Source organism: Streptomyces daliensis (assembly GCF_054782395.1).
Map to the genome: position 1 here is coordinate 1 of NZ_BAAGSO010000015.1, position 110,975 is coordinate 110,975.

106 protein-coding genes, 8 tRNA genes, 1 pseudogene and 1 riboswitch (1 of these 116 running past the window's edge) are annotated in these 110,975 nt (G+C 71.4%); of the genes and pseudogenes, 55 read left to right on the top strand and 60 right to left on the bottom strand.

What is annotated here, in order from left to right:
- Positions 1-287: 287 nt before the first annotated feature.
- Entirely contained in the window at positions 288-2,588 is a 2,301-nt protein-coding gene (locus tag ACYVOO_RS04075; RefSeq protein ID WP_461014263.1) for an asparagine synthase-related protein, read from the bottom strand.
- Between the two features lie 1,550 nt (positions 2,589-4,138).
- Here ACYVOO_RS04075 and ACYVOO_RS04080 point away from each other — a divergent pair.
- The 7 genes from ACYVOO_RS04080 (at position 4,139) to ACYVOO_RS04110 (ending at position 11,814) form a co-directional block, all read left to right on the top strand.
- Complete coding sequence (locus ACYVOO_RS04080; protein ID WP_461014264.1) at positions 4,139-5,623, top strand: MFS transporter; 1,485 nt, start codon at positions 4,139-4,141, stop codon at positions 5,621-5,623.
- 238 nt (positions 5,624-5,861) lie between these two features.
- Positions 5,862-7,103, top strand: coding sequence for an L-2-hydroxyglutarate oxidase (gene lhgO / locus ACYVOO_RS04085; RefSeq protein WP_461014365.1), 1,242 nt, complete (start codon positions 5,862-5,864; stop codon positions 7,101-7,103).
- Between the two features lie 100 nt (positions 7,104-7,203).
- Entirely contained in the window at positions 7,204-8,154 is a 951-nt protein-coding gene (trmB, locus tag ACYVOO_RS04090; protein ID WP_461014265.1) for a tRNA (guanosine(46)-N7)-methyltransferase TrmB, read from the top strand.
- A gap of 344 nt (positions 8,155-8,498) precedes the next feature.
- Complete coding sequence (locus tag ACYVOO_RS04095; protein ID WP_461014266.1) at positions 8,499-9,770, top strand: PrsW family intramembrane metalloprotease; 1,272 nt, start codon at positions 8,499-8,501, stop codon at positions 9,768-9,770.
- Between the two features lie 168 nt (positions 9,771-9,938).
- Positions 9,939-10,259 carry a YrhB domain-containing protein gene (locus ACYVOO_RS04100; RefSeq protein WP_461014267.1) on the top strand — a complete coding sequence of 107 codons (321 nt, stop codon included), beginning with the start codon at positions 9,939-9,941 and terminating at the stop codon, positions 10,257-10,259.
- Between the two features lie 13 nt (positions 10,260-10,272).
- On the top strand, positions 10,273-11,037 hold the full coding sequence (locus ACYVOO_RS04105) for a toxin glutamine deamidase domain-containing protein (protein ID WP_461014268.1): 765 nt from the start codon (positions 10,273-10,275) through the stop codon (positions 11,035-11,037).
- 309 nt (positions 11,038-11,346) lie between these two features.
- Complete coding sequence (locus ACYVOO_RS04110; RefSeq protein ID WP_461014269.1) at positions 11,347-11,814, top strand: very short patch repair endonuclease; 468 nt, start codon at positions 11,347-11,349, stop codon at positions 11,812-11,814.
- Here the strand turns inward: ACYVOO_RS04110 and ACYVOO_RS04115 are convergent.
- The 4 genes from ACYVOO_RS04115 to ACYVOO_RS04130 form a co-directional block, all read right to left on the bottom strand.
- Positions 11,758-13,044, bottom strand: coding sequence for a DNA cytosine methyltransferase (locus tag ACYVOO_RS04115; RefSeq protein ID WP_461014270.1), 1,287 nt, complete (start codon positions 13,042-13,044; stop codon positions 11,758-11,760). The two genes, ACYVOO_RS04110 and ACYVOO_RS04115, sit on opposite strands and share 57 nt — an antisense overlap.
- Positions 13,045-13,206: 162 nt before the next feature.
- Entirely contained in the window at positions 13,207-15,042 is a 1,836-nt protein-coding gene (locus ACYVOO_RS04120) for a DEAD/DEAH box helicase (RefSeq protein WP_461014271.1), read from the bottom strand.
- Positions 15,042-16,460: a hypothetical protein gene (locus tag ACYVOO_RS04125; protein WP_461014366.1), complete on the bottom strand. Its 1,419-nt coding sequence runs from the start codon at positions 16,458-16,460 to the stop codon at positions 15,042-15,044. The genes ACYVOO_RS04120 and ACYVOO_RS04125 overlap by 1 nt, the downstream gene beginning before the upstream one ends.
- A 2-nt stretch (positions 16,461-16,462) precedes the next feature.
- Positions 16,463-17,125, bottom strand: coding sequence for a hypothetical protein (locus tag ACYVOO_RS04130; RefSeq protein WP_461014272.1), 663 nt, complete (start codon positions 17,123-17,125; stop codon positions 16,463-16,465).
- Between the two features lie 291 nt (positions 17,126-17,416).
- Between ACYVOO_RS04130 and ACYVOO_RS04135 the strand changes: the two genes are divergently transcribed.
- Entirely contained in the window at positions 17,417-18,154 is a 738-nt protein-coding gene (locus ACYVOO_RS04135; RefSeq protein WP_461014273.1) for a hypothetical protein, read from the top strand.
- On the opposite strand, the gene ACYVOO_RS04140 is transcribed toward ACYVOO_RS04135, so the two are convergent.
- Together ACYVOO_RS04140 and ACYVOO_RS04145 are read right to left on the bottom strand one after the other, a co-directional pair.
- The gene (locus ACYVOO_RS04140) at positions 18,147-18,560 is read right to left on the bottom strand and encodes an ATP-binding protein (protein ID WP_461014274.1); all 414 of its coding nucleotides are present in this window, start codon (positions 18,558-18,560) and stop codon (positions 18,147-18,149) included. The two genes, ACYVOO_RS04135 and ACYVOO_RS04140, sit on opposite strands and share 8 nt — an antisense overlap.
- Entirely contained in the window at positions 18,557-18,799 is a 243-nt protein-coding gene (locus ACYVOO_RS04145) for a hypothetical protein (RefSeq protein WP_461014275.1), read from the bottom strand. The genes ACYVOO_RS04140 and ACYVOO_RS04145 overlap by 4 nt, the downstream gene beginning before the upstream one ends.
- Before the next feature lie 131 nt (positions 18,800-18,930).
- On the opposite strand from ACYVOO_RS04145, the gene ACYVOO_RS04150 reads away from it, so the two are divergent.
- The 4 genes from ACYVOO_RS04150 to ACYVOO_RS04165 are packed head-to-tail and all read left to right on the top strand — an operon-like array spanning position 18,931 to position 21,465.
- A complete protein-coding gene (locus tag ACYVOO_RS04150; protein ID WP_461014276.1) occupies positions 18,931-19,782 on the top strand; it encodes a helix-turn-helix domain-containing protein in 852 nt (283 codons plus the stop codon).
- The gene (locus tag ACYVOO_RS04155; protein ID WP_461014277.1) at positions 19,763-20,146 is read left to right on the top strand and encodes a DUF397 domain-containing protein; all 384 of its coding nucleotides are present in this window, start codon (positions 19,763-19,765) and stop codon (positions 20,144-20,146) included. The genes ACYVOO_RS04150 and ACYVOO_RS04155 overlap by 20 nt, the downstream gene beginning before the upstream one ends.
- 28 nt (positions 20,147-20,174) lie before the next feature.
- Complete coding sequence (locus ACYVOO_RS04160) at positions 20,175-21,002, top strand: hypothetical protein (RefSeq protein WP_461014278.1); 828 nt, start codon at positions 20,175-20,177, stop codon at positions 21,000-21,002.
- A 37-nt stretch (positions 21,003-21,039) separates the two neighbouring features.
- Positions 21,040-21,465, top strand: a complete 426-nt coding sequence (locus ACYVOO_RS04165) for a PPOX class F420-dependent oxidoreductase (RefSeq protein ID WP_461014279.1) — start codon at positions 21,040-21,042, stop codon at positions 21,463-21,465.
- A 19-nt stretch (positions 21,466-21,484) separates the two neighbouring features.
- On the opposite strand, the gene ACYVOO_RS04170 is transcribed toward ACYVOO_RS04165, so the two are convergent.
- From ACYVOO_RS04170 to ACYVOO_RS04180, 3 genes are all read right to left on the bottom strand, one after another.
- The gene (locus tag ACYVOO_RS04170) at positions 21,485-22,441 is read right to left on the bottom strand and encodes an aldo/keto reductase (RefSeq protein WP_461014367.1); all 957 of its coding nucleotides are present in this window, start codon (positions 22,439-22,441) and stop codon (positions 21,485-21,487) included.
- A gap of 471 nt (positions 22,442-22,912) precedes the next feature.
- Complete coding sequence (locus ACYVOO_RS04175) at positions 22,913-23,941, bottom strand: M23 family metallopeptidase (protein ID WP_461014368.1); 1,029 nt, start codon at positions 23,939-23,941, stop codon at positions 22,913-22,915.
- A gap of 349 nt (positions 23,942-24,290) precedes the next feature.
- Positions 24,291-24,518: riboswitch (cyclic di-AMP (ydaO/yuaA leader) on the bottom strand.
- 281 nt (positions 24,519-24,799) lie between these two features.
- Positions 24,800-25,963, bottom strand: coding sequence for a PP2C family protein-serine/threonine phosphatase (locus ACYVOO_RS04180; RefSeq protein WP_461014280.1), 1,164 nt, complete (start codon positions 25,961-25,963; stop codon positions 24,800-24,802).
- Between the two features lie 204 nt (positions 25,964-26,167).
- Here ACYVOO_RS04180 and ACYVOO_RS04185 point away from each other — a divergent pair, with 204 nt between their 5' ends.
- Positions 26,168-27,418: a PP2C family protein-serine/threonine phosphatase gene (locus ACYVOO_RS04185; RefSeq protein WP_461014281.1), complete on the top strand. Its 1,251-nt coding sequence runs from the start codon at positions 26,168-26,170 to the stop codon at positions 27,416-27,418.
- Positions 27,419-27,470: 52 nt separating this feature from the next.
- Here ACYVOO_RS04185 and ACYVOO_RS04190 read toward each other — a convergent pair whose 3' ends face one another.
- From ACYVOO_RS04190 to ACYVOO_RS04205, 4 genes are read right to left on the bottom strand one after another with little or no spacing between them, the layout of a single operon-like run.
- Positions 27,471-28,301 (bottom strand): ANTAR domain-containing protein, encoded by an 831-nt coding sequence (locus ACYVOO_RS04190; protein WP_461014282.1) that lies wholly within the window; start codon positions 28,299-28,301, stop codon positions 27,471-27,473.
- A gap of 13 nt (positions 28,302-28,314) precedes the next feature.
- Positions 28,315-29,169 (bottom strand): GAF and ANTAR domain-containing protein, encoded by an 855-nt coding sequence (locus tag ACYVOO_RS04195; RefSeq protein WP_461014283.1) that lies wholly within the window; start codon positions 29,167-29,169, stop codon positions 28,315-28,317.
- A 24-nt stretch (positions 29,170-29,193) separates the two neighbouring features.
- A complete protein-coding gene (locus ACYVOO_RS04200; RefSeq protein WP_461014284.1) occupies positions 29,194-31,059 on the bottom strand; it encodes a CheR family methyltransferase in 1,866 nt (621 codons plus the stop codon).
- Positions 31,059-31,658: a chemotaxis protein CheB gene (locus tag ACYVOO_RS04205; RefSeq protein ID WP_461014285.1), complete on the bottom strand. Its 600-nt coding sequence runs from the start codon at positions 31,656-31,658 to the stop codon at positions 31,059-31,061. Before ACYVOO_RS04205 ends, ACYVOO_RS04200 begins: the two co-directional genes overlap by 1 nt.
- Positions 31,659-31,824: 166 nt before the next feature.
- On the opposite strand from ACYVOO_RS04205, the gene ACYVOO_RS04210 reads away from it, so the two are divergent.
- Positions 31,825-32,439, top strand: a complete 615-nt coding sequence (locus tag ACYVOO_RS04210; protein ID WP_461014286.1) for a chemotaxis protein CheB — start codon at positions 31,825-31,827, stop codon at positions 32,437-32,439.
- A 193-nt stretch (positions 32,440-32,632) separates the two neighbouring features.
- On the opposite strand, the gene ACYVOO_RS04215 is transcribed toward ACYVOO_RS04210, so the two are convergent.
- Positions 32,633-33,322, bottom strand: a complete 690-nt coding sequence (locus tag ACYVOO_RS04215; RefSeq protein WP_461014287.1) for a TetR/AcrR family transcriptional regulator — start codon at positions 33,320-33,322, stop codon at positions 32,633-32,635.
- A gap of 109 nt (positions 33,323-33,431) precedes the next feature.
- Between ACYVOO_RS04215 and ACYVOO_RS04220 the strand changes: the two genes are divergently transcribed.
- The 4 genes and pseudogenes from ACYVOO_RS04220 to ACYVOO_RS04235 all read left to right on the top strand — a co-directional run.
- On the top strand, positions 33,432-34,235 hold the full coding sequence (locus tag ACYVOO_RS04220) for a Rid family hydrolase (protein ID WP_461014288.1): 804 nt from the start codon (positions 33,432-33,434) through the stop codon (positions 34,233-34,235).
- The gene (locus ACYVOO_RS04225; protein WP_461014289.1) at positions 34,225-34,623 is read left to right on the top strand and encodes a hypothetical protein; all 399 of its coding nucleotides are present in this window, start codon (positions 34,225-34,227) and stop codon (positions 34,621-34,623) included. Before ACYVOO_RS04220 ends, ACYVOO_RS04225 begins: the two co-directional genes overlap by 11 nt.
- Positions 34,623-35,306 carry an alpha/beta fold hydrolase gene (locus tag ACYVOO_RS04230; protein WP_461014290.1) on the top strand — a complete coding sequence of 228 codons (684 nt, stop codon included), beginning with the start codon at positions 34,623-34,625 and terminating at the stop codon, positions 35,304-35,306. The genes ACYVOO_RS04225 and ACYVOO_RS04230 overlap by 1 nt, the downstream gene beginning before the upstream one ends.
- 14 nt (positions 35,307-35,320) lie before the next feature.
- Positions 35,321-35,896 (top strand): annotated as a pseudogene (locus tag ACYVOO_RS04235) (SDR family NAD(P)-dependent oxidoreductase); the annotation flags it as partial.
- Between the two features lie 179 nt (positions 35,897-36,075).
- Here ACYVOO_RS04235 and ACYVOO_RS04240 read toward each other — a convergent pair.
- Positions 36,076-37,602 carry an NAD-dependent succinate-semialdehyde dehydrogenase gene (locus ACYVOO_RS04240; protein ID WP_461014291.1) on the bottom strand — a complete coding sequence of 509 codons (1,527 nt, stop codon included), beginning with the start codon at positions 37,600-37,602 and terminating at the stop codon, positions 36,076-36,078.
- A 261-nt stretch (positions 37,603-37,863) separates the two neighbouring features.
- Here ACYVOO_RS04240 and ACYVOO_RS04245 point away from each other — a divergent pair, with 261 nt between their 5' ends.
- The 5 genes from ACYVOO_RS04245 to ACYVOO_RS04265 all read left to right on the top strand — a co-directional run bounded on the left by ACYVOO_RS04245 (position 37,864) and on the right by ACYVOO_RS04265 (position 42,017).
- Entirely contained in the window at positions 37,864-38,775 is a 912-nt protein-coding gene (locus tag ACYVOO_RS04245) for a helix-turn-helix transcriptional regulator (RefSeq protein ID WP_461014292.1), read from the top strand.
- Between the two features lie 60 nt (positions 38,776-38,835).
- Positions 38,836-39,405 carry a TetR/AcrR family transcriptional regulator gene (locus ACYVOO_RS04250; RefSeq protein WP_461014293.1) on the top strand — a complete coding sequence of 190 codons (570 nt, stop codon included), beginning with the start codon at positions 38,836-38,838 and terminating at the stop codon, positions 39,403-39,405.
- Positions 39,406-39,546: 141 nt separating this feature from the next.
- Positions 39,547-40,884: an MFS transporter gene (locus ACYVOO_RS04255; RefSeq protein WP_461014294.1), complete on the top strand. Its 1,338-nt coding sequence runs from the start codon at positions 39,547-39,549 to the stop codon at positions 40,882-40,884.
- Positions 40,884-41,300: a Dabb family protein gene (locus ACYVOO_RS04260; RefSeq protein WP_461014295.1), complete on the top strand. Its 417-nt coding sequence runs from the start codon at positions 40,884-40,886 to the stop codon at positions 41,298-41,300. The genes ACYVOO_RS04255 and ACYVOO_RS04260 overlap by 1 nt, the downstream gene beginning before the upstream one ends.
- Positions 41,301-41,840: 540 nt before the next feature.
- Positions 41,841-42,017 (top strand): hypothetical protein, encoded by a 177-nt coding sequence (locus ACYVOO_RS04265; RefSeq protein WP_461014296.1) that lies wholly within the window; start codon positions 41,841-41,843, stop codon positions 42,015-42,017.
- Positions 42,018-42,176: 159 nt separating this feature from the next.
- On the opposite strand, the gene ACYVOO_RS04270 is transcribed toward ACYVOO_RS04265, so the two are convergent.
- Positions 42,177-42,542 carry a hypothetical protein gene (locus tag ACYVOO_RS04270; RefSeq protein WP_461014297.1) on the bottom strand — a complete coding sequence of 122 codons (366 nt, stop codon included), beginning with the start codon at positions 42,540-42,542 and terminating at the stop codon, positions 42,177-42,179.
- Positions 42,543-42,556: 14 nt separating this feature from the next.
- A complete protein-coding gene (locus tag ACYVOO_RS04275; protein WP_461014298.1) occupies positions 42,557-43,819 on the bottom strand; it encodes a helix-turn-helix transcriptional regulator in 1,263 nt (420 codons plus the stop codon).
- Between the two features lie 218 nt (positions 43,820-44,037).
- Between ACYVOO_RS04275 and ACYVOO_RS04280 the strand changes: the two genes are divergently transcribed.
- From ACYVOO_RS04280 to ACYVOO_RS04300, 5 genes are all read left to right on the top strand, one after another.
- Complete coding sequence (locus ACYVOO_RS04280; protein WP_461014299.1) at positions 44,038-44,454, top strand: ATP-binding protein; 417 nt, start codon at positions 44,038-44,040, stop codon at positions 44,452-44,454.
- 184 nt (positions 44,455-44,638) lie between these two features.
- A complete protein-coding gene (locus tag ACYVOO_RS04285) occupies positions 44,639-44,962 on the top strand; it encodes a hypothetical protein (RefSeq protein ID WP_461014300.1) in 324 nt (107 codons plus the stop codon).
- A complete protein-coding gene (locus ACYVOO_RS04290) occupies positions 44,959-45,222 on the top strand; it encodes a hypothetical protein (protein WP_461014301.1) in 264 nt (87 codons plus the stop codon). The genes ACYVOO_RS04285 and ACYVOO_RS04290 overlap by 4 nt, the downstream gene beginning before the upstream one ends.
- Positions 45,219-45,413 carry a hypothetical protein gene (locus tag ACYVOO_RS04295; protein WP_461014302.1) on the top strand — a complete coding sequence of 65 codons (195 nt, stop codon included), beginning with the start codon at positions 45,219-45,221 and terminating at the stop codon, positions 45,411-45,413. Before ACYVOO_RS04290 ends, ACYVOO_RS04295 begins: the two co-directional genes overlap by 4 nt.
- A 17-nt stretch (positions 45,414-45,430) precedes the next feature.
- Positions 45,431-45,937, top strand: a complete 507-nt coding sequence (locus tag ACYVOO_RS04300; protein WP_461014303.1) for a hypothetical protein — start codon at positions 45,431-45,433, stop codon at positions 45,935-45,937.
- Between the two features lie 563 nt (positions 45,938-46,500).
- Here the strand turns inward: ACYVOO_RS04300 and ACYVOO_RS04305 are convergent.
- The 6 genes from ACYVOO_RS04305 to ACYVOO_RS04330 form a co-directional block, all read right to left on the bottom strand.
- Positions 46,501-46,573: transfer RNA gene (locus ACYVOO_RS04305), tRNA-Lys, on the bottom strand.
- A 63-nt stretch (positions 46,574-46,636) separates the two neighbouring features.
- Positions 46,637-48,532 carry a DEAD/DEAH box helicase gene (locus ACYVOO_RS04310; RefSeq protein WP_461014304.1) on the bottom strand — a complete coding sequence of 632 codons (1,896 nt, stop codon included), beginning with the start codon at positions 48,530-48,532 and terminating at the stop codon, positions 46,637-46,639.
- A 266-nt stretch (positions 48,533-48,798) separates the two neighbouring features.
- Positions 48,799-49,440 carry a hypothetical protein gene (locus ACYVOO_RS04315; RefSeq protein WP_461014305.1) on the bottom strand — a complete coding sequence of 214 codons (642 nt, stop codon included), beginning with the start codon at positions 49,438-49,440 and terminating at the stop codon, positions 48,799-48,801.
- Between the two features lie 58 nt (positions 49,441-49,498).
- Entirely contained in the window at positions 49,499-49,873 is a 375-nt protein-coding gene (gene crcB / locus ACYVOO_RS04320) for a fluoride efflux transporter CrcB (protein ID WP_461014306.1), read from the bottom strand.
- Positions 49,870-50,427, bottom strand: coding sequence for a fluoride efflux transporter CrcB (crcB, locus tag ACYVOO_RS04325; RefSeq protein WP_461014369.1), 558 nt, complete (start codon positions 50,425-50,427; stop codon positions 49,870-49,872). Before crcB (ACYVOO_RS04325) ends, crcB (ACYVOO_RS04320) begins: the two co-directional genes overlap by 4 nt.
- 98 nt (positions 50,428-50,525) lie before the next feature.
- Complete coding sequence (locus tag ACYVOO_RS04330; RefSeq protein ID WP_453349409.1) at positions 50,526-50,888, bottom strand: metallopeptidase family protein; 363 nt, start codon at positions 50,886-50,888, stop codon at positions 50,526-50,528.
- Positions 50,889-51,010: 122 nt separating this feature from the next.
- Between ACYVOO_RS04330 and ACYVOO_RS04335 the strand changes: the two genes are divergently transcribed.
- From ACYVOO_RS04335 to ACYVOO_RS04350, 4 genes are all read left to right on the top strand, one after another.
- Positions 51,011-52,768 carry a metallophosphoesterase family protein gene (locus ACYVOO_RS04335; protein ID WP_461014307.1) on the top strand — a complete coding sequence of 586 codons (1,758 nt, stop codon included), beginning with the start codon at positions 51,011-51,013 and terminating at the stop codon, positions 52,766-52,768.
- A 92-nt stretch (positions 52,769-52,860) separates the two neighbouring features.
- Positions 52,861-52,933: transfer RNA gene (locus tag ACYVOO_RS04340), tRNA-Glu, on the top strand.
- Positions 52,934-52,971: 38 nt separating this feature from the next.
- Positions 52,972-53,046 (top strand) — tRNA-Asp (locus ACYVOO_RS04345).
- A 4-nt stretch (positions 53,047-53,050) separates the two neighbouring features.
- Positions 53,051-53,124: transfer RNA gene (locus ACYVOO_RS04350), tRNA-Phe, on the top strand.
- Positions 53,125-53,191: 67 nt separating this feature from the next.
- Here ACYVOO_RS04350 and ACYVOO_RS04355 read toward each other — a convergent pair.
- The 9 genes from ACYVOO_RS04355 to ACYVOO_RS04395 all read right to left on the bottom strand — a co-directional run bounded on the left by ACYVOO_RS04355 (position 53,192) and on the right by ACYVOO_RS04395 (position 59,962).
- Positions 53,192-54,334 carry a Scr1 family TA system antitoxin-like transcriptional regulator gene (locus ACYVOO_RS04355; RefSeq protein WP_461014308.1) on the bottom strand — a complete coding sequence of 381 codons (1,143 nt, stop codon included), beginning with the start codon at positions 54,332-54,334 and terminating at the stop codon, positions 53,192-53,194.
- Positions 54,331-54,867 (bottom strand): DUF6879 family protein, encoded by a 537-nt coding sequence (locus ACYVOO_RS04360; RefSeq protein WP_461014309.1) that lies wholly within the window; start codon positions 54,865-54,867, stop codon positions 54,331-54,333. The genes ACYVOO_RS04355 and ACYVOO_RS04360 overlap by 4 nt, the downstream gene beginning before the upstream one ends.
- 4 nt (positions 54,868-54,871) lie before the next feature.
- A complete protein-coding gene (locus ACYVOO_RS04365; protein ID WP_461014310.1) occupies positions 54,872-55,075 on the bottom strand; it encodes a hypothetical protein in 204 nt (67 codons plus the stop codon).
- Positions 55,076-55,483: 408 nt separating this feature from the next.
- Complete coding sequence (locus ACYVOO_RS04370) at positions 55,484-55,867, bottom strand: hypothetical protein (RefSeq protein ID WP_461014311.1); 384 nt, start codon at positions 55,865-55,867, stop codon at positions 55,484-55,486.
- Between the two features lie 14 nt (positions 55,868-55,881).
- Entirely contained in the window at positions 55,882-56,343 is a 462-nt protein-coding gene (locus tag ACYVOO_RS04375; RefSeq protein ID WP_461014312.1) for a helix-turn-helix domain-containing protein, read from the bottom strand.
- A 114-nt stretch (positions 56,344-56,457) separates the two neighbouring features.
- Positions 56,458-57,528 carry an ABC transporter permease gene (locus ACYVOO_RS04380; protein ID WP_461014313.1) on the bottom strand — a complete coding sequence of 357 codons (1,071 nt, stop codon included), beginning with the start codon at positions 57,526-57,528 and terminating at the stop codon, positions 56,458-56,460.
- Between the two features lie 87 nt (positions 57,529-57,615).
- Positions 57,616-58,458 carry a cytochrome c biogenesis CcdA family protein gene (locus ACYVOO_RS04385; protein ID WP_461014314.1) on the bottom strand — a complete coding sequence of 281 codons (843 nt, stop codon included), beginning with the start codon at positions 58,456-58,458 and terminating at the stop codon, positions 57,616-57,618.
- A complete protein-coding gene (locus ACYVOO_RS04390; RefSeq protein WP_461014315.1) occupies positions 58,455-59,339 on the bottom strand; it encodes a DsbA family protein in 885 nt (294 codons plus the stop codon). The genes ACYVOO_RS04385 and ACYVOO_RS04390 overlap by 4 nt, the downstream gene beginning before the upstream one ends.
- Positions 59,340-59,491: 152 nt before the next feature.
- A complete protein-coding gene (locus ACYVOO_RS04395) occupies positions 59,492-59,962 on the bottom strand; it encodes a hypothetical protein (RefSeq protein WP_461014316.1) in 471 nt (156 codons plus the stop codon).
- Between the two features lie 270 nt (positions 59,963-60,232).
- Here ACYVOO_RS04395 and hrpA point away from each other — a divergent pair, with 270 nt between their 5' ends.
- The 3 genes from hrpA to ACYVOO_RS04410 all read left to right on the top strand — a co-directional run bounded on the left by hrpA (position 60,233) and on the right by ACYVOO_RS04410 (position 64,969).
- A complete protein-coding gene (gene hrpA / locus ACYVOO_RS04400; RefSeq protein ID WP_461014317.1) occupies positions 60,233-64,366 on the top strand; it encodes an ATP-dependent RNA helicase HrpA in 4,134 nt (1,377 codons plus the stop codon).
- A gap of 157 nt (positions 64,367-64,523) precedes the next feature.
- Positions 64,524-64,598 (top strand) — tRNA-Asp (locus tag ACYVOO_RS04405).
- A 161-nt stretch (positions 64,599-64,759) separates the two neighbouring features.
- Positions 64,760-64,969 (top strand): DUF6274 family protein, encoded by a 210-nt coding sequence (locus ACYVOO_RS04410; RefSeq protein ID WP_461014318.1) that lies wholly within the window; start codon positions 64,760-64,762, stop codon positions 64,967-64,969.
- 492 nt (positions 64,970-65,461) lie between these two features.
- Here the strand turns inward: ACYVOO_RS04410 and bldC are convergent, their stop codons facing one another.
- Positions 65,462-65,668, bottom strand: a complete 207-nt coding sequence (bldC, locus tag ACYVOO_RS04415) for a developmental transcriptional regulator BldC (RefSeq protein WP_003949541.1) — start codon at positions 65,666-65,668, stop codon at positions 65,462-65,464.
- A gap of 478 nt (positions 65,669-66,146) precedes the next feature.
- A complete protein-coding gene (locus ACYVOO_RS04420; protein WP_453349360.1) occupies positions 66,147-67,022 on the bottom strand; it encodes a hypothetical protein in 876 nt (291 codons plus the stop codon).
- A gap of 232 nt (positions 67,023-67,254) precedes the next feature.
- On the opposite strand from ACYVOO_RS04420, the gene ACYVOO_RS04425 reads away from it, so the two are divergent.
- Positions 67,255-68,457 carry a Leu/Phe/Val dehydrogenase gene (locus ACYVOO_RS04425; protein ID WP_461014319.1) on the top strand — a complete coding sequence of 401 codons (1,203 nt, stop codon included), beginning with the start codon at positions 67,255-67,257 and terminating at the stop codon, positions 68,455-68,457.
- Positions 68,458-68,659: 202 nt separating this feature from the next.
- The gene (locus ACYVOO_RS04430; protein ID WP_461014320.1) at positions 68,660-68,917 is read left to right on the top strand and encodes a DUF3073 domain-containing protein; all 258 of its coding nucleotides are present in this window, start codon (positions 68,660-68,662) and stop codon (positions 68,915-68,917) included.
- An 89-nt stretch (positions 68,918-69,006) separates the two neighbouring features.
- Here the strand turns inward: ACYVOO_RS04430 and purM are convergent, their stop codons facing one another.
- The 8 genes from purM to purS all read right to left on the bottom strand — a co-directional run bounded on the left by purM (position 69,007) and on the right by purS (position 78,104).
- Positions 69,007-70,101 (bottom strand): phosphoribosylformylglycinamidine cyclo-ligase, encoded by a 1,095-nt coding sequence (gene purM / locus ACYVOO_RS04435; protein ID WP_461014321.1) that lies wholly within the window; start codon positions 70,099-70,101, stop codon positions 69,007-69,009.
- Positions 70,102-70,252: 151 nt separating this feature from the next.
- Complete coding sequence (purF, locus tag ACYVOO_RS04440) at positions 70,253-71,815, bottom strand: amidophosphoribosyltransferase (RefSeq protein ID WP_453349356.1); 1,563 nt, start codon at positions 71,813-71,815, stop codon at positions 70,253-70,255.
- Between the two features lie 310 nt (positions 71,816-72,125).
- Positions 72,126-72,491, bottom strand: coding sequence for a hypothetical protein (locus ACYVOO_RS04445; protein WP_461014322.1), 366 nt, complete (start codon positions 72,489-72,491; stop codon positions 72,126-72,128).
- Between the two features lie 210 nt (positions 72,492-72,701).
- Positions 72,702-73,526, bottom strand: a complete 825-nt coding sequence (locus ACYVOO_RS04450) for a sterol carrier family protein (protein ID WP_461014323.1) — start codon at positions 73,524-73,526, stop codon at positions 72,702-72,704.
- Between the two features lie 162 nt (positions 73,527-73,688).
- Positions 73,689-74,699, bottom strand: a complete 1,011-nt coding sequence (locus ACYVOO_RS04455) for a LacI family DNA-binding transcriptional regulator (protein ID WP_461014324.1) — start codon at positions 74,697-74,699, stop codon at positions 73,689-73,691.
- Positions 74,700-74,875: 176 nt separating this feature from the next.
- Entirely contained in the window at positions 74,876-77,137 is a 2,262-nt protein-coding gene (gene purL / locus ACYVOO_RS04460) for a phosphoribosylformylglycinamidine synthase subunit PurL (RefSeq protein WP_461014325.1), read from the bottom strand.
- On the bottom strand, positions 77,137-77,814 hold the full coding sequence (purQ, locus tag ACYVOO_RS04465) for a phosphoribosylformylglycinamidine synthase subunit PurQ (protein WP_461014326.1): 678 nt from the start codon (positions 77,812-77,814) through the stop codon (positions 77,137-77,139). The genes purL and purQ overlap by 1 nt, the downstream gene beginning before the upstream one ends.
- Positions 77,811-78,104 carry a phosphoribosylformylglycinamidine synthase subunit PurS gene (gene purS, locus ACYVOO_RS04470; RefSeq protein ID WP_461014327.1) on the bottom strand — a complete coding sequence of 98 codons (294 nt, stop codon included), beginning with the start codon at positions 78,102-78,104 and terminating at the stop codon, positions 77,811-77,813. Before purS ends, purQ begins: the two co-directional genes overlap by 4 nt.
- Before the next feature lie 362 nt (positions 78,105-78,466).
- Between purS and ACYVOO_RS04475 the strand changes: the two genes are divergently transcribed.
- From ACYVOO_RS04475 to ACYVOO_RS04510, 8 genes are all read left to right on the top strand, one after another.
- On the top strand, positions 78,467-78,796 hold the full coding sequence (locus tag ACYVOO_RS04475; protein ID WP_453349350.1) for a histone-like nucleoid-structuring protein Lsr2: 330 nt from the start codon (positions 78,467-78,469) through the stop codon (positions 78,794-78,796).
- 143 nt (positions 78,797-78,939) lie between these two features.
- Positions 78,940-79,011 (top strand) — tRNA-Gly (locus tag ACYVOO_RS04480).
- 77 nt (positions 79,012-79,088) lie between these two features.
- Positions 79,089-79,161, top strand: a tRNA-Gly gene (locus tag ACYVOO_RS04485).
- 173 nt (positions 79,162-79,334) lie between these two features.
- Positions 79,335-80,351, top strand: coding sequence for an ABC transporter ATP-binding protein (locus ACYVOO_RS04490; RefSeq protein ID WP_461014328.1), 1,017 nt, complete (start codon positions 79,335-79,337; stop codon positions 80,349-80,351).
- Positions 80,348-81,187 (top strand): ABC transporter permease, encoded by an 840-nt coding sequence (locus ACYVOO_RS04495; RefSeq protein WP_461014329.1) that lies wholly within the window; start codon positions 80,348-80,350, stop codon positions 81,185-81,187. The genes ACYVOO_RS04490 and ACYVOO_RS04495 overlap by 4 nt, the downstream gene beginning before the upstream one ends.
- 46 nt (positions 81,188-81,233) lie before the next feature.
- On the top strand, positions 81,234-82,742 hold the full coding sequence (locus ACYVOO_RS04500) for a sensor histidine kinase (RefSeq protein ID WP_461014330.1): 1,509 nt from the start codon (positions 81,234-81,236) through the stop codon (positions 82,740-82,742).
- Entirely contained in the window at positions 82,739-83,395 is a 657-nt protein-coding gene (locus tag ACYVOO_RS04505; RefSeq protein ID WP_461014331.1) for a response regulator transcription factor, read from the top strand. The genes ACYVOO_RS04500 and ACYVOO_RS04505 overlap by 4 nt, the downstream gene beginning before the upstream one ends.
- A 55-nt stretch (positions 83,396-83,450) precedes the next feature.
- A tRNA-Gly gene (locus ACYVOO_RS04510) sits at positions 83,451-83,523 on the top strand.
- A gap of 139 nt (positions 83,524-83,662) precedes the next feature.
- Here the strand turns inward: ACYVOO_RS04510 and ACYVOO_RS04515 are convergent.
- From ACYVOO_RS04515 to purD, 4 genes are all read right to left on the bottom strand, one after another.
- A complete protein-coding gene (locus ACYVOO_RS04515) occupies positions 83,663-84,595 on the bottom strand; it encodes a phosphoribosylaminoimidazolesuccinocarboxamide synthase (protein ID WP_461014332.1) in 933 nt (310 codons plus the stop codon).
- Between the two features lie 185 nt (positions 84,596-84,780).
- Positions 84,781-86,265 (bottom strand): N,N-dimethylformamidase beta subunit family domain-containing protein, encoded by a 1,485-nt coding sequence (locus ACYVOO_RS04520; RefSeq protein WP_461014333.1) that lies wholly within the window; start codon positions 86,263-86,265, stop codon positions 84,781-84,783.
- Between the two features lie 299 nt (positions 86,266-86,564).
- Positions 86,565-88,385 carry a hypothetical protein gene (locus tag ACYVOO_RS04525; RefSeq protein WP_461014334.1) on the bottom strand — a complete coding sequence of 607 codons (1,821 nt, stop codon included), beginning with the start codon at positions 88,383-88,385 and terminating at the stop codon, positions 86,565-86,567.
- Positions 88,386-88,685: 300 nt separating this feature from the next.
- Positions 88,686-89,972 carry a phosphoribosylamine--glycine ligase gene (gene purD / locus ACYVOO_RS04530; protein ID WP_461014335.1) on the bottom strand — a complete coding sequence of 429 codons (1,287 nt, stop codon included), beginning with the start codon at positions 89,970-89,972 and terminating at the stop codon, positions 88,686-88,688.
- Between the two features lie 244 nt (positions 89,973-90,216).
- Here purD and ACYVOO_RS04535 point away from each other — a divergent pair, with 244 nt between their 5' ends.
- A complete protein-coding gene (locus ACYVOO_RS04535; RefSeq protein ID WP_461014336.1) occupies positions 90,217-91,083 on the top strand; it encodes an SLATT domain-containing protein in 867 nt (288 codons plus the stop codon).
- 123 nt (positions 91,084-91,206) lie between these two features.
- Here the strand turns inward: ACYVOO_RS04535 and ACYVOO_RS04540 are convergent, their stop codons facing one another.
- From ACYVOO_RS04540 to ACYVOO_RS04555, 4 genes are all read right to left on the bottom strand, one after another.
- Entirely contained in the window at positions 91,207-91,860 is a 654-nt protein-coding gene (locus tag ACYVOO_RS04540) for a hypothetical protein (RefSeq protein WP_453348376.1), read from the bottom strand.
- Positions 91,861-92,092: 232 nt separating this feature from the next.
- Positions 92,093-92,863, bottom strand: coding sequence for a GntR family transcriptional regulator (locus tag ACYVOO_RS04545; protein WP_461014337.1), 771 nt, complete (start codon positions 92,861-92,863; stop codon positions 92,093-92,095).
- An 86-nt stretch (positions 92,864-92,949) separates the two neighbouring features.
- Positions 92,950-94,371, bottom strand: coding sequence for an aminotransferase class III-fold pyridoxal phosphate-dependent enzyme (locus ACYVOO_RS04550; protein WP_461014338.1), 1,422 nt, complete (start codon positions 94,369-94,371; stop codon positions 92,950-92,952).
- Between the two features lie 119 nt (positions 94,372-94,490).
- Positions 94,491-95,105 carry a hypothetical protein gene (locus ACYVOO_RS04555; protein ID WP_461014339.1) on the bottom strand — a complete coding sequence of 205 codons (615 nt, stop codon included), beginning with the start codon at positions 95,103-95,105 and terminating at the stop codon, positions 94,491-94,493.
- A 113-nt stretch (positions 95,106-95,218) separates the two neighbouring features.
- On the opposite strand from ACYVOO_RS04555, the gene ACYVOO_RS04560 reads away from it, so the two are divergent.
- Positions 95,219-95,959, top strand: coding sequence for a response regulator transcription factor (locus tag ACYVOO_RS04560; RefSeq protein WP_461014340.1), 741 nt, complete (start codon positions 95,219-95,221; stop codon positions 95,957-95,959).
- On the top strand, positions 95,952-97,337 hold the full coding sequence (locus ACYVOO_RS04565; RefSeq protein WP_461014341.1) for a sensor histidine kinase: 1,386 nt from the start codon (positions 95,952-95,954) through the stop codon (positions 97,335-97,337). The genes ACYVOO_RS04560 and ACYVOO_RS04565 overlap by 8 nt, the downstream gene beginning before the upstream one ends.
- Positions 97,338-97,383: 46 nt before the next feature.
- On the opposite strand, the gene ACYVOO_RS04570 is transcribed toward ACYVOO_RS04565, so the two are convergent.
- Positions 97,384-98,175: a VTC domain-containing protein gene (locus ACYVOO_RS04570; RefSeq protein WP_461014342.1), complete on the bottom strand. Its 792-nt coding sequence runs from the start codon at positions 98,173-98,175 to the stop codon at positions 97,384-97,386.
- Positions 98,172-98,891 (bottom strand): DUF4956 domain-containing protein, encoded by a 720-nt coding sequence (locus tag ACYVOO_RS04575; protein WP_461014343.1) that lies wholly within the window; start codon positions 98,889-98,891, stop codon positions 98,172-98,174. Before ACYVOO_RS04575 ends, ACYVOO_RS04570 begins: the two co-directional genes overlap by 4 nt.
- 187 nt (positions 98,892-99,078) lie before the next feature.
- On the opposite strand from ACYVOO_RS04575, the gene ACYVOO_RS04580 reads away from it, so the two are divergent.
- Both ACYVOO_RS04580 and ACYVOO_RS04585 read left to right on the top strand, forming a co-directional pair.
- Positions 99,079-101,010: a protein kinase domain-containing protein gene (locus ACYVOO_RS04580; RefSeq protein ID WP_461014344.1), complete on the top strand. Its 1,932-nt coding sequence runs from the start codon at positions 99,079-99,081 to the stop codon at positions 101,008-101,010.
- Between the two features lie 191 nt (positions 101,011-101,201).
- The gene (locus ACYVOO_RS04585) at positions 101,202-103,202 is read left to right on the top strand and encodes a serine/threonine-protein kinase (protein WP_461014345.1); all 2,001 of its coding nucleotides are present in this window, start codon (positions 101,202-101,204) and stop codon (positions 103,200-103,202) included.
- Positions 103,203-103,221: 19 nt separating this feature from the next.
- Here the strand turns inward: ACYVOO_RS04585 and ACYVOO_RS04590 are convergent, their stop codons facing one another.
- The 6 genes from ACYVOO_RS04590 to ACYVOO_RS04615 form a co-directional block, all read right to left on the bottom strand.
- Positions 103,222-103,527, bottom strand: coding sequence for a hypothetical protein (locus ACYVOO_RS04590; RefSeq protein WP_461014346.1), 306 nt, complete (start codon positions 103,525-103,527; stop codon positions 103,222-103,224).
- The gene (locus tag ACYVOO_RS04595; RefSeq protein ID WP_461014347.1) at positions 103,527-103,724 is read right to left on the bottom strand and encodes a hypothetical protein; all 198 of its coding nucleotides are present in this window, start codon (positions 103,722-103,724) and stop codon (positions 103,527-103,529) included. The genes ACYVOO_RS04590 and ACYVOO_RS04595 overlap by 1 nt, the downstream gene beginning before the upstream one ends.
- A gap of 388 nt (positions 103,725-104,112) precedes the next feature.
- On the bottom strand, positions 104,113-104,313 hold the full coding sequence (locus ACYVOO_RS04600) for a DUF397 domain-containing protein (protein WP_461014348.1): 201 nt from the start codon (positions 104,311-104,313) through the stop codon (positions 104,113-104,115).
- A gap of 2 nt (positions 104,314-104,315) precedes the next feature.
- A complete protein-coding gene (locus ACYVOO_RS04605) occupies positions 104,316-105,176 on the bottom strand; it encodes a Scr1 family TA system antitoxin-like transcriptional regulator (protein WP_461014349.1) in 861 nt (286 codons plus the stop codon).
- A gap of 31 nt (positions 105,177-105,207) precedes the next feature.
- Positions 105,208-105,852, bottom strand: a complete 645-nt coding sequence (locus ACYVOO_RS04610; protein ID WP_461014350.1) for a class I SAM-dependent methyltransferase — start codon at positions 105,850-105,852, stop codon at positions 105,208-105,210.
- A 153-nt stretch (positions 105,853-106,005) separates the two neighbouring features.
- A complete protein-coding gene (locus tag ACYVOO_RS04615) occupies positions 106,006-106,458 on the bottom strand; it encodes a glycine-rich domain-containing protein (RefSeq protein ID WP_461014351.1) in 453 nt (150 codons plus the stop codon).
- Positions 106,459-106,957: 499 nt separating this feature from the next.
- Between ACYVOO_RS04615 and ACYVOO_RS04620 the strand changes: the two genes are divergently transcribed.
- From ACYVOO_RS04620 to ACYVOO_RS04640, 5 genes are all read left to right on the top strand, one after another.
- On the top strand, positions 106,958-107,938 hold the full coding sequence (locus ACYVOO_RS04620; protein ID WP_461014352.1) for a transcriptional regulator: 981 nt from the start codon (positions 106,958-106,960) through the stop codon (positions 107,936-107,938).
- A gap of 245 nt (positions 107,939-108,183) precedes the next feature.
- Entirely contained in the window at positions 108,184-108,405 is a 222-nt protein-coding gene (gene tgmA, locus ACYVOO_RS04625; protein WP_461014370.1) for a putative ATP-grasp-modified RiPP, read from the top strand.
- Position 108,406: 1 nt separating this feature from the next.
- Positions 108,407-109,378 carry an ATP-grasp ribosomal peptide maturase gene (gene tgmB, locus ACYVOO_RS04630; protein WP_461014353.1) on the top strand — a complete coding sequence of 324 codons (972 nt, stop codon included), beginning with the start codon at positions 108,407-108,409 and terminating at the stop codon, positions 109,376-109,378.
- On the top strand, positions 109,371-109,631 hold the full coding sequence (locus ACYVOO_RS04635; protein ID WP_461014354.1) for a hypothetical protein: 261 nt from the start codon (positions 109,371-109,373) through the stop codon (positions 109,629-109,631). The genes tgmB and ACYVOO_RS04635 overlap by 8 nt, the downstream gene beginning before the upstream one ends.
- Positions 109,632-109,682: 51 nt before the next feature.
- Complete coding sequence (locus ACYVOO_RS04640; protein WP_461014371.1) at positions 109,683-110,495, top strand: methyltransferase domain-containing protein; 813 nt, start codon at positions 109,683-109,685, stop codon at positions 110,493-110,495.
- Between the two features lie 126 nt (positions 110,496-110,621).
- Here the strand turns inward: ACYVOO_RS04640 and ACYVOO_RS04645 are convergent, their stop codons facing one another.
- Positions 110,622-110,975 carry the final stretch of an adenylosuccinate synthase gene (locus ACYVOO_RS04645; RefSeq protein ID WP_461014355.1) on the bottom strand. 933 nt of this gene lie beyond the right edge of the window, so the window shows 354 of its 1,287 coding nt (coding positions 934-1,287); its start codon lies beyond the right edge, outside the window — the gene reads right to left on this strand; its stop codon occupies positions 110,622-110,624.

The following is a 110,975-nucleotide window of genomic DNA, read 5'->3' on the forward strand; positions in this document are numbered from 1 at the left end:
CGCACTTGTCGCCGCCCGAGGAGACACCCCACCGCGGCACCGACCCCCACCACACACCAACCCCACACGACCACCGGCACAAACCAAGAACCACGCGGCGCCAGCCGCGACGCACCACAACCACACGCCGCGCCGCAGCCACCGGCCAGGCACCCGAACACGGCGCCAAGCCACACGCAGCGCCCCCGTGAAGCCGCACAAAAATCAGCGCGGGACCCTACGGCACCCACCACACCGGCCAACCGTCCCGCGCAACACCCCCGACGAACAGCAAAGCGCAGAGCCCGTCAAAGCGCCGGCCGAGGCGTCGGCGTGACGCCGCCCGCGACGGCGCGCTGTTTCGGCGCCGCCGTGCCCGTCCAGCACGTGCCGCGTCGCGCCAGCAACCGCCGCAGCCACAGCTCCGTGGACACGAGATCCGCGAGCCCGTCCAGGGGCAAGGGCTCCCCCTCCGAGGCCGCGCGGAGCGCCTTGCGTACGACGCGCGCCTCCACAAGCCCCGCGTCGGCGAGCAACGGCGCGTCGAAGAGCTGCACCAGTTCGCCCACCGCGACCCGCAGCCCGGCCCGCGCGGACGCGACCTGCGAGGCGTGCGAGGGCGCCCCCCACCCGGGCGGCAGCTCATGCACGCCCGCCCCCTTGAGCACCGCACGCAGCACCGCGGCCCGCGCCCCCGGCTTGACCCGCAGCGCCTCGGGCAGGCGGCGGCAGGCGCGGACGACCTGGTTGTCGTAGAAGGGCGCGTGCAGCCGCTGGTTGCGGATCTCGACGGCCTGCTCGAAGACCCGGTGGTCCGCCGCCTGGCGGGCCAGCGCGGCGCGGGCCCGTCGCTCCCCCGGCCGTTCGACGGAGGGCCGCGCGTGCGCCGTCGCCTCCAGTCGCAGGGAGACCTCGGCGAGCGCCTCCCCGGTCAGCCAGCGTGCCGCGGGCCCGGGCCGGCACCAGGTCAGCGCGGCGACGGAGGCGCCGACGGCGCCTTCTTCGTCGTAGCCGCCGAGCCAGGCCGCACCGTACGCGGCGCCCCCCGAACCCGAACCGGAACCCGAACCATGTCCGTTGACGCGCTCCGAGCGGCCGTCACCGTTACTCCCCGGCCCCCCGCCGGAACCCCCGCCGGAACCTTTCCCCTGCCCCCGCCCCGCGCCCGCACCGCCGGAACCGCCGGAACCACCCGCGCCGTTCTCCCCGAAGCCCCCGTCCCGCATCCGTCCGGCCGTCTCCTCGATCCCGTCCCGGTACGGCGTGCGGGCGAGTCTGCGCGCCGCGCGGTACACCGTCCACGGCACGAGCACGGAGCGGCCCGCCGGCACTCCGTCGGCTCTGGCCAGCGCGGCGACGGGGCGCAGCAGATGGCGTCGGCGGCGGTCGAGGAGGAGGTCGGCGAGGCGCGCGGGGTGGGCGTCGAGGACCTGGCGGGCGCCGAGTCCGACGAGGTGGTCGGCGCTGCCCGCGGCGAGCCGGTGCCGGTGTCTCTCGGCGGTGACGAGGGAGGGCCCCGGCTCGTCCGTGAGGGGAACGTTGTCGAGTCCCGCGTAGGGCAGCGCCTCTTCGCCCGCCGCGACGACGACGTGGTGCAGCCGCGGGTTCTCGGCGATGCTGCGCGCTCGTTCGAGTTCGGGCGCGGCCGTGGGCGAGACGGTGGCGAGGTCGTTGAAGGTGACGGCGAGGAGCCGTTCGCCCGCTTCGGAGCCGCCCGGCCCGAGCAGCGTGCCGGGCATCATCCCCGGCATGCCGGGGAGCCCGGCCGCGAGCAGCGCGAGGGTTCCGGAAGCGGGCCCTCCGGAGAGGTCGGCGCCGATGCCGGGCGCGGGTCCGCCCCGTGCGGCGCGCCGTTCGGCCGGGCCCATGCCGGGTACGGGCCCCGGGTCGAGGTGGCTGAAGTCGTGCTCGGCGGCGTGGCGCGGAGCGGCCAGCCTGGCCCGTACGGCCTCGACGAGCGCGTCCCGCACCCCCTCGACGGCGGCGTCCGGGTCGACGGGCGCCGGGGAACCGGCGATGAGGGAGACGGCGGGCTCGTAGCTGGCGATCTCGCGGCTGCCGCCCTCGCGGAGGATGAGCGCGTGCCCGGGGGGCACGCGGCGCACGCCCTGGTACGGGGTGCCGTCGCCGAGCGCCTCCGGCGCGTCAGGGCAGGCGAGGAGGGAGGCGAGGTGGCCGACGTCGAGCTGTGCCTCGATGAGGTCGGCGAGGGGGAGCGCGGCGGTGGCGTAGGCGGTGCCGCCCGCCCAGGGGGTGTGGAAGACGGGGCGCACGCCCGCGAGGTCGGCGGCGATGGTGATGCGGCGGCCGACGCAGGCCACGGCAGTGTAGCTGCCGGGCCAGGCGGTCAGATGGCGGAACGCGCCGCCTCGGGCCGCGAACAGGCCCACGCGCAGTTCCTCGTCGCTGGCGCCGCAGCAGCCGAGCACGGCCAGGCGGCTGCCCTCGTCGGCCTCGATGACGCGGATCTCGTCGGGCCGCCAGTCACCGACCGCCCACAGCGGGTCGGGGTCGCCCCACAGAAGCTGCGCGCCCACGGGGTGTACGGTGCCGGCGCCGGCCGGTGCACCCTTCGAGGCGGCGCTGCCCCATCCCACCAACCATCGCATCGCCGCCCGCCTCCGCTACCTGAATGGTGCTGCTGCTAGCTGCCGTTGCGGCCAATGTTGCCACGAGAGCAGCGCGTGAGAGGCGCAAAAGGGGCGTGCGGCTTCTCGCACGGCGCCGCGATATGGCGCGGTTTGCGCCCACTCCGTTCCGCATATACCCGTGGCTCCCGCGTGCGGCACTCCGCGGCTGACCGATGTCATTCGGCCAAATATCTGAATGCGCGACGGAGTTGGGCGAGCGGTCAACGGCCCCCGCGGCGGTGGAAACGGAGCCGGACGGGCCGGTCCCGGGAGGGGCGGGACAGGCGGTACGGAAGTACAGATTCCGCGTGGATCCGGGAGGGGATTCACGTCGGTTCGACGGGGATTCGACGGAAACCCGAAGCGGGCCCGACGGGCATGTGGCGGGCACACGGCGGACCCCGTCGACCACCCGACGGGCGCGCGGCAGGCACGCGATGGGCACACGACGGCCGTCGGACATGGAGGAAAAAAATGGGCGGCGGGGTTCGGAAGGGGCCGTGCCGGGGACGCAAGAAAGTGCGGGACACGCACCGGGGAAACGTTTCGCGCGGAACCCGGGCCGCAGGCCCGGACCAGGGCCCGTCCGCCACGGGTCTCCCGCGGGTCTTCCGTAGGAGGGCCGCGGAAGGGCCGCGTTGTCAGCCCGGGAGGCGCCCTCGCCTCCCGGACCGAACCGCCGTCCGCGGGGAATGAGACGGCGGTGTCCCCCAGCCCACTGTTCCGAGCAGTGGGCCGACCCACGCGTCCCTCATGGAAGCGCGCCGCTACCCCTGCGCACAGGCGCATGGGCAGGCGCACAGCCACACACCCGGAGCACGGTCCGGACACGGACGACCGCGACGGCGCCCAGCGTGCGGGGACGGGAGCACGGCGGCGGTCCCGTGCGTCCGGCCCCGGTACGCCCGGTGCACGAGCGCGCGCGCTGTCCCCGTACGGCTCCGCTTACGGCCCGTCCCCGTCTCCCGTACGGGACCGCAGCCGACCGTCGCCGCACCATCGTCGCGCCGCGCGGAAACCGCCGGCGACGGGGCCGCTGACCGGCCGTCGCCCTCCCCGCAGAGCCGCGCCGCGCACGCTCCCGTACCCCCGTGGCACGCCCTCGCGCGGGCCCGTCGCGCCCCGTCGCACCCCTCCGCCGACCCGCCCGCGCTCCTTTCGCGCCCCGCCCCCGGGCGGACAACGGGGAAGATCCAGGACGGCGAATCGGCCATGCCGCGCGGCCTGTTGGGTAGAACTCACCACGGATCCGGCAAGGGGCACACGCGCGATCGCCGGGCACTCGGTTCCGGACGACTCCCGGGAGCCATCGGGGAGTTGGCACGTGACTGGTGCACGTACACGCGTACGGACATAGATCTCGCCATCCGGGATGATGCCTCTTAACGGTCGGGATGCGGCGAACTACGCTGGGTTCCCAGTGCCTTCGCGTCACGGCGGCGTGAAGGGGCCTCTCGCCAACCGCGAGGGGGGAAGGTGCCCCGAGCCGAACGGCGAGGGGCTGCCGTCGGTGTGTGTCAGGGGTGCGCATGTCCAGGGAGTCACGCGGGCCGAATGAGAAGCTCGGCACTGTTCTCGCGCTCGCAGGAATCAGCAACGCCGGACTCGCCCGCAGGGTCAATGACCTGGGGGCCCAACGCGGCCTGACCCTCCGCTACGACAAGACGTCGGTCGCCCGCTGGGTCTCCAAGGGCATGGTGCCCCAGGGCGCCGCGCCCCATCTGATCGCGGCGGCCATCGCCAGCAAGCTGGGCCGCCCCGTCCCGCTGCACGAGATCGGTCTGGCGGACGCCGATCCGGCGCCCGAGGTCGGCCTGGCCTTCCCCAGGGACGTCGGCGCGGCCGTCAAGTCGGCCACGGATCTGTACCGTCTCGATCTGCACGCGGGGCGGCGCGGGGGCGGTGGCATATGGCAGTCGCTGGCCGGCTCCTTCGCCGTCAGCGCGTACGCGACGCCCGCCTCGCGCTGGCTCATAACCCCGGCCGACAGCTCCGTAGCGCGCGATCCGGAGACAGCGGCGGCGCTCGCCGCCGGGATGGGGATGACGGGCGGCTCCGGAGCGGACGGCGGCAAGGACGGCGACGGCGGCGCGGCCCTGCGCGTGGGACACAGCGATGTGGCGAAGCTGCGCGAGGCGGCGGACGAGGCGCGCCGCTGGGACTCCAAGTACGGCGGCGGGGACTGGCGTTCGTCGATGGTGCCCGAGTGCCTGCGCGTGGACGCGGCGCCGCTGCTGCTCGGCTCCTACACGGACGACGTGGGCCGCTCCCTCTTCGGCGCCACCTCCGAACTCACCCGGCTCGCGGGCTGGATGGCCTTCGACACCGGCCAGCAGGAGGCGGCCCAGCGGTACTACATCCAGGCCCTGCGGCTGGCGCGCGCCGCCGCCGACGTCCCCCTGGGCGGGTACGTACTGGCCTCGATGTCCCTCCAGGCCACCTACCGTGGCTTTGCCGACGAGGGCGTCGATCTCGCCCAGGCGGCCCTGGAGCGCAACCGAGGGCTGGCCACGGCCCGCACCATGAGCTTCTTCCGCCTGGTGGAGGCCCGCGCGCACGCCAAGGCCAACGACTCGCACGCGTGCGGCGCCTCCCTCTCCTCGGCCGAGAGCTGGCTCGAGCGGGCGCGCGCGGGCGACGGCGATCCGTCGTGGCTCGACTTCTACTCCTACGACCGGCTCGCCGCCGACGCGGCCGAGTGCTACCGCGATCTCAAGGCACCGCGCCAGGTGCGCCGTTTCACGGAGAAGGCGCTGTCGAAGCCGACGGAGGAGTTCGTGCGCTCGCACGGGCTGCGGCTCGTCGTCTCGGCGGTCGCGGAACTGGAGTCGGGCAACCTCGACGCGGCCTGCGCCGCCGGGACCCGTGCCGTAGAGGTCGCGGGGCGCATCAGCTCCGCGCGTACGACAGAGTACGTACGGGATCTGCTGCACCGGCTGGAGCCGTACGGGGACGAGCCCCGCGTCGCCGAACTGCGCGAGCGAGCCCGGCCGCTCCTGGTGGCGCCCGCGTGACCCGGTCCCGCTCCTGGTGGCGCCCGCGTGAGGGGTGACCCCGTGGTGGGCGGCCGGAGTGGGCCGTGAGACAACGGGGGAGAACATGATCTTGAGAGAGGCGGAGGGAACGGGAGTGGCGGGAGCGGTGGCCGAGACGGAAGCGCAGGCCGGGGTGCGTGTCTGACGTGACCGGGTCCTACGTGATCAAGACCGCAGCCGATTGTCAGTGCCCGGGTTCATGATGGAGCACGTGTCCATGAAGTCCTCGGCGAAGTCCACGGCGCCCGCACCCTACGACTGCGACGTGCTGGTGATCGGCGGCGGCATCGTCGGCCTCTCCACAGCCCACGCGCTCACCCGTGCCGCGCCCGGCACGCGCGTGACGGTCCTGGAGAAGGAGCCCGGTCCTGCACGCCACCAGACCGGGCGGAACAGCGGAGTGATCCACAGCGGGATCTATTACCGCCCGGGTTCCCTCAAGGCGCGCTTCGCCGTGCGCGGCGCTGCCGAGATGGTCAAGTTCTGCGCCGAGCACGGCATCCCGCACGAGGTCACCGGCAAGCTGATCGTCGCGACGGAGCGCGCGGAGCTGCCCCGGCTGCACTCCCTGATCCAGCGCGGCAGACAGAACGGCATCCCGGTCCGCGAGCTGGGCCCCGCGCAGATCGCGGAGCGCGAGCCCCATGTGCGTGGCCTCGCCGCCATCCACGTCGGCACGACGGGCATCTGCGATTTCGGCGCCGTGGCCGCCCAGCTCGCGCGGCTCGCCGAGGACGCGGGCGCCGAGGTGCGGTACGGCGCGGAGCTGGCCGCCGTGGACCGCCGTCCGGGGCGGGGTGTCGCCGTCCGGACGTCGGACGGCTCCGTGCTGCGGGCCCGCGCCATGGTCAACTGCGCGGGGCTGCACTGCGACGCGGTCGCGCGGCTCGCGGGGGACGATCCGCCCGCGCGCGTCGTGCCCTTCCGCGGCGAGTATTTCGAGCTGGACCCGGCCCGCGAGCACCTCGTCCGCGGGCTCGTCTATCCCGTGCCCGATCCCGCGTTCCCCTTCCTCGGCGTCCACCTCACGCGCGGGGTCGGCGGCGGCGTCCACATCGGCCCGAACGCGGTCCCGGCGCTGGCCCGTGAGGGGTACGACTGGCGCACGCTGCGCCCCGCCGAGCTGGGCACGGTGCTGGCGTATCCGGGCGCCTGGCGGATAGCCCGCCGCCACTGGCGCTATGGCGCTGGCGAGCTGCGCCGCTCCCTCTCGAAGCGTGCCTTCACGACGGCGGTGCGCAGGCTGCTGCCCGAGGTGACCGGCGCCGATCTCATACGGTCGCCCGCCGGGGTCCGTGCCCAGGCGGTGCTGCGCGACGGCACGCTCGTCGACGACTTCCTGATCACCGAGGCCCCGCACACGGTCCACGTCCTGAACGCGCCCTCTCCGGCCGCGACGGCCTCGCTTCCCATCGGCCGCGAGGTCGCTGAGCGCGCGCTGGGGGCGCTGGCGAGGTGACGGGGCGCTGCGCGGCGCGGTGACGTGCCGGGGTGCTGCGCGGCGCGGCGCGGTGGCGGTCGGCGGCCGGGGCGCGGACGTCCGTAAAATCGACGGCACTGTGTCCGAGAACTTCCCGCATCCAGCCGCCGAGGCGGGGGCCGCCGAGCCCGACGCCTCCGCCCACCAGCCTGACCAGCACGTTTCCGGCTCCGGCTCCGACCCCGCACCGGACGAGGACGACACCCCGACCGCACCGTCCGGCGAGGGCACCGCACCACCCCAGGGCGCCACGCGGGTGGACCGGGAGGAGCGGGAGGAGCGGGTGGAGCGGGTGACCGTGGGGATGTTCCCGCCGGGGCAGGGCCCCGCCGCCGATCCGGCCGGTTCGCACCACGAGCGCCGCATCCGCAGCTTCCAGCCCCGGCGCAGCCGTGTCACGGCGGGCCAGCGTGACGCGCTGCTGCGCCTGTGGCCGGAGTGGGGCTTCGACATCGACGGGCTCGGCCACGTCGACCTCGGCGCGCTCTTCTCCGACCCCGAGCTGCCCGTCGTGCTGGAGATCGGCTTCGGCATGGGCGAGGCGACGGCCCGGATGGCCGCCGAGGACCCGGACACGGGCATCCTCGCCGTCGACGTCCACACCCCGGGGCAGGGCAATCTGCTGCGTCTCGCCGAGCGGAACGGCCTGCGCAACGTGCGGGTCGGCAACGGCGACGCCATCATCCTGCTGCGCGAGATGCTGGCGCCCGGCTCCCTCTCCGGGCTCCGTGTCTACTTCCCCGACCCCTGGCCCAAGAAGCGGCACCACAAGCGCCGGCTCGTCCAGCCCGAGTTCCTGGACCTGGCAGCGGGGCCGCTGGCGCCGGGCGCCCTCGTCCACTGCGCGACCGACTGGGAGCCGTACGCGGAACAGATGCTGGAGGTTCTCACCGCGCACCCCGGCTACGAGAACACCCGGCCCGACGGCGGCTTCGCGCCGCGCCCGCCGTCGCGCCCGCTGACCCGGTTCGAGGGGCAGGGCCTGGACAAGGGCCACCGGGTGTACGACCTGCTGTTCCGCCGACGCTGACCCCACGGAGCGCCCGCTCTCGTTAGTGTCGTCGGGTGCACGACGAGGCAAGAGACGCGCGGGAGACGCCCACCGGGCCGGTGACGGGTGCGGGGTACACGGCCGTGAACGGGCGGGGCGCGCCCCCGTACGCCGCGTGGTCGTGGCCACAAGCGGAACCGCAAACGGAACCCGTACCCAGGCACATATCCGCGCCCCCGCCGTACGCACCCGGGCCGCCCGCCACGTCCCCGTACGGAGCCGCGTCGCCGCCCCACGCGTCGCCGCCCCACGCGTCGCAGCCCCACCACGCGGCACCGCCCCACACCGCGCCCGCGGACGGCGGGCAGCCGCACTTCCCCGCGATGCCCGCCTCGCCAGCGGACTGGCGCTACCCCGCGCCCGCCGCACCGCCCTCCTGGTGGCACCGGCACAGCCGGACCCTGTACGCGCTCGCGCTCGTCGCGCTGCTCGTCCTCAGCGGGCTGACGATCTTCGGCCTCGTGCGCGAGCAGACGGGCACCCTCGGACTGCTCGTCGGTCTCGGCCTGGCCGTACTGCCCGTGCCGCTGCTCATCGCCGCGTTCCGCTGGATGGACGGGGTCGAGCCGACGCCGTGGCGCGACCACGCCTTCGCCTTCGCGTGGGGGGCCTGCGCCGCGACCCTCGTCGCGCTGCTGGCCAACAGCGTGGCGACGGACTGGCTCGCCGCCTCCGTCGCCGCGGACTCCGCGCGTCAGGCCGACACTCTCGGCTCGACGGTCGTCGCGCCCGTCATCGAGGAGTGCGCCAAGGGCGCGGCGCTGTTCCTGCTCTTCGTCTTCCGCCGCCGCCACTTCTCCGGTGTCGTGTCCGGCCTCGCCGTCGCGGGGATCACGGCCACGGGCTTCGCCTTCACCGAGAACGTCCTCTACCTCGGTACCGCCTTCGGCGAGGACCGGCTGCTGGCGCCGAGCGCGCTGCACGAGTCGGCGACGGCGACGACCTTCTTCGTACGGATCATCCTCGCGCCCTTCGCGCACCCGCTGTTCACGGCGCTGACGGGCATCGGCTTCGGCATACTCGCCTCGCTCCCCCCGAACCAGGGCGGGAGTGGAGGCGGCCGTCGCGTGCTGCGCGCCGGGATACCCCTCCTCGGCCTGCTGACCGCCGCGCTCCTGCACTCGATCTGGAACGGTTCGGCGACGCTGACCGACGTCACCTTCATCGGCGTCTACGCGCTCTTCATGATCCCGGTGTTCGCCGCGCTGACCTGGCTGGCGGTCTGGTCGCGGCAGAGCACGCTCCGTACGGTGCGCGAGACGCTGCCCGCCTACGCGGCGGCCGGGTGGTTCGCGCCGCCCGAGCCGTGGTCGCTCTCCTCGATGCGGGCCCGCTCCATGGCGCGTGCGCACGCGCGCCGTACGCACGGGGCCGCGGCGGCCCGCACCGTCGCGGAGTACCAGCACTACGCGACCTCGCTCGCGCTCCTGCGCGCCCGCGCCAACCAGGGCACCCCGGCCCCCGACTTCCCCGCCCGCGAACAGGAACTCCTCCACCACTTGTGGCACCGCCGCGCCCTGTCGGCCCCCGCGACGACGAACGCGGCCCTGGCCATGACCAGGCCGCACATTCCGCCGCAGTGGGGCGGGTACTGACGCTCACGGCTTGGGCCCGTCCCTCCGCCACACCCTTTTCACCACCCCTCAGCAGCCTCTTCACCAGCACGTTCGCAGGCTTGCGTCCGGGAATCCGGGGTGCCAGCATTCCGCCTACGCTCACGGGAACCGCCCCCCTTCTGGAACCCGACTCCCCCCTGGAATCCGATGCTTTCTCACGAAGACGCCCTCGCGGAGGCCCGCGCTTTCCTGGACCGGACGTTGACCGACGGCCAGTACACGATCGTCCTCCAGCCCGAGCTGACCAAGGAGCACGCGGTGGCCTGGGCGGTCAGGTTCGATTCGCAGGAGCATCTGGACACGGGCGACATGACGCGGGCGCCGTTCACGCGGGTCGTCATCGTGCCCAAGGACGGGGCCGAGCCGCCGTACTTCCCGCCGTCGCATCTGTCGGTGGCGGAGCTGAACGCGCGGCTGGCCGGACCGGCTGGTTCCGCGGGTCCGGCACCCGTGGCGTCCGGCACCTGACGAACGGCACGCGATGATCCAGCGCCTCGACCCCCATGGCCCCCACGCCCCGGGTACGGCAGCCAGCGGCGGCAGCTCCATATCCAGTCCGGGCCCGGGTCCCGACCCCGACGCCCCCGCCTCGCGCGCGGCCCGCGACTGGCTCCGTACGACCTACAGCGGTCTCGTCGAACTCGCCGTACCGCACTCCGTCGCCGAGGACACCCACACCTGGCTGTTCGCGTGCCGGGCCACCCCGCAGCCCGGCTATCCGGCGACCCCGATGCTGGCGGCCTCCGTGGTCGTGCCGAAGGACGGCAGCACGCCCTTCCACCCGGCCTCGCACGACCCGCTGGGCGACATCGCGCGCTTCCCCGAGGCGCCCTCGCCGCGCACGGCCGAGGCCCAGTCGCGGCTGCTGAACGCGCGCGGCTGCGCGGTCGCCGTCGACTCGGCGATCAACGGCGCGCCCTCCACGCCCCTGCCCTGGTCGCCCGCGCACGAGGCACCCGGCTGGTGGCGACTGCTGCTGCGCCGCTACTTCCCCGGCGCCGAGCAACTGCGCTGCGCGAGCTGGGACGAGATCGTCGCGGCGACGCGCGAGCCGGGCCCGGGCACGCGGGGCGTGGTGTGGATACGCCGCGAGATCGGCGGCACCGAGGCGAGCGGCCACCTGGTCTACGCGCACAACAACGGCGGCCAGGTCGTCCTCCTCGACGGCATGACCGGCGGACTGGCGCGGCCGGAAACCGGGAGCGTGCGGGGCCTGACGTTCGCGCGCGTACGCCCCGCGACCTGACGTCGTCCCACTCCGACCCCGCCCCACCTGGCCGGATACGGTCGAGCAGTGCCGCTGGATCATCGACGGTTACGGCCAGGGCTTCCGCTGGGGGTTCACGGCGCTGGGCGGGACCTTCGTGGTGGCGACGGTCGTGATCGTGACGCTGCTGCTCTTCTCCGGGAACGGGTGACGGCTGTCCGGCAGTCGGCAGTCTCGTTGCCCGTCGGGCAGGGAGCACGGTGGCCATGTTCAGGCCAGCTCCCGCCTCAGTGCCCCTTGCGGCGACTATGCTGCACCGCCCCAAGCCTCAGCAGTACGAGGAACGACATGCCAACGGAACAGAGCGGGCAGAACGAGACTCCTTGGAACCCCCCAGAGGGCTCCTGGGCTTCATCTCCCTCCAGACGGCGCAACATGCAGGCGATCCGGAGCAGAGACACAAAACCTGAACGGCTCCTCCGGAGCCTGCTGCACGCCCAGGGTCTGCGATACCGAGTCAGCGCCCGTCCGCTGCCAGATCTCCGAAGGACGGCAGACCTTGTCTTCCGCCCCGCGAAAGTCGCTGTCTTTATTGACGGCTGTTATTGGCACGGTTGCCCGACCCACTACGTAGCCCCAAAGACGAATTCTGGCTACTGGTCAGACAAAGTCACGCGCAATGTAGCCCGGGACCGCGACACCGATCAGCAGCTCAAAGAAGCGGGTTGGCTGGTACTCCGCTTCTGGGAACACGAACCCTCAGACGTCTGCGCTGACAAGGTCGCGGCTGAGGTCCGGCGGCGCCGGGGTGACTGACGCTTCGGTACGGGCTGGTACCACGGAGAATTCACCAAGCTCAGGCTGAAGATACTCGCGCTTACCACGACGAGCCCCGAGATGCCGGATCGTCAGCCCCTTCAGCAACTCTCCCCTCTTCTCCGGCTGAAGCACAGACGCGATAGCCCTTCCCACAGCGTTGGCCACGGGGGGCGGGAAGGCATTGCCAACCTGACGGTAGCGAGCAGTCTTCCCACCGGCGAACTTCCAGCCTTCCGGAAAGCTCTGGATAGCCGCCGCCTGCTGAACCGTGAGCATCGGACCCTCAGGCCGGAGAAAGTCCCTGACCGGGTCCTTACTGTCGGCGGTCTCGTCCGCGACGCCCATGGCATTCACTCCGAGTGCGGCCCACGCCGCTTTCGCTCTCGAAGGGCCGAGGTCAGCGCCCCCATGCTTCCTGGAACCGCCTACGAGTGTAGGAGCGACGTCGAGCCGGTCCTTGGCCTTTTCGCGCCACTTCTTATAAGCGGCTCGGAACTCACCCTTGCGCTCGGGGAACCTCCTGGAAAGAGCGTCACGCCGCTGCCTCATCGACTTCTCAAGGATTTGGAACACCGTCACCCGGGGATCCACCACACCTACCGGCCAAGGGAATTCATCCATCCCTAGACCGGCTTTCTTGCGCCGCTCATCCTTAATCGCCACAAGAACAGACCGCGGCCGCAACTGAGGGACTCCGAAGTCGTGCGCCTCCAAGAGGTGCCAGCCGCAGAACCAGTAGCCCGCATCCCTCAGGTCATCGATGATCGATTCACAGTATTCATCGAACTTAGAATCCATGATGCCCCGGACGTTCTCAATCATGATCGCCTGAGGGTCTAGAATCTCGACAAGCTGCAGCATGCGAGGGAAGAGGTCACGTTCATCGTCCCCGCCAAGCTGCTTTCCCGCCACAGAGAATGGGGGGCACGGAACACCGCCCGACAAGAGGCTCAGCTCACCCGGCTGGAGTTCACTGCCGCCTAGCATTTTCATTGGCCGACGAGGATCGAATTCATCAATGAGATCCTCCCGGAGAACCTCGCATTCCCCCCACTCACCGGCAGAAGAAAAATTCGCCTCAAGAGTCGCATGCGCGTACTTGTCGTACTCGACTAGGGCCAAGTGCCGGAAGCCCGCACCGTGCAGCCCGATTGCCTGACCGCCTGCCCCCGCACAGATCTCGATGGAGGTCAGTGTCTGGCCCTCGTCATGGCTGCTTGCTCCCATCGGCGCGGCTCCTTCAGGTGTGACTCAAAGCAGATGCTCAAGTTTCGCAGAGATGCAACCGTCACGCCGACATCTCAGCGCTCTGACGCAACTCCACACAGCCACACAAGTCTTCCAGTACGCCGGCGCCCCACCTCAGGCAGGGTCCCCAAGCGGTCCGCGCTACCCCTCCCCCTCCTGCCGTCCAATGTGCTTGAGCACTGCACGGATGTCTGCGGTGTCGAGACCGCCGACGATCGACGGAGCCTCCTGGAGATCAGCCAGCTGCTGCACGGAGGGGTCGTCCAGGACTCGCGACATGAAGTCCAGCTTGTCCTGAAGCCGTACCTCGACGACCTCATCGATGGTCTGTTCGGCGGCGAGAACCGTCACGCGCGTCTCCACATCGGCCGCCAGGCCAAGCCGGTGGATCCGGTCCAGACTCTGAAGGTACCGGCCGGCCAAGAAATCACGATCTACGTACACCGCGTCGTGGCATACCTGGTGGAGACTGATCCCCTCTCCGAGGGTGGCGGGATTGGAGATGAGGACCATGCAGTCCGGATCCTTGCGGAAGCGGCGCAGTTCCTCTTCTCGGTCCGGCGTACCGCCGTGCACGACCGCGGGGCCGAAGCCTTCCAGCAGCTTCGCCAGTGACGTCAGGCTCCGTACGAACGTCGTCCACACGAGGGTCTTGCGGCCTCGCTCGGCATTGGCTGCGACGATCGAGGCCGCTTCCGCGTATTTGGGCGACAGCTCGTAGTCGGACAGGTTCTTCAGCAACTCGTACAGAGAGCCTCCGGGGGGAGCGTCCAGAGGCGGAAGCCGGTACTCGACCGGCTCGTACTTGCTGCTGCCTTCCAGCAGCAGCGAGGGGTTCGTCGCTGCCATCAGCAGACGCAGCGCCGACTTGCCCAGTGCGGCGAAGTCGCCCGCCGATACCTCAGCCCGCGCCGACATGTCCCCCGCGAGCGCCTGGTAGATCTCGTCGTGGAGAGGAGTAAGCGGAACACGTGTCACGCGGGCGGTTACCGGAGGCAGGCCGAGTTCCTGCTTGGTCGTACGGGTGAACAGCGGACGCAGGACAGCACTGGCGTGGGCGAGGTCACCGCCGGCGACTGCTTGAGTCACCGTCCGCTGACCGTAACCAGGCCAGACGAATCCGAGCAGGTTCTCCAGGTCCTTCGCGCCGTTAGGCGCGGGGGTGCCGGTAAGGATCAGCCGCCTGCGGGCAAGAGGCCCGAGAGCCATACAGGCGGCCCCGTATTTCCCCCTCGCCCCGAGCTTCATCCGGTGCGCCTCGTCCAGGATGATCATTGACGGAGCTTCTCGCAGCCATGCGGCCAGGAAGGCAAGCGACTTGTCGAGCCGCTCGTAGTTGACGATCAGGACTTCCGCCCACTGGTCACGCCCCGCCTCCACGAGCGTGGTCCTCATTGGAGAGGCGAAGCACGCGCCCGTTTCGTAGTTCCAGGACTCATAGGCCGACTTGGGACTCACGACCATCAGCCGCCGAACACTGCCAGCCGTCTTCATCGCCGAGTACACACCGAGCGCCACGCGGGTCTTGCCGGCACCCGGGACACTGAAGCTCGCCCCGTGCTGCAACGTCAGCAACTTGGCGATGTCCCGCTTCTGGAAGCTCGTAAGCGGAGCGATCCAGTCTGGCCCCAGCCGGGAGATAACGTCCTCAGATTCCAGATCCGCTGTGAGGGCATCGGGAGCATCCAGTTGCTTCTTGACCGTCTCCGCGTCACGCATGCTGGACAGAACCAGCTCACGCAGTTCCGGCGCCCACTCCACGCCCTGGTGATCAGGCCAGGTGCTGATCGCATGGAGATTGGTCAGCAGATCCTCTATGTCGACGTGCAGCGTGGTGGGGCCAAGCTGGCCGCCCGTACGGAAACGGGCGGCCAGCCCCACGAGGTCGGCACGGCGCTCCTCACTCGCTCTCAACTCGGCCCTGGTACGGCTCACGTCGAAAGCGAGACGGAGAGTGATGGACCCGTGCTCCGCCATCAGGAACCTTCCGCCGCCGCGGCTTCAAGGAGCCAGGACACACCCTCGCCCGGATACTGCTTGCCCCGTCCCGCCTGCCGTGCCAGTTGCTGCATGCTCTCGCGCAGCTTCACGACGGCTTCGTCGAAGGCCGCTTCGTCCAGACTCCGCGAACCACGCGCCTTGACCAGTTCGTCCACACACAGGTCGATCGCGGCACACGCGTCCATAAGCCGTGCTGGTGCCATCTGCTTGCGCTGGCGCAGGCGGAAGTCACGGCCGGCGCGGTCGATCGCCTTGTCGAACGCGTCCCTGACTTCAACCCGAACCGCTTCAGCTTTCTCCTTCTCCTCCTCGTTCACACCTGAGGACGAGATACATGCCATCACACGCGAGACATTCCGGCTGATTTCCTGAGCTACGGTGACCCCCGGGGAAGCGCTGGGGGCAGCGGCTCCCAGACCTGGAATCACTACCTCACTCTCATGATTTTCTGTAATCTCTGGAGCGATCCCGTCGGGCAGGACGTCCGAGAGGTAGCTATCAAGGAACCCTTCCTTGATGTTACGCACATCCGTCTTGGAAAACTTCAGCATAATCGCCGCGATTCTATTCTCCTTAAGGATCTCCGCCTGGTCAGGGTCGACCGCCGCGAGATTCATGAAGTCGCGTCCAAGCTCCTTCAGCTTTTCCTGCGCGTCCTCGAAGTCGACCAGGCGCAGCGAGGCATCAGCGGACGCGCTCCGCGCGATCTGGTCGCGGATCACCTGAAGAATCCAGCGTTCCATCTCGTACGTCTTGACTTGGATTCGGAAATCCTTGGCAATCGCGTCGGGAACCCGCCCCAGGCCGGCCTGTTCCTCCATGGCCAGCAAACGGTTGATATACGAGTAGTCGCGACGGTGGTCCTTGCGCAACTGAAGCGCCAGCTCCACAGCGCTTACATCAGCCCAGGTGAAGGAAGACGGCAGGACTCCCACCCTCATCGACTGGATGCCCAGTTCCCGGAGGGCAGCAGCTCGGGTGTTGCCGTTCACCAGGATTCCCTGATGCGTGATCAGTCCCGGATCGTTCTGCCCGTGCTTCCGAAGGTCGTCCTTCAGCACATCAAAGTCAGGATCTCGCTTAGTCGGGTTTGCCGGGTCCGCCTGGAGAAGGTGAAACAGGTAGGATTGCCCATCTTTCCCCCAGGGGAATTGCTTAAGCTCTCTTTCCTGTTCAGGGTCGTGACTGCACTGAGCCCGGATCCTGTGCGTATTGGGGTTGAAGTAGAGATCCACAAGAGGGACTTCAATAACCTCTACGTGCAACGGGGTGCCATTACGGTCAACCGTAACGCTCTCCCGGGGACCGCTGGACTTGCTCACCTCTTCGAGCCGCAACTTGACCAGTTCACTGAACTGCTCTGCATTCGGCGGTGCGGGAATACCTTCAAGCATGCTCACTCAGCGTCCTCCGCCTTCTGCTCCCTCGCCACTTCCTCGGCGAACGCCGTACGGGACTCCTCAGGAAGCGAACGATAGGTCCCCCACAGCTTCTCCAGCGGGCTCTGGGTCCGCCTCCCCGACTTGATCCAGCCTCCAAGGACCTTCCGCTCAAGAGAAGTGAGCGCCCGCACCGCCTCCAGCAGTTCCCCGAGGTCCTCAACGTCCCCGCGGCGGCCAACACGGCACCTATTGCACTCCGTTACCAACTGGATCTCTACAGTGCCGTCGGCCATCTTGACCGGACGCCGGGCGATGTCGAGCTGCGCGTCCGAACCACCGTCACCGTACGGCTCACCGGCGCTGACACCGCAGGACCGGCAGAGGTGACCGTCAGTACGGAACGTCGAACTCCGCTGTGTCGCCGTGAGACTGGCCTTCGGCTTCGGCTTCGCCTGGCCCGGCAGCCATACCTCAAGCCCCTTCTTCACATACCGCTGCTCTTCCTGCTTCAGAGCAGGATCTTCGCGGCTCGTGTGAATCTCCCAGCCATGTGACCTGAGGTCGCGCATCCTCCGGTCGATCTGCGCTACCTCAGGAAACGCCTCGCGGAGCTGGGTCTTCGTGAAGATCTTCCCTTCTCCCACCTCCGTAACCAGCCACAGCGCACATCTGATCATGCTTCCGCGCTTTCCTTTTTCCCGCCATGAAGGGACTGCTGTCATCCGATCCTCCGATCAGCGTCACACAGCGCACTCACCATGTGACTCACCGAATTTTATCGCGCTCGACGACCGGACCAATTCAGCACGAAAACAGCAGCCACGTCTACCCGAATTCAACGTTGCGTGAGAGTCTGCAACGCATTACGTTGCACCAAAAATCGCAACGCGAATCCGTGGTCTTTTACATGTGGCGACTGATAGAGGTGGAAGCTTCCACAGAAACATGGGCCACGAGGGGGGACTAACGTGACCAAAAGATGGGTTATCCGACCCATCCGGGAAGAAGCCGGCCCGGCAGAACGTGAGTTCCTGACCGCGCTGCGCGCGATTGCCCTCTTGGCCGGAGAGTCCCTTACGGCCGTCGCGGCGAAGCTCTACGTGCACCCAAGCACCGTGACCCGGCACCTCCGTGAACGGAGCGGCAACTGGGGCGTCTTCCCTGAGCGGCTCTTCAAGGCAGCGGAGGAAGCGTGCGAGGGCGGGAATGTAGGTATCACCCTGGCCGAGCTGCGGAAACTCTTCGACGCAGCAGTGCTCGCAGAACCCCGCTTCAAGAACGAACTGCGTCAGGCTTACGAAGCCAGCATCGGGGCCGTTGCCGACAAGGATGGTTCACCAGCTCACCTGCCGGTCCCCCGCACAGCGGGGGACCGGCAGGTGAATGCTTCCGGAGTGCCGTCGGCACAGCAGTTCGCCGACAGGGCGGCAGAGCTCCTTGCCCAGGGTTTGCCCGACGCCGCTCTCGCGGCCATGCGCGAGGCAACAGAGGCTCTCACCGCGGCCGAGAGCGCGGCGGCCCTTATCCTCCTTCGTGCGGAAGACCAGACGGAGCTGGCTGAGACGTTCCTCCACATCTTCGGTCGGCAGCAGCCGGACAAGGAGGTGATGCGGATGGCGCTGGGACTGATCGTCGAATACGACTCGCCCCACGATGCCGGCGCGGTACTGAAAGCAGCCCTGGACAGGGCTGTCGAGGTCAACTAGTCGCCCCCACCTCGCACCAGACCGTCTTCCCCTCCGCTCCCTCCACGTTCACCCCCCACCGCAGCGCCAGTGCCTCGATCAGGGCCAGGCCGCGGCCGGACTCGTCGTCGGCGTGGGGGTGGAGGGGGGCCGGGAGGGCGTGGGGAGCGGGGTCGGTGAGGGCGATGCGGGTGCGCTCGGCGTCCCACGTCACGTGCAGTGTCACGGGCGTGCCCTCTCCGACATGGCGGATCGCGTTCGTGACCAGTTCGCTCACACACAGCTCCGCCGTGTCGGCGAGCCCCGGGAGGCCCCAGAGCCGCACATGCTCCCGCACCCGTCGACGCACCGTCCGCACCGCGCACGGTTCCGCCAGCAACGGAACCGTCAGGGCCGCCCGCACGGTGTGGGAGTCGCAGCCGTTCACCGGGCCCCGCCTTCGGACCAGGCGGTACGCAGCACAGCGGCCAGCTTCCGCGCCGTCTCGACGTTGCAGCGCCCGAGGGAGACGAGCGGGTGCCGGTGATCGCCCGCGTACGTCACGGGGTCCGTTTGCAGCGACGGCAGCGTGATCGCGTGACCCGCCAGCGCCTCGCGGAGTTCTTCCGTCGCCGAATCCGCCTCGTCCCTGGCCGACGCCAGGTCCCGCTTCTCCCGTGTCCCCATGCGCCTCGTCCTCTCCGCCGTGCCGACTGTTGCTCTGTGTGATGAAGCACTCACAGCGTCGACGTTTGAGGCGTAGCGTCATAGGGGTTCTGGTTCAGCGGCCGAGGCCGCTGAAGAGGAAGGGGACAACCATGCCACCACGTAAAGATCCCGACGCCGCGGCGAGCGTGCCCGCGTTCTACGGTGCGGAGTTGCGCTGGAAGCGGGAGGCCGCGGGGCTCACCCTCGCGCAGTTCGCCGAGGGCTGCTTCTACAGCGTCGCCTACCTCAGCCAGATCGAGATGGGCGAACGGCGCATGCCCCTGGACTTCGCCCAGTACGCCGATCGACGTCTCGGTACGGACGGGTTCTTCGAGCGACGGTGCGAGGACGTGAAGAAGGCTCGCAAGGGTGGCCACGCGGACTACTTCGCCGACGTGGTGGAGATGGAGACGCGCGCCGCGACCATTGAGGAGTGGGCGCCCGTGCTTGTCCCCGGTCTGCTCCAGACCGGCGCGTATGCGGGAGCCGTCGTGCGTAAAACGCACCCCCTCTCGCTGCCGGAAGAGGTCGACGCGAAGGTACAGGCCCGGCTGGAACGCTCACGCATCTTCGAGGACCCCAAGACCCCGAAGTTCTGGGTCATTCTGCATGAGCTGGTGCTGAAGAGCCCGCTCGCCGAGCCCATGACCATGGCCGAGCAGCTTCAGCACATCGCGCACATGGCACGGAGCTACCGCGTCGTCTTGCAGGTCTTTCCGCTGAACGCGGGGGCGCACCCCTTCATGACGAGCCCGGCCAAGCTCATGACCTTTGCAGATGCCCCGCCCATCGCCTACACCGAGTCGATGCACACAGGTCAGCTCATCGATGATCCGATGCTCGTGAGGGAGTACAAAGACTCCTACGATCTGCTCAGGGCCGCCGCACTGTCGCCAGAGGCGTCTCTGACCCTGATCGAGGCCGCAGCAGAGGACTACCGAGATGACGAGCAGCAGCATTGACCTGAGCGCTGCAACATGGTTCAAGAGCAGCTACAGCAACGGCAGCGGCGGAGACTGTCTGGAGATCGGCCGCGATTTCCCCGGCGCTGCCTCTTGGCGCAAGAGCACCCACAGCAACGGAAGCGGCGGCAACTGCCTGGAGGTAGCCGTGGACCTGCCCGGAAACGCGCAGTGGCGTAAGAGCACCCACAGCAACGGCGACGGCGGTCACTGCGTCGAGGTCTCGGACGCACAGCACGCCCACCCCGGTGTCGTCCCCGTACGGGACAGCAAAGCCGCCCCCCAAGGCCCCGTACTCACCTTCCCCGCACCGAGCTGGAACCGGTTCATAGCGGGGGTCAAGGGCGGGGCGTTCGTTCTCTGAGGGCCCTGTCCGGCGCATACTCGCGTGCATGAGTGACCGTTCCCTCGAAGCCCTCGGGCTTCATGACGTGCCCGCGTTGCAGCCCCTCACGTATCCGGGACGCCCTGTCAGGGAGCCGGTGTTGCTCAGTGGGCGGGACGTGTTGCCGCTGCGGGTGACCGGTGAGCGGGTGGGGGCCTGGCCCGTCGCGTCCGGCGGGTCCCTACAGGAGAGGGCACTCGACCAGGTGCTGGAGGATCTGGGGGACGCGCCCACACGCGAGCGTTACCCCGTCATCGCCGTCGGGTCCAACGCGAGCCCCGCGCAGGTCAGTTACAAGCTCCAGCGCGCGGGCGGGCTCTCGCGGGCCGTGCCCATGGTGCCCGTGAAGATCAGCGGCATCGGTGTCGGGCTGTCGGCGCACATCAGCCGCGCCGGTTACGTCTCCGCTTCGCCCTACGCGTCGGACGCACGAGACACCACCCTCGTCGTGAGCTGGCTGGACGAGGCACAGCTCGCGGCCGTCGACGCGACGGAGTTCCCCAACTACGGCCGCGCTCTCCTGCCAGGGGACGGATTCCCCATGGTGCTGCCGAACGGCTGGCGGCTGGAGGGCGCGTACCTCTACTTCAACACGCGCGGCCTCCTCGCCCACCCCGACGGCACGCTCCGCGCCCCGGCCCCGCAGCCGGACGTGCTGCGCGCGCTGCTGCGTGAGTCCGCACCCCTGCGTGACCTGCTGGGACCCGACCCCGAGAGCTGGGTCGCGCGGGCCGCCGCCGACCCGCGACGGTGCGCCGCGGGCACCGCCGTCTTCGAAGAAGAGGGCTGGCTGCTTCGGGAAACCCGGTTCAGCGGGTACGCGGTGGCAGGGTAGGCACATCCCCAGGTCCCCCAGCGAAAGGAAGCCCACCATGGCCGACGAGGCCCTGCTCGCCCTCCTCAAGGAGCGCAAGCTCGGCGTGCTGGTCACGCTGAAGCGCGACGGACGGCCGCAGTTGTCGAACGTGCTCTACGCCTACGACCCCGACGACCGCGTCATCCGCGTCTCCGTCACGTCCACCCGCGCCAAGTCCCGCAACCTCGTCCGCGACCCACGCGCGAGCTTCCACGTCACCAGCGACGACGGGTGGGCCTGGACGGTGGCCGAGGGCACGGCGGAGGTCACACCCGTCGTCGCCGACCCGTACGACCCCGTCGCAGAGGAACTGGTGCGCCTCTACAAGGACGTCCAGGGCGAGCACCCGGACTGGGAGGAGTTCCGCGCCGCGCAGCTCGCCGAGGGGCGGCAGGTCGTCCGCATCCCCGTCGAGCACGCGTACGGGCAGCCGCTCCGCTGACCGCGAACCGTCACACCGATTACGCCGACGCCTCCGTCAGCCGCGCCACCTCGTCCTCCGTCAACGTCACCTCGGCCACCGCCATCAGCGCCGGAAGCTGCTCGGGCGTGCGCGCGCTGGCGACGGGCGCCGTGACCGTCGGGCGGGCCAGCAGCCAGGCCAGCGCTACGGTCGCCGGTGAGACGTGACGGGCCTGGGCGACCTCGTCCAGGGCCCGCAGCACCCGCTGGCCGCGCTCCGTCGCCAGGTGCTGGGAAGCGGATGCGGCGCGGGCGCTCTCGGGCGCGGCGCCGGGCCGGTACTTGCCGGTGAGGAAACCGGAGGCGAGGGAGTAGTAGGGCATGACGCCGAGGCCGTAGCGGGCGGCGACGTCCTGGAGTTCGCCCTCGTACGTCTCCCGCGAGACGAGGTTGTAGTGCGGCTGGAGTCCCACGTAACGGGCGAGGCCGAACTCCTCGCTGAAGGCGAGCGACGCGTCCAGCCTGGCCGGCGTGATGTTGGACGCGGCGATCTCGCGGACCTTGCCGGAGCGGACGAGGTCGTCCAGCGCCGTGATGATCTCGGAGACCTCGACGCTCTCGTCGTCGTAGTGCGTGTAGAGGAGGTCGATGTGGTCGGTACGGAGACGGCGCAGCGACTCCTCCACCGCGCTCTTGACCGTGCGCGCCGCGAGGCCCGTGTACTCGGGGTGGGCGCCGACCTTCGTGGCGAGGACGATCCCGTCGCGGACGCGGCTGCCGCGCTCGGCCAGCCAGTTGCCGAGTACGGTCTCGGACTCGCCGCCCGAGTTGCCCTCGACCCAGGCCGAGTAGACGTCGGCGGTGTCGATGAAGTTGCCGCCGTGCGCGGTGTAGGCGTCGAGCACGGCGAAGGAGCCGGGTTCGTCGGCCGTCCAGCCGAAGACGTTGCCGCCGAGGCAGAGCGGTGAGACGGAGAGCCCGCCGAGGGGGCGGCGCTCGCGGGTCAGGTCTGCCATGGCCGTCCCGCTCGCTGTCCCGCCCAGGTTCCCGCCCGGGTTCGCGCTGGTCGCCGAGTTGTCCGAGTTGTGTGTGTCAGCCATACGTGGACGGTAACTCTGCCGGGACGGAAGCGCAGGCCGACGGCCCTGGTGTCGGGGGGTGGTCCACCAGAGCCGCCGGGTCCTGGGCTGGGGCCCGGCCGGAGGGACCGGCCGAAGGGCCCCGTTCGCCGCCGCCTCGTCCCCTCCTCGTGCTGTGCCGAGGGCCACGGGGGCCAGGGGCGAGTGGTGCGTGCGCCCGCCTCGGCGGTGCGAGGCGGCGGCGTGGTCGTGAGTGGGCGGGGGCGACCCGAGTGCGCGAGGTGCCGTGTGGTGCGCCACCCGCCCGAGGCGACCGGGTACCACGGGTCCGGGCTCCCAACCCGGACCCGGGCCGACGGAACCGCGTCAGCGAACCCGCGTCAGCAGAGCCGCGTCAGCGGAACCCCGTCAGACGCTGAGGCCCTTGCCCCGCAGCCACGCCAGCGGATCGACCGGGTCACCGCCGCCGGGCCGGACCTCGACGTGCAGGTGCGGTCCCGAGGAGTTGCCTGTGGAGCCGACGCGGCCGATGACGTCGCCGGTGCTGACCTTGTCACCGGCCGACTTCGTCATCGAGGACAGGTGGCAGAACCACAGCTCGGTGCCGTCGTCCAGCTCCAGCACGATGCGGTAGCCGTACGAACCGGCCCAGCCCGCTTCCTTGATGGTGCCCGTGTGGATGGCCTTGACCGGGGTGCCGGTGGGGGACGCGAAGTCCTGGCCCGTGTGGTCGTTCTGCCACATGCCGCCGGAGGAGCCGAAGCCCGCGGAGAGCTGGTACGAGGAGACCGGGAGCGTGTAGCTCTTGTCGAGCTTGGCGAGGCGGGCCGCCTCCGCCTTGCGGCGCTTCTCCTCCTCGGCCTTCTTCTTGGCCTCGGCCTCTTCCTCGCGCTCTTCCTTGGCCTCCTTGGCGGCTGCCGTCGCCGCCTTGGCCGCGGCGGCCTGGGAGGCGGCCTCGCGCGCCGCCGCGTCCGCCTCGGCCTGCTGGGACTCGGCCTGCGCGAGGATGCGGGCGCGCAGTGCCTCGCCCGCGTCCGTACGGCCAGCGGCGGCGTCCTCCTCGGACAGGCCCGCCTGGCTCAGGGGCGCCTGGACGGCGGCGACGGCCTCCGCGTCGTCCGCGCCGCCCGCGAGGAGGCCGCCGACGCCGGGGAGGTCCTGCACGGAGTCAGCAGCGGAGGCGAGGTCCGGCATGGATATCGCGGCCGGGTCCTTGTCCTTGGCGGTGGCCATGCCGCCCGCGCCGACGGCGGCGATCATGCCGACGCCGAGCACCGCGCCGCTGCGGGCCATGCCGCCGCCGCGCTGCTTGCCCACGCGGTGCCGGCCGCGGACGGGACGGACGGAGTCCTCGGTGGGGTTCCACTCGTCGAACGCGTCGTCGCCGTCCTCGTCGCCACCGTCACGCGCGGGACCGTAGACGTCCGGGACGGGCACCGCCTGGGTGTCGAAGGCCGGGGCCTCGAAGGACGGGGCCTCGAACGTCTGCGTAGCGTCGATGGTCTGCGTGTCGAAGTTCCGCGCACCGGCCGGGACATGGGCGGCACCCGCCGGGGCGAGCGCGTCGGGACGGCCCAGCGCGTCGTAGTTGCCGTACGCGTCGAATGTGCCGTGGCCGTAGCCGGGTGTGCCGTGGCCCTGGCCGAAGCCGTGGCCGTGGCCGAAGTGGTCGCCGCCGTGGGGCGGCCGGCTGTCGTAGGACGCGCCGTACGACGGTGAACCGCCGAAGGACGGCTCGTACGAGGCCTCGGGGGCATGCCTCTTGGACGCCACGGGGGGCGCACTCCTTTCCTTCCTTCTCGCCTACCGGGTTAGCTGACGGGTTCGGAGCAGGAAGGTCTCCTACGGAAGCGCCCGCACATGGGACATGGGCGGGAGAGTCCGATTCACCCCATCCCTCGGAGGGCGGCCCCGGTGTGGGCCGACCGGTGAGAGACCCCCCTCGCCGCCGGCTGACGACGGCCGAGAAGTGGTGGTTCCCCGGTTCCCTCGGTGCGCTTCGCGTCGAGTGGTGACTCGCGTTGACGCACGTACAGGATTCGGCGACGGCGCACGGTGCCGACTCTCGTGACGGCTGTGACGACCGCGCTGCGTTATCGAACGTTAATAGAGTCGCGGGCCGAATTCCAAGCTGTTCCGGCGAATTCGTAGTCGCCGTTGCCCTGCACTTTTCCGGGCAGACGGGGGCAATCAGGGGCAGGAATTACCCGAATTGGGGCGCCGGATCGCGGAGAGTGACGAAACATCAGGCCGGAAAGCTGTCTTGAACCGCTCCACAGCTCCCCCTCCCCGTCTTCACAACCTCCCCCTGCGCCGCGCCACCAGCAGCGCCATGTCGTCCGTGATCCGTCCGCCCGTGTACGCCTCCACGTCCGCGACCAGCGCGTCCAGCAGCCCGTCAGGACCGTCGAAGGCGCACCCGGCCAGGCGGCGCGAGGGCTCGTAGAAGACGCCGCTCCCCTCGCCCCGCGCCTCGGACAGGCCGTCCGTGTAGAGCAGGAGATGCGCGCCGGGCGGGAAGGGCACCTCGTCAGCGCGGTCGGGCCACTCGCCCAGCTCGGGCATCCCCAGCGGCAGCGCGGGGACCCTGGGCTCGATGTAGCTGGGGAACCCGTCGGACTTCAGCAGCAGCGGCGCCGGGTGGCCGCGGTTCACGACGCGGAGCACGCCCGGGTCCTCGGCCGGTACCTCGACGAGGACGGCCGTCGTGAACCCCTCGTACTGGTCGAGCCCCCTCCTGCGGTCCCCCTCGCGCCGCAGCGCGCCCTCCAGGCGGCCCGCGACCGCCTCCAGCGTGTCCTCCTGCTCGGCCGCCTCACGGAACGCGCCGATGACGATGACGACCGCCTCCACGGCCCCGAGCCCCTTCCCCCGCACGTCCCCGACGAGCATCCGGGTCCCGTGCGGGGTCTCCTGGACCGCGTAGAGGTCCCCGCCGATACGGGCGCCGGTCTGCGCGGCCTTGTAGCGCGCCGCGAACTCCAGCCGTCCGATGCGCGGGGGCGGCAGCGGCAGCACCGCGCGCTGGGCCGCCTCGGCGATGATCCGCGCGGAGTCCAGGGCCGCGCCGCTGCGGCGCACGATGCCGCTGATGAAGACGGCGAGCGCGGAGACGGTGGCGACGGTGAGGGTGCGCATCGAGTCGTCGAGCAGGTCCGACGGGCCGTCCAGCAGAAGCAGCGCCGCGAAGAGGGCGGTGGCTATGAGCCCCGTGCCGACGGTCACCCCGCGGGTGCAGAAGGGGGCTGTCACCAGGGGCGCGGCGGCGAAGAAGGGGGCGCCCGTGATCTCGGAGAAGGTGGTGACGTTCAGGAGGATGCCGAGGGCGAGCATCAGGAGGGGCAGCAGGAGGAAAGGGACGCAGCGTCCGTCGGCTGGAGGCTCCGCGGGCACGGTCGTCCGTCGGCTGCCGCCGCCCCGGAACCTGCCCCTGCCCCTGCCCGATCTCTGGTCCGCCACCGTCCCAATCTGACCCTTCATGGCGCGCTCGGCCACTTGACCTGCTCCAATCGCTCCCCCTCTGGCGGCCCCCGGCCGGGGCGACGGCCGGGGCGACGGCCGAGGGCGCCGCCACACGATCGCCGCACTCCGTGAGCGCCCGGCGCCCCGGCACGTTCCACTGGAGGCAGCGGACGGCGAGGGGGACGGAAGGGAGCGGCGCGCGTGGGAACCGGCAGAGCCGTCGTGCACCTCCGCGCCCCGAAGTGGCCGCCCGCCTGGTTCGGGCTGCTGCCGCCCGTGCTGATCGTGCTGGCCGTGACCCTGGAGGAGGCGGCGCCCCCGAAGTACTTCTTCGGCTCGCTGCTCAGCGCCGCCGTCCTGCTGGCCGCGCTCCTCTACCGCCCCCTCGGCACCGCAGCGATGGGCGCCCTGTGCGTGCTGGTACTCGCCGCGCTCGACATCAGCCAGGGCTCCGCCTACGACCCGCACATCGTGGGCTCCCTCGTCACCCTGCTCGTCGTCGCGGGGCTCGTCACGCTGCTGTCCGTGGCGCGCGAGCGGACGGTGCGCCAACTCACCCAGGTCCGCGCGGTGGCCCAGGCGGCGCAGCTCGCGCTGCTGCGGCCCCTGCCCGAGCGGATCGGGCCCGTCCGCGTGGCGGGCTTCTACCGGGCAGCCGACGACGAGGCCCTGATCGGCGGCGACCTCTACAGCGTCAGGCAGACCCCGTACGGCGTACGCGTGCTCGTCGGCGACGTACGCGGCAAGGGCATCGGCGCGACGGGCACCGTCGCCACGATCATGGCCTCCTTCCGCGAGGCGGCCGTGACCTGCGAGGATCTGGCCGAGGTCGCAGGCCGTATCGAGATGGCGATGGCGCTGGACCGCGAGGACGCGACGCCGCCCGGCGGCGCGGGACCGCCGGGGGACGGCGCGCTGCCGCAGGACACGGGCCCGGACGACGAGCTGTTCGCCACCGCCGTGCTGATGGAGTTCCCCGGGGACGCGGAGGAGGTCCGGGTACTCGACCGCGGCCACCCGCCCCTGCTGCGCCTCGCCCCCGACGGCGCGACCCCGCTGACCGCCACCCCAGGGCTGCCCCTGGGACTCGGCGACCTGTCCGAGGGGACGGAGCGCGCCGAGGGGTTCCCCATGCCCGTCGGCGACATGCTGGTGGCGTACTCCGACGGGGTGACCGAGGCACGCGGCCGTGACGGCGCGTTCTATCCGCTGCGGCAACGGCTGAACGACCACTTCTGCCGCCCCGCCGACGAGCCCGGCGGGTCCGGCGGGTCCGGCTGCTTCGAGGGGCGGGGCACCGTCCCGGCCGAGATCGTCACGTTCCTCCAGGATGACGTGGCCCGGTGGGCGCCGACGATCGGCGACGACATGGTCGTCGTGGTCCTCCGCCGCCTCCCGTCAGCCGACTCACCCGGGCCGCCCGGGACACCCGAGCCGACGGCCACGTACTGAGCGGGCCCCGCGCCAGGTCAGCCCGGTCAGCCCAGGCAGCCAGCGTGCGACGTCACCGTCCGGTACCGGTACCGGTACCGGGGCCGGTGAGGCCGGGGACCGCGTGCCCCTCGACGATTTCGCGGGCCACATCCCTCATCGGCCGCTGCCGCGAGCGCGCGTGCTTGCGCAGCAGCTCGAAGGCTTCGCCGAGCGGCACGGCCCGCATCGTCGCGAGCACGCCCTTGGCCTGTTCGATGAGGACGCGGCTGGTCAGAGCGTGCTCCAACTGGCTGGTCAGCAGCCTGCCGCTCTCGGCCTCACGGACGCGCTCCAGAAGGACGGAGGTGAAGTCCGCCAACGACTGACCGAGCGCGAGCGTGTCCCCGGAGAAGCCCTCCCGCGAGCCGGACAGGAGGACGAGCGCTCCGCCCGCGCCCGTACGCGTGACCAGGGGCACGGCCGCCACCCGCGCGTAGCCCAGGTCCAGGGCCCGGCGCGCGTACCGCGGCCAGCGCCGCATGACGGGCCCTTCGTCGAGCGCGGACTGCGCGATCCGCGCGCCCCGTCCGTCCCTCGCGCGCCGCCCCGGCTCTGGCGCTCGCGCCCGCTCCCGGCGACAGTCGTGGCCGGGCCCCTCGCGCCAGCCGAGGGCATCGCGCTCCAGGCGCGTCACCTCCGGATCGGAGCCCGCCACCTGCGGTGCCGTCCCCGCCCCCGCCCCCTCGTCGCCTGTCCTGTCCGGCCCATCTGGGCTGAACAGCACGGACGCCGCGGTGGCGTCGAGCAGTCCCGGCGCTCGGTGTGCCAGGACCGACAGGGTCTCGGCCACGTCCGGCGGACCTTCGGCCATATCACCGGCCAAGGCCACGAAGGCATCGGCCAGCCGCAGTTCGGGCGTCATGGGTGCCCTCTCGTCAGCGGAATGTCAGATCACCGTCCACGATCCGCCGGGCGACAGTCTCGACGGATACGTCCTCCGTGAACGCACGAGCCTTGATCAGCGTCAACGCGTCAGCGATGGAACAGCCGAGCCGCGCGGAGAGCATCCCGGCCGCCTGCTGGACGGTGGCCCGGATGTCGGTGCCGCCGTAGAGGCCGGGGTCGGCGTCGGGTTCGAGGAGCACGATGCGGGTGAGGGCTTCAGCGATCTCGGACAGATCGGGGGAGCCGCCGGGGACCGGCCGGGGGTCGAAGACCGTCAGCGCCCCGATGCAGGACTCCGCCGTCCGCAGCGGCACCGCGGTCACGGTGGCGATGCCCAGCGAGGCGAGCGACGTGCCGTACTCGGGCCAGCGCTCCACGACCTCGCGCCCCGAAGCGCGGACCTGGCGCAGTTCCGCCGCCGCCTCCTGGCCCGGCCCCTCGCCGAGCACGTACTCAAGATCCTGCGCTGCGCGGGAGCGCTCGTCGGACACGGCGACCGCGAGCTGATTGCGCTCCGCGTCCAGCAGCGTCATCGCCGCACTGTCCGTGTCGCACGCCTCCGCGACCACGGCCATGAACCGCGGCCGGTCCCCCTGCCCCTTCGTCCAGGCCGCCGCCCGCAGCGCGAAGCTCTCCTGGAGCCGGGCGGAGGCCCGGTGGCAGGCGGCCGTTCGACGGTGTGTCAGCGCCAACTGCTCGTGGAACCGCTGCCCGGACTCGCGCGCCAGCCGCTCGTGCTTCCGCGCTGTCGCCTCCGCGCGCTCGGCACGCTCACGTGCCAGGGCGGCGCGCCGCTGGGCCGCCATCGCCAGGTCGGCGTCCGTCTCACGCCCCTGCGGGTTCATGCCACTCAGCGTACGCCGCACCGCTCAGCCGGGGGAGCCGCTTCGCCCCTCCTCCATCATCAGGACGATGCCGCCGTCGCGCCCGCCGAACGGGGAGCAGAACACATCGCAGATGATGGGCCGCCCGATGCGGCTCAGGGCCTCGACGGTGACGGGAGCTGATCGTTCACGGGTCTCCAGGCACTCCTGTGCCACGGCGAGAAGCTTGTGGGTGGGCAGCCCGAAGTCCAGTTCGAAGAAGGGCTGCTCCAGTACCTCGTCGGCGCGCAGCCCCCACAGATCGACGGCTCCCCGGTTCCAGCTCTTGACCTTCAGGTTCCCGTCCAGGACCACCACTCCCGCCGCGATGCTGGTGAGGACGGCTTCCAGGAAGCCCCGGGCCTCGTCCAGCTCCTCGGTGCGGATGCGCATCTCCTCGTTCATCGTCTCCAGTTCCTCGTTGCCCGACTGGAGTTCCTCGTTGGTGGTCTCCAGCTCCTCGTTGGTCGACTGGAGTTCCTCGTTCGTCGTCTCCAGCTCCTCGATGCTGGACTGGAGTTCCTCGTTCGTCGTCTCCAGTTCCTCGTTGGTCGACTGGAGCTCTTCGTACGCGGTCTCCAGATCCTCCCGGACGGTCTTCAGCTCGGACTTGAGCTGTGTGACGACGGTCACGTCGGTGAAGGCGATCGTGGTGGCGACGTGCAGACCGCTGGGCCCGGCGAGCGGCTGGATGAGAATGTCGAAGAACTGCACGTCCTCGCCCACCCTGCGCTCGACCCGGTTGACCCGCAGGGCCCGGCGCTCGTGCGTGGACTGGTCGATGAGGGAGCGCAGCTCGACCGGCCGGTAGGAGATCTCCAGGTCCTGGAAGGGGCGGCCGATGTCGCTGGTGGTCAGCCCGAACTGGGCCCTCGCCTGGCTGTTGATCACCGCCACGGCCCCGTCGGCGTCGAGGGCGATCGACGGGGCCGGCGCGGAGTCGAGGACCAGATCGCGCAACTGGCGCGAGCGCGCGAACGAGTTCAGCTCGACGCCCGAACTGGCCCTGATCTTCAGCGGGGTGGGCTGGTAGGGCGGCGTCGCTTCCCCTGCCCGGCGCCGGAACAGGCGCTGGCGCATGTTCACGACCTCGAACCGCTCCGCGTCGTTCAGCAGCATCTCCGCCTTGCCGAGGAAGAGGAAGCCGCTCGGGCGCAGCGCGAAGTGGAACCGGTCGATGATCTGTGTCTGGGCCTCGACGTTGAAGTACATCAGCGTGTTGCGGCAGACGAGGAGGTCGAGCCGGGAGATCGGGGCGTCACGGGTGATGTCGTGCCGCCCGAAGATGACCCGTCGGCGCAGGTCGGGGCGGAAGCTGAACTGCGCGCCGTTCTGCTCGAAGTACGCCTCGCGCAGGTCGGAGGGAAGCCCTTCCAGGGACTTCGGCGTGTAGAGCCCCGTCCGGGCCTCGCGCAGCGCCTCCTCGTCCATGTCGGTGGCGTAGATCTTGACGCGGCGCAGACACTCATGGAGCCCGAGCGCCTCCGCGAACATGATGGCCAGCGAGTACGCCTCCTCACCGCTGGAGCAGCCCGCGCTCCACACCCTGATCTCCTCGTCCGGGGTGAGGCCCGAGAGCAGCTCGGGCAGGATCTCGCCTTGGAGGAAGGCCCATGCCTCCGCGTCACGGAAGAAGGAGGTGACGTTGATCAGGATGGTGTTGAAGAGCGCGCTGAACTCCTCCGCGTTGGTTTCGAGGAGGTCCTGGTAGTCCCTGTACGTACGGATGCCGACGTCCGACATCCGCTTACGGATGCGCCGGGCCAGGGAGGAGCGCTTGTAGCCAGTGAAGTCGAAGCCGCGGGCCTCCCGGATGAACCCGAGCAGTTCTTCCAGCGCCTCGGTCTCCCCGGCGTCCTGCGATTCGCCCATCATTGCCTCTCGGGCTCGACAAGTCCGCGTACGACCGCGGCGATCTCCTCAAGAGGTAGCACGAAGTCCACCGCTCCCGTGTCCACCGCCGACCGCGGCATACCGGAGAATTCCGCCGTCGCCGGATCCTGGGAGATCACGGTGCCACCGCGCGTCTTGACCGCCTCCACCCCCATGGCGCCGTCCTTGCCGGACCCGGTGAGGACGCAGGCCAGCACCCCCGGCCCATAGGCGGCGGCGACGGACTCGAAGAGCAGGTCGGCGGAGGGGCGGACGAAGTGCACCATCTCCGCGTGGGACAGGCTCAGCACCCCGTCGGTGTCGATGAGGAGGTGCCGGTCGGGAGGAGCTACATAGACGGTGCCGGGCCGGACGTGCTCCTCGGCCTCCGCGAGCTTCACGCGCAGCTCCGTGCGGCGGGCGAGCACTTCGGCGAGTACGGTCCGGTGCCGCGGGTCGAGGTGCTGGACCACGAGCACCGGCACGGGGAAACCGGCGCCCAGCGCACCGAGCAGCGCGCTCAGCCCCTGGATACCGCCCGCGGACGACGCGACGGCGACGACGCTGTAGCGCTCCGGGACGTTCCGGTCAGCCGTCACCCCTTGAGCATATCGGGCCCTCGGCCCGACGACGCCGATGAAGAGGAGCCGAAACCACCGGTTCCGGGGACGGAGCCCGGGGGATGGCGCACCGCGCCGTGGTGCCGCTCCCCGTCGACCGCTCCCGTCCAGGCTGTTGGCAACGGTGCCGCATTAGGCTGCGTTTGTGGATACCACGCCTGCCAACAACTCTCATGACCGCTACGACACCGTGCTGGTCGGCTCCTCCGCCGGAGGCGTCCAGGGTCTGGGGACCCTCCTGGGCGGGCTGGACCCGGAACTGCCGGTGCCCGTGCTGGTGGCCCAGCACCTGCGCCGCTCACGCGAGACGCGCATCGTCTCCGTCCTGTCCCGCTCGACCTCGCTGACCATCCGGCTCGCCGAGGACCGCGAGCGCCCGCGGGCCGGGACCGTCTACATCGCCCCGCCCGACCACCACCTGTGCGTATGCCCGGACGGGGTGCTGGAGCTCACCGACGAGCGCCCGGTCAACTTCGCCCGTCCGGCCGCCGACCCGCTCTTCGAGTCGGCCGGGCGGGCGTACGGGGGCCGGATCATCGCCTGCGTGCTCACGGGCGCTGACAGCGACGGGGCGCGGGGCGTGACGGCGGTCAGAGGGCGGGGCGGCACCGTCATCGTGCAGGACCCCGAGACGGCCGAGTTCCACGGCATGCCGAAGGCCGCGATCGAGACGGGCCAGGTGGACTTCGTGCGCGGCCTTGAGGACATCGCCCCGACGATCAACCACCTCCTCCGCGAGACCCGCCCCGCCGGTCCGTGAGGGCCTGCGCCTGGCCCCAGCGGCGGGGGCCCTGACTTCACCTGCTCCTGGGAGCGCCGCTCGTCCGCGTCGAGCAGCGCCCGGAAGATGCCCGCGCGGGTGCCGAAGCTGCGGAGGACGGTGCCCTTGCCGAGCCCGGCGCGAGTCGCTGGCCCCCCTGGGGTCCACGCCCCGCGAGCAGCCACCCGTGGGCTCACTGCCGCACGGCGCGCAGCCCGTCCAGGAGCAGCCGCAGCCCGAACTCGAAGTGCGCCGTGAAGTCCGTGCTGGTGAGCACCGGCAGGGTGGCGGAGAGGTGCGGATAGGCCCCTGCCACCACCGCGTCGTGGAGACCCCCCGCGTCGGCGGGGGGTCCTTCGCTCTCCGGCTGGAGGGCGGCCTGCTCCTCCAGCGTGTGGCCGACGGTGAAGTTGACCACCGCGTAGAGCGCCCGCGCCGCTTCGCCGTCGTCGAAGCCCGCCTCCCGCAGTACGCCGACGAGGCTGTCGGCGAAGCCCAGGGTGTTCGGGCCGGTCGCGTGCGTACCGGCGTAGACGCGTGCGCCGTCGCGATGGGCGAGCAGGGCCGCACGCAGCGCGCGGGCCACGCGTGCCACCCTCTCGCTCCAGTCGCCGTCCCCCGTCGGCCCGGCTCCGTTCCCCGTCGGCCCGGCGGCGGCCCCGACGCCTTCGATCATGCGCTCGGCCATCGCGGTGAGCAGGTCCTGCTTGGTCGCGAAGTAGCGGTACAGCGCTCCCGCCTGGGCGCCCACCGCGTCGGCGAGCCTGCGCATGGTCAGTGCGTCGAGACCGGACTCGTTCAGCAGGTCGAGCGCGGTCTTGACGGTGCGGGCCTGGTCGAGCCGCGCGGGACGGCCCCTGGCCGGGCTTGACGGAGAGTTCATGGGGCCCAGTATAGTAATTACTGAACGCTGTTCATTAATTAGAGGAGGACCTCACCATGGACACCGATGTGATCGTCGTGGGGGCGGGCCGGACCCGTAGGAGCGGGTGATGCCCGTGAACCGCGTCAATCCACCGTCCGTGCACCACCCGTCCGACCAAATCACCCAGGTCGTCACCGTCGGCGGATCACGACTCGCGCATCTCTCCGGGCAGGTCGCCTGGGACGCGGAAGGACAGGTCGTGGGGCCCGGCGACCACGAGGCCCAGGCGGCACAGATCGCCCGCAACCTCGACGCCGCACTCGCCGCGGTCGGCGCCACCCGGAACGACATCGTCAGAGAGACCGTCTACGTCGTCGACTACACCCCGGAGCTGCTGCCCGCGATCTTCGGACCGCTGCGGGCCGGTGTGTCGGAAGCACCTGCGAGCACGCTGGTGGGCGTGTCCTCACTCTTCGCACCGCCATACCTGCTGGAGGTCGAGGTGGTCGCCGCGCTCCCCACGAGAGGGCGCGAGGCACCCGCCCGGAGCGAGGACCAGGATCTCGAAGCGGCGCTCACCCGCCGCGCCTGGGAGGACCCGGGCTTCGCCGAGCGGCTGGAGCGCGAGCCCCTGAACGCCCTGGCGTCGATGGGCGTGCACATGCCCCCAGGGGTCAAGGTGCAGGTCAGGCTACAGAGACGCGACACGCTGTACTACGTCGTCCCGCCCGCGAAGCGGCCGGACGAGCCCGACCGCCATGAGCCCGTGAACCTGATGGACCTGTGGCGCAGCGGGGACAACTTCGTCTGGATGCTGCCCGAACGGCTCAAGACCGGACTGCTGGCCATGCGCCGGAGTTTCCACGAGGCCCGGACCGGCCCTGGCACCGGCACCGGCACCGACGCGGAGCGGAGCGACCATGAAGCATGACGCGGGCACCGTCCACACACTCCGGCTCGTCAACGACAGCGACTACCGGGAAAGGCTCGTCGCCGACCCGAAAGCAGTGCTGTGCGAGGAGTCGGGCCACAGCCCGGGCGAGGACTTCGCCGTCGAAGCGGTGGAACAGCGGGACGACACCATCGTCATCCTGCTCCCCGCGAGACCGGAGGACGACGAGGACCTCGGAGAGCGGCTCAGCGAGGTGTCCCAGCGCGTGTACGACGTGCTGTTCTCGTCCGGAGTCGGCGGGTTCCTGATCCCCGACGACCGCCTGAAGTGGGTTCTGCGGGGCATCCGCTCCTCCTGGGCGGCCAAAGCCGAGGCGGAGGCGGATGCGGAGGCGGATGCGGAGGCGGATGCGGAGGCGGAGGCGTGATGGCCACCTTCGTCCTCGTGCACGGTTCCTGGCTCGGAGGCTGGGCGTGGGACCGGGTCGCCCCCCGGCTGCGCGCGTCCGGCCACACCGTCCTGTGCCCCTCGCTCGCCCCGGCCGGACCCGGCGTCGGACTGCGCACGCACATCGCCGAGATCGTCGCGCTGATCGACGGACACCACCTCACCGACGTGGTCCTCGTGGGCCACAGCTACGGAGGCATGGTCATCGCCGGTGCCGGGAACGAGCGGCCACGGCACATCCGGCAACTCGTGTATCTGGACGCGTTCTTCCCCGAGCCCGGCCAGTCCGCCTTCGACCTCCAGCCCGTCCTGCGCGACGCGTGCGACGCCGCCGCCACGCTGCGGCCGGAGCGGGATGCATGGCTGATCCCGCCCTTCGGCTTCGAGACGATGGGGCTCGCGGCGACGGACCTGGAGTGGGTGACCTCCCTGGCCCGGCCCATGGCCCGCGCCACCCACGAGGAGCCCCTGCCGGACCCCCCGGCCCAGCGCCCTCACCCACCGGAGACCTACATACGGTGCGAAGCGTCTCCCTTCTTCGCCGACGCGGCGGAGACAGCGCTGCGGCGCGGGGCCCGGCTCCTGACGGTCCAGGACGCCGGCCATATGGCACCCGTCACCGACTACGAGCGCCTGTGCCCGGTGCTCGACCGGACAAGCTGAGGAAGTGATCCGACATGACGGACAGAGAAGTCGCGGTGGTCACGGGGACGTCGAGCGGGATCGGCCTGCACACCGCACTCGGCTTGGCGCACAAGGGACTGCACGTCGTGGCGACGATGCGGGACACCGGCAGGTCTGCCGCGCTGCGCGCCGAAGCCGCACGTCAGGACGTGGATCTGACGGTGCGGACCCTGGACGTCACGGACCACGACGGGGTCCGTGCCTGCCTGGACGAGGTGACGGCCGAGTTCGGGAAGATCGACGTTCTCGTCAACAACGCCGACAGCGCCACCTTCGGCACGCTGGAGCAACTGAGCGACGCCGCTCTGCGGAAGCAGCTCGACGTCAACTACCTGGGCGTCGCCGCGCTCACGCGGCATGTGCTGCCGACGATGCGGGAATCCGGCGCCGGGCGGATCGTCACCGTCACGAGCAACGGAGGGGTCGTCGGAGAGCCGTTCCTGGACGCGTACTGCGCCTCGAAGTTCGCCGTCGAGGGCCTGATGCAGTCCCTCGCGCCGGTGGCGGCCCGCTTCGGGATCGCGGTCAGCGTGATCGAACCCGCATCCGTCGTGACCAGCATGATGGAGAACCTCGACACCGAAGCGCTCGCCACCACACCGGACGACCCCGACGCGGGCCTGTGCCCGCGCCAGTGCCACCTCGACGCGGGTCAGCGTCTCCAGGTACGTGCCGTCGCTGAAGACGGTGCGCATCCGGGACGTGCCGAACATGTCGCGGAACAGCGCGGAGTCGAAGACGGTGCTGCTCATCGGCTGTGCTCCTGTTCCGCGCGGTCCTCGACGACGACGCCGGTCCCCCGCGTGGCGGGCGTCATGTCGATGGCGAGGTACTTCTGCTCCAGGTACTCGTCGATGCCGGTGTTGCCGCCTTCCCGGCCGATGCCGGACTGCTTCATGCCGCCGAAGGGGGCGCTGGGATCGGACACGTAGCCGCGGTTGAGGCCGACCATGCCGGTCTCCAGCCGCTCGCTCATGCGCAGGGCCCGGTGCACGTCCTGGGTGTAGAGATAGCCGACGAGGCCGAATTCGGTGTCGTTGGCCGCGCGGAGCGCCTCGTCCTCGGTGGTGAAGGTCTGGATCGCCGCGACCGGGCCGAAGATCTCCTCGCGGGTGATCCGCGCACCGGCGGGGACCCCGGTGAGGACGGTGGGGGGATAGAAGTAGCCGGGGCCGCCCGGCAGCACCGCTCCCGTCCGTACGCGGGCACCGGCGGCGACCGTCTCGTCGACCAGGTCGGCGACGCGGCGGCGCTGGCGCTCGTCGATCAGCGGCCCGAGGTCGGTGGCCGGGTCGGTGCCGGGGCCGAGGGTGAGCGCCTCCATGCGTGCGGTCAGCCTCCGGGTGAACTCCTCGGCGACACCGGCGTGGACGTGGAAGCGGTTGGCGGCGATGCACGCCTCTCCGATGTTGCGCAGCTTGGCGGTCATCGCGCCGTCGACGGCGGCATCGAGGTCGGCGTCCTCGCACACGAGGAACGGCGCGTTGCCGCCCAGTTCCATCGAGGTGCGCAGCACGGTGCCGGCGGCCTGCGCGAGGAGGAGGCGTCCGACGGAGGTGGATCCGGTGAAGGACAGTTTGCGCAGCCTGCCGTCCCGGAGGAAGGGTTCGGTGACCTCGGCGGCCCGGGTGGTGGGGACGACGTTGAGCACGCCGTCGGGCAGTCCGGCCTCGGCGAGCACACCGGCGAGCGCCGCCGTCGTGAGCGGTGTCTGCGGCGCAGGCTTGACGACCATGGTGCAGCCGGCTGCCACGGCAGGCCCGATCTTGCGGGCCGGCATCGCCAGCGGCACGTTCCACGGGGTGATCAGCACGCAGGGGCCCACCGGCTGGCGGGTGACCAGGACGCGGGCCGTGCCGTCCTCGCTGACCTTCCAGGTGCCGTCGATCCGCACCGCTTCCTCACCGAACCAGCGCAGGTAGTCGGCGCCGTAGCGGACCTCGGCGCGGGACTCGGCCAGTGACTTGCCCATCTCCGCGGTGATCAGCAGCGCGAATTCCTCGATGCGCTCCAGCAGGAGGTCGTGGGCACGGCGCAGGATCCCGGCCCGGCGGCGGGGAGGAACCGCCGCCCAGCCGGGCTGGGCCGCGTGTGCGGCGTCGAGGGCGGCCACCCCGTCGGCAGGCGTGGCGTCGGCCACCTCGCACAGCGTCCGGCCCGTGGCCGGGTCGTGCTCCGCGAACGTGGCGTCCGCCGTCGCGGGCCGCCACCGCCCGGCGATGAGCAGCCCCTTCTCCACACGGCCGATGACGTCGTCCGGCGTGCTCGTCTTCATGGAACTCTTCTTTCTGGGCGTTCAGGGCTTCCTGGGCTTCCTGGGCTTTCCGGGGTGCGCCGGGTGGTGTGTCAGCGCAGCGCGGCGATCATGTCTTCGGCCGGTCCGGCGCCGGAGGCGGGGCTCCGGGGACGTACATCCAGCCTGGCCCGCCGCCGGTCCCCGCGGAGGTGCGTAGCGGGCCCTGTGCGGCAGCGGACCGGGCGGACTAGGACTGAGAGGGCCAGGCGGGATTCGCGTGCGTCCGCGATGCTGTTCGGTATGGCTGAGAACAACCGTGAGCTGGGAAACTTTCTGCGCAAGGCGCGCGGCCAGGTGGATCCCGAGCAGGCCGGTCTTCCGCCGGACAGCCGCACGCGGCGCGTTCCGGGCCTGCGCCGCGAGGAGGTCGCCCGCCTGGCGGGCGTCTCCAGCGACTACTACGCCCGGCTCGAACAAGGGCGCCCCATCGCCCCGTCGCCCGGTGTCGTGGACGCACTCTGCCGCGCCCTGAACCTCGACGAGGCGGGCCGCACCTACCTGCACACCCTCCTCGGGGTGACGGCCACACCGTCACGGCACCCCAGCCGCAGCCGCAGCCGCGACGTGCAAAGACTCCGCCCCGGCCTGCGCCAGCTCCTCGACACGTTCGACGGCGAACCCGTCCTGGTCCTCGGCCGCCGCAGCGACGTCCTGGCGGCCACCCGCATGGCCACGGCACTGTTCACCGACTTCGACCAGCTGCCGGTCCGGCACCGCAACTACGCACGCTGGATGTTCCTCGGCGACGAACCCCGCTCCCTGTTCCTCGACTGGGAGCAGCAGGCACGGGCCGCCGTGGAGAGCCTGCGCCTGGAGGCCGGACGGGACGCGGAGGACCGGGCCATCAACGACCTCATCGCGGAGCTGCGCGAGAAGAGCCCGGAATTCGACCGCTGGTGGGAGGAGCACCGGGTCCACCAGCGCACCCACGGCTCCAAACGCCTCCGCCACGCCCTGGTGGGGGAACTGACAGTGCAGTACGAGACGCTGACCCTGCCCGGAGACCCCGACACCACCCTCTTCGTCTACACCGCGGAACCCGGCTCGGCCTCCCGAGAGGCACTCGACCTCCTGGCCATGTGGACCCTCACCAGCACCAGAACAGCCCGCACCGAAACAGCCCGCACCGAAACAGCCCCAGAACACGACTGACACGGCACGGTGCGGGGCGGCGCGGTTGACAGCCCCATCTGTGAGTGGTTTATTACTCACATGCCGAAGCCGACCCCGCACCGACAGCTCTCGACCGCCGATGAACGACGCAGGACAGTCCTGCGGACCGCGGTCAGCGCGTTCGCGGACCGCGGCTACTTCGGCACGAGGACCACGGACGTGGCCCAGCGGGCCGGCATCTCACAGGCGTACGTCTACCGCCTCTTCCCCGACAAGGAAGCACTGTTCGTAGCGGTGGTGGAGCACTGCTTCACGCGGATCCGCGAGAGCCTGGGCGACGGAGCCGCCGCCGCGCAGGGAAGTTCCGCGCAAGAAGTCCTGGACGCGATGGGCAACGCGTACGCCCAGCTCATCTCGGACCGCGACCTGCTGCTGCTCCAGCTCCACGCGCAGTGCGCGGCGGCCTCCGAACCCGCCGTCCGCGAGGCGGTACGCACCGGCTACGCGCGCCTGGTCGAGTACGTGCGGGGAATCTCCGGCGCACCGGAGGCGGAGGTTCAGCGGTTCTTCGCCGTAGGCATGCTCTGCCACCTCGTGGTCGCCCTCGGCGCCCACGAACTGGACACCCCCTGGGCCCGGACCCTGTCCGAGGGACTTCGCCACCCCTGAGCGCCCCGGAGCCGACCACCGCAGAAAGGGGGTGACCCCACGCACCGCACCGCCACGGACCGTCGCGCCGCGCTCTCCGCGGCCCTTTTTTCGGCCACGAGAGTGAGTGGTCAACCACACATAGGCACTGGAAGGGTGACCATGACCCTCACCACCGCGGCACAGCCCGCCCCGGCGCGGCAGGCGCCACCCACCCGCGCGGCCCGCGCCGCCGTACTGGCCTCGGCCACGCTGACCCTCATGGCCGCGGCGATCATCGCCCCCGGACTGCCCGCGATGAGCGAGGAGTTCGCCGAAGCACCCGGCGGAGGGCTCCTCGTCCGCTTCGTACTGACCATCACCTCGCTCGCCATCGCCGTCAGCGCGCCGGTGTCCGGGCTGATCGCCGACCGTGTCGGGCGGCGTTCGCTGCTGGTGTCCGGCCTCGCGCTGTACGCCGTCAGCGGCACGGCGGGTTTCTTCGCCACCGACCTGTACGTGCTGCTCGCGACGCGGGCGCTGCTCGGCGTCGCGGTGGGCGGGATCATGACGGCGGTCAGCGCGACCGTCACCGACTGGTTCGAGGGGGCGCGACGGGCCTCGTTCCTCGGGTTGCAGCAGGCGTTCGCGAGCCTGGGCGGGGTCGTCTTCCTGCCGCTGGGCGGGGTCCTGGCCGGGGTCGGCTGGCGTGCACCGTTCTGGCTGTACGCCGTTTCGGCCGCCGTCGCCGTCCTGGCGTTCGCCGTCCTGCGGGAGGGGCAGCGGGGCAGGCGCGGCACGGGTTCCGGCGCCGGGGAGCCCGCGCCGCGGGGGCGGCTGCGGGGGCGGCCCCCGCAGCGTGGCGTCGCGGGCCGCATCGCCGGTGTGTACCTGCTGGCGCTCGTCGCGACGCTCGCGTTCTCCATGGGGCCCACCCAACTGCCGTTCCTGCTACGGGATTTCGGCAGCGGCCCCGGCGTCGTCGGCGCTGTGGTCGCCGGGAGCACGCTGTCCGGGGCGTTCGGCGCGCTGGCCTTCCCTTACCTGCGGCGGCGGCTGGCCAGCACCGCGATCACCGCCGTCAGCATCGCGCTGCTGGGCACCGGCTGGCTGCTGGTCGGGACGGCCGGCACGGTCGGCCACGTCCTGGCCGGGATGCTCGTCGGCGGTACGGGTGTCGGGCTCGTCGTGCCCAACCTCAACCTGCGCCTGAGCGAACTCGCCCCCGACGGGCGGCGTGGACGCGTCCTCAGCGGGCTCGTCACGGGGATCTTCCTCGGGCAGTTCCTCTCGCCGCTGGCCCTCCAGCCCCTCGTCCACGAAACCGGCCTCTCGGCCGCGTTCACGTGGACGGGAGGGGCGATGACGGCCGGGGCGGCCCTGGTCGCCCTTGCAGCCGGTCTGGCCCGCCAAGCCCTGCGTGTCCGGCATGCCCGGCGTGTCCGCGCCGGGTCCTGTCACACACCGACCACATCCATCACAGCAATGAACTCCGAAGACTCCGGAAAGGGAGCACTCTGATGATCCACCACTGCCTCCGCTTCACCATCAAGCCCGGCACGACGCCGGAACAGCTCGAAGACGCCCTCGCCAGCCTGCGCAACCAGGGCGAGGTCATCCCCTCCGTACGCTCCTTCCTCGTCGGCCGCGACCACGGCGGCGAGTACGAGTGGGGCGCCACCTTCCAGATAGCCGACCTGGAGGGCTACTGGGAGTACCTCATCCACCCCGCACACCGCCGCACCGACGAGATCGGACTGCCGCTGGTCGACAAGTTCGTCTCCTTCGACGTCACCGACGACCCCGACCCCGCGTCCGGCGACAAGATCGCCGCCCTGCACCAACGCCGCTACGACGCCGACCCCGGCCTCACCGAACTCGTCTCCAACCTCAACCAGTACGAAGGCAGCGCCGCCCCCGGCCCCCACGCCGCCTGAACACCCGCCCCGGGGAGCGGGGCGCGGCGGCCGGGTCGTCCCGGGTCGCCGCCGCACAGGAAAACCCCAGGTCAGACATCGTCTGACCTGGGGTTTGGCGTAGGCCGTGTGGGACTCGAACCCACAACCAATGGATTAAAAGTCCTGATCAGAGCATGCCGACCGGTGACGGGTACATCCGCGAGATCCTTCCGCACCAGGTCAGGAGTGGTGCGAAAGGTGACCGCTGACGCGCGGTCCGGACGGGTGACGGCGCGTCCGCTCACGCATCGCTCACGCATCGAAGACGCCATCCTCCTCGAAATCCCCACCGCCACCTGACGGGTAGAGTCCGCGCCCCGCTGCTCGGAAGCCTCGCCCGCCCGTCTATCCCGCCGTCCGCACCGCGCCGGAGCAGACTGGGGCCTCTCCTTGACCGCGCCCTGCGGTAGGCGCTCTGACCTGCACGGTCATGGGGTTAGAGGGGCTCGACAGTTGCCGATTACGCCTCACACCTCCCGATTCCGTTGGCGGCGGGGCAGGATCACGGCCATGGCGTTCATGAAGTACAGCGGGGCGGAGAAGGATCTCACTCTGGATGAGCTGGAAGAGTTCATTCGCGACGCCCGTAAGGCCGGGGCCGACGGGCGTCGTTACATCTACGGGATGCTCAGCACAAACGGCAAGCTCAAGGAGGTCTCCGTAGACCTGAGCGAGTACGAGGGCGACTACTGCTGATGGCACCTGTTGGTGAGGGAGCCACGTCACAGCACATCGCTCGGTGCCAGAGCCAGGCTCCCCACCCCCGGAACCTCAAGCTCGACTGCGGCACCGGACGCACCGCAGGCGCAGCCATTCCCGCGTCTCCGCAGATTGACCGCTGATACCAGGCGACTTCTACGGAAGCGCCGCCTCGATGGCTTCGAAGATGTCGGAGTCGGTTTCCTTCTGCCAGTCCGGGAGGTCGGGCCAGTCGGCGACGTAGGCGGGCTTCGGGTCTCCGAAGTGCTTGTACATCTGGGCCGTCCAGCAGGTGGCGACGAAGCGCCCCTTCTGTTCGCGGGTGAGGTGTTTGGCGTTGCCGTCGCTCAGGTCGAGGAAGTGGCGCACTTGCTCGTAGACGGCGCCGGCGGCTTCGCGCTCCCAGTCGGGGGTGTCTTCCCAGGGCGTGACGTAGCTGGCTTTGGGGTCGCCCGGGTAGTGCTTGTTGACTCCCGCGATCCAGGTCTCCCGGAACAGGCGGGCGCCCTCGGTGTCCGTCATGCCTACCCCTCTCCTCACGTCGCGTGCAGGCTGCCGATGTCGGCGGCCAGTTCGGCTACGCGGCGATCGTGGCCGTAGGAGCGCAGATCGTCCCGTAGCGTCTGGAGTCTACGGGCGACGTAGCCCGAGCCGGATTGGCGCGCGAGCTGGAGTGCCTCGCGGCCGTGGGTGACGGCCTGTTCCGCATCGTGGCGTTTGGCGCCGATCAGTGCGAGGTCGACCAGGACGGAACCTCGGCGGCGGTAGGAGGTTCCCTTGGCCAAGGCGGTGGAGTCGAGGGCGCTCTTGAGGGCCTTCTCTGCGAGGTCGAGTCGCCCGAGTTGGACGAAGCGGGCTCCACGCTCTTCGGGGAGGCGGGAGCCGTCGAAGCGGAGCCATCCGCCGTTGTGGACGGGGCCGGGGAGGTCGGTGACCTTCTGGGCCTCGTCGAGGGCGCGCTGGCAAGCGTTCAGGTCGCCGAGGTTCGCGTGTGCCTCGGCCTGGACGGAGGCGACCCAGTAGCGGGTGGACAGGGCGGGATCGCCGCGCGTGGCGATGGTGCGGGCGACGTCCAAGGTCTCGGTGGCTTCCGTGAACTGCCTCTCGGACATGTCCACGTAGGCGTGTCGGACGAGCGCGCAGGCCCACAGGTCGAAGGCGTGCGCGCTGTCGCTGGCGGACGCGGCCACGGAGTAGGCCGCGGCGGCGTCCGTGTAGCGGTTGCTGTCGAAGGCCAGCTCGCCGGAGAGCTGGAAGAGGTCTCCGGCGGCTTCGCACATCGCGGCAGCCCGGCTTGATGAGCCTGTCTTCAGGGCGTCTGCGAGCGCGTCGAGCTGGTCCTGGACGACGCCGTGGACAGAGCGCTTGGAGCGGGCCAGTTGGTAGACCTGCCAGAGGTGGTCGTTCATCCGGCGGTAGTCGTCCGCCGAGCCGCGCTCGACGGCTTCCGCTATGTCGTCGGCTGCCTCGGGTCCCAGGGCGGTCAGGGCTCCGGTCACCGTGAGCAGGCGCAGAAACTTGCGTCGGATCATTTCGTCGGATTCACCTGGGCCGTGAACGGGACGGGGTAGGGGCTGTGCTGGCTGCGCGTGGTGGTGGACTGCTGGTGGTGGATCCAGCATGCGGCCGAGCTCGGTGATGTCCAGGCGCAGGAGTTCGGCCATCTTCAGACGGTGGACGCATTCGGGCGTGGTCTCACCGCGTTCCCAGCGGCCGACCGTTGTGCGGTCGACGCCGAGCGCATGGGCGAATTTCTCCTGACTGTAGCCCATGGCTTTACGCCGCTCGGACAACCGCATGGTGCTCCCTCCCCTCCCCGCCTGACTGGGGCCCTACCCGCTGCGGCACCCCATGCATCAGAGGTGCATCAAGACTGCCGCACAGATGCCGTGGTCCGCAGCGATCTCGGGCGGTTGGCTGGAGTCCTGAAAGCCGGACCGGCTCCCGCGACCACCCCCTGTGTGAGGGGAGGCCGCTCTGGTCGAGCGACCGATCCCCGGAGGGATGACCCGTGACCATGACTGCGGCAAGAGCGACATCGATCGGCGCGCCCGGATACAGCCAGACGTTTCCGTCCGTGCCGGAGTCCGCGGGCCTCGCCCGCGGACTGGTGGCCACGGCGCTACGCGTATGGCGCCTCGAAGCACTCCTGAACGAGTCCACTTTGGTCGCCACCGAGCTGGTCGCGAACGCGGTGCAGCACGGCTCCGGCCGCTACCTGGCCTTCAGCGTCGAGCGGCCCTCGCCGTTCCGCGTGCGCATCCGCGTGACGGACCAGTCCCGCGTCCGACCCGTGCCGCAGTGGCCGAATGATGAGGAGACGAGGGGCAGAGGGCTGCTCTTGGTCGCCGCCCTCGCCGTTGGCTGGGGCGCGGATGTGCACGCAAGCGGCAAGACCGTGTGGGCGGACGTGATGGACGAAGCGGGTACGTGATGGCTCGCCACCGACGACCTCGCCGCTTCACCCTCGTACGCCGACACGAGCCGGTGGAACGCGTCCCCAACAGCCCGCCGGTGGAACGACGGACGCCAGGGCGAGCCTGCGATCACGAAGTTTCTGCCTTCGGTGAAGTCGCGGTCGAGGCCCGCGCCGCGAGCACGGACACGGAGGCGGCACGGTGACTGAACCCGAGCACGAATGCGACGTCGAGGACCCGGTGCACGATGGGGCCGTACGCGAACACGTCACCGCCCGATCCAGCCCCTACTACCGGCCGCTGTGGCTGTGCGCCCGACACCGCAAGTACGTCGGGCCCGCGCTGGACCGCATCGCCGTGACGGGCGAGGAGCTGGTGCGCGCCATCGCCGTCCTCTCCGGCGCGGGCAAACGCCGCACCGACGACGAGACCACCGAGGCCGACCCGGAGCAGGACGTCGAACCCGAGCACGCGCCGACGCCTCCGCAGACCCCGCCCACCTTGCGGGTGGTGAACCCGTCATGAACGGCCCCGCACTGATCCGGCACCACGGAATCGTCCTCGCACCGATCGAGGCCACCGCGCGCACCGTCCGCGTGGGCGACGTTCTCGTCATCGGCAGCGCTGACCGCACCGTCCGCGACATGCGCAGGATGAGCGGCGACCGCCGCCACGTGCTGTTCACCGAGGGCGGCAGCCACATCATCGGCCCCGGGCCCGTGCTCGTCTTCCGGCCGCAGACTCCTCCCCAGCTCGTGCCACGGCCCTCCGGGAGGCGGCGGTGACCGGGATGCCGGGGGTCTGTGGCCGGTGCGGTTGCTGGACCGCAGAAGGGCGCATCGTCCAGTGGCACAGCCCGGAACAGCCCGTCCTCGCCTGCCCGCTGTGCCCGCCAGGCCGGGCCGAGCAGATCGCCTACGTCACCGTCCTGCTCGCAATGATCCTCGTCCTTCTCTACGCCACCGCCACCCGCTGAACCCCAGGAGCAGCCCCGTGCCCCGCGACCACACCGTCCTCATCCCCGCCGACCCCGAAGACGTCTTCTACGACCCCCACGGCTGGGCCACCACCTCCGGGTTCCCCGTCGCCGTGCTCGAAGGCCAGCAGGCGCGCTTCGTGATGCGCCGCATCCAGGACCGCGCCGTACGCCTCCTGTACGAACTCCCGCAAGGGCCCGCGTTCCTCACCAGCTACCCACGCCCCATGCCGCGAGGGCAGGTCATCGAGATCATGGAAGGCAACCTCGCCACCCTCCTCACAGCCCACGCCTGCCACCCTCTACGCCTCCGCGAAAAAGGCGAACGCATCACCGTAGACGGCAGCGCCCAGGACTGCCTGTCCACTCTCCTCGCGCCCCGGCACTGGTGGCACGCCCGCCACACCCGCATCGGCAAGGCTCTGCAACACGACGGACGCACCGTCATCCTCACCGCACCCCTCGTCGGCGGACGCACCCTCCAACTCACCACCGTCGCACCCAGCCCAAACCCGACCCCCTGAGACGCCCGCCCCTTGGGGAACCGTCGGCAGCAGTCCAGGGGCGGGGCCGATGGCCTGGCGGGGGTGCGGCGGCGCTCGCAACCCCCGAGCGAGTGCCCACGCCGGGACAGCCCGGCCGCCCGAGCCCGAGCCCCCGGTGCGGATGGCCGGGCCCTACTTCTCCCGTACGAGATCGGAGAGAGGCATGTCCAGTGCATCAGCCAGCAGGAGAAGCGTGTCGAGATACACGCTGGTGTGCCCCATCTCCCGATCTGCCAGCACTTCCTGGGTAAGGCCATGGTCCAGCCGAGCCGCACGCGCCCTTGCTCCGATAGCCCTGACGCCGACGTAGCCCCTTCACAGGGGGCCAGGACGGGCACGGTGGCCGGTTCCCCAGACCCTGGCCCGGTCGCCAGCAGCCCCCGCCAGCGAACGCTGGCGGGGGCTGTCTTGTGTATGAGGGGCGAAGCACACCAGCATGATCGGCCGGTTTTCGGGCCAGCAGGGGCCAGCAAACGATCACTGGGGCCGGTGAAACGACTGCGGCCCCAGCCCAGAAGTGCTCTGAGCTGGGGCCGGACAGGTAGGCCGTGTGGGACTCGAACCCACAACCAATGGATTAAAAGTCCACTGCTCTGCCAATTGAGCTAACGGCCCGCCCCAGCAGCATAGCCCGCTGGTCTGCCGCATCTCGAAGGCATTCACCTTCGAGGACGGGTGTCAGCCGTTGCGCTTCCAGCGCGGCTTGTCCGTGCGGCGCTCGAGGGGGCGTCCGCTACCGCGGTGCTCGCCGCCACGGTGGTCGTCGTGGCGGCCCGACGGGCGGCGCTGCTCGTGCGAGCGGTTGTTGTCGCGGCGGTCGCGGTTGTACGACGGGCGGTCGTCGCGACGGAACCCGCCGCGGTCGCCGCCGCGCTCGCCGTCACGGCGGTCGCGGTTGTACGACGGGCGGTCGTCACGGCGGAAGCCGCCGCGGTCGCCGCCACGGTCACCGTCGCGACGGTCGTCACGGCGGTACCCGCCGCGGTCGCCACGGTCACCGCCGCGGTCGCGGTTGTAGGACGGGCGGTCGCCGCGACGGTCGCCGCGGTCGCCGCCGCGCTCACCACGGTCACCGCGGTCGCCGCGCTGCGCCTCGCGCCGCTCGCGCTCTTCCCTGCGCTGCTCGCGGCGCAGCTCCTCCTCGGCCTCCGCCTCGACCTCGGCGGCCAGGGCCGCCTGGGCCTCGGCCACGGCGGTCTCGGGGTCGTCGCCTCGCTCGCGCGCCGCGCGCGCCGTCAGGCGCTCCGACTCCTCGCGCAGTTCCGTCGCGCGCTTCTGCGCACGCTCCAGCTGACGCGTGAGCTGAAGCGCCTCGCGCTCCGCCTGCTTGGCCGAGTTGGCGGCCGACTCGGCCTGCACCTCGGTGAGCGAGCGGGCGCCGGTGATGCGGGCCACGTCCTCGTCGAAGACGTCGCCGCGGCCGATGAGGTGGCGCGAGGCGTCGACGCCCGCGTCCTCCATCAGCCGGAAGATCTGGCGGCGCTGGTGCGGCAGCGCGAGCGAGACGACGGTGCCGGACTGGCCCGCGCGCGCTGTACGGCCCGAGCGGTGCAAATAGTCCTTGTGGTCCCCGGCCGGGTCGACGTTCAGGACGAGGTCGATGCCGTCGACGTGGATGCCGCGCGCGGCGACGTCCGTCGCGACGAGGGCGTTGACCTTGCCCTCCTTGAAGTCGGCGAGGGTGCGGGTGCGCGCGCCCTGGGTCATGCCGCCGTGCAGCGCGTCGGCGCGGACGCCCGACTCGCGCAGCTGCTCCGCGATGCGGTCGGCGCCGAGCTGGGTGCGGACGAAGATGATCGTGCGGCCCTTGCGCGCGGCGATGGCCGCGGTCACCGGGGCCTTGTCGCGCGGCTTCACGACGAGCACGTGGTGGGTCATCGTCGTGACGGCGCCCTGTGCCGCGTCGACCTCGTGGACGACCGGCTCGGTCAGGTAGCGCTTGACCAGGGTGTCGATCTCCTTCTCCATCGTCGCGGAGAAGAGCATCCGCTGGCCGCCCTTGGGCACCAGGTCCAGCAGCTCGGTGACCTCGGGCATGAAGCCGAGGTCGGCCATCTGGTCGGCCTCGTCGAGGATGGCGACCTCGACGTCGTCGAGGGAGCAGGCGCCGCGGTTGATCAGGTCGCGCAGGCGGCCCGGGGTAGCGACGAGGATGTCGACGCCGCGCTCCAGCGCCGACATCTGGTTGCCCATCGACGTGCCGCCGCAGACGACCTTGAGCTTGAGGTTGAGCACGTCACCGTACGGCTGGAGCGCGTCGGAGACCTGCATCGCCAGCTCGCGGGTGGGGGTGAGGATGACACCGCGGGGGCGCTTGCGCTCCGTACGGCCCTTGGTCAGGCGCTCCAGCAGCGGCAGACCGAAGGAGAGGGTCTTGCCGGAGCCGGTACGGCCGCGGCCGAGGATGTCCTTGCCCGCCAGCGCGTCCGGGATCGTCGCGGCCTGGATGGGGAAGGGGGTGGTGACGCCGTTCTGGGCGAGCTTGCGTACGACCTGCTCGGGGAGACCCAGATCACCGAAGGTGACGGTCTCCTCGTCCTCGGGCAGGACGGCGTCGGGGGTGGCAACAGACATGCGAAAAACGAACCTCTCGGAGTCATCGGCACGTGCCCAGACTCCGTGAATTCGCAAACGACCGCCTCAATGCGGTCAGCCACGGTCAGGCAGGAAACGCGCCATACGGCGCGCTCTGATGTGGGCGCCGGGCAAATGGGATCAAACGATCTACCAGCATACGCACCCCACGGCACAAGGCGCAAATGACGATCTCCGCGCCCTCCACCGCCCCTCGCGTCCCCCGCCGTCGCTGCCGCCTCCGCATGTCTCCGACGACCCTCCCGTCAGGCCGGGGAGGAGGAACCGCCGCCGCCCGCCCTGTCGCCGGAGTCCGGGCGCTGCGGGTCGTCCGTACGCGTGGGGGTCGGGCTCGGGGGCTCGGGCGCGCGTGTCGGCGTGGCCGTCGGCGAGCCGCCGCCAGAGCCGGAACCGGAGCCGGAGCCGGAGCCGGAGCCGGAGCCGGACCCGCCGCCTGAGGTGCCGGAAGTGCCGGAGTTCGGCGGCCTGTTGGGGTAGGTGGCGCGGGGTGGGACCTCGGAGGAGGGCCGGGTCCCCGCGTCCGCGCCGCCCCGTGAGCCCGAGCCGTCACGCGCTTCCCCGTCCTTGCCCGAGCCGTCGCGCTCGCCCTTGCCTCGCCCCTTGCCCGAGCGGCCCTTGCCGCGCTTGCCGCCTTTGCCTCGCGTCCCGCCCTCTCCGTCGTCGAACCGCTCGTGCCCGGTCTCGGCGACCCCGCCGTCGGGCGCGGGCTCCCCCGCGCTGCTCGTGCCTCCCCCGCGCCCGCCGGGCGCCGTACCGTCCTGCCCGTGCCCGCCGGAGCCGTGGACGGTCATGCAGCCGCTCACGCTCGCGAGTATCAGGGCGCCCGCCGTCGCCTTGAGCACGGCGGTGGTGGCAGAGACGGCGGGGGCAGGACGGAAACGGCGCACGATGGGGGACCTCCAGGCGCGGGCGTTCGGCCGAGTGGGCGCAGTGCCCAACTCCCCGTCACCCCAACAGGTCACGCGCGAGGGTCAGCCCGAGGAAGACCGCGCCCAGTCCGACGAGGACGGAGGCGACCGCGTTCGCCAGCGCGAGGAACCGCCAGCCGCGCTCGGCGAGCCGCAGTGTCTCGTACGAGAAGGTCGAGTACGTGGTCAGCGCGCCGCACAGCCCCGTGCCCAGCAGCGCCATCGTCCCCGACCCGGCGGCGCCCACGCTCGCCGCGCCCGTCAGCCCGCCCAGCACCAGGCTGCCCGCCGCGTTGACGGCGAACGTGCCCCAGGGGAAGACGGAGTCGTGGCGCGTCTGCACGGCGCGGTCGGCGAGGTAGCGGAGCGGGGCGCCGAGCGCGCCCCCCACGACGATGAGCAGCCAGGTCACCGTGCCGCCGCCCCCTTCGCGGCGCGCTGCTCCGTACGCCCCTGCGGCGCGTCGGGAGGGGGCGCTCCGCGACGGCCTTCGCGCCGGTCCAGCGCGGCGCGCGTGACCACGGCGGCCAGCCACACCGCGACCAGCGCGGCCACCAGCGTCCCGGCCAGATACGCGAGCGCCGTCCCGGCCCGCGCGGGGCCCTCCGCCAGCGGGCCGCGCTCCAGCAGGCGGGCCGCGTCGACCGCGTACGTCGAGAACGTCGTGAAGCCGCCCAGCACCCCCACCCCGAGGAACGGCCTGACCAGCGGATGCGTACGCGCGTCACGGGCGCGCTCGCTCACCAGCACCATCAGCACCCCGATGAGGGCGCAGCCCACGACGTTGACCAGAAAGACCCCCCACGGGAAGCCGCCCGCGCCTGCGGGGAGGGCCAGCGACACCGCGTAGCGCGCGACGGCGCCCAGCGCGCCGCCCGCCGCGATGACACCGAGCACGGGCCAGACGCGGCCCCTGGCGGTCTCGGCGCGGTGGGCGGGGACGTGCAGATCGACGTCGGCGTCCACCGCCTCCCCGGCCTCGGCGAGCGCCTCCCCGTCACGCGCCGCGCCATGGGCGTACCGCCAGCTCCCACCGTCCCGTCCGCCCCCGCCGTCCCGCGAGCTCACCCGTACCCCAGCGCGTGCAGCCGTTCGTCGTCGATGCCGAAGTGGTGGGCGATCTCGTGGACCACGGTCACCTCGACCTCGGCCACCACCAGCTCGTGATCGCCTCCCTCGGCCTCGACCATGCGCATGGTCGGCCCGCGGTACACCGTGATCCGGTCCGGCAGCACACCGGCGTACCACTCGCCCCGCTCGGTGAGCGGGGTCCCCTCGTAGAGGCCGAGCAGCTCGGGGTCCTCGGCCGGGGGCTCGTCCTCGACGAACACCGCGACGTTGTCCATGAGCCTCGTCAGCTCGGGCGGAATCCGGTCGAGCGCCTGCGCCACCAGTTCCTCGAACTCCTCGCGCGTCATCTCCTGCACCCGGCCATTGTCGGCCACCGCACCCCGCTCGCGCATGGGCACCCCGTACCGCCGCCTCCGGAGAGCCGCGGCGGTGCGGCCACGGCGCATAGTCGCACCGCCCCAAGGGCATACGGGGCCACATGGCCAGCGAAGCCAGCGAAGACAACAAGCCGGGCAATCCGCTCCACCCTCGCCACCCTCGCCACCCTCGCCACCCTCGCCGCCCCCGTCGCCTCCGCGCACGACGCCCTCGCACCCCGCGCCACCTGCGCCGCACCGCCACTGCCGTCGCTGCCGCCGCCAAGGCCGCCGCCGCGCCCGTCGTGACCGCCGCGCTCCGCTCGCGGCGGCTCGCCGACCCACTGCTCCGCCGCTACCGCTCCCACCACATCGCGCCCACCGCCCAACTGGCCCACACCCCGCACCCGTACTGGCGCTCGCTGGGCCTCGTCGCCGTCGTGCTGCTGGGCGCCTGGCTCGGGCTGCTGATCGTCGGCAACGTCCGCACGCCCGTGGGCCCCATGGACACCACCATGACCCTGCGCCCCTCCCTCACCGGGGGCACCAAGATCAACGTCTCGCCGCTCGGCGCGCTGGAGCTGCGCAGCCACTACGCGCCCATCCGGCTCGACGTCGACGTCGACCAGCTCGACCAGGAGCGCGCCACCGCCCTCGTGGACCACCCGGAGCGGATAGAGGGCCTCCAGGAGGAGATCGCCTCCGACGTGCGCTCCGGCACCCTCGGGCTCGCGCTGCGCTCCGCCGTCGCCGTCGTCCTGGGGGCCACGGCCCTCGGCCTCGCCGTCTACCGCCGCCCGCGCCGCGCCCTCGCCGCGGGCGGACTCGCGCTGACGCTGCTCGCGGTCTCCGGCGGTACGGCGCTGGCGACGTGGAACCCGAAGTCCGTCCTGGAGCCGAAGTTCTCCGGGCTGCTGGCGAGCGCACCGTCCGTCGTCGGCAACGCGCGCAGCATCGTCACCGACTTCGACGTCTACCAGCAGGAGCTGGCCCGCCTGGTCACCAACGTCTCCAAGCTCTACGAGACGACCTCCACCCTCCCCACGTACCAGCCCGACCCGACCACCACCCGCGTCCTGCACGTCTCGGACATCCATCTGAACCCGGCCGCCTGGCGCATCATCGAGTCGCTGGTGGACCAGTACGAGATCGACGTGATCATCGACTCCGGCGACACCATGGACCACGGCACGGCGGCCGAGAACGGCTTCCTGGAGCCGATCCCCGACCTGGGCGCGCCGTACGTCTGGGTGCGCGGCAACCACGACTCGGCCACCACCCAGAAGGCCGTCGAGAAGCTGGCCGACGACAGCCGCCGCGCCCGCGAGAAGGGCGGCGACGCCAACGAGGTCCACGTCCTCGACAACGGCGTCCCGGTCGACGTCGCCGGGCTGCGCCTCGCGGGCTGGGGCGATCCGCAGTTCACCCCGGACCGCTCGGTGGTGCCCGAGGGCGACCCGTCGGAGGAGAAGGCGGGCAAGGCCCTCGCGGTCGGCCTGCGCGCCCAGAAGGCAGCGGGCACGCCCGTCGACATCGCCGTCGGCCACAACCCCGTGCTCGCCGAACAGGCCGACGGCCTGGTCCCCCTCGCCCTGGCGGGCCACACCCACCAGCGCGACAACAAGGTACTGGCCCAGGGCACCCGGCTGATGGTCCAGGGCACCACCGGCGGCGGCGGACTGCGCGCGGTGGAGGGCGACGAGCCGCAGCAGGTCGAGGCGTCCGTCCTCTACCTGGACCGCGACAAGGACAGGCTCCAGGCGTGGGACGAGATCACCCTGGGCGGCCTGGGCCTCTCGACGGCCGAGGTCTCCCGCCACCTCCCCGAAGACGTCGAACCCGGCTCCTCCCCGACCCCCTCCCCCAGCGGCTCCCGTTAACCGTTTTGGCGATCCCCCTCGGTATCCCATATGCTTCTCACGTCCCCGACGGCGCTGACTGAGCGAAGAGGAAGCGCCCAGGTGGGCCATCAGCCCTCATCGTCTAGTGGCCCAGGACGCCGCCCTTTCAAGGCGGTAGCACGGGTTCGAATCCCGTTGGGGGCACGCACCATCCTGTGCGAGACTTGTCTCGCACAACGCAAGGTCCTGTGGAGCAGTTTGGAGTGCTCGCCACCCTGTCAAGGTGGAGGCCGCGGGTTCAAATCCCGTCAGGACCGCTGCGGCTGGGTAGCTCAGTTGGTACGAGCGTCCGCCTGAAAAGCGGAAGGTCGCCGGTTCGACCCCGGCCCCAGCCACACCGCATGAGCAGTAAGAAAGGCCCCGAGAGGTGATCCTCTCGGGGCCTTTCTGCTGGGCGTGACATCACCACCTGACATCAGTGGGTCGGGAAAGGCTCAGGAAAGCTGGCTGCTCAGCTTGTCCAGAGCGCGCCGCTTCTCGTCCAGCGACGCGTGAGCGTAGACCTTCCGCAGACCACGCACGGCCCCACACCTCGGCAGGCAGTCGCCCACCTCGGCCAAACGCGGCCCCTAGCCCTGCCGGGTCGGTGAGTTTGCCCGTGCCGTCTGGGCGTTCCAGCCAGCACATGCCCTGTGTCCCGTGCTCTGGCGATGGGCAGAGCAGCGGCCAGCCCTTCTCGTGCACGGTCAACTGGGCGAGGTCGGCCAGGTGCGAGTGGGCGTCGGGTGGGACCAGCCACCAGGCGCGCTCCGTCTCCGGGTGGGCGAGGACCGGGCCGAGCAGGTCCGCGCGGGAGAGGGGTTCCATGGCGCGGACGCTGCGCAGCAGGTCCGCTTCGACAGCCGCCCAGTAGGGGCCGGTGGGGATACGGGCGAGTTCGTCCCGGGCCCAGGCGGCGAAGACCGCGTCCGGGGTGGGTGAGCAGTGGGCGAGCCAGTCCGCGCCGCGAATCGCGTCCGTCATGACGCGGCGGTCGAGCTGCGCGGCCAGTACCTCGCGGGGGCAGACCCGCACGTACAGTGCGCCCTCCCACACCAGCACGCGGAACTCGCGGCCCTGCTCGTACAGGGCATCCTGACGGCGGATGCGAGCGTTGACCGCTTCCTCGGTGTCGCGCGGGGTGGTGCGGAACGCCGCGTACCGGCTCAGCACGCTACGAGCGTAGTCGGCGGTCTGGAACATGCCGGGGATCACGCAGGCTTCGAAGCCCCGCGTCAGGCGTGTGCGTTGTGTCTCGGTGATGCCCGCTTCCTGCCGTGGCCGGTGTCCGGCCGAGAGCTGCCGGCGCCACGAGCGGTACAGGGTCTCCAGTCCCCGCAGACGCCCCCGTAGCTCCGTGGCGCGCTCCGGCTGTCCGACGGCCGCTGACCAGGCGTCCAGATCGGCAGCCGTGGGGTTCTGCTTGCCGTTCTCCAGTCGGGAGATTTTGGACGCCTGCCAGCCGAGCCGGGCGGCGAGCTGCCGACCGTTCAGCCCGGCCTCGGTGCGCAGCTCGCGCAGCCGCAGGCCGAGCGCGACGCGGGCGGTCTGGAAGTCGGTGCTCACATCGAGGAACGTACCCGCCGTACCACCTCGGCAGCGGGCTGTGCGGGGGCCGTGGCCAGCGCCTGGATACGGCGGGCGGCGTCGACTTCGGCGGGGTCCTGACGCAGCTCCATGCCCAGCGAGATGTCACCGTCGTAGTGGAAGAGCCCGAGCGTGCGGGAGTCGAAGAGCCAGAAGTCCCGCATGGAGACGCCGAGCCCGTCCGCCTCCGCACGGGGCAGGTAGCGGATGTCCTCGCCCGCCTCGACGCTGTCGAGCACGTCCTCCAGCAACCACCGCTGATAGTCGGTGGGCGGCTGGTCCAGCACACGCACCCGCCCCACCCGCTTCCCTTCCTCGCGCAGGGCGCGCATCGTCACCAGCCACGGGCGGTCCAGATCCCGGCAGGGCGGCTCTCCCCGCAGGAACCGCTGGAAGTCCTCCGACTCGTGGGGCACCCCGTAGGCGCGACGCGTCTCCCACCGCCAGGCGGTCTCCTCGAACCCGTCGCGGAAGAAAGCGGTGATGGCCGGGCCAGCGATCAGCTCGGACACACGGTCACCCCTTCGGCGCGAAGCGCGTCAGCAACTCGGCCGGGACGATCACGCACGTCTCGGACGCCTTGACGTCGCGGAGCTGGGCGAGATGGTCAGGGTCGGTGAGACGGTCGCCCTGGACGACGATGTTCCCTGTCTCCGTGTCCCGGTACAGCGTGGGGCAGTCCCCGTCCTTCGACGTGGTCCCCAGGAACTCAAGCGCCACCGTTGCCTCCCTCGTCGGCGTACCGGGGACCAGGATGCGGGCCATGAAGCGGGCGCGCTGCGGGATTGCCGGGGATTGCGCCTACGCACGTCGCCCGACGATGTTGCGCGCAACCTCTGACCACTCCCGAAGCCGTACGCCACCCCGTACGCCAACAGCGGCGTACAACCCCACACGCGGCAGGATCACGGATGCCGCCGCTTCCTGCCCAGCTCAGGCATGGTCCCGGCCTGAAAAGCGGAAGGTCGCCGGTTCGACCCCGGCCCCAGCCACACCGCATGAGCAGTGAGCAGCCCCGGACGGGAATCCCGTCCGGGACTTCTTGCTGCACTGTGTCGTGACGGCCGTGCCGGAGCCGTACGCGATGCCGCCCGGTACGCCGATGCGCCGGGCCACACGTACGGGAACTCAGGCCAGGGCCCGCAGCGCTGCGGCTGAGCCGACCAGCCCTTCTCTTTCCAACGAGGCGATCACGTCTGCGACCACGGCGTTCGGCGGGCTCTTCCGGGCATCCGCAATCTGCGTCAGCACCACGAACACCAACTGGGGCGAGAGATCCACTTGCGCTTCGATGAACGCGTCCGGGTGGACGGCCTGCACGTCCCACACCGATAACTTCCCCGCTGGAAAGTCCCTCAGATTGAATGTGACGATGACCTGCGCTTTCGCCCGAACCGCGCCCGCCATCAGCTCCCGCGTCCGGTCCAGCTTGTGCGGCTCGGTGTCGGGCCGGTTCTCCTTGAGGTTGCGGAAGGTCTCGTCAAGGATCTGGTCCGTCCACTTCGCCTGCACGTGAAGGCCATGCCCTAGATCGGTCCCATCTCCTGGCCGAGCTGCGTGAGTTCGTCGGCCACCAGCCGACGACGATGATCGTCCTTGCGCTGATACTCCAGCAGGGACGACGCGGTGATTCTGCGGTGCGTGCCAACGGTCCGGTACTCGATCTCTCCTGCGTCCAGCAGGCCGATGAGGAAGGGCCGGGACACATTGAGCAGGTCAGCGGCCTGCTGAGTGGTGAGTTCGGCATCGGACGGAACGATGGACACGGCCCGGCCCGCGCCGAGGTGGGCGAGGAGCGAAGCGAGGAGTTCAACGGCCTCACGGGGGAGGGTCAGGGGTTCACGATCACCGGCGTCCTGAACGTTGACCTTCATCTGGGACGCGTCCTGGTGTTCCGCCAGATATGACCGGACCCTCACGAAGGCATGGTTCGCGGTTTCCTGCTTGTCGTCCGGGAGCTTCACCGGGCGGATATCGATCTTGGACATGAGCGCGCCCCTATGTGCGGTAGGTGGTGCGGGAGATCTCTTCATCGCGGTCGGCACTACCCAGCTAGTAGCAGTATCCGCAATATTCGAAACAACCGCAACAACCCCACCCCCTCACCCCTCCGCGTGGGCCCCGTTCTTCGGGCGGCCACCCGGGTGGCGGTGGCGCCAGAGCCAGAAGACGGTGCAGGAGACCACCGCCCACGCGGCCAGTACCAGGTAGGGCTGGATGTGCTGGTAGCCGGGGAAGTAGACGGCCGTGTGCTGGGCGTTGACCGAGGCGCCAGGGGGGAGCCAGCGGCCGATCGTGCCCAGGACCGAGGGGAGCAGGGGCCAGGAGACCGCGCCGCCCGACGAGGGGTTGCCCAGCAGCACCATCAGGCCCCAGGTGGGGATCATCGCCCAGCGCCCGAAGAGCGTGTTGAACATGGTGAAAACCATGCCCGACGTGAACATCGTCAGCGCCAGGATCAGCCAGGACTGCACGAAGGGGAGCTGTACCGCGTCCAGCCCCCAGTCCACGATCGCGGCGATCACGAAGCCGCCGAGCAGCGCGTAGGCGACGGTGAAGGCGATGCGTTCGGGCGGGTTGAGGGCGCGGGCGTGGACGCTGAGCTGGATGGCGCCGACGAAACCGATGATCACGGCCGCGAGGGAGATGTAGAAGATCGCCAGGCCGCGCGGGTCGCCCTTGGCCAGCGGTTTGAGGTCCTTCACCGTCACGTCCACGCCCACGGCCTTGCCCACCTTCGGGCCGGCCTTCTCCAGCAGTTGCGCGACGGAGGCGCCCGAGGCGCTGGAGATGTCCATCTCCACGCGCCCCTTCTTCTCCACCCGGAGGACGGTGAAGACCTCCTGCGCCTCGACGGCCTGCTCGGCCTTCTCGTCCGTCGGATAGCGGCGCACCTCCAGCGAGGAGCCCAGCGCCTTCTCCATCCCGGCGGTGAAGGCGCGGGCCTCCCGCTGGCTGTCCACGGTGCCGACCACGGCCATGGGGATGTGGTGCGGGGTCGGGTCGGCCATGGCGTAGGTGTACGAACCGGCGAAGAGGCCCGCCGCCGCCGCGACGATCAGCACCAGCACCGTCGCGGGGAAGAACGGCGAGTCCTTGAACGTCCGCCATGCGGCGCCCCTGGCGGGCCGGCGTCCATGTGCTCCGTGGGGAGGGTGGTGCTGCTCGCTCATGAACGTCACATTAAGTGCGGCTTCGCACCTTTTCTCATGGAAGCGGTGCGGATGGCGGATGAGGGGGCGGGGGATGACAGGTGAGGGTTACGGGTCCGTACGGGCGGCCCCGTTCCGTCGCCGCCGGCCCCAGCGGCCGAGCGCCACCGCCGCCACGCCCACCCCGATACCGGCCAGCAGGAGGGCGTCGGGCACCGCGTTCCCCGCGCGTTCCGCCCAGCGCTCGGCCGCGAACGCGCTGTCCACGTCGAGCAGCCCCGGCAGCGCCGACGTGCCGTCGTAGGCCAGGAACAGGGCGCCGAGCAGGATGAAGAAGCCCCCGGACAGCAGCGAGGTGGTGTGCAGCCGCAACCGTCCCACGTGCAGTTCCCTGCCCCGCAGCCAGCGCCTGCGGCCCAGGTCGAGCCGGTCCCACAGCAGCGCGAGCAGGAACAGGGGCACCGCCATGCCCAGCGCGTACACCGCCAGCAGCAGTCCCCCGTAGAAGGGGTTGCCGCTCACGGCGGCCACGGTCAGCACGCTGCCGAGGATGGGCCCCGCGCAGAACCCGGCGAGGCCGTAGACCGCGCCGAGCGCGTAGACGGAGAGGGCCGTGGTGGGCCTGATACGGCCCGAGACCTCCCGCAGCTTCCGCGGCGCGAAGCCCATGCCCAGGATCTGGAGGACGCCGAGCGCGATAATCAGCCAGCCGCCGACGGAGACGAGGGTGTCGCGGTGCCCGTAGAAGAGGCGTCCGGCGTACGAGCCCGCGGCGCCGAGGGGGACGAGGGTGGTGGCGAGGCCGAGGTAGAAGACACTCGTACGGGCGACGAGCCTGCCCGTCGAGTCGATGGAGTACGCGAAGAAGGCCGGGAGCAGCAGGGCGCTGCACGGGCTGAGCAGGGCGAGCAGGCCGCCGAGGAAGGCGGCGAGGTAGCCGACGTCGGTCACTGGTCCTTCCCCTTGTCGCTCTCGCCCTCGCCGCTGCCGTCGTCCTCTTCCTTTCCGCCGCCGGTCTTCGCGTCCGTGCCCTTCTTCTTCGCCGCCTTCGCGGCGCGCTCGATCGCGTCCGTGAACACCTCGTCGGGCTGGGCTCCGGCGATCGGCTCGCCGTTGACGAGGAAGGCGGGGGTGCTGCTGGCGCCGAGCCCGTAGCCCTCCTCCTGGTCGCGGCCGAGCGCCTTCTGGGCCGCGCTGCTCTCGCGGTCGCGGTCGAAGCGGTCCAGGTCGGGCACGCCCGCCTGCTTCGCGAAGGCCCGCAGCCGCTTCTCGCCGAACCCCTTCTCCTTGGCCTTCTCGTCCGCGTAGACGGCCTCGTGGAACTGCCAGAAGCGGCCCTGCTGGCCCGCGGCCCAGCCCGCGAGCGCCGCCTCTTCGGAGCCCTTGCCGAAGATGGGGAAGTTGCGCCACTCGATGCGCAGCACGCCCGCCTCGACGTACTCCTTCACCAGCTTCGGCTCGGTGTCCCTGGCGAACTTGCCGCAGAAGGAGCAGCCGAAGTCCGCGTACTCGATCATCACGACCGGCGCGTCCTTCTTCCCCATCGCCAACGGGTCGCCGTCGGCCCGCCTGGCGAGCGCCATCAGCTCGGGCGAGCCACCGGAGGCGGAGTCGTCCGACTCGACGGTGGCGTTGCCACCGTTGCCCGAGGCTCCGCCGCCGCCCTGGACGGCGAACTGCGACAGCCACCCGGCCAGCAGCGCGACCACCGCGACGATCACACCGATGACGACGCCCTTGCGGGAGCCGGGACGGGAGGACGGCGGCCGGGACGGCGTACGGGAGGGGAAGGGGGAGGAGGACGAGGGAGAAGGAGAGGAGGACTTGGACATACGGGTCTCCTGAGCGTGAGAAGCGGAGCGAAGTGGGAAAGCCGTGCCGAGTGCCGCGCTGAGCTGCGCTGACGGCTGACGGCTGACAGATCCGGGGAGGGCAGGGCGACGTGACCCGCGTACGGGCATGCGTCACGAGCCCCCCGGCGCTTCTACACGCGCAGGACGGAGAGGCCGACGGGAGTGGGCGGCGCCAGCGGAGAGGGCCCGCGCACGGGCGGGCGGGCGTGGGCCGCGTCGAGCGCGCTGTGCGACGCGGGCAGCGGGCACTCGCTGAGCACCAGCGGCTGGCTCTGCGGAGCGCCGCCACGGGTCGCGGGGAGGGAACCGTCGCCGCCCTGCGAACGGTGGCATCCCGGAGCGCCGGGGTCGTGGGGCGCCTTGTCTCCGCCATCGGCCAGGACAGCGGTTCCGACGGTTCCAGAGGCGCCGGAGGTTTCGGATGCGACGGCGCCAGAGGTGACCGCACCAGAGGTGACGGAGCCGGAGGTGACCGCACCGGACACGCCCTGTCCGGAGGACCCCGTGGCCGTCGCCTTCGGCGTCAACAGGGCGCACAGCGCCACCAGCAGCCCCACGAGCACGACGGCCGTCGAGCGGCTCCGCGTGCTGCTGCGGGTCATGACGGCGAAACCTCCGGAACCTCTCGCGCTGGCTGCCAACGGCTGCCGCTGTCCGCTGCTGACTCGGGCCAGCCTACGCAGAAGAGGCCGGGCCGTGCCGCCAGGCACCCCGCCACCCCGCGCCCAGGGGGACGCCCCCGCACCGCTCCGGGCCCGCCCCACCCCCCGCCCCGCAACCCCCGCGGCGCACCCGTACGACCCCGCCCGTCCCCCCGTCGCCGGGCAATTCGTTCGCCAGTCGATTCGGGGAGGTGCGATCCTGGATCAGGTATGCCGACTTCCACGCCTCCTTCCCCCGACGCTCCTGGCGCTCCCGGCGCTCCCGGCGCCCTGCGCGAGCGCCTGCCCGAGCTGATGCTGCGCGACCGGCAGCGGCTGGGCCGCCGTCTCGACGGCGCGCGGAGGATCCGCAAGCCCGAGGCACGGGCCGCCGTGCTGTCCGAGATCGCCGCCGCGATGGACGAGTCCGAGCTGCGGGTCGAGTCGCGGCGCGAGGCCGTGCCTCGGATCACGTATCCCGAGCAGCTGCCCGTCAGCCAGAAGAAGGACGAGATCCTGGAGGCGATACGCGACCACCAGGTCGTGATCGTCGCGGGCGAGACGGGCTCCGGGAAGACGACGCAGATCCCCAAGATCTGCATGGAGCTGGGCCGTGGCATCCACGGCGTCATCGGCCACACCCAGCCGCGCCGCATCGCGGCCCGCACGGTCGCCGAGCGCGTCGCCGACGAGCTGAACTCGCCGCTGGGCGAGACCGTCGGCTGGAAGGTCCGCTTCACCGACCAGGTCAAGGGGCACACCCTGGTCAAGCTGATGACGGACGGCATCCTGCTCGCCGAGATCCAGCAGGACCGCGAGCTGCTCCAGTACGACACGATCATCATCGACGAGGCGCACGAGCGCAGCCTCAACATCGACTTCCTGCTCGGCTATCTCGCGCAACTCCTGCCGAGACGGCCCGAGCTGAAGGTGATCATCACCTCGGCGACGATCGACCCCGAGCGCTTCTCGCGCCACTTCGGGGATGCCCCGATCGTGGAGGTTTCGGGCCGTACGTATCCCGTAGAGGTGCGCTACCGCCCCCTCCTCGAAGAGGACAGCGAGTCCCCCGACCGCGATCAGGTCACCGCGATCTGCGACGCCGTCGACGAGCTGCGCCGCGAGGCCCCCGGCGACATCCTGGTGTTCCTCTCCGGAGAGCGCGAGATCCGCGACACGGCGGACGCGCTCCAGAAGAAACAGCTCCCCGGGACCGAGGTCCTGCCCCTGTACGCGCGCCTCTCGCACGCCGAGCAGCACCGCGTCTTCCAACGCCATTCGGGCCGCCGCATCGTGCTGGCCACGAACGTGGCCGAGACCTCGCTGACGGTCCCCGGCATCAAGTACGTGATCGATCCGGGCACGGCCCGCATCTCGCGCTACAGCCACCGCACCAAGGTCCAGCGCCTCCCCATCGAGCCCGTCAGCCAGGCCAGCGCCAACCAGCGCAAGGGCCGCTGCGGGCGTACGTCGGACGGCATCTGCGTCCGGCTGTACTCGGAGGAGGACTTCCTCTCGCGCCCCGAGTTCACGGACGCGGAGATCCTCCGTACGAACCTCGCCTCCGTCATCCTCCAGATGGCCGCCGCCGGGCTCGGCGACATCGAGAAGTTCCCCTTCATCGACCCCCCGGAGCACCGCAGCATCAAGGCTGGCGTCCAGTTGCTGGAGGAGCTGCACGCGCTCGACGGCAAGCAGAAGGACCCCAAGGCCCGCCTGACGCCGACGGGCAGGAAGCTCGCGCAGCTCCCCGTCGACCCCCGGCTGGCCCGCATGGTCCTGGAGGCCGACCGCAACGGCTGTGCCCGCGAGGTCATGGTCATCGCGGCGGCGTTGTCCATCCAGGACCCCCGCGAGCGGCCCTCGGACAAGCAGCAGCAGGCCGACCAGCAGCACGCCAGGTTCAAGGACGAGACGAGCGACTTCCTCGCGCTGCTGAACCTGTGGCGGTATGTGCGCGAGCAGCAGAAGGCGCTGTCCTCGTCGGCCTTCCGCCGCGCCTGCAAGTCCGAGTTCCTGAACTACCTGCGCATACGCGAATGGCAGGACATCTACACGCAGTTGCGCCAGGTCGCCAAGACCATGGGCATCGCCCTGAACGAGCAGGACGCTGACCCGGACCGCGTCCACCAGTCGCTGATGGCGGGGCTGCTCTCGCACATCGGGCTCAAGGAGGGCGAGAAGAACGAGTATCTGGGCGCCCGTGGCACGAAGTTCGCGGTCTTCCCAGGCTCGGCCCTCTTCAAGAAGGCCCCCCGCTGGATCATGTCGGCCGAGCTGGTCGAGACGTCGCGGCTGTGGGCCCGCGTCAACGCGAAGGTCGAGCCCGAGTGGATCGAGCCCCTCGCCGAGCACCTGATCAAGCGCACGTACAGCGAGCCGCACTGGGAGCAGAAGCAGGCGGCCGTGATGGCGTACGAGCGGGTGACTCTCTACGGCGTCCCCGTCGTCGCGCAGCGCAAGGTCAACTACGGGCGGATCGATCCGGAGACCTCCCGCGACCTGTTCATCCGCAACGCGCTGGTCGAGGGCGACTGGCGCACGCACCACCAGTTCTTCCATGACAATCGCAAACTCCTCGGCGAGGTCGAGGAGCTGGAGCACCGGGCCCGCCGCCGCGACATCCTCGTGGACGACGAGACGCTCTACGACTTCTACGACCAGCGCGTCCCCGAGGACATCGTCTCCGGGGCTCACTTCGACGCGTGGTGGAAGAAGCAGCGCCGCGAGGACCCGGACCTGCTCAACTTCGAGAAGTCCATGCTCATCAACGAGCGGGCCGGCGAGGTCTCCAAGGACGACTACCCGGACGTGTGGTGGCAGGGCGAGCTGCGGTTCAAGGTCACTTACCAGTTCGAGCCGGGCGCCGACGCGGACGGCGTCACCGTCCACGTCCCGCTCCAGGTCCTCAACCAGGTCACGGCCGAGGGCTTCGACTGGCAGATCCCGGGCCTGCGCGAGGACCTGGTCACCGAGCTGATCCGCTCCCTGCCCAAGCCCGTACGCCGCCACTACGTCCCGGCGCCCAACTTCGCCAAGCGCTTCCTGGCCGCCTTCCCCGCCGCCTCGGGCGAGGGCGCGCCGCCCTTCCAGGAGCCCGTGACGGTCACGCTGGCGCGCGAGCTGAGGCGCATGGTCGGCGTCCCCGTGTCCGCCGAGGACTTCGACCTCGGCAAGGTGCCCGACCATCTGCGGGTCACCTTCCGGGTCGTCGACGAGCGGCGCAAGAAGCTGGCCGAGTCCAAGGACCTGGAGGAGTTGCAGCTCAAGCTCAAGGACCAGACCCAGGCCGCCATCACCCGCGCCTTCGAGTCCTCCACGAGGGAGCAGGCCCGCAAGGGCGGGAAGCGTGGCGGACGGGGCCGCGGCGGCGCCCAGGACGCCGCGGGAGCGCCCGGCGGCCCGTCGGGCGCTCCGGGGGCCGAGGAGGCCGCAGAAGGCGCTCAGGGCGACGGAAGCGCGGGCCCCGCGCCGTCCCCGCTCTCGCAGCGCACCGGCCTGACCACCTGGACCCTGGGCACCCTCCCGCGCACCTTCGAGACGCGCCGCGCCGGCCACCCCGTGAAGGCGTATCCGGCGCTGGTGGACGACGGCGACTCGGTGTCCGTGCGCCTCTTCGACACCGAGGCCGAACAGCGTCAGGCCATGTGGCCGGGCACGCGCAGGCTGATCCTGCTCAACATCCCGTCGGACCCGGCCAAGTTCGCCGCCTCCAAGCTGTCCAACCCGCAGAAGCTCGCCCTCTCCCGCTCCCCGCACGGCAGCGTCCAGGCCCTCTTCGAGGACTGCGTCACGGCCTCGACGGACCGCCTCATCGCGGCACACGGCGGACCCGCCTGGGACGAGGAGTCGCACCAGAAGCTGTTCGACGCGGTACGGGCCGATCTCGTCGACGCCACCCTGCGGACGGTGAAGCAGGTCCAAGAGGTGCTGGCCGCCTGGCACTCGTGCGAGCAGCGGCTGCGCGGCATCAAGAGCCCGGTGCTGCTGCCGTCCCTCACGGACGTCAAGGAGCAGCTCACGGCCCTGATCTGCCCGGGCTTCGTGACCCTGCACGGGGCCTCCAGGCTGCCGGACCTGCTGCGCTATCTCGTCGCGGCCGACCGCCGCCTCCAGCAGCTCCCCTCCAACGCCGAGCGCGACCGCACCCGGATGGCGAAGGTGCACGAGATGCGCGACGAGTACCTGTGGCTGCTGGAGCAGTTCCCCAGGGGGCGGCCGGTGCCCAAGGCGGCGCGGGACATCCGCTGGATGATCGAGGAACTGCGGGTCAGCTACTTCGCGCACGCGCTGGGTACGGCGTATCCCGTCTCGGACAAACGCATCATGAAGGCCGTGGACGCGGCGGCCCCTCCGGGAGCGTGAGGCCGGGCCGGAGGAGGCGCGGGAGGAGCCTGGGAAGGGTGGGTGACGGGCGCGGGAGGCGGCTCCCGGACGCGTAACGCCCTCGTCGCGCAACGTGAGTTCGCTTCGCCCTCTGACCTGCTGTAAAGTCTCGTCTCGCGCCGAGCGCGCAGAGCAAGGTCCTGTGGAGCAGTTTGGAGTGCTCGCCACCCTGTCAAGGTGGAGGCCGCGGGTTCAAATCCCGTCAGGACCGCACGAGATGAGAAGGGCCCGCCCCCGCGAGAGGGGCGGGCCCTTCCGCTGTTCCCCCTCTGGTCTCCCTGCTCCTCCCGCTTCCCCGGCGCCTCCAGCGCCCCCGCTCCCTTGACGGCCGTACGGCCCGGGGGTACCTCTGCTGAAGGAGGTGGAGCGCCGATGACAAGGGCTGCGAGCACACCGGGGCGGCATGAGACCAGGGCACTTCTGCGCGCCCATCTGGCGGCTGCGACGCGCTACCGCCATGTGACCCGCCACTGCCCCATATGCCACCGGCTCCTGCGGCTGGCGATGGAGTCGGGCCCGGCCCGCACGCCCTCGGAGCCGGACGACGGCACGAGCGAGGACCAAAGTCCCCCGACGAAGTGACCGAAGCAGGCCCCTCGGCCCGGCCCCGGGTGTCACGCTGGACGCGGAGCGAGCACGGACCCACTCAAGATCCCCATTACAGCAGCGCCGACATACGCGACAAGACCCCGACGCTGTGACGGGAGTCACCGAATCCCACCCGGCGAGTAGGGAACTCATGGGCTCCCCGCACCCGGTCAATTTAATATGTGCAATTGCACTGCCCGTTCCAGGCCACGCGGCACCACCTCGCACAGACCCCGTCCCAGGTGGCCGGGAAGCCCCAAGTCCCCCTCCGCCAGGCCCAGTCGGGCCCGCGCGGCACCCTGGACCCCTGGCCCCCTGGCCCCCTGGCCCCCTGGACATAAAAAGATCGCGCTGGACCCGGCGGAGTCCAGCGCGATCAAACGACCAAGCACTGTTGGGGACAGTGACCTGACGCATGGTGCGACATGGGCGCAAAGACGAGGTGGGGGCCCCGAAAACGCCCGGATATCCAGTTATTTCGCCTGATCAGGCCTCACTGCGCTGCTGCGGAATGCCCGCCAGCAGCGCACGCACCTCCGCCTCGCGGTAGCGGCGGTGCCCACCGAGCGTGCGGATGGACGTGAGCTTGCCTGCCTTGGCCCAGCGCGTGACCGTCTTCGGGTCCACGCGGAACATCGTGGCAACCTCAGCCGGGGTCAGCAGCGGCTCGGCATCAGGGGTGCGAGCGGTCATGAGCGGCCTCCTCGGGAGAACCGAACCATCACGGTTCTTTCCTCTAAATTCTGCACCTTGACCCGCGTTGCCCGAAATGGCGCACGCGAGCCGAGTCGGTTATAGGACGAACGGCTTGTCCTCGGCACTACAACTACACCATCTGTCCAGCCACGTCGGCCAAACCGATGGAATTGCCCTCTCAGGTGTTCAACCTCGGCGGAAGCCGATGGACCGTGCCATAACGGACAGTCACGCGACCGTGACGATCAGTCACAGTGTGACCAGATGTCACCAGCCCTACCAAGGAGCGCAATACCGATCTATCCGCCCATAGTTGAACGGAAGGAGCCCTCTGCGAGCTCCTTGTCCTATTTTGACACGAGGGACAGGTCTGAGAGCAAGGCCCTGGTAAGTGCTATCCATCACGCTTGAACCATTGGCCCGGTTCGGGACAAAGGTCCTGAGTGACCTGAGTGATCGGTGAGTGAACGGGGGCTCAGTTGGCGAACTGAAGCTCCCGTACCGCCCGCCAGCGGTCCGTCAGCCGCTCGTACGCCACGCCGGCCCGCTCTCCGTCCCCCTCGCGGAGCGCCGCGATCCCCTCCGCCACATCGGCAGCGGAGTGGTCGTCGGCGAGCCGGTCCTCGGGGATCGCATGCGCCAGACCGCCGTAGTCCAGCTCGACGAGGGAGCGGGGATGGAATTCCTCCAGCCACCGGCCCACGTCCACCAGGCCATCGACGAGCGGCCCTTCCTCCAGCTCCTCGCGGAGCACCTTCAGGCCGCGAGCGAGGCGGCGCCTCGCCTGAACCATGGGAGTGCGGTAGCGGAGTACGAACTGCTGTCCGCTCTCCTCACCCGTTCCGGGCTTCGCAAACTCCTTTTCTTCATCGGAGAAGAGAACGAACCAGCGCACGGGCACATGCCACAGCGCGGTGCGGATCCAGGGCCGCGCGTCGGGGTTGCGCGTCAGCCAGCGCTCGTAGTCCGCCGCGGCCTCGCGCCGCACGACGGGCGGGACGGCCGCGTCCAGCACGGGCGCCGGCAGCGCCACCTCCTGCTCCCCCGCGGCCTGGGAGAGCGCCGAGAGCGCCTGCCAGCCCCGCAGCCGGGTCCGCCAGGGGCAGACGCACGTCACACCATCCACCTCCGCGACGAAGGCGTCCGCGCTCTCGGCCACCGGCACCGCGACGGGCGGCACCGCCAGCAGGTCGGACAGGGCCCTGCGCAGCTCGTCCTGTGCCGTGGGGAAGTGCTCCCGCTTGGCGTACCGCACCCAGTGGGAGCGCTCCGGCTCGGGGAACGCGGCCAGTGGCTCGTACACCCGCAGATACGCCGTGTACGGGACGATGACCGCCGCCTGCTGAGCCACGCGCTTCCCCTCCAGGACCTCTGTCGGACGCCGGATGGCGGGACCATCCGTGCGGACGCTTCGCTGACACTCCTCCGGACGGAGGCGTGAACTCGCGAAGGCGTCCCGCAGGACAGTTGACTACCCCGATCGTGGCACCGCAACGATGCGGTCACGCGCAGGTCGTACGCTGCTGTCGTCCGGCCCTCCCCACCCACAGGAGGGCGTCCAACGCGACACAGGAGTCACCACCGTGACTGATGTACGTCCCCTCTCCCGGCAGTCCTCACCAGGAGTGCACCAGGCCGACGTCGACGGACCGGCCGACGCGGGAGTTCTGCGGACCCTGTTCCACTCCGAGCAGGGCGGGCACGAGCAGGTCGTGCTGTGCCAGGACCGCGCGAGCGGCCTCAAGGCAGTGATCGCCATCCACTCCACCGCGCTGGGCCCGGCCCTGGGCGGCACCCGCTTCCACCCCTACGCGGACGCCGTCGAGCACCACCAGCGCCCCGAGGAGGCCGCCGTCCTCGACGCGCTCAACCTCGCGCGGGGCATGACGTACAAGAACGCCCTCGCGGGGCTGGACCACGGCGGCGGCAAGGCCGTGATCATCGGGGACCCGGAGAAGGCCAAGAGCGAGGAGCTGCTGCTCGCCTACGGGCGCGCCGTGGCCTCGCTCGGTGGCCGCTATGTGACCGCGTGCGACGTCGGTACCTACGTGCAGGACATGGACGTCATCTCGCGCGAGTGCCGCTGGACCACAGGGCGTTCGCCCGCGAACGGCGGCGCGGGCGACTCGTCCGTGCTCACCGCCTACGGCGTCTTCCAGGGCATGCGGGCCAGCGCCCAGCACCTGTGGGGAGCGCCCACGCTGCGGGGCCGCACGGTCGGCATCGCGGGCGTCGGGAAGGTCGGGCACCTGCTCGTGGGGCACCTGCTGGAGGACGGGGCGCGGGTCGTGATCACCGATGTGCGGCCCGAGTCCGTGGCGCGGGTGCGGGCCGCGCACCCCGAGGTCCTCGTGGCGCCCGACACCGCCGCGCTGATCCGCACCGAGGGCATGGACATGTACGCGCCGTGCGCCCTGGGCGGCGCGCTGGACGACGACACCGTGCCCGCGCTCACCGCGAAGGCGGTCTGCGGGGCCGCCAACAACCAGCTCGCCCACCCGGGGGTGGAGAAGGACCTCGCCGACCGCGGGATCCTCTACGCGCCCGACTACGTCGTCAACGCGGGCGGCGTCATCCAGGTCGCCGACGAGTTGCAGGGCTTCGACTTCGCACGTGCGAAAGCAAAGGCGGGGAAAATCTTCGACACGACGGCGGAGATTTTCCGTCGCGCGGACGCCGACGGAGTGCCCCCGGCGGCCGCCGCCGACCGCATCGCGGAGCAGCGGATCGCGGGACGAGAGCCTTCTCACGACCCCTCGGCGGGTCGATCCGCGGCAGGAAGGTAAAATCACGGCTGACCAGCAAAGGGATGGTCATGGGGCGCGTCGGGCGGCAGCCGTGTCGTGCGGGCGACGTACCGTACGGCCGCGGAAGCAGGTACCGTTGAAGCCCTACGGAACCGGTCTCTCTGTCGAGAGTCCGCTCTGAATTGTGAACGCGTGTCAAGACTCTGGGGCCGTCGAGCCCCGTCGTTGAGGGGGTCGAGCCATGGGGCGCGGCCGGGCCAAGGCCAAGCAGACGAAGGTCGCCCGCCAGCTTAAGTACAACAGCGGTGGGACGGACCTATCCCGCCTGGCCGAGGAGCTGGGCGCATCGCCGTCGAACCAGTCGCCGAACGGTGAGCGGTTCGAGGACGATGAGCTGGACGACGACCCGTACGCACAGTACGCGGAGCTGTACAACGAAGATGAGGAAGAGGACGAGGACGAGTCCTCCGATACTTCTTCGCATCGACGTCGCGCTTGACCTGACGTCCACACACCACAGCCCGGTCCGGCATCCGCCGGACCGGGTTCTGTGCTGTCCCGCGAGCGGGCCCGGTTCCGGGAGCGGGTTCAGCGCGCATAGTCCCCGGTGAGGGTCACCGCTTCCGCGCCCTCGCCCCGCTCGTCGATCTCTCCCGCGACCCAGGCGTCCACGCCTCGGTCGGTCAGGGTGCTCAGGGCCGCCTCGACGGACTGCGGGGGGACGACGGCGATCATGCCGACGCCCATGTTCAGGGTCTTCTCCAGCTCGGCGCGGGCGACGTCACCCGCCGTGCCCACCACGTCGAAGACAGGGCCCGGCGCCCATGTGGTGCGGTCCACCCGCGCGTGGAGGCCGTCCGGGATGACGCGGGCCAGGTTGCTGGCGAGGCCACCGCCGGTGATGTGCGAGAACGCGTGCACCTCGGTGGTGCGGTTCAGGGCCAGGCAGTCCAGCGAGTAGATCTTGGTGGGCTCCAGCAGCTCCTCGCCGAGGGTGCGCCCGAACTCCGGAACGTTCCGGTCCAGGGCCCAGCCCGCGCGGTCGAAGAGCACATGCCTCACCAGCGAGTACCCGTTCGAGTGAAGCCCCGAGGACGCCATGGCGATCACCGCGTCCCCCGTACGGATGCGATCCGCGCCCAGCAGGCGGTCCGCCTCCACCACGCCCGTGCCGGCGCCCGCGACGTCGTACTCGTCCGGGGCCAGCAGCCCTGGGTGCTCGGCCGTCTCGCCGCCGACCAGGGCGCAGCCCGCGAGGACGCAGCCCTCGGCGATGCCCTTGACGATCTGCGAGACCCGCTCGGGGACGACCTTGCCGACGCAGATGTAGTCGGTCATGAACAGCGGCTCGGCGCCGCAGACCACGAGGTCGTCCACGACCATCGCGACCAGGTCGTGGCCGATCGTGTCGTGGATGTCCATCTTCTGCGCGATGGCGACCTTGGTACCGACGCCGTCCGTCGCGGAGGCGAGCAGCGGGCGCTCGTACCGCTTCAGGACGCTGGCGTCGAAGAGCCCGGCGAAGCCGCCCAGCGAGCCCACGGACTCGGGGCGCTGGGCCTTGCGCACCCACTCCTTCATCAGATCGACGGCGCGGTCGCCCGCCTCGATGTCGACGCCCGCCTCCGCATAGCTGGCGCCGGTGCCCTGGTGCGGGGCACCTTCAGAGGATTCAGCAGGCATGACAGTGAGCCCTTTCGGGGTTCGGTCGGTCAACAGGTCGTCGACAGGTCATCGTCGGTCGGGTCGTCGTCGGTCGGTCGGCGGATCGGCTGATCAGCGCTGTTCGCTCGTCGCTCGGCGCATATCGCTGCCGCCCGTCGCGGAGGGTCCGCTACGGGCGCTTGAGCGCGTCCGATCCGCCGAGGCCGGCGGTCAGGGTCCCGACGCCGTCGACGTCGGGCTTGGCCTGCCCCTCGGTCTCCGCCTCCAGGAGGTGCTTGCCCAGCAGCTCCGGGTCGGGCAGCTCCATCGGGTACTCCCCGTCGAAGCAGGCCCGGCACAGGTTGGGCTTGGCGATCGTCGTCGCCTCGATCATCCCGTCGGTGGAGATGTAGGCCAGCGAATCGGCGCCCAGGGACTTGCCGATCTCCTCGACCGAGAGACCGTTGGCGATCAGCTCGGCGCGGGTGGCGAAGTCGATGCCGAAGAAGCACGGCCACTTGATGGGCGGGGAGCTGATCCGCACGTGCACCTCGGCGGCGCCCGCCTCGCGGAGCATCCGGACGAGGGCGCGCTGGGTGTTGCCGCGCACGATCGAGTCGTCGACGACGACCAGGCGCTTCCCGCGGATGACTTCCTTGAGCGGGTTGAGCTTGAGGCGGATGCCCAGTTGGCGGATGGTCTGGCTCGGCTGGATGAAGGTCCGGCCGACGTAGCTGTTCTTGACCAGTCCGCTGCCGTACGGAATGCCGCTCGCCTCGGCGTAGCCCACGGCCGCGGGCGTGCCGGACTCGGGAGTCGCTATGACGAGATCGGCGTCCGCCGGGGCCTCGGCCGCCAGCTTGCGGCCCATCTCCACACGGGAGAGGTAGACGTTCCGTCCGGCGATGTCCGTGTCGGGGCGGGCGAGATAGACGTACTCGAAGACGCAGCCCTTCGGCTTCGCATCAGCGAAGCGTGTGGAGCGGAGGCCGTCCTCGTCGATGGCGACCAGTTCGCCCGGTTCGATCTCGCGGATGAAGCTGGCGCCGACGATGTCCAGGGCCGAGGTCTCGCTCGCCACGACCCAGCCACGCTCCAGGCGCCCGAGGACCAGGGGCCTGATGCCCTGCGCGTCGCGCGCCGCGTAGAGGGTGTGCTCGTCCATGAACACGAACGAGAAGGCGCCCTTCACCTTTGGCAGCACACGGGGTGCCGCTTCCTCGACGGTGAGGGGCTTGTCGTCCTCGTCGGTCTGGCCCGCGAGCAGGGCCGTGACGAGGTCGGTGTCGTTGGTGGCCGCGACCTGCGTCGCGCGTCCGTTGCCCACGGACGCCTGCTGGGCTACCAGCTCGGCCAGCTCGACGGTGTTGACCAGGTTTCCGTTGTGGCCCAGGGCGATGGAGCCGTGGGCCGTCGCGCGGAAGGTCGGCTGGGCGTTTTCCCAGACGGAAGCGCCGGTCGTCGAATACCGGGCGTGACCGACCGCGATGTGGCCCCTGAGGGAGCCGAGAGAGGTCTCGTCGAAGACCTGGGAAACCAGGCCCATGTCCTTGAAGACGAGAATTTGGGAGCCGTTGCTCACCGCGATGCCCGCGGACTCTTGTCCACGGTGTTGCAGTGCGTACAGCCCGAAGTACGTGAGCTTCGCGACCTCTTCCCCCGGGGCCCAGACACCGAAGACGCCGCAGGCGTCCTGGGGACCCTTCTCACCGGGGAGGAGGTCGTGGTTGAGTCGTCCGTCACCACGTGGCACGCCATCGAGTCTAGGACAGGTGGGGCGCTGCTCCGAATCGGGGACGGGATCGAATCCGTGGTGACGGAGTCACCACGGGGAGTGACGTGCCTGGTGAGGGCCCTGTGCACGCCTGCGGCGCCCTCCGCGCGGGCCTCGGGCGCGGGGGCGCGAGGGGCCCCGTACGGGCGGCACACGGGGGCCGCGAGAGGCCCGCGAGAGGGGTCGCCGCAGGGCTCGCTGTGAGGTTCCTCCCCTTCTCTTTGGGGTCCTCTCAGAATGCGGGGCAGTGCCGGAGCCGGACCCGAGGAGCGCAGGCCGCCACGGCCGCTCATCGCTCAGCGTCCCGTTGCGTATCGCTGTCGGCGCTGTCGCTCTCGGCACTTCCGTACTCCGCGTGGAACTGTGCGACCCGCTTGTCCTCCGTTCCGCGCCGCGCTATCCGGCGAGCGATCCATGCGGTGCTCCCGCCGATGACGAGGACTGACGCAGTGACCAGCACGGCGCGGAATACGGTCGACAGCCCGAAGAGCGACGACAGCCCCATTCCGATGAACACCCCGAAGACCAGGCCCACAGAGCCCCACACGATCGTGACGGTGTCGGTCAGCTGCCGTTCCGTGAGATTTTCGTCGTAGTAGTCACCCCGGATGAGGTAGCGACCACTGGTGTTGCCGGTTCCGCCGGGCATGCTCATTGCTCACCGCTCCGTACTCGTCGTCCAAGGGCGGTAGTGGTTACCGGACCCCTCTGCTCCGGCTGTGATCAGGAGCAGGGTCAGGACCCTGCCCAACTCCATGCCTTCTACACCTAGTTGTACTCCAGTCGAGGACCACGCCCCAGGCGATGTGATCCGGTTCCGGATCAAGGGCACCGAGGAGACCGTCGACGTGCCGGAGCCCGTCGCTCAGCCCAGTACCGGGAGCTGGGGGCCGAGGTCGGCGCGGTCGCCGCTGGCCGAGACCGTGCCGTCGGCGAGCGCGGCCGACCAGGATGTGCGGCCCGTCGCGAGGCGCAGCCAGGTGAGGGGGTCCGTCTCGACCACGTTGGGCGGGGTGCCCCGGGTGTGCCGTGGCCCCTCGACGCACTGCGTCACCGCGAACGGCGGGATCCGCACCTCCACCGAGCCGCCCGGCGCCTTCGCGGCGAGCGCGTCCGCGAGGAGCCTGACCGACGTCGCGAGCGCCGTCCGGTCCAGGGTGACAGGGACGCCCGTGGCGCGGGCGAGGTCGTCGCTGTGGGCGACGAGTTCGACGAGCCGGGTCACCGTGAAGTCCAGCACGCGCATCGCGCCGACGGGGTGCGGGACGAGGAGGTCGGGCCGTACCGCCGACTCCAGCACCGGGTCCAGTTGCGCGACGGCCTCGTCGATACGGGCCGCCGCGTCGTCCGTACGGGCCGCCTCGGTGCGGGTCTCCTCGTCCAGGTCGTGGGCGAAGTCGGAGGTGGTGCGCACCCAGGTGGGCAGGTCCAGGGGCCGGGCGCCCGCGAGGTCCGACGAGGCCGCCTCGGGGCGGGCGAGGGCGCGGGGCAGCGCGTCGATCTGGAGCGCGATGTGGACGAGCAGCGCGTGCACGTCCCAGCCCGGCAGGCCCGAGGGGAGCGCGCGCTGCTCGGCGCTGAGCGCGTGGGCGGCCTCCGTGACCGCCTCGACCTGCGCGGTCAGCGCCTTGCGGACTCTGACGGGGTCGTGGACGCGGGGCTTCGTACGTTTCGGTTCGGCGGGCGGCATGCGGTGAGGTTAGCGCCGTGCGGCCCGTATCCGCCCGGGTGCGGTGGGGGCCGGTCGCGGCATGTTCCGCTCCGGTCCGGCCCCGCGAGGCCCGAGGCCGCCGCCGTCACCGGTGCCGTCGCCGCGATCGCCGCCGTCGTCGCCGTCGCCGCCGTCGCCGCCTCACGACGTGCTCTCGCGGGGGATCAGGCGGTGGGAGGCGTGGATCGTGGTGTGGGGCGCCTCGGGGTCGCCCGTGACGCGGGTCAGGAGCGCGTCGACGGCGAGGCGGGCGAGCTGGGCCTTGTCGGGCGCGACCGTCGTGAGCGAGGGCACGCAGAACCGCGTCTCCTCGATGTCGTCGAACCCCACCACGGCCAGCTCTCCCGGCACCCGCACCCCCGCGTCGTAGGCGGCACGTACCGCGCCGGAGGCCAGCAGGTCGGAGAAGCAGAACACCGCGTCGGGCGGCTCCGGCAGCGCGAGCAGGCCGCGCGTCACGGCCTGGCCCTCGGCCCGTGCGAACCCCCGCACGGGCGGGGTGAGGGCAGGGTCGTACGCGAGACCCGCCGCGCGCAGCGCCGTCAGATAGCCGCGGGCGCGCTGCTGCGAGGTGGTGTGGCGCGTGGCGCTCGTCTGGAAGCCGAGCGCCGCGATGCGGCGGCAGCCGCGGGCGAGCAGATGCTCCGTCGCCTCCCGGGCCGCGCTGACGTTGTCGATGAGGACGTGGTCGGCGGGCACCTCGAAGTCCCGCTCGCCGAGCAGGACCAGGGGCACGCGGCGCGGGCCACGGACGAGGGCCGCCTGGTCGAGGCGGGACGGGGAGATCAGGACACCGTCGACGAGGGGGTCTGACAGGCCGCGCGCGACGCGGAGTTCGGCCTCCGGATCGCCTCCCGTGTCCTCGACGAGGACGGCGACGCCGTGCGCGCGTGCCGCCTCGATGACGGCGGTGGCCAGCTCGGCGAAGTAGGGCTGGACCAGTTCGGGTACGGCGAGGCCGATGACGCCGCTGCGTCCCGTACGCAGGTGGCGGGCCGAGGCGTTGGGGCGGTAGTCCAGTTCGTCGATGGCGCGGAGCACCCGTGTCCGGGTGGGTTCGGCGACGCGGATCTCGCCGCGTACGACATTGGAGACGGTCTTGATCGACACGCCCGCGCGCTCGGCGACGTCCTTGAGCCTCGCCCCTCCCATGCCGCTCCCCCCGGCCCCTCGACGGCCCCCGGCCGCGGGAAACCACCGGCTGAGCGGGGCCGTTCACATGCGCGCTGTGCCGTGACACGAGACTACGCCTCCGCCGCACGCGAAGGGCCGGGGAAGGCGAACCGCGCCGCCTTCCCCGGCCCCCGCACCCGCACGGGACCGGAGCGTCAGCCGAACAGTTCCGGCAGCGTCCGCGTGTGCGCCTCGCGCAGTTCGTCCAGCGGCAGGCTGAACTGCCCCTGGACCTCGATCTCGTCGCCGTCCACGACGCCGATGCGCGCCGCGGGCAGCCCGCGTGCCGCGCACATCTCGCTGAACCTGACCTCCTCGCTGCGCGGGATCGCGACCAGCGCGCGGCCCTGCGACTCGGAGAAGAGGAAGACGAACGGGTCGATGCCGTCCGGCACGACGATCCGCGCGCCCTTGCCGCCCTTGAGGCAGGACTCGGTGAGCGCCTGGATCAGGCCGCCGTCGCTGAGGTCGTGCGCCGCGTCGGCCATGCCGTCGCGGGAGGCGGCGATCAGGATCTCGGCGAGCAGCTTCTCCCGCTCCAGATCGACGGCCGGGGGCAGCCCGCCCAGGTGCCCGTGCGCCACCTGCGACCAGGCGGAGCCGCCCAGCTCCTCCTTGGTGTCACCCAGGAGGTAGATGAGCTGACCCTCCTCGGCGAAGGCGACGGGCGTGCGCCGCGTGACGTCGTCGATGACGCCCAGCACGCCGACCACCGGGGTGGGGTGGATGGCCACGTCGCCCGTCTGGTTGTAGAGGGAGACGTTGCCGCCGGTGACCGGGGTGCCCAGCTCCTTGCAGGCGTCGGCCAGGCCCCGGCACGCCTCAGCGAACTGCCACATGGCCGCCGGGTCCTCGGGCGAGCCGAAGTTGAGGCAGTCCGTGACGGCGAGCGGCTTGGCGCCCGTGGCGGCGACGTTGCGGTACGACTCGGCCAGCGCCAGCTGCGCGCCCGTGTAGGGGTCGAGCTTGGCGTAGCGCCCGTTGCCGTCCGTGGAGACGGCGACCCCGAGCCCCGTCTCGTCGTCGACGCGGATCATGCCGCCGTCCTCGGGCTGGGCGAGGACGGTGTTGCCGAGCACGTAGCGGTCGTACTGGTCGGTGATCCAGGACTTGGCCGCCTGGTTCGGCGAGGAGACCAGGGCCAGCGCGGCGGCCCGCAGTTCATCGCCGCTGGCGGGCCGGGGCAGCTTCGCCGCGTCGTCGGCCTGGAGCGCGTCCTGCCAGGCCGGGCGCGCGTAGGGCCGCTGGTAGACGGGGCCCTCGTGCGCGACGGTGCGCGGCGGCACGTCGACGATCTGCTCGCCGTGCCAGAAGATCTCCAGTTGCTCGCCGTCGGTCACCTCGCCGATGACGGTGGCGATGACGTCCCACTTCTCGCAGATCTCCAGGAAGCGGTCCACCTTGTCCGGCTCGACCACAGCGCACATGCGCTCCTGGGACTCGCTCATCAGGATCTCCTCCGGGGAGAGGGAGGAGTCCCGCAGCGGCACCGTGTCCAGCTCGACGCGCATGCCGCCCGAACCAGCCGAGGCCAGCTCGCTGGTGGCGCAGGACAGGCCCGCGCCGCCGAGGTCCTGGATGCCCGCGACCAGATCCTCCTTGAAGATCTCCAGGGTGCACTCGATGAGCAGCTTCTCCTGGAAGGGGTCGCCGACCTGGACGGCGGGCCGCTTGGCGGGGCCCTCCGCGTCGAAGGTTTCCGACGCCAGGACGGAGACGCCGCCGATGCCGTCGCCGCCGGTGCGGGCGCCGTAGAGGATGACCTTGTTGCCGGTGCCGGACGCCTGCGCGAGGTGGATGTCCTCGTGCTTCATCACGCCGACGCACAGGGCGTTGACGAGCGGGTTGCCCTGGTAGCAGTCGTCGAAGACGACCTCGCCGCCGATGTTGGGCAGGCCCAGGCAGTTGCCGTAGCCGCCGATGCCCGCGACGACGCCGGGCAGCACCCGCTTGGTGTCGGGGTGGTCTGCGGCGCCGAAGCGCAGCGGGTCCATGACGGCCACGGGGCGGGCGCCCATCGCGAGGATGTCCCGGACGATGCCGCCGATGCCGGTGGCGGCGCCCTGGTAGGGCTCGATGTAGGAGGGGTGGTTGTGCGACTCGACCTTGAAGGTGACCGCGTAGCCCTGGCCGACGTCCACGACACCGGCGTTCTCGCCGATGCCGACGAGCAGCGCGTCGGTCTCGGGGGCCTTCTCGCCGAACTGCCTCAGGTGCGCCTTGCTGCTCTTGTACGAGCAGTGCTCCGACCACATCACCGAGTACATGGCCAGCTCGGCGCCGGTCGGGCGGCGGCCGAGGATCTCGCGGATGCGCGCGTACTCGTCCTGCTTCAGACCAAGATCGGCCCAGGGCTGTTCGGTCTCGGGAGTCTCAGCCGCGTGCTTGACGGTGTCCAGAGTCGTGCGAGGCGTCATCAGGCGTTGACCAGCTTCTTGAGTACCGAGGTGAAGAAGCCGAGACCGTCGGTCGTCGGCCCCGTCAGCTCCTCGACGGCGTGCTCGGGGTGGGGCATGAGGCCGACCACGTTCCCGGCCTCGTTGGTGATACCGGCGATGTCGCGGCGCGAACCGTTGGGGTTGCGGCCGAGGTAGCGGAAGACGACCCGGCCCTCGGCCTCCAGCGCGTCGAGGGTGCGCTCGTCGGCGACGTAGCCGCCCTCGCCGTTCTTGAGCGGGACGGTGATCTCCTGGCCCGCCGCGTAGTCCACCGTCCACGCGGTGTCCGCGTTCTCCACGCGCAGGCGCTGGTCCCGGCAGATGAAGTGCAGGTGGTCGTTGCGCGTCAGCGCGCCCGGCAGCAGGTGGGACTCGCACAGCACCTGGAAGCCGTTGCAGATCCCGAGCACGGGCATTCCGGCCCTGGCCTGCTCGACGAGCGTCTCCATGACGGGGGAGAAACGCGCGATGGCGCCGCAGCGCAGATAGTCGCCGTAGGAGAAACCACCGGGGAGCACGACCGCGTCGACCTGGTGCAGGTCCTTGTCGCGGTGCCACAGCTCGACGGGCTCGGCGCCCGCGAGCCGGACCGCGCGCCGCGCGTCGATATCGTCCAGCGAACCGGGAAAAGTGACGACGCCGATACGCGCGGTCACGCCACGGCTCCCTCGGTCTTCGCGGTACCGCCACCGTTCCCGGCGGGCTCCTCGACGCGGACGGTGAAGTCCTCGATCACGGTGTTGGCGAGGAAGGACTCGGCCAATTCCCGGATACGGGCGAGCGCCGAGTCGTCGACGGGGCCGTCGACCTCCAGTTCAAAGCGCTTGCCCTGACGGACGTCGGAGATGCCCTCGTACCCGAGACGGGGCAGTGCACGCTGCACCGCCTGCCCCTGCGGATCGAGGATCTCCGGCTTCAGCATGACGTCGACTACGACGCGAGCCACAGGTACTCCCGGTGATGTGGGTGGTGCTTGACCGCTGTTGCGACCGCTGACGCGTGCTGCCTGCCTGTACGGCGGACGCCGCGTTCGCCAGCGTACCCGCCCACAGAATCTACGCGCGTTGATATCGCCCGTACCCCTACATCGGCGACACGCGGCACTGGGAAAACGGCGAAGAAAAACGTAAGGTCCCGATTGCGGGATGAGACGCGGCCCAAAATATCCGCGGCGTCCTCATACAATGCCCGTCGGCGCATAAATGAAAAGGCACTGATCCCGATCAACTGGATCACCTGTATCCCCCCACGTCAGCACGGGAATATGGAGTGATCACTTTCGTGATCCTGATGGAAGGACCGATATCCGTGGCGCAGCGCGTAGTGGTGACACTCTCCGACGACATCGACGGCGGGGAAGCGTCGGAGACGGTTTCCTTCGGACTCGACGGGAAGTCGTACGAGATCGATCTGAACACCGACAACGCGAAGAAATTGCGTGGAGAGCTGGCCCCCTTTGTGGAGGCGGGTCGCAAGCGCGCGAAGTCGGGCAAGACCTACCACCGCACCTCCGTCGACCCCGACCCGCGTGCCGTGCGCGCCTGGGCGGAGTCCAACGGCTTTGAAGTACCGGCGCGGGGACGCATCCCCAAGAAGGTCTACGACGCCTTCAACGCCTCGCGCCCCAACGGCTCCTGAGCCCGCGGAGGGGGTTCCCGCGGCCACCCCGCGGAGTGCCCGGCGGCCCTGGAACCAGTCGACTTGCCATCCACCCCGGTTGATCGGCTAGAGTCAGGCACACGCCGCAGGGCGGGCCGGAAACGGCCTGAACCCCGGAGCGCGCGGGTGTAGCTCAGTAGTAGAGCGCCCTCTTTCCAAGAGGGAGGCGCAGTGTGCGATTCCTGTCACCCGCTCTCACGCTGGACCTCCGATCCGAAACGATCAGGTACAGTATTGGTCGCGCCGCTCAGTGAAAGCTGGGTGGATGCGTGCGGACGTAGCTCAGTTGGTAGAGCGCAACCTTGCCAAGGTTGAGGTCGCGAGTTCGAGCCTCGTCGTCCGCTCAGTGAAATAGGGCCCCGGTCTTCGGACCGGGGCCCTATTTGCGTGAAACCGGGGAAGCCGTGGGCCTACGACAGAAGCCAGGGGCCTATGACATCAGGCCCATGACATTCGTCATCCGGACTCGTGACAGCTCGCACCGCCCGTTCCCTCTCCCGCACGCGAGCCTTGAGCCATGGACGCGATCGAGACCGAGGGACTGAAACGGCGCTACGCGCAGGGCTTCGAGGCGGTGCGCGACGTCTCCTTCTCCGTACGGGAAGGGGAGATCTTCGCCCTGCTGGGCACCAACGGCGCGGGCAAGACCTCCACCGTCGAACTGCTGGAGGGGCTGGCACGGCCGAGCGCGGGGACGGTGCGGGTGCTGGGGTTCGACCCGCTGGCGGACCGCGCCGTGGTGCGGCCCCGCACGGGCGTGATGCTCCAGGAGGGCGGCTTCCCCTCCGAGCTGACGGCGGCCGAGACGGCGCGGATGTGGGCGGGGTGCACGACGGAGGCGCTGCCCGTCGGCGAGGTGCTGGAGCGGGTCGGTCTTTCGGGGCGGCGGGCCGACGTGCGCGTCAAGCAGCTCTCGGGCGGTGAACGGCGGCGGCTCGACCTGGCGCTGGCGCTCATGGGCAGGCCCGAGGTGCTCTTCCTGGACGAGCCGACGACCGGCATGGACCCGGAGGGCCGCCGCGCCACCTGGGAACTGGTGCGCACGCTGCGGGACGAGGGGACGACCGTGCTGCTGACCACCCACTATCTGGAGGAGGCCGAGCAGCTCGCCGACCGCCTCGCGATCATGCGGGCGGGGCGGATCGTGACCTCGGGCACGCCCGAACAGGTCGTCGCGGCCCGCCCGTCCACGATCCGCTTCACCCTTCCCCGGGGCGTCGGCCACGAGCGGCTGCCCCTGTCCGTGCCGGCGGCGGTCGACGGGCAGCGCGTGGAGATCCGTACCCGTGACCTCCAGGGGGCGCTGACCACGCTGCTGCTCTGGGCGCGCGAGCAGGCCGTCGCGCTGGAGGGGCTCCAGGCGCGGGCCGCCTCGCTGGAGGAGGCGTTCCTGGAGATCGCGCGCGAGACGGAGGACACGGACGGCGCGGACGGCCCGGGCAGCGCGGACGGTGGTCCGGGGGCGCCCGCGGGCGCGGCGCACGAGGACGCCGGAGAAATGGACCGGGACGAGAACAAGGTGGGGACGGTATGAGCACGGTGGACGCGAGGCCGACGGATCCGACGGGACGGACGCGGCCGACGCAGCCGACGAGGCGCAGTGCGGGCGGCGGCACCGTCGCGCGTATGAAGGCGCTGGCCAGGGCGGAGCTGATCCTGCTCGTACGCAACAAGTCGGCGCTGTTCACGGCCTTGGCGCTGCCCGTACTGATCACCTTCGCGATGAAGCCGACGGTGGACGGCATGGACCTGGGCGGCACCGGGCTCTCGGCGGGAACGGTGCTCCTGCCGGCGGGGATCGGCTACGTGCTGCTCTTCGCCGTCTACTCCACCCTCGTCGGCAGCTTCGTGACGCGGCGCGAGGAACTGGTGCTCAAGCGGCTGCGCACCGGCGAGCTGCGGGACGGGGAGATACTCGCCGGGGCCGCGCTGCCCATGGTGCTGATCGGCGCGACGCAGTGCGTGCTCCTGCTCGCAGGCGGTGCGGCCGTGCTGGGGATGAATGCGCCGGAGAACCCGCTCGCCGTCGCCCTCGGCGTGCTGCTGGGCATGGTCATGATGGTGGCCATGGCGGCGGCGACCACGGTCATCACGCGGACGACGGAGTCGGCGCAGCTCTCGGCGATGCCGCTGCTGCTGGTCTCCTTCGCCGCCTCCGGGGTCCTGGTGCCGCTGAGCGTCCTGCCCGACACGGTGGCCGACGTGTGCGCCTGGCTGCCCGTCTCGCCGCTGATGGAGCTGGTGCGCGAGGGCTGGTCGGGGGGCCTGGACGGGGCCGGAATGCTGCGCTCCGTGGGGGTCGCCGTGCTGTGGACCGCGCTGGCGGGGTTCGCTGTGCGACGGTGGTTCCGCTGGGAGCCGCGCAGGTAGCGGTACGGGCGAGGCGTCAGGACCGGAAGTGTGAGGGGTGCGGGGCATGCGTGACTGGGGACCCGCCGGGCGCGGGCGCCGCGCCTGGCGGCGGCGCAGCAGGCACGAGCAGGTCGAGGTGACGACGCGGTGGCTGCTCGTCGGCTATCCGTGGTTCATGCTCATCGGCTGCGGTACCCAGCTCGTCACACGGACGGCGCCGGATTCCCTGCCGAAGGCGCTGGCCTGGAGCGTCTTCGGGCTGGGCCTGGTCCAGTGCGTCGTGTCGACCAGGCTCACGCCGCCGTGCATCGAGCGTTACGCCGGTGCCGGGACGTCGGCGGGGGCAGCGGGAGCAGCGGGGGCGGGGGCGGCCGGGACGGCCCTTCCGCGCTTCCATCTGACGGCGCTGGGCGTGCTGCTGACGGCGATCCTCGGGCTGGTGACGGCGCTGACCGAGCTGGACGCGGTGCGGGGCCCGTCGAGCGCGGGCATGGCCCTGTTCGCGGCGCTGGCCCCGCTGGCGATGACGCTGGGGATGGCGGCGCGCAAGCGGGTCTCCGCGCTCGTCTTCGGGGTGTTCACCGTGGTCGCCACCGTCGCGCTCGCGATGGCGGGCGCCGAAGCGCCGCTCGTGGCGGCCACCGTGGTCCTGCTGGCCGTCGGCGCGCTGACCGGGGTGTTCACGGGGCGCTGCTCGGCCTGGTACCTCGCGGTGATGCGGGAACTGGACGAGGCCCGCGACGTACAGGCGAGGCTGGCCGTGGCCGAGGAGCGGCTGCGCTTCGGGCGGGACCTGCACGACGTGATGGGGCGCAACCTCTCGGCCATCGCGCTCAAGAGCGAGCTGGCGGTGCAGCTCGCGCAGCGCGGTTCGTCCGCGGCCGTCGACCAGATGAACGAGGTCCAGCGGCTGGCCCGGGAGTCCCACACGGAGGTACGCGACGTGGTGCGCGGCTACCGGGAGGCGGGCCTGGCCACCGAACTCGCCGGGGCACGGAGCATCCTGCGGGCCGCGGGCACCGACTGCCGGGTCGAGGGGACGGGGGTGGTGGCCGGGCTGCCCATACCGGTGCAGGCGGCGCTGGGCTGGGTGGTCCGCGAGGGCGCGACGAACGTGCTGCGGCACGCGGACGCGACGCGGTGCGCGGTACGGGTCGGGGTCGAGGAGGGTCCCGGGTCCGGTGCCGGTGCCGAAGGTGGGGCGCGGGTGGTGCTCGTGATGGAGAACGACGGGGTCAAGGAGGCCCCGCGCCCCGGGTTCCCGCGCGGCTCCGGCGCCCCCGGCGACTCCGGCGGCCATGGGCTGGCCGGGCTGCGCGAACGCCTCGCCGTGCTCGGCGGCACGCTGACGGTGGAGACTCAGGAGGACGGCACCGGCGCGGGCACGTTCCGGCTGACCGCCGAGGTCCCGGTGGACGAGCCCGTCGCCGGGAACGGGAACGGCGCCGTGGACGGAATCGGCACCGGGGACGTGGACGGAAACAGGGCCGTGGAAAACGAAGGCACGGAGCAGCAGCAGGAGCAGCAGGAGCAGCGGTCCGTGCGCGACGGAGCCGTCGGAGGAGGACAGTGACCGAGCACACAGGTACCGGAGAGGCGGAGGAGCCCGCCGCGCGCACCGTCGTCCGCGTACTGCTCGCCGACGACGAGCACTTGATCCGCGGGGCGCTGGCCGCGCTGCTCGCGCTGGAGGACGATCTGGAGATCGTCGCGGAGGCCGCCTCGGGCCCCGAGGCCGTCGCCATGGCGCGGGCGCACCGGCCCGACGTGGCCGTGCTGGACCTCCAGATGCCGGGCGCCGACGGTGTGAAGGTCGCCACACAGCTCCGCGATCTGCTGCCGGGATGCCGGTCCATGATCGTGACGAGTCACGGCAGGCCGGGACATCTGAAGCGGGCGCTGGCCGCCGGGGTGCGCGGGTTTGTACCGAAGACCGCCTCGGCGCAGCAGCTCGCGGAGATCATCCGCACGGTGCACGGCGGAAACCGCTATGTGGACCCCGAGTTGGCGGCCGACGCGATCAGCGCGGGCGACTCCCCGCTGACGGCCCGCGAGGCGGAACTGCTGGAGCTGGCGGCCGACGGCGCGCCCGTCGCGGAGATCGCGGAGCGCGCCTCGCTGACGCCGGGCACCGTACGGAACTATCTCTCCGCCGCTGCCGCCAAGCTGGGCGCGGAGAACCGGCACACGGCCGTCCGTATCGCCCGCGGACGAGGCTGGCTCTGACCGTCCGGGAGTCCGGCTATACTGGTGCACGCACCGCTCGGAAACGAGTGGACGTGCGGACGTAGCTCAGTTGGTAGAGCGCAACCTTGCCAAGGTTGAGGTCGCGAGTTCGAGCCTCGTCGTCCGCTCAGTGAATCAGGGCCCCGGTCTTCGGACCGGGGCCCTTTTCCGTGCGCTCTCGTGCGCTGTGCGCTGCGCGCGGTTTCCGCAGGGCCCGTTCCGCGTGGCGTCGGCGCCACGCGGAACGGAACGGGTGCGCGGTGCCGCTCAGGACCAGGGGAGGCCGGTCAGCAGGCGGTACGCCTCCGCGTACTTGGCGCGGGTCTGCTCGACGATCTCCGGCGGGAGGGGCGGCGGGGGCTGCTCGCCGTTGTGGTCCCAGCCCGAAGCGGGGCTCGTCAGCCAGTCGCGGACGAACTGCTTGTCGAAGGAGGGCTGCGGGCGCCCCGGCTGCCACTGGTCGGCGGGCCAGAAACGGGACGAGTCGGGCGTCAGCACCTCGTCGGCCAGCACCAGTTCGCCCTCGGCGGCCCCGTCTCCGGACCCGCCCTTCCCCTCGGCGAAGCCGAACTCGAACTTCGTGTCGGCGAGGATGATGCCGCGCTCGCGCGCGATGTCGCGGGCGCGCTGGTAGATGGCCAGGGTGGCCTGGCGCAGCAGCGCGGCGGTGTCGGCGCCGACCTGGCGGGCGACCTCCTCGTACGACACGTTCTCGTCGTGCTCGCCCACCTCGGCCTTCGTCGCCGGGGTGAAGAGCGGGCCCGGCAGCTCGGAGCCGTCGGTCAGCCCCTCGGGGAGCGCGAGGCCGCAGACGGTGCGCGAGCGCTCGTACTCCTTCAGGCCCGAGCCGGTCAGATAGCCGCGCGCCACGCACTCGACGGGGATCATCCGCAGCGAACGGCACACCATGGTGCGCCCCTCCCAGTCGGCGGGGGCGCCCTCGGGGACGTCCGTGCTGATCACGTGGTTCGGCACGATGTCGGCGAGCTGCTCGAACCACCACAGCGACAACTGGGTGAGGATCCTGCCCTTGTCGGGGATCTCGGTGGGCAGTACCCAGTCGTACGCGGACGTGCGGTCGCTGGCGACCATCACGAGGTCGCCCGTCTCGTTCCGGTACAGATCGCGCACCTTGCCCGTGTGCAGATGCACCAGGCCGGGCACCTGTGCGGGGTCGGGCTTCTCCACGAATCCGGACACTGGTCCTCCGGGGGTTACGGTCCAACCGGACCTGGTCGGGAGCCCGATTCTTCCGTACGGTCCCCCGCGTCCCCCGGGAGGGTGCGGCGAAGGCCGGAATTGTCGCGCTCGCTTCGTGCTCACGTCGTGCTCGTGCAGGACGGCCGCCGGGGCGGCCCGCCGCGTTCCCTCGCGTTCGGTCGCGTTCAGTCGCGTTTGCAGATGCGGTCGAGCAGATTGGACGTCGCACGCTGGACCCGCGCGTCGACACAGCCGGGCCGGTCCAGCGCCGGCGACCAGGCGAAAGTGCCGGAGGAGAAGACCAGCGCGCCGGAGCGTGCGCGGTAGAGGGACGTCTCCTGGTGGCGCCGGGTCCTGCGCTCGTCGCGGTACGGGGAGTGCGCGAGCAGCACGCGGTGGGTGTGCTCGGGCAGGCTGGTGCGCGGGAAATAGCGGTCGGCCTCGCCCGCGACGAGGTCGGGCAGTTCGTCACCCTCGGACGCCCCGGTGGCCTCCCACATCCAGTGTCCTGCGTTGCGGACGATGAGCGGATACGGCTCCGGCACCTGGCCCGCGTACTGGATGCCCAGCAACTGCTGCTCCGGCTCGCCCTGTTCGCGCCACAGCGCGGGGCGCCCCGGGCCGCGGCGCTTGCGGCAGGACAGCAGCCGGTCGGGCGCCCCGCTGGACAGCGCCTCCAGCTCCACCTGCCAGTACATGGTGTTGGCGGAGAGGAAGACCAGCGAGGTGCCGTTGTCCCTGGCCTTCTCGGCGGCACGGCGCATCGGCACCGTCCAGTACTCGTCGTGACCGGGGAAGACCAGCCCCCGGTACTGGGTGGGATCGACGCGGCCCGCGTGCAGATCGCGGGCGTCGGCATACGCGACGTCATAGCCGTAACGCTCGGCCCAGCGGATGAAGTCGTAGGCGTGGCCGACATGGAGGGGGAGCCCCGCGCCCGCGTGCGGGCGGTCGAAGGACACCGTCACGGCGGCCTCCGACTCGCCCAGCAGCCGCCCGTCCTCATCCCAGGCGTGGTAGAGGCTGGCGCCCGTGCGGCCGTCCTCGGGGAAGAGGTTGTACGCCTGCCAAGTGACGTCGGGCATCACCAGGAGCAGATCGGCGGGGTCCTGGTCGCGGACGGTGAAGGCGACGTGGGAGCGGCAGCCGTCGGCGGTGGTGAGGACGGCGACATGGGCGCCCGTCGACCAGTACTCCGGGATCTGGAGGCGCCAGGAGAGCCACCAGTGGTGACAGGAGACGGTGCGCTCTGCGGTGAGCGGCGCGGGCTGGACGATGCCGGAGAGGCGCGGGCTGGTTGTGATCTTGGTGGCGCCCTCGCCGCCGTAGTGCCCGATGCGGTAGATGTCGACGCTGAAGGGCTGGGGCGGATTGACCGTGACCCGGAAGTCGATGGACTCACCGGGCGCCGTGCCGCCGTCGTGGGAGGCGAAGCCCTTGATCTGGCACCGTACGTCGTCGGCGGTGCGGGGGCCGCTGCCGCTGCGGATGCGGTGGGCCGGGAGCACCCGGCCGAGGTCCACGGAGTCCACGTACCAGGGAACGACCTGGCCGTTCTCGAAGTAGTGCTCGCTGCCCCGGAGCCAGGGCACCGGGCCCTGCCCGAAGGGATCGGTGACCGCGTGTGCGAGCGCGCCGGATTCCCAGCGCCGGATCTGCTCCGTACCCATTGCTGCTCCCCTCCCTCGTCCCCCGCGCTGCTCCTCCGCTGCCGGTCGAGGCTGGTCACACCCCGTCGCGCCGTTCTTCGTCGCCGTTGCGCGTGGCCATTGCCCGTGGCCGTCACTCTTGGCCCTGGCCCTGGTGTGCTGACGGATCGGGGCCAGCGGCCGTGCGCCGTGTGCCCGTGCTCCGGCTGTCCACGCACGCCCAGCACATCACATAAAGCGAACGCACCGTTACCGTTCGTCGCGAATCCGGTGAAGAGCCGTTGCCCGGGGAGGCGCACCGGAGGGCGCCTTGCGCGGGCTCAGACGAGCCGTACGGGCTTGTCCGGGCGCACGCCGACCTCCGCGAGCCAGTCGCGCAGCGGTCCTGCGTTCCCCTCCTCCACCAGATCGAGCACAGGGCCCGTCAGATCCGCCCTGCGCTCACCGCCGACGAGCAGGGCCGGGCCGTCCAGCCAGTCGAGCCCCGCCGAGGCGCCCGCGGTGTCCACGGCGGCGCAGCACACGGCCGCCGTGATGTGGTCCGCCATCAGCTCCCGGCCGCTGCGCGGCGGCTGGAGCGGCAGCCCGAGAGGAGAGGCCGTGACGTCCCCGGCGCCGGGTATGAGCGGTCCGCCCGACGTCTCCGCGGGGTCCGCCTGGGACACGGCTCTGGTGATCCGGGCCGCGAGGGCATCCGTCGCACCACCTCCCCCGGACAGCCTGTCCATGATCCGGGCGAGGGTCGGGCCCTGGAGGTCCTCGTCGTCCGGGCCGCCAGAGCTTCCGGAACCGCCGGGGTGGCCCCCCATGCGGGCTTCGCCGGAGCGGGGGTCTTCCGAACGGTCGGCGCGCAGGTCCGGCACCTCGTCGAGCGCGGCGAAGAGGCGGGACGCCTCCGTACGCCAGATGACGTCCACGACCTCCTCCGGATACGCGGACCAGTCCACGGGGGACCAGTGCGGGCCGCGCCCGTCCGCTCCCCTGCCCGTGCCGCTCTCCGGGGGCGGGGAGCCGATGAACAGTCGCGCCGCGAGAAGGGAGACCGCGCCGTCGACCGCGCCGGGCTCTTCGAGCAGATCGCAGGCCGGGCGCTCCCCCAGCCTGCTCGCGAAGCCCTCGGCGAGGCGGTCCCGGCGGGACAGCTCGGTGAGGGCCGAGACCACTCCCGCGTCCAGCCGCGCGGGCCAGCGGCCGATGCGCCAGGCGGGGAGCGCGACGCGCGTCAACAATCTGTCCCAGCCCGCGTAGGCGAGGCCGACCTGTTCCTGGGCCACCGTCCGCAGGCCGTAGTCCACGTTCTGCGCGCGGGAGGCGGCAGCCGCTGCGACGCCGCGTTCCATCTCGGCGGCGTGCGGGCCCGCGGCGCGCAGCATCATCCTGGCCGCGCGGCCCACGAAGCGGAGGACGGGCCGCGAGGCAGCGCGGCCCAGCGCGCGCACCAGCCGCGCCCCCGCGCCCCCGGATTCCGCACCGGAGTCCGGCGCGGGCGCCGGCTCGGCGCCCTTGCGGGCGCGGTCGGCGACGGCGACGGCCGCGTCGAGACCCCGCACGAAACGGCGCGAGGCGGCTATGTCCGGGTGCGCCGAGGGGCCCGTGCCCGCGACCACGGGGGCCAGCAGGGCGCGCAGCTCCGCCACCCGCATCCACCACATGAAGGGCGAGCCGATGACCAGCACGGGCGCGGCGCGCGAGGCGCCGCGTGACCGGAAGGCGGAGCCCGCGCGCTGCGCCGGGTGGGTGCGGTCCTCCAGCCAGCTGTCGCAGTCCGGGGTGAGGGCTATCGCGGAGGGGACGGGCACGTCCAGGCGGTCGGCCAGGTCCCGCACCAGGTTGTAGAGATCGGGGGCCGAGCGCTCCTCCAGCGGAACCGTCGGCGACACGGCGGGCCGCGCCCGTGACACCACGGCCGAGACGCACAGCACGGGCAGGAGCACCAGCAGCGCGAAGGCGCTGACGCCCCAGCGCACGCCGTTCCAGTCCGGACCGATCCGTCCCGTCGCGCCCCCGACGAGCAGCACCACCGCGACGGCCGCGGGCAGCAGCGCGACGCCGAGCACGGTGCTGCGGATGCGCAGCACCGCGAGTGCGTGTGCACGCGCGGACCGCGTGCCTGCCTCCTGGCCAACCACGAGCTTGCTCACCCCCAGACGGCATTCCCGGAGCACCGGCCTTCCCGGGCCCGGGATTTTCCGGCTTCACCCCACTGTGGCACCGGGGACTGACAGCGCAATGTGCACGGGGCCAGTCGACGGACGCTCCACACGGCTTGCGCGGAACCCTAGTTGGGGGCCGGTCACCCGTCAGCCGTAAAGCCGAGCGGTCACCCGATGGAATGGCTTTGGGGAGAGCTATTGCGCGTGAGGGGGGTGGGAGAGGTGCCCCATATGCGGCTGGGGGTGCGACGGGACGGGTCGGCGGGACGCGGGCGGCGGGGCCCCAGGTCAGTGGTCCCCGGCCGCATCCCCCGCGTCCCCCGCGTCCTCCGCCGCCTTGCGCGCGATGTCCGTGCGGTGGTGCGAGCCGTCGAGACGGACGCGCCCGACGGCGGCGTACGCGCGCTCGCGCGCCTTCCCCAGGTCCGAGCCGGTCGCGGTGACCGACAGCACGCGCCCTCCCGCACTGACGACGCGCTCCCGCTCGTCCAGCTTGGTGCCCGCGTGCAGCACGTACGCCTTGGGCGCGTCCTGCTCGGCGACCTCCGCCAGTCCCTCGATCGGGTCACCCGTGCGGGGCGCCGCCGGGTAGCCGTGCGCGGCGACGACGACCGTGACGGCCGCGCCGTCGCTCCAGCGCAGCGGCGGGAACTCCGCCAGTTGCCCCGTCGCGGCGGCGTGCAGCAGCCCCGCCAGCGGCGTCTTGAGCCGGGCGAGCACGGCCTGGGTCTCCGGGTCGCCGAAGCGCGCGTTGAACTCGATGACGCGCACGCCGCGCGAGGTGATCGCGAGGCCCGCGTACAGCAGCCCCGAGAAGGGCGTGCCGCGGCGGCGCAGCTCGTCGACGGTCGGCTGGAGCACCGTCTGCTCGATCTCGTCCACGAGCTTGGGGTCGGCCCAGGGCAGCGGGGAGTAGGCGCCCATGCCGCCCGTGTTCGGGCCCTCGTCGCCGTCGTAGGCGCGCTTGAAGTCCTGCGCGGGCTGGAGCGGGACGACGGTCTCGCCGTCGGTGACCGCGAAGAGGGAGACCTCGGGGCCGTCCAGGAACTCCTCGATGACGACCCGCTCGCAGGCCAGCGCGTGTGCGCGGGCCTCCTCGACGTCCGGGGTCACCACGACGCCCTTGCCTGCGGCGAGGCCGTCGTCCTTGACGACATACGGGGGGCCGAAGGCGTCGAGGGCCTCGTCGATCTGCGCGGGCTCGGTGCACACGTAGCTACGGGCCGTGGGGACGCCCGCAGCCGCCATGACGTCCTTGGCGAACGCCTTGGAGCCTTCGAGCTGGGCCGCCTCCGCCGACGGGCCGAACACGGGGATGCCCCGGGCGCGCACGGCGTCGGCGACGCCCGCGACGAGCGGGGCCTCCGGGCCGACGACGACGAGGTCGGCCGCGACCTCCTGCGCGAGACCGGCGACGGCGGCACCGTCGAGCGCGTCGACGGCGTGCGACGTGGCGATCTCCGCTGTGCCCGCGTTGCCGGGGGCGCAGTGGAGCGCTGTGACGTCGGGGTCGAGCGAAAAAGAGCGGCACAGGGCGTGTTCGCGGGCACCGCCGCCAATGACCAGGATCCTCACGCCCCCCAGCCTATCCGCGCTCCGCGCCGCGTCTCCCCGCCCTCCCTCGGGGGCCGGGGGACGCGGGTCGCGTCCTACGGCGGGAACTCTTTCGGGTGAGGGGGTTGAGGTGGTGTGGGGGGATGGGTGCTGGTTAGGGGCGGGGAGCAGGGGGGTGTGGCGGTGCAGGGACGTTTGGGGGATACGTCAGACTTTCCGGGTGGTCGGGATACGGCCTGTCGCAAGGGTTGTTGGGAGTGGCGGGGTGAGTCAGCCGGGGATGCAGCCCGAGGGTGCTTACCGGAAGGGCGGCGCGCGGCGTGGGGATCTGCGGCGCCGGGATCCGCGGCGCAGGGATCTGCTGGGCCGGGCGTTTCCGCAGGGGGACTGGGAGGAGCCCTACGGGCGGCTGAACGAGCTGTACCAGTGGGTGGAGCACGGCGCGCTGCGGATCGTGGAGTGGTATCTCGTCGACCGCGTGTGGAAGCGCAGGGGCGCCCGCGTGCTGCGGGCCGGTGCCGCGGCGGGCGTCGCCGCGGGCGCCGCGCTGCCGCTCCTGGAGGTGACGGGCACCGTGCCGGACGTCGGCGCCTGGGGGTACGTGGCGCTGCTCGGCGCCGCCGCCTGCGTCGGCGCCGACCGCTATTTCGGGCTGACGGCCGGGTGGATGCGGGACGTGGCCACCGCGCAGGCGGTCCAGCGGCGGCTGGAGGCGCTCCAGTACGACTGGGCGACGGAGAGCATCCGCGAGGTGCTGGGCCCTGCCGAGGGCACCACGGGGGAGGCGGCCGAGCGGTCGCTGGGGGTGCTGCGGCGGTTCTCCGAGGACGTCGCGGAGATCGTGCGGGACGAGACCACGGACTGGATGACGGGGTTCCGCGCCGGGCCCGTACCGCTCCAGACGCAGGCCGTCGCCGCGCGCGCGGCGCCGCGCGCGCGGCAGGAGGAGGACGGGCTCGCGCGAGGCGGCTGTCCGACGGCGAACGAGCGGTTCACGCTGCCGCCGGGGACCCGGCCGAGCATGCCCCGTCAGCGCCCGCCGGGCAGCGGCCCCGGCGGGCCCGCGGGCCCCGGCGGATTCGGCGGCCCGAACGGCTCGGGCGGGCCCGGCGGGCCACCACGGTTCGGCTGATCAGCGGCTGATCCGCGGCGGGCCCGCCGGGACGGCGCGGGCGGTGAGCGCCCCCGGCCGGAGCACGGGCGGGCAGCGCGTCCCGCGAAGCACGGGGACGGCACGTCCCGCTGAGCGCGCGGGTCAGCTGAAGACGATCATCGAGCCCTGGGCCAGGCTGCGCGTCACCGCCGCGTGCAGGCCGAGCCAGACGTGCCGTTCGCGGGCGAAGGGGCCGTCCCCGTAGGCGACGGGTGAGGTCGCGGGCTCCTCCAGCTCCGTCGGATGGGACGGCGGCTCGGGCGCCGCGGGCGGGTTGGCGTGGTCGATGCCCAGATACGGGGCGACCGCCTCCAGTTCGCGCAGCAGCCCGTGCCCCGAGCCGAGCGGGCCGCCGCCCTCCAGGAGTTCGTCGTTCGCCAGGGGTGCGGCGAAGTCGATGGGGACGTAGGCGCCCGCGTGGTCGTAGTGCCAGACGAGGTGGGACTGCTGGGCGGTCGCCTCGAACATCTCCAGCAGTTGTTCGTAGTCGCCGCCCAGTTCGTCGACGGGCGTGACCTCCAGGCCGTGCAGCTGGAGGAGGTAGGCGCGGCGCAGGAAGTGCAGCGCGTCGTAGTCGAAGCCCGCGACGGGCGCGACGTCGCCTGACAGGCCCGGCATGTAGTTGTAGACGGGGACCGGAGGCAGCCCCGCGTCGTTCAGTGCCTTGTCGTAGGAGGCGATCTCCTCCGCGAACGGATTGTCGGGGCTGTGACACAGCACGTCGACGAGGGGAACCAGCCAGAGATCACACGCCAAGGATTTGCTCCCATCCACAACGGGTGGCGAGCCGTGCGGAGACCGCACGGACGCTGTTGGACTCACTGTGCCCGGTCGGCCGCCGCGTCAGTCCGCCCGCGGCCGAGCAGTCGGGGACGGACGGCCGCGAGGCGGGGGCGGGCGGGAGACGGACGGCTGGACGGACACGGGTGCCGTTCGGTCTGTCAGACGTGACAGCGTAATGCCCCGCTCGCCCCACGCACACGGGCCGTCACGTTTCGGAAACGTCCCGGTTCTCACGCGGGACGTCCTGGTTCTCATCCGGACCGTCCCGGCCCTCCCAGCCCTCCCGGCCTTCCGGGCCCTCCTGACCCTCGCGTGCCGCGCGGCAGTTGGCCACCTGGTCCAGCGCGTGCTGGTTGTAGGCGGCGACGAGGCGCTGCGCCGTGGCCGCGTCGCGCCGGGTCACCGCGTCGGCCAGTTCCCTGTGCCCGGACCACAGGCGCCCCGCGAGCGAGCGCTCGCGGCGCAGCCACGGCACCGAGAACACCCAGCACTGGACGCGCAGGCGGTCGAGGAAGTCGCAGATGTACGGGTTGCTGACCAGGCCGCCCAACTCGCGCCAGTAGCGGAGGTCGTAGCCGATCAGGACGTCGAGGTCGCCGGTGAGCGCGGCCCGTTCGGCGGACTCGGCGCGGCGGTGCACGGAGGCGAGCACCTCGGGCTCGGTGTCCGCGAGCCATTCGCCCGCGAGGTGCGCGCGGTGGAAGATGCCGTCGAGCACGAGGGTGCGCGCCTCGACCATCGCGCGGAAGTCGCCGAGCGTGAACTCGTGCACCCGGAAGCCCCGGTGCTGCTCCATGTCCAGGAGCCCCTGTGCGGCGAGGTCCACCAGAGCCTCGCGCACAGGGGTGGCGGAGACGCCGAACTGCTCGGCGATCTCCTTGACGGTGAAGTCCCGGCCCGTCGGCAGGCGTCCGGCCAGGATCTCGTCGCGCAGCGCGGCGGCGATCTGCGCGCGCAGGGTGCTGCGCCGGATCATGGCCGTCGGCCCTCCCCGTCGACGGCCGTGCCGCCGATGCCTCCGCTCACGCCGCTCACGCCGCTCACTCCGCTCCGCCTCCCTGGTCAGCCACGCGCGGCGTCGGTCGCGGCACCGGCGGCGTCGACGGTGTGCGCGTCGGCCTCGTTCAGCGCCGCGTCGAGGACGGCCAGGCCCTCCTTCGCCTCCGCCTCGGTGACGGTGCACGGCGGGACGACGTGCGTGCGGTTCATGTTCACGAAGGGCCACACGCCGCCGCGCTTGCAGGCCGCCGCGAAGGCGGCCATCGGCGCGTTCGCCGCGCCGCTCGCGTTGTACGGCACCAGCGGCTCGCGCGTCGCGCGGTCCTTCACCAGGTCGAGCGCCCAGAAGACGCCCATGCCGCGCACCTCGCCGACCGACGGGTGCCGCTCGGCGATCTCGCGCAGCGCCGGGCCGATCACGTTCTCGCCGATGTGCGCCGCGTGCTCGACGATGCCCTCCTCGGCCATGGCGTTGATCGTCGCGACGGCGGAGGCGCAGGCCAGCGGGTGCCCCGAGTAGGTGAGGCCGCCGGGGTAGGGGCGCTGGTCGAAGGTGGCCGCGACGGCACCGGAGATGGCGACGCCGCCGAGCGGGACGTAGCCGGAGTTGACGCCCTTGGCGAAGGTGATGAGGTCGGGCACGACGTCGAAGTGGTCGGCAGCGAACCAGGCGCCCGTGCGTCCGAAGCCCGCCATGACCTCGTCGAGGACGAAGACGATGCCGTGGCGGTCGCAGATCTCGCGCACGCCCGCGAGGTAGCCGGGCGGCGGCACGAGGATGCCCGCCGTGCCGACGACGGTCTCCAGGACGACCGCCGCCACGGTCTGCGGGCCCTCGAAGGCGATGGTCTCCTCAAGGTGGGCCAGCGCCCGCTCGCACTCCTGCTCCTCGGTCTCGGCGTAGAAGTGGGAGCGGTAGGCGTGCGGGCCGAAGAAGTGGACGACGCCCGCCGTGCCGTTGTCGGAGGGCCAGCGCCGCGCGTCCCCCGTGATGTTGATGGCCGCGCCCGTGGCGCCGTGGTACGAGCGGTAGGTGCTGAGGATCTTGGGGCGGCCCGTGTGGACGCGGGCCATGCGCACGGCGTGCTCGACGGCCTCGGCGCCGCCGTTGGTGAAGAAGATCTTGTCGAGGTCGCCCGGCGTGCGCTCTGCGATGAGCCGCGCGGCCTCGGCCCGCACGTCCACGGCGAAGCCGGGCGCCATCGTGCACATGCGCCCCGCCTGCTCCTGGATGGCGGCGACGACCTTGGGGTGCTGGTGGCCGATGTTGGTGTTGACGAGCTGGGAGGCGAAGTCGAGGTAGCGGTTGCCCTCGTAGTCCCAGAAGTACGAGCCCTCGCCGCCCGCGATGGGCAGGGGGTCGATGAGGCCCTGGGCCGACCAGGAGTGGAAGACGTGGGCGCGGTCGGCTGCCTTGACCGCCGCGCCGGCGGCGGGGTCGGGTGCGGGCGTCTCGGCGGAGTGCGCGGAGTGCGTCGTCGTCACGGTCGCTACCTCGGTTCGTCGCGTGTCGTCGCGGTTCGTCGCGTGTCGTCCGCCCGGACAGGGGGCCTCCCGCGCCCGTGGGGGAGCGCGGGGGAGGACGGACGCCCCCACCCTATGGATCAGTCGTCGTCCTCGTCCTCCGGTACGACTGTCGTGTGGGGTTTCCCATCGTCGCAGCGTACGGCGACGGTGATGTCGTCGGCGTCGTCCGCGAGCGGTTCCAGCTCGACGGTGGCGCTGCGCGCTGGGCCGCGCTCGACCTCGTCCACGCTGTAGCCCTCGGCGGGGCTCCAGCTCAGGAGGCGGACGGTGCCGTCGGGGCGGCAGTCGGCCGTGGCGGTGGCGACGCCGTCGGGGAAGCGGACGGTGGAGGGCGGCGCGGGCTTCTCGGAGGGCGTCCCGCTGGAGGCTGCCCCGCTGGAGGGGCTCCCCTTGGACGGCGCCCCCTTCGACGGGGACGCGCTCGCGGAAGCGGAAGCCGAAGCGGAGGCAGCGGCGGCGCGCTCCTGGGCCAGCTCCTGCCGTACGCCCGCGTCGCTCAGCGGCTCGGGCCGCTCGTACTGGCCGCCCGGGTCCGCGTGCGCGAACGACCACGCGCCCAGTACCGCCGCAGCGGCCACCGAGCACACCCACGCCGCCGCTGCCACACCGCGCCGCCGCGTGGGTCCCTCGGCCCCCTCGGTCCCCTCGGTCCCCTCGCCCGCGCCGCGCGCGGCGGTCTCGTCCTCAGCCATGCCGCCAGTGTGGCGCGCGCTTCCCTAACGCCCGGTTAAGGCCCCCACAAAATCGCTGGCCGGTACACGTACCCGGTGTTTCCCTGCCGCGGGCCCTCGCTACCGTGACGGGTATGTCCCATCTCCTGGTCGTCGAGGACGACCCCCAGCTCCGCGGCGCCCTCGTACGCGCGCTGCGCGACCGCGGGCACGCCGTGGCCACCGCCTCGACCGGGATGGCGGGCCTGGACGCGGCCGTCACGCACCGCCCCGACCTCGTGGTGCTCGACCTGGGCCTGCCCGACGTGGACGGCGGCAGCGTGCTGCGGATGCTGCGGTCCGTGAGCGACGTGCCCGTCATCGTCGCGACGGCCAGGGACGAGGAGACCGACATCGTCGCGGCGCTCGGCGACGGCGCCGACGACTACATCGTCAAGCCCTTCGGCTCCGGCGAGCTGGACGCGCGGATCAAGGCGGTGCTGCGGCGGCTGGGCGCGGGCGCCGCCGAGGAACCGGAGGCGCCCGTACGGGTCGGCGGGCTCAGCGTCGCGCCCTCGGCCCGCGAGGTGACGCTCGACGGGGAGCCGCTGGAGCTGACGCCGCGCGAGTTCGACCTGCTGTGCTACCTCGCCCGGCGCGAGGGCCAGGTCGTCTCGCGGCGCGAGCTGCTGGCCGAGGTCTGGCAGCAGCCGCTGGGCGGCGCGGACAAGACCGTCGACGTGCACCTGTCCTGGCTGCGGCGGAAGCTGGGCGAGACGGCCCAGCGCCCGCGCTATCTGCACACGGTGCGCACGGTCGGCGTCAAGCTCGCGGCCCCCGAGGAGAAACCGGAAGGCGGCGGGGACGCCGGAGACGGGGAGGGCGGCCGTGCGTAGGCAACTGCTGGTGCTGATCGGGACGACGACCGCCGTCGTCCTCGCCGTCCTCCTGGTCCCGCTGGCCCTGCTGGCCCGCAGCCACGCGGAGGACCGCGCGATGACGGACGCGACCGAGCGCGGGCAGTCCGTCGCGGCCGTCGTGGGCGGCTCGCTCGTCGGCGCCGGTGCGGGAGGCGCGGCCGAGCGGGACGGGCGCGACGTGGTGCGCGGTGTGCTGGATGGGCTGAACGGGAGGGGGCAGCCGCGTACGTCGGTCGTCCTCGCCGACGGGGACACCCTGGGCAAGCGGGCGCCCGACGTGAGCACGGCGGCGCTGCGGCTGGCCCGGCACGGGCGGGCCTTCACCTACTCGCCGGCGTCGGGCGGGCGCGTGGTCATGGTCCCCGTGCTGGGGACGGGCTCGGACGCGAAGACGGGCTCGGACGCGAAGGAGAACGGCGCCTCTGTCGTGCAGGTCGCCGTGAGCGAGGGCCAGTTGCGGGCCGGTGTGCTGCCGTCCTGGCTGGCGGTCGCGGGGCTCGGCGTGGCCCTCATGCTGCTGGGCCTCGCCTTCGCGGACCGGCTCGCCGCGCGCCTCGTGCGGGCCACGCGGCTGCTCGCCGGGGTCGCCGACCGGCTGGCGGGCGGGCAGCTCGACGCGCGGGCCGAGCCGTTGGGGCCCGACGAGCTGCGCCTCGTCGCGGGGCGGCTGAACGAACTCGGGGAGCGCATCGGCGGGCTCGTCGCCGCCGAGCGGGAGCGCGCCGCCGACCTCGCGCACCGGCTGCGTACGCCCGTCGCCGCGCTGCGCCTCGACGCCGAGGGCCTGCGCGACCCGGAGGAGGCGGCCAGGATCGGGGCCGGGGTCGTGGCGCTGGAGCGCAGCGTGGACGAGGTGATCCGCACGGCGCGCAGGGCGGGCGCCGAGCCGGGCAGCGAGCGCGCCGACCTCGCAGCCGTCGCCAGGGAGCGCGCCGGGTTCTGGGCGCCGCTCGCCGAGGACCAGGGCCGGGCCGTGTCGGTGACGGTGCCGTCCGGGAGCGTCGTGGTGCGGGTGTCGGGCGACGATCTGCGGGCGCTGCTCGACGCGCTGATCGGCAACGTCCTGGACCACACCCCCGACGGCACCGGGCTGTGGGTGACCGTCACGGACGACGGCGTCCTGCTGGTGGAGGACGACGGGCCCGGCTTCCCCGACGACGGCGACGGCGACGGGGGCGGCGAGAGCGTGACGGCACGGGGCAGCAGCGGCGCGGGCTCGACGGGGCTCGGCCTGGACATCGCCCGCCGCACGGCGGAGGACTCCGGCGGCGGGGTCACCTTCGGCGCGGCGGGCGACGACGGCCGGGGGCAGGCGCGGGGCGCGCGCGTGCGGTGCCGCTTCGGGCTCGCCTGAGAGGGCTCGCCGAGGCGCGCCGGGCACATCGGGCGCGTCCGGTACGTCACCCGCGGCCGGGGAACGCCGTCGCCAGGCCACGGTGCCAGCGGTTGGAGGGCAGGGAGGGGCGGAGTGCGCCCAGAGCGGCGTACTTGGTGAAGTCGGCGGGCCGTATCCCGTACGCGTGCAGCATCCGGTCCGCCTCCGTCAGATGCCCGGCCGACTTCGTCTCGACGAGGACGAGATCGCTCGCGCCCCGCACGCCACGCGACTCGTCGGCCGCCGCGTCCCGGCAGACCAGGCCCGCGTCGCACGTGATGCGCTGGCCCTCGGCGACGAGCGTCGCGCGCAGGTAGTCCGTGACGAGGGAGGGGCGCAGGGAGGTGGGCGCCTCGATCCCGTAGACGGAGGACAGGGTCTCCTCCAGGAAGCGCCGGGGCCGGTCGCCGAGCGCGGAGCCCTCCAGTGGCTGGCGGTACTTCACCGTCTCGCCCCTGCTCCCCTTCAGCTTCAGCTCGAACTGCCGCTCCCCCGAGTCCTCGTAGAGCCGCTCCCGGATCTTGAACCGGTGCCGGCGCTCCTGGCGGTGGTCGTGGTACGAGCGCAGTCCCTCGGTGTCGTAGTAGACGGAGTGGTAGCGGAACCAGCGGCGGCCGTCGATGGACAGCGCGCGGAAGGGGTCGCGGCGGCGCGGGTCGGTGAGGCGGGCCGCGAAGTCCAGGAAGACGCGGGCCGGGACGAAGTAGGCGCGGTCGAACCGGGCCAGGAGCTGGGCGCGGGCGAGGACGTCGGAGAGCGCGATGGGGTGCGCGGAGAGCGCGGCGCGGCCAATGGCGCGGACGGCGGGGGCGGTCATACGGCGGCCTCCTGGGAGTGGTCGGCGATCGCGGTCGTGGACGTGGGCTCGGTCGTGGACGCGGCGTAGGGGGCGGGCGCCGGAGCCGTGCGGTCGGCGCGCTCGGGGCGCTCGGCGCGGGCCGCGTGTCCCGTACCGTCCGCGTGGTGCGCGGGCGCCGCGCTCAGGCGGTAGCGGACGTCGACGACGGCGAGATCGCGTACGTAGTCGATCTCCTGAACCTTCCACGACTGCGGTTCCCCCAAGCGCTCGCGCACATACGCCTCCACGGCGTCCGGCTCGGTCAGCGCCGCGTCGAAGGTGACGACCGCGCGGAGCGTACGGGCGAAGAGGCGCGGGTGGTCGGCGGCCCAGACCACGGCGAGCGGCAGCGCGCACAGCGTGGCGGCGAGCGCGAAGGGCAGGTGGGGCAGGCCCGCTATGAGGCCGAGGACGAGGGTCGTGAAGTAGTAGGCGACCTCCTCGTTCTGGATGGACTCCGACCGCAGCCTGATCATCGACAGCACGCCGAAGAGGCCGAAGCCGAGCGCGAGCCCGCCGTCGCCGCCGACCCGCGCGAGCGCCGCGACCACCGCGAACAGCGAGACGTTCAGCGCGAGGTAGGCGGGCACGAGGTCCCGGCGCCGGTGTCTCGGGTAGTAGACCGCGAACGTCAGCGTCAGGACGGCGACGAGGTCGAGGCCCAGGTGGGCGAGGAGTTGACTGATCGAATCCATGCCGAGGACGCTAGGCAGCCGAGGGTTAACGCGACCTCCTCCAGCCGTTAAAGGTCGCGGGCCGCGCGATCGGGCGGCGGCGAACGTATCGAGACCGAATCGGATGCGCTCCCTCGCACATCCGGCCGTCCGGGCACCTCTATCCTCGGACCAGCCGACACCGGGCATCGGGGGAGAGGTAGCACACATGAAGCGGCTGAGTACCGAAGATCCACGCTGGATCGGGGGTTACCGGCTGCTCGGCAGGCTGGGCGAGGGCGGCATGGGCCTCGTGTATCTGGCGCGCTCCGAGCGCGGCCGTACGGTCGCGGTCAAGGTCGTGCAGTCCGAGCTTGCCAGGCAGCCCGACTTCCGCCGCAGGTTCGCGCTGGAGATCGCGGCGGCCCGCCGCGTCGGCGGCACCTGGACGGCGCCCGTCCTGGACGCCGACACCGAGGCGGACACGCCCTGGGTCGCGACGGGTTACGTCGCGGGCCCCTCCCTCACCGAGGTCGTCGACGAGCACTACGGCCCGCTGCCCGAGCACTCCGTCACCGCGCTGGCCTCCGGCCTGGTCCAGGCGCTGCGCGCCGTGCACGACGCCGGGCTCATCCACCGCGACCTCAAGCCGTCCAACGTCCTGATCACCATCGACGGCCCCCGCGTCATCGACTTCGGCATAGCGCGCGCCCTCGACACGGCCGTCCAGTCGGCGGGCGGGCTGACCCGCACGGGCGCGCTCGTGGGCTCGCCCGGCTTCATGTCGCCCGAACAGGTGCGGGGGGAGCGGGTCACGACCGCGAGCGACGTCTTCTGCCTCGGCGCCGTGCTCGCGTACGCGGCGACGGGCCGGATGCCCTTCGGCACCTCCGACAGCGGCATCCACGCGCTGCTCTTCCGCATCGCCGAGGAGGAGCCCGATCTGACGGGCATATCCGGCGCGCTGCGGGAGCTGATAGCCGACTGCCTCGTCAAGGACCCGGCGGGCCGCCCCGGTCTCGACGCGCTCACCGAGCGGACCGGCGGCGGCGCACTCGCCGCGACGTGGCTGCCAGGCGAGGTGCTGGCCCAGCTCGGACGGCACGCCGTCCAGCTCCTGGACAGCGAGGACCCGGAGGGCCAGCAGCAGTCCCCGTACAACGGCCCCTCGACGCCTCCCCCGTCGTCCCCCTCGTCCGCGTCGTCCCATGGGGCGGCCTCCACCCCGCCGCCCCCGGTCTCCTCCACCCCGCCGCCGTCCTTCGGCGCGCCGACCGGCGTGTACGGGCCGCCCACGGGCGTCATGGGCGCTCCGGGCCCGGCGGGCCCGTACGGGCAGCCGCAGCCGCAGCCGTGGCAACCGCAGCCGCCGGGCCCCGGACCCGGCATCCCGAACACCCCGAACCCCGGCTTCGCCGTCGGCCCGTCCTACGGCCCCAACGGCCCCAACGGCACCCCCGCGCCCGCCCCCGCGGCCGCGCCGCCGCCCCCGAGCCGCCCCGCGCGCTCGCCGCAGCCGCTGGCCCGGTACATCAACCTGCTGCTGGGCCTTCTCCTGGCGTGGAACGTGGCCGATCTCGTCGTGCTGCTGATGGTGGACTCGTCGCTGACCGCGATGGAGGGCTCCCTGCGCGAGGTCGACACGGCGACGGACTTCGTCCTGCTGAAGAACTCCACCGTCGCGATGGAGGTCCTCGCCGCCGTCATCGGGCTGCCGCTGATCGTGCTGTGGACGGTGTGGTTCTGGCGGGTACGGGTCAACGCGGAGCACTTCGCGCCCGGCCGCATCCGCTACGCGCCCGAGCTGGCCGCCGCCTCCTGGTTCATCCCGGTCTGCAACCTGTTCATGCCGAAGCAGATCGCCAACGACGTGTGGACGGCCAGCCTTCCCGGCACGGGCCAGTGGTACGGGCAACAGCGCCCGCGCGTGCCGCGCGGCGTGGTCAACGCGTGGTGGACCCTGTGGGTCATCACCTTCTGCCTCGACTTCATCGGCTCCTGGGAGAGCTGGTACGACTCGACGAGCCTGAGCGACGCCCAAGGGGTCGTCGCCGTCGGCCTGTTCACCGACTTCTTCGGTATCCCGGCCGCGATCCTCGCCCTCGTCTACGTCATCCGCCTCAGCTCCGTACAGCACGACAGGCTGACCGCCACACCGTGACCGCAGCACCTCCCCACTCCCGTCGCACCACCTTCACCACGCCCCTGACCTGCCCACATGTCCGCGCAGTGCGGCGTCGGCCCCACCCGTAACGGCCGAAAGGGAACCGGTTGGCAGCCCTCCTGTGACCTTCGTGAACGACAGTGAGAAGGTCTCAGGACGGACGCACACGAACCGAGATGAGGGACGGGATGGGAGACCTGGCAGCGGACGACCCGCAGTGGATAGGCGGTTACCGGCTGCTGAGCAGGCTCGGCAGCGGGGGCATGGGCCGCGTCTATCTCGCGCGCTCCGAAGGCGGCAGGACCGTCGCGGTCAAGCTCGTCAAGACCGAACTGGCCTCCCAGGAACTGTTCCGCGCCCGCTTCCGTCAGGAGGTGGAGGCGGCGCGGCGCGTCGGCGCGCGCTGGACGGCGCCCGTCCTGGACGCCGACACCGAGGCGGACACGCCCTGGGTCGCCACCGGTTACATCGCGGGCCCCTCCCTCGACGAGGTCGTCTCCGGCAGCGTGCGGGGCGGCCACGGGCCGCTGCCCGAGCGCTCCGTACGCACCCTCGCCTACGGGCTCGCCAGCGCCCTCCTCGACATCCACGGCGCCGGGCTGATCCACCGCGACCTCAAACCGTCCAACGTCCTGCTCACGATCGACGGCCCCCGCGTCATCGACTTCGGCATAGCCCGCGCCCTCTACGCGCTCCCCGAGTCCTCGATGACCAGCACCGGGGTCACCGTCGGCTCCCCCACCTTCATGTCGCCCGAGCAGATCAGGAGCCAGAACCTGACCCCGGCGAGCGACGTGTTCTGCATGGGCACGCTGCTGGCGTACGCGGCGACGGGCCGGCCGCCGTTCGGCGGGGGCGGTCCCGGCGGCGTCCACTCGGTGATGTTCCGCATCGCGACGGAGGACCCCGATCTGGAGGGCATCACCGAGCCGCTGCTGAGCCTGATCTCGGACTGCATGGCGAAGGACCCCGAGAAGCGGCCAGCGCCCGAGGACGTCGTCGCGCGCGTCCAGCCCATCTCCACGGGCACCGCCTCCGCACCCTGGCTCCCCGCGACGCTCATCGCCGAACTGGGGCGGCACGCCGTGCAGCTTCTCGACACGGACACGCCGCCCTCGGGCTCGCGCGACACGGCCCGTACGGGGGCGGGGCAGGGGCAGGGGCAGGGCGCGGAGGCGTCCGCGACGCCGCCGCCGGGGGCCGGTTCCGCTTCCGGCTCCGGCTCTGAGGCGCCGGCGGCGCAGCACGGCGTGCTCGCGAGCGCGTCCGACGGTGCGGAGACGGGGCTCGTCGGCACGGGAGCCAAGGGGGCCAGGTCCGGCGGCGCGGGCGGCGCGGAGACCGGAAGCGCGCGTGGCGGACGGTCCCGGCGGCGCCGCCTCCTGCTGGCGCTGGGCGCCGTGGTGCTGGTCGCGTGCGCGGGGGTCGTCGCCTCGGGGGCCGACGTGCCGCTGCTGGGCTCGGTCTCGGGCGCGGACGACGCGAGCGGCAGCGGCGCTTCGGACGTCCCCGCCGACTTCGTCGGCACCTGGAGCGGTCCCGTCGACAGGTACGGGGAGCCGACGGGCCAGTACCGGCGCTTCGTCATCTCGAAGGGGGCCGTGGGCGAGATCGTCGCCGACAGCATCAGCCTGGGCAAGACCTACGAGTGCAAGAGCGACGGCAAGCTCGACACCGTCACGACGAACTCCAACGGCAAGACGTCGGTGGAGCTGGACACCAAGGTCGTCAAGAGCGTGCCCGACGGCAGGTGCTCGGCCCTGGGCTCCCACACCCTCATCCACAACTCCGACGGCACCCTCACCTGGAAGGCCGCAGGGCGCAGCGCGAAGCTCCGCAAGGTCACCGGCGCCGAGAAGATCCCCGACGCCTACATCGGCACCTGGCAGCGCCCCCTGGCCAACGGCGGCACGCAGCGCATGACGGTGGAGCGCAAGCCCGTGGGCAGCGCCGCCGTCACTCTGGTCTCCGAGGGCGGCGGCGAACACTGCGAGGCGTCCGTCGACCTCTTCTCCGCGGGCGGCACGGACGAACCCCTGCGCGTGGCACCCCCCTTGGTGAACCAGAAGCGCTCCTCGGGCGACTGCGCCACCGGCGACGCGTCGGAACTGCGCGTCACCGGTGACGGCCAGCTCGTCCGCGAGTTCCCCGGCGGCTACACGTCGCTGACGTACACCCGCGTGAACTGACGCCGGGGGCCCGGCGGGCCTACCAGCGCACTCCCGAGGGCCCCTGGACGGGCTGACGGCAGCCGGGGACGGCGCCGCTCGACGTGGTCGGCGCGGCGGGCTCCTCCGCGAGGGCGAAACAGAGCTGCGCGTGCAGGAGTTCCGCTTCCGCGGGGCTGAGCCGTAGGGCCAGGTCGCCGTCGAACGTCCCGCCCTTCCGCAGCCACAGGTGGATGGCGAGCCGCCCGTCCGCCTCCCGCTGCACGGGCTTGCTGGGCACGCGGCTGACGTGCAGCCCGTCGCCCTCGCCGTTGCCGTCGCCGTTCCGGACCGGAGTGCTTTCCATCAGGCCGCCACCCCCACTGCGGCGGGCGCGCCGACGGGGTGCCCGTGGATGACCCACGGCCCGACGTCGACCCCGTCCAGCGCGAGGGCGAGCGCGGTGCGGCGTTCCTGGCGCTCGTGCGCCAGGAAGTACGGCCGCACGAGGGGCCCGGCCGCACCGTCGAGCACCGGTGCGTCCCGGTGAGCGCGAGCGCTCACCGGCAGATGCGGCGGTTCGCTGACGCGGGTGAGCAGGCGTCGGCCGCTGGTGGTGCGGGGCGAATGGGCTGCCGGGTTCGCCGGACGCGGGCGGCGAGTCAGTGAGACGAGTGTTTGTTTCAGGGCAAGCCAGATACGGTGAGTCATGCTGACGCTCCTGGTAAGGGTGGCGTTGGCCATGCCTCGGGGTGCGCCTACACCGCCGGGGCATTTTCGCGTCCGCGGCAACTCCCTCGCGGACGCTCCGGTTTGAAGAACCGTAGACCCAAACGTAGTGAACTTACAACGTGTTGTAATCAAGTGCGCCCAACTGGCATATGCCGTACTGGAAGCGCGGCAAAAAGCCCCTCTCCCGAGCAGGCGAGGGGCAGAATGCGTCAGCAACCGGTCATATCAGGTCGTCGAACTCGCCCGCCTTGGCGCCGTCCAGGAAGGCCCGCAGCTTCGCCGGGGTCGTCCGCACGACTCGGTCCGGCTCATCGCTCTCCCGCACCAGGATGTCGCCGTTGTGCGAGGCCAGCTCCAGGCAGTTGCCTTCGGGCTGCTCCGAGAAAGAGGACTTGCGCCACTGGATGTCCACTGTGTTCACCTTCATAGTTCCTGCACGACGTGCTGTATGAAGTCGCGGGACCGGCTCGGACTCAGAGAACGGTGCTCCATGCGGTCCAGTACGTCACGGTAGTTGGCGAGGTGAGTCTCCGCGTGCAGGTATGACGAGCCCACAGGTGTGTCCGTCTGCACGGTATCGAGCCGTGTCACGGGGCCGTACGCGTACAACGTCGAGCTTGCCGCTGCGGGGAAGCCGCCCGCGGCGAAGGGAAGGACGCGCAATTCCACACTCTCCCGCTCGGACTCCCTCAGCAAATGAGCGAACTGGGCCCTGACCACACGGTCGCCGCCGAACCGCATACGCAGCGCGGCCTCGTGGAGGATGAAGACGCAGTGCGGCGGGTTCTCCCGGTCGAGCACCTCGCTGCGCCGCATGCGGAAGGCGAGCGTGCGCGCGAAGTTCTCGGGCGCCAGCGGGGGCACCGCCTGCTCGATGACCGCGCGTGCGTAGTCCTCGTGCTGGAGCAGCCCCGGCATATGGGTGATCTGGGCGCTTCGCATCGCGACCGCGTAGTGCTCCAGCTCCGCGAGATCGAGCCCTGGCGCGCTCACGAAGTCCCGGTACTCGTCCCACCAGTTGACGTTCGCGGCGCGCCGTTCCCTGGCCATGTCGGCGAGTGCGTCGACGTAGTCCGGCTCCGGGCAGGAGTAGTTGGCCGCCCAGACCCGCACTCGGTCGGGGCTGACGCCGAACCGACCGGACTCCGTGTTGCTGACGGTGGTGCGGTCCGTGCGGTGTATCGCGGCGGCCTCGTTGATCGTCAAGCCAACGTGCTCGCGCATCTTCCGCAGCTCCGCACCCAACCTGCGCTGCCGCTCGGTCGGAGGCACCCTCGACGCCATCCAGCCCCTCCTTCTGAATCCCCGGCGCAGCCTAGTAGCCGCCGGGAACGGAGCGAGCGCGGACGAGCAGGGTGCGGACGTTCTGGGGGTCCGGCGCTTCCAGCCGGGTGTCGATGTCGGTGAAGCCGTGATGTTTAAGGAGGTCGGCCCAGGTGTCGGGGGTGTAGGCCCAGCGCACTTCGAGGCGTCGCGGCCCTCGCAGACCGTAGGCGTAGATGCCCTGCGGTCCGTAGTAGCCCTCCAGCGCCTCGGCGTGCGCGAAGACGAGCACGCCCCCGGGGGCGAGGCGGGGTGCGATCAGGGGCAGCAGGCGTTCGGGGTCGGTGAACCAGATCGCGCCCCAGCAACTGTAGACGGCGTCCCAGACGGTGTCGGTGGCGGCGAGGAACGCGCAAGCCTCTGCTTCCACGAACGTCAGGCCGGGGCCGGTTCGACTTCGCCGGGCGCGTTGGATCTGCGCGGAGGAGTGGTCGACGCCGGTGACCTGGACGCCGTGGTGGCGGGCGAGGTAGGCGGCTTCCGCGCCATCGCCGCATCCCAGATCCAGGGCGGTTCGGGGGGTGCCCAGCAACTCGGCGCCCGGCCCGTGGCCGGGGTATTGGGTCCAGTCGAACCGCGAGAGGTCCGGGCGGCCCTCCGATGCGGGGCGCGGCTGCGCCTGGGGGGCGGGGGGCATGCGGGGGCTCCTGGTGCGACGGTGGGCGAGGTGGCTGACACCGTAGCCCTCGCGCTCTTCCCCGCACCTCCAGGAGCCGGATTTTCATCCGTTCCCGCGCGGCATGGTGCGGCCGGCGACCGCTACATGCCGGTCGCGGGCCGCACCCTTCTTTCAGTGGCAGTTCGCGCCGGGGCGGCAGGGCCCGCAGCGGGCGTAGTCCCTCTCCCACAGCTTCCAGTCCACCTCGAAGCCGTGCTCGGCGATGACCTGGGCGGTGCGCCGCACCGACCCGTCGTATTTGAACGTGATCTCCGGGATGTGCTCCAGGAAGCCGCCGTCGAAGTGCTGCGCGCAGAACTCGCGGTAGTACACGGTGTCCAGGATGAAGTTGTGCACGGCGATGTCGATGAGACGGCCGCAGCACAGCTCCAGCTCCTGTCCCCAGGTCTCCATGGCGGTGATCAGGTAGGAGACGGCCTGACCGAAGACCCGCTCGGCCATGACCGCGTCCCACGGCCAGTCCCGGGTGAGCAGGTGAATCTGCCGGTTCCACAGCTCGGGTGTCACGAAGTCGCGGGGATCGCGGTGTGCGGTGCGCGGCGTCAGTACGGTCGCGGTTGCCATATGTGTGCTCCTTTCGCTGGCGCGGTGCCTGCCCGGCCAGCACACCGCCGCCGGACGACGAAGAGGAGCGGACTCCCGCAAGCCGCAACCCGGTTGCGGAATACGCAACTCTCCTGGACGGCCGGTGACGGCGCCCCTACCGTGGTGAGGTTTCGGATTCCGGCACTCCAGACCGGGGGCTCGGATGCGCGATCCGTTTTGGGACTCTCCCCGGGCCCGGCAGGTCATCGCCCGTCAGCACGTCGGGGCCCTGATCCAGCTCGCCCGTGAACACCACGGCATGCAGCAGTGCGAGCTGGCTGTCCGGATGGGCCGGTCCAAGTCCGCCGTCAGCCGTATGGAGCAACGCCGGGCCGTCTCAACGGACGAGCTGCGGCCCCTGGCCGTGGAGCTTTCCATCCCTGCGTGGGTAATTGGCGCGGTGCTGGGGCTCATGTACCCACGTGGTTCTAGGGTGGCCGGATCGCGTCCCGCGCCTGCGTCCCAGGAGGATGATCCGATGCGACGTCGCTCGCTCGTCACGGCTGCTGGCCTGAGCGTTCCCGCCTCTCTCGTCTCCCTGGACACGGCGTTCGCGGCCATGCCCTCGCCCAAGCAGCCGCCGAGCGACGTTCCCCGGCAGCTCCGACGTGCCCAAGCCCTGTTCGACAGTGGGCGGCTAACGCGGATGCCACAGGTGCTGGAGGAGTTGCTGGCCACTGCCGAGGCGGCGGCCGAGGACCGCACTGCGGCCGCCTGCGCGCAGGTGTCCCACTGCTACACCCTCGCCTCCCACTACCTGAGCAAGATCGCCCAGTACCGTCTCTCCGGGCAGGCCGCCGACCGGGCCCGCACCTGGGCGAAACTCTCCGGCGACCCGCTGGCGGAAGGAGCATCGGCCAGGGCCCTGAGCATCGTCCTGCGCCATCGGGACCAGGCGCAGGACGCGACGCTGGTCACCCGGACAGCCCTGAACCGCATCGAGGCCACCGGGCTGCCCACCCCCCGGCTCACCGCGATGTACGCGCAGATGCTGTGCACCGCGGCCTACACCGCGGCCCGGGCCGGAGATCGCGACGACGCGCACGGGCTGATCGCCGAAGCCGGGCGGAGCGCCCGTGCACTGCCTGCCACCCCGCACGGAGCGGCCACCATCACCCCGGCAGCCGTCGGCCTCTACGAAGTGGGCGTGCACTGGGCGCTCCACGACGCCGGAGCAGCCGTCGAGGCAGGACAACGACTGCACCCCACGCAGTTCCGCAGCCCGGAACGGCGCGGACGGCTCCACACCGACCTCGCCCGCGCCTGGTGGCAGTGGGGGCGCCCTGAGCAGACCGCCGAGGCTCTGCTGTCCGCCGCCCGCGAGGCCCGGACCGAGGTGCTCGGCCGCCCCTCCATCCGCCGCATCGCCGTGGACCTGGTGCGCCAGCACCCGCAAGCGCCCGGCGTACGCGACCTCTCCTACCTGATCGGCGCCCGGTCCACCGCGCGCCAGATGTAAACGGCACAGCCCGCCGACGAGCCTCCGCGTGAGCGGGGCACCCTCGACGCCATCCAGCCCCTCCTTCTGAATCCCCGGCGCAGCCTAGTAGCCGCTGAGCGGCGGCCCCGCTTCACGGGGGACCGCGCAGGGCACAGCGTGGGCAAGACCGGCGGCCTGGCCGCGCCGTCGGAACGCTCGGCCAAGGAGCAGACGTGCGCCCAGAAACCGTAGGTATGGGCTCTTCCGCGCCAGTCCCATGGGGGATGCGCCGTATGCGTCCATTACGCAATGGGCCCCTCTCCCCGTGGCGGTACGCGGGCATCGATCGAGGCACGCAGACCGGCCGGTGGGTCGGCGAGGACGGGAAAGCAAGGCCGGTCGAACTCGGCAAGCACGGAACATCTGTGAACACGTATCCGTCGACGCAGGTCGGCAAAGACGGCAAGGTGGACACCGACACCGGCCAGGACGCAGAGCAGGACTGAGGTGTCCTATGCGATGGGCGGGCGCCCAGTGCTGGTCTCCACGCAGCACGAGGACGCGACCGCTGATCTGGTCATCGCGGAACTGAGCAGGCGCCGAGTGCCCGTGCTGCGGTTCGATCCAGGCAGGGACTTCCCAGAGCATGCCGCGCTTGCTGCCCGCACCGGGCCGAACGGGTGGGAGGGGCGATTCACGGTTGGCGATCGTTCGGCCGAGTTGTCCGCGGTGCGCGCTCTGTACCACCGTCGGCCAAACCGGCACGCGACGGACGCAGGCGAGCAGTGGGCCCAGTTCGCGGCGCAGGAGAATCGGCGTGGTCTGGGCGGGGTGCTTGGCGCGCTGCCGGACTGTCTGTATCTGAGCCACCCGCAGGCCATCGCTCGTGGCGAGTACAAGCCTGCTCAACTGGACGTCGCGGCTCGTGTGGGACTCACCGTGCCGACGACCTTGATCACGAATGATCCGACGGAAGCCAAGGCGTTCTGCGGCGAGCAGCCGACCATATACAAGCCTCTGCACGCAGGCGCGTACGACGTCGATGGTGAGACCGCTGGAATCTGGGCGGCACCGGTCGAAGCGAGTGAAATGGACGAAGCCGTGAGCCATAGCGCTCATCTGTTCCAGGCTCAGGTGCCCAAAGTCGCGGATGTGCGTGCAGTAGTGGTCGGTACGCAGGTGTTCAGCGCTGTCATCAACGCACCGTCCGGTGTCGTGGACTGGAGAGCCGACTACCTGAGCCTCACCTACGAACCCGTGTTCTGTCCGCAGGAGATTCACGGTGCTCTGGTGAAGTTCCTCGCCGCCTTCGGGCTGAACTTCGGGGCCTTCGACTTCGCGGTGACTGAGGATGGCGAATGGTGGTTTCTGGAGTGCAACCCGAATGGGCAGTGGGCGTGGCTGGAGGACGCGGCGGGGCTGCCGATCACCTCCGCGATCGCTGACCTGTTGGAGAACGGAGCGAGCCCGCATGAATGACCCCCTCCCGTCGTCGCACCCGCGCGCCGACCTCGTGAGGCGCCTCACCGAGACCGGTGCGCTGCGCTCGGCCGAGTGGAAGGCGGCCGTTCTTGCCGTCCCGCGCGAAGCGTTCCTCTCGCGGGGCTGGTTCGAGTACGAGGGCGGCGGCTGGTACGTGCCCGTCCCGCCGGGCCAGGCGTCGGACCTGGCGCGGGTCTACGAGAACGACACCCTCGTGACGCAGGTTGCCGGGGGCGTCTTCCCCGAGTAGGTCGAGGGGCGCATCGCGGCGGCGCCCTCTTCGTCGTCCACGCTGCCGAGCCTGGTCGTGCGGATGCTGGAGGAGCTGCGCGTCACCGAGGGGGCGCACGTCCTGGAGATCGGCACGGGGACGGGCTACTCGACGGCACTGCTGTGCGAGGTCGTTGGTGAGGAGAACGTGACGACCGTCGAGTTCGACGCGGAAGTGTCTGCCCGCGCCGGAATGGCGCTCGCGGGCGCCGGGCACCGGCCGGTGCGGGTGACCGGCGACGGTCTCGCGGGGCACAGGGGCGGCGCACCGTACGACCGCGTGATCGCGACGTGCGGCGTGCACACCGTGCCGGACGCCTGGCTCGCGCAGACCCGCCCCGGCGGCGAGGTGCTGGTCACCGTCGGCGGGTGGATGCACGCGTCCGAACTGGTGCGGCTCACCGTCGCCGACGACGGCACGGCGAGCGGTCCCGTGCTCGGCGGACAGGTCTCGTTCATGCTCGCCCGCCCCCATCTCGCGCCGCCGCTCGGCCTGCTGCCGAACCTGAGCGACGGCGACGCGGCACTCACGGTGCTCGGCGCGGACACGCTCGACGACTGGACGGCCAGGTTCGTCGCCCAGTTCGCGGCACCACGCGCGCAGCGGCTCGCGCTGGAACGGGGCGGCGGCCGTACGGAACACGTCGTCATCAATGTGGAAGCCGGGGCGTGGGCAACCGTGTTCGAGGACGGTGGCAGGTGGATGGTCCGGCAGGGCGGCCCGGCACGTCTGTGGGACCGGATCGCCGAAGCGGTCCTTCGCTGGCAGGCGGACGGCCGGCCTCCGGCCACCCGCATGCGGCTCCACGTCGGCCCCGACGGCCAGCGCCTGACCTGGACCTGACCTGGGCCTGGCCCGCCCTGACACCCAGCAAGACCAGCGGAGCGAGCCGCGCCGGAAACGCCGCGCGGGGCGGCAGAACAGGCAGCGCCCGCCCACCGCCCCGCGCGCGGAGTGGATCAGCTCAGGTCAGCTCAGGAAGGAGTTGACCTGGATCGTCTCGTCGCGGCCCGGGCCGACGCCGATCGCGGAGATCGGCGCGCCGGACATCTCCTCCAGCGCCTTCACGTACGCCTGCGCGTTCTTCGGCAGGTCCGAGAAGGACTTCGCCTTGGTGATGTCCTCGGTCCAGCCCGGCAGGTACTCGTACACCGGCTTCGCGTGGTGGAAGTCCGTCTGGCTGTACGGCAGTTCCTCGACGCGCTTGCCGTCGATCTCGTACGCGACGCAGACGGGGATCTGCTCCCAGCCCGTCAGCACGTCGAGCTTCGTCAGGAAGAAGTCGGTGAGGCCGTTGACGCGGGTCGCGTAGCGGGCGATCAC

Excerpts from the sequence above, each read along its gene's own strand:
- ACYVOO_RS04155 (WP_461014277.1), top strand. The coding sequence starts at position 19,763 with ATGACGAGCAGCAGCATTGACCTGAGCGCTGCAACATGGTTCAAGAGC.
- hrpA (WP_461014317.1), top strand. The coding sequence starts at position 60,233 with ATGCCGACTTCCACGCCTCCTTCCCCCGACGCTCCTGGCGCTCCCGGC.
- ACYVOO_RS04390 (WP_461014315.1), bottom strand. The coding sequence starts at position 59,339 with ATGTCCAAGTCCTCCTCTCCTTCTCCCTCGTCCTCCTCCCCCTTCCCC.
- bldC (WP_003949541.1), bottom strand. The coding sequence starts at position 65,668 with ATGACCGCTCGCACCCCTGATGCCGAGCCGCTGCTGACCCCGGCTGAG.
- ACYVOO_RS04270 (WP_461014297.1), bottom strand. The coding sequence starts at position 42,542 with ATGACGGACACCGAGGGCGCCCGCCTGTTCCGGGAGACCTGGATCGCG.
- ACYVOO_RS04335 (WP_461014307.1), top strand. The coding sequence starts at position 51,011 with ATGGCCAGCGAAGCCAGCGAAGACAACAAGCCGGGCAATCCGCTCCAC.
- ACYVOO_RS04495 (WP_461014329.1), top strand. The coding sequence starts at position 80,348 with ATGAGCACGGTGGACGCGAGGCCGACGGATCCGACGGGACGGACGCGG.
- ACYVOO_RS04110 (WP_461014269.1), top strand. The coding sequence starts at position 11,347 with ATGCCAACGGAACAGAGCGGGCAGAACGAGACTCCTTGGAACCCCCCA.
- ACYVOO_RS04610 (WP_461014350.1), bottom strand. The coding sequence starts at position 105,852 with ATGCCCCCCGCCCCCCAGGCGCAGCCGCGCCCCGCATCGGAGGGCCGC.
- ACYVOO_RS04160 (WP_461014278.1), top strand. The coding sequence starts at position 20,175 with ATGAGTGACCGTTCCCTCGAAGCCCTCGGGCTTCATGACGTGCCCGCG.
- ACYVOO_RS04165 (WP_461014279.1), top strand. The coding sequence starts at position 21,040 with ATGGCCGACGAGGCCCTGCTCGCCCTCCTCAAGGAGCGCAAGCTCGGC.
- ACYVOO_RS04255 (WP_461014294.1), top strand. The coding sequence starts at position 39,547 with ATGACCCTCACCACCGCGGCACAGCCCGCCCCGGCGCGGCAGGCGCCA.
- ACYVOO_RS04450 (WP_461014323.1), bottom strand. The coding sequence starts at position 73,526 with ATGCCGCCCGCCGAACCGAAACGTACGAAGCCCCGCGTCCACGACCCC.
- purL (WP_461014325.1), bottom strand. The coding sequence starts at position 77,137 with ATGACGCCTCGCACGACTCTGGACACCGTCAAGCACGCGGCTGAGACT.
- ACYVOO_RS04590 (WP_461014346.1), bottom strand. The coding sequence starts at position 103,527 with ATGGAAAGCACTCCGGTCCGGAACGGCGACGGCAACGGCGAGGGCGAC.
- ACYVOO_RS04395 (WP_461014316.1), bottom strand. The coding sequence starts at position 59,962 with ATGACCCGCAGCAGCACGCGGAGCCGCTCGACGGCCGTCGTGCTCGTG.
- ACYVOO_RS04375 (WP_461014312.1), bottom strand. The coding sequence starts at position 56,343 with ATGTCCAAGATCGATATCCGCCCGGTGAAGCTCCCGGACGACAAGCAG.
- ACYVOO_RS04445 (WP_461014322.1), bottom strand. The coding sequence starts at position 72,491 with ATGAGCATGCCCGGCGGAACCGGCAACACCAGTGGTCGCTACCTCATC.
- ACYVOO_RS04545 (WP_461014337.1), bottom strand. The coding sequence starts at position 92,863 with ATGATCCGGCGCAGCACCCTGCGCGCGCAGATCGCCGCCGCGCTGCGC.
- ACYVOO_RS04615 (WP_461014351.1), bottom strand. The coding sequence starts at position 106,458 with ATGGCAACCGCGACCGTACTGACGCCGCGCACCGCACACCGCGATCCC.
- ACYVOO_RS04105 (WP_461014268.1), top strand. The coding sequence starts at position 10,273 with ATGATCCAGCGCCTCGACCCCCATGGCCCCCACGCCCCGGGTACGGCA.
- ACYVOO_RS04575 (WP_461014343.1), bottom strand. The coding sequence starts at position 98,891 with ATGGATTCGATCAGTCAACTCCTCGCCCACCTGGGCCTCGACCTCGTC.
- purM (WP_461014321.1), bottom strand. The coding sequence starts at position 70,101 with ATGCCTGCTGAATCCTCTGAAGGTGCCCCGCACCAGGGCACCGGCGCC.
- ACYVOO_RS04240 (WP_461014291.1), bottom strand. The coding sequence starts at position 37,602 with ATGAAGACGAGCACGCCGGACGACGTCATCGGCCGTGTGGAGAAGGGG.
- ACYVOO_RS04195 (WP_461014283.1), bottom strand. The coding sequence starts at position 29,169 with ATGAACCCGCAGGGGCGTGAGACGGACGCCGACCTGGCGATGGCGGCC.
- ACYVOO_RS04380 (WP_461014313.1), bottom strand. The coding sequence starts at position 57,528 with ATGAGCGAGCAGCACCACCCTCCCCACGGAGCACATGGACGCCGGCCC.
- ACYVOO_RS04170 (WP_461014367.1), bottom strand. The coding sequence starts at position 22,441 with ATGGCAGACCTGACCCGCGAGCGCCGCCCCCTCGGCGGGCTCTCCGTC.
- tgmA (WP_461014370.1), top strand. The coding sequence starts at position 108,184 with ATGCGCCGTATGCGTCCATTACGCAATGGGCCCCTCTCCCCGTGGCGG.
- ACYVOO_RS04555 (WP_461014339.1), bottom strand. The coding sequence starts at position 95,105 with ATGGCTGAGGACGAGACCGCCGCGCGCGGCGCGGGCGAGGGGACCGAG.
- ACYVOO_RS04410 (WP_461014318.1), top strand. The coding sequence starts at position 64,760 with ATGACAAGGGCTGCGAGCACACCGGGGCGGCATGAGACCAGGGCACTT.
- ACYVOO_RS04570 (WP_461014342.1), bottom strand. The coding sequence starts at position 98,175 with ATGACCGCCCCCGCCGTCCGCGCCATTGGCCGCGCCGCGCTCTCCGCG.
- ACYVOO_RS04260 (WP_461014295.1), top strand. The coding sequence starts at position 40,884 with ATGATCCACCACTGCCTCCGCTTCACCATCAAGCCCGGCACGACGCCG.
- ACYVOO_RS04580 (WP_461014344.1), top strand. The coding sequence starts at position 99,079 with ATGAAGCGGCTGAGTACCGAAGATCCACGCTGGATCGGGGGTTACCGG.
- ACYVOO_RS04250 (WP_461014293.1), top strand. The coding sequence starts at position 38,836 with ATGCCGAAGCCGACCCCGCACCGACAGCTCTCGACCGCCGATGAACGA.
- ACYVOO_RS04200 (WP_461014284.1), bottom strand. The coding sequence starts at position 31,059 with ATGGGCGAATCGCAGGACGCCGGGGAGACCGAGGCGCTGGAAGAACTG.
- ACYVOO_RS04275 (WP_461014298.1), bottom strand. The coding sequence starts at position 43,819 with ATGCGGTTGTCCGAGCGGCGTAAAGCCATGGGCTACAGTCAGGAGAAA.
- ACYVOO_RS04125 (WP_461014366.1), bottom strand. The coding sequence starts at position 16,460 with ATGCTTGAAGGTATTCCCGCACCGCCGAATGCAGAGCAGTTCAGTGAA.
- ACYVOO_RS04455 (WP_461014324.1), bottom strand. The coding sequence starts at position 74,699 with ATGGGAGGGGCGAGGCTCAAGGACGTCGCCGAGCGCGCGGGCGTGTCG.
- ACYVOO_RS04245 (WP_461014292.1), top strand. The coding sequence starts at position 37,864 with ATGGCTGAGAACAACCGTGAGCTGGGAAACTTTCTGCGCAAGGCGCGC.
- ACYVOO_RS04500 (WP_461014330.1), top strand. The coding sequence starts at position 81,234 with ATGCGTGACTGGGGACCCGCCGGGCGCGGGCGCCGCGCCTGGCGGCGG.
- ACYVOO_RS04635 (WP_461014354.1), top strand. The coding sequence starts at position 109,371 with ATGAATGACCCCCTCCCGTCGTCGCACCCGCGCGCCGACCTCGTGAGG.
- ACYVOO_RS04265 (WP_461014296.1), top strand. The coding sequence starts at position 41,841 with ATGAAGTACAGCGGGGCGGAGAAGGATCTCACTCTGGATGAGCTGGAA.
- ACYVOO_RS04215 (WP_461014287.1), bottom strand. The coding sequence starts at position 33,322 with ATGAACTCTCCGTCAAGCCCGGCCAGGGGCCGTCCCGCGCGGCTCGAC.
- ACYVOO_RS04095 (WP_461014266.1), top strand. The coding sequence starts at position 8,499 with ATGCCCGCCTCGCCAGCGGACTGGCGCTACCCCGCGCCCGCCGCACCG.
- ACYVOO_RS04145 (WP_461014275.1), bottom strand. The coding sequence starts at position 18,799 with ATGGGGACACGGGAGAAGCGGGACCTGGCGTCGGCCAGGGACGAGGCG.
- ACYVOO_RS04490 (WP_461014328.1), top strand. The coding sequence starts at position 79,335 with ATGGACGCGATCGAGACCGAGGGACTGAAACGGCGCTACGCGCAGGGC.
- lhgO (WP_461014365.1), top strand. The coding sequence starts at position 5,862 with ATGAAGTCCTCGGCGAAGTCCACGGCGCCCGCACCCTACGACTGCGAC.
- ACYVOO_RS04150 (WP_461014276.1), top strand. The coding sequence starts at position 18,931 with ATGCCACCACGTAAAGATCCCGACGCCGCGGCGAGCGTGCCCGCGTTC.
- ACYVOO_RS04585 (WP_461014345.1), top strand. The coding sequence starts at position 101,202 with ATGGGAGACCTGGCAGCGGACGACCCGCAGTGGATAGGCGGTTACCGG.
- ACYVOO_RS04605 (WP_461014349.1), bottom strand. The coding sequence starts at position 105,176 with ATGGCGTCGAGGGTGCCTCCGACCGAGCGGCAGCGCAGGTTGGGTGCG.
- ACYVOO_RS04120 (WP_461014271.1), bottom strand. The coding sequence starts at position 15,042 with ATGGCGGAGCACGGGTCCATCACTCTCCGTCTCGCTTTCGACGTGAGC.
- ACYVOO_RS04100 (WP_461014267.1), top strand. The coding sequence starts at position 9,939 with ATGCTTTCTCACGAAGACGCCCTCGCGGAGGCCCGCGCTTTCCTGGAC.
- ACYVOO_RS04075 (WP_461014263.1), bottom strand. The coding sequence starts at position 2,588 with ATGCGATGGTTGGTGGGATGGGGCAGCGCCGCCTCGAAGGGTGCACCG.
- ACYVOO_RS04220 (WP_461014288.1), top strand. The coding sequence starts at position 33,432 with ATGCCCGTGAACCGCGTCAATCCACCGTCCGTGCACCACCCGTCCGAC.
- ACYVOO_RS04115 (WP_461014270.1), bottom strand. The coding sequence starts at position 13,044 with ATGGGAGCAAGCAGCCATGACGAGGGCCAGACACTGACCTCCATCGAG.
- ACYVOO_RS04290 (WP_461014301.1), top strand. The coding sequence starts at position 44,959 with ATGAACGGCCCCGCACTGATCCGGCACCACGGAATCGTCCTCGCACCG.
- ACYVOO_RS04280 (WP_461014299.1), top strand. The coding sequence starts at position 44,038 with ATGACTGCGGCAAGAGCGACATCGATCGGCGCGCCCGGATACAGCCAG.
- ACYVOO_RS04190 (WP_461014282.1), bottom strand. The coding sequence starts at position 28,301 with ATGACGCCCGAACTGCGGCTGGCCGATGCCTTCGTGGCCTTGGCCGGT.
- ACYVOO_RS04620 (WP_461014352.1), top strand. The coding sequence starts at position 106,958 with ATGCGACGTCGCTCGCTCGTCACGGCTGCTGGCCTGAGCGTTCCCGCC.
- ACYVOO_RS04560 (WP_461014340.1), top strand. The coding sequence starts at position 95,219 with ATGTCCCATCTCCTGGTCGTCGAGGACGACCCCCAGCTCCGCGGCGCC.
- ACYVOO_RS04080 (WP_461014264.1), top strand. The coding sequence starts at position 4,139 with ATGTCCAGGGAGTCACGCGGGCCGAATGAGAAGCTCGGCACTGTTCTC.
- ACYVOO_RS04130 (WP_461014272.1), bottom strand. The coding sequence starts at position 17,125 with ATGATCAGATGTGCGCTGTGGCTGGTTACGGAGGTGGGAGAAGGGAAG.
- ACYVOO_RS04430 (WP_461014320.1), top strand. The coding sequence starts at position 68,660 with ATGGGGCGCGGCCGGGCCAAGGCCAAGCAGACGAAGGTCGCCCGCCAG.
- ACYVOO_RS04225 (WP_461014289.1), top strand. The coding sequence starts at position 34,225 with ATGAAGCATGACGCGGGCACCGTCCACACACTCCGGCTCGTCAACGAC.
- ACYVOO_RS04310 (WP_461014304.1), bottom strand. The coding sequence starts at position 48,532 with ATGTCTGTTGCCACCCCCGACGCCGTCCTGCCCGAGGACGAGGAGACC.
- ACYVOO_RS04520 (WP_461014333.1), bottom strand. The coding sequence starts at position 86,265 with ATGGGTACGGAGCAGATCCGGCGCTGGGAATCCGGCGCGCTCGCACAC.
- ACYVOO_RS04230 (WP_461014290.1), top strand. The coding sequence starts at position 34,623 with ATGGCCACCTTCGTCCTCGTGCACGGTTCCTGGCTCGGAGGCTGGGCG.